Source organism: Bordetella bronchialis (assembly GCF_001676705.1).
In the GTDB taxonomy this organism is placed as follows: domain Bacteria; phylum Pseudomonadota; class Gammaproteobacteria; order Burkholderiales; family Burkholderiaceae_B; genus Bordetella_C; species Bordetella_C bronchialis.
In genome coordinates this window covers 913993-1025768 of sequence record NZ_CP016170.1, presented here as the reverse complement: position 1 = coordinate 1025768, position 111776 = coordinate 913993, and the positions used below count along the sequence as shown (strand labels likewise).

Here is a 111776-nt window from a genome sequence, read left to right as displayed (position 1 = left end):
GCGCGCGTCCACGCTGGCGGCGGAACAGGCAAGCGCCGCGCTGGCCAAGGCCGGTTTTCCGCCGGAAAAACTGCCCGGCGTCGCGCATGCCATCCAGGCCCACAGCTTCTCGGCCGGCATCCCGCCGCGCACCATAGAGGCATGCATCGTCCAGGACGCCGATCGCATGGACGCCCTGGGCGCCATCGGCCTGGCCCGCATGTTCCATGTCGGCGGACAATTGGGCCGCCCGCTGGCGCACGGCAGCGACCCCCTGGCCCGCGAACGTCCCCTGGACGACGGCCAGTACGCGCTGGACCACATCGAAGCCAAATTGCTGCGGCTGCCCGAAACCCTGCACACCGCCGCCGCCCGCCGCATCGCGCGGGCGCGCGCGACCCGCCTGCGCCGCTTCCGCGACGAATTCGTGGCGGAATGGCTGGGGGCCGACGGGGACAACTGACTCGTTCCCGAAAGACCGCGGACATGTGGATGTCCGGGCGCACGCACCTGTCGAAATCCGCGCGGCTCGTACGTCGTAGGCAGGATGGCGCGCGTCCCGGCGCGCCGCGCTCCCCAAGGAGACCCGCCCATGGCGCTGCAACTGTATTTCCACCCGTTTTCCTCCTACTGCCAGAAGGTGCTGATCCCGCTCTACGACAACGGCATCCCTTTCGAGTCCCGCATCGTGGAAGGCCCGGACAGCCCGGCAGGCAGGGAGCTGGCCGAGCGCTGGCCCATGAAACGCTTCCCCATGCTGGTCGACGGCGATCGCACCGTGATGGAGGCCACCTGCATCGTCGAATATCTGGACCTGGTCCACCCGGGCCCCGCGCGCATGATCCCGGCGGACCCCGCGGAAGCCCTGGAGACCCGCTTCATGGACCGGTTCTTCGACAACTACATCGCCACGCCGGTGCAGCAGATCGTCTTCAACGAGATGCGTCCGGAAGCGGCGCGCGACCCCTACGGCGTACGCAATTGGCGCGGCATGCTGGACACCGCCTACGCCTGGCTGGACCGGAAAATGGCGGATCGGACCTGGGCCGCGGGAGACCGCTTCAGCCTGGCGGACTGCGGTGCGGCGCCGCACCTGTTCTACGCCGACTGGACGCATCCCATCCCCGCCGCCTGCGGCAACGTCCGCGCGTATCGCGCCCGCCTGCTGGAGCATCCCTCCTTCGCCCGCGCGGTCGACGACGCCAGGCCCTACCGCGCCTGGTTTCCGCTGGGCGCGCCGGACCGGGACTGAGCCGGCATCCTGCTCAGCGGTACAGGGCCGGGTCCCGGCTGCTACCCTAAAGGGACTCGAAACCCCTGTCCGACGAGGAGGATACGCATGACCGATAACGTCTTCGGCGCTTTTTTCACCGATACGCTATTCCTGGGAATTCCGCTGCTGAACTGGATCGTCGCGCTGGCCGCGGCCTGCGTGGCCTTCACCGTGGCACGCATCGCCATCGGCTTCGTACAGCGCCGCCTGCGCGCCCGCTCGCAGGCCCACGATGCCCATATCAGCGCGATCGCCGCCGAAGTCGTTGCCGGAACGAGCAATACGCTGCTGGCGCTGGCCGCGCTGCTGATCGGCGCCGGGCTGCTGGACATGCCGGCGCGATGGGCCGGCCGCATCGACGGCCTGTGGTTCGTGGTTGCCATCCTGCAGATCGCGCTGTGGGCGCACCGCGGCATGGTGCTGGGCATGCAGCACTATTTCCGCCGCCATGCCGCGCCGCAGGGCGGGCAGATCACGGCGCTGGCCGCGCTTTCCATCTGGGGTATCAAAGTCCTGCTGTGGGCGGTGGTGCTGCTGGCCATGCTGTCCAATATGGGCGTGAATATCACCGCCTTCGTCGCCAGCCTGGGCGTGGGCGGTATCGCGGTCGCGCTGGCCGTGCAGAACATCCTGGGCGATCTCTTCGCGTCGATGTCCATCGCCATCGACAAGCCTTTCGAGGTCAACGACTTCATCGTGGTGGGCACGCTGGCCGGCACGGTCGAACACGTCGGCCTGAAGACCACCCGCATCCGCAGCCTGGGCGGCGAACAGATCGTCATGTCCAACGCCAGCATGCTGACGGCGACCATCCAGAACTACAAGCGCCTGCGCGAACGCCGGGTGGTGTTCCAGTTCGGGCTGAGCTACGACTGCACGGCCGAGCAGGTCCGCCAGGTACCGCGCATCGTGGAACGCATCATCCGCGCGCAGGACAAGACCCGCTTCGACCGCTCGCACTTCAAGGGCTTCGGCGAAAGCTCGCTGGATTTCGAGACCGTCTATATCGTCCTGGATCCCGGCTACAACCCGTACATGGACATCCAGCAGGCCATCAACCTGGAGATGATGCAGGCCTTCGAGGAACTCGGCGTGCGCTTCGCCCATCCCATGCGCGTCCTGCATGTGGAATCGCTGCCGCGGCCGCGCCAGCGCGACGAAGCGCCGCGGCGGCTGAACGACGGCATGCGCGCCGAACAGCTGGGCGTTGCCGCGCGCGGCACCTGACGCGGCGCCTTAGGGCTAGCGCGCCGGCGACGGGTTGGGCCGGATAAAGCGCTGCTCGGTGACCGGCTCGCCCCATTGCGAGCCGGCGGCCTCTTCGGCCAGGCCGAAGCCCACCGACTCGTAGAGGTGCCGCGCCGCATCCAGGCCGCGGAAGGTCCACAGGCAGGTCCGGTCGTACCATGCGTCGGCAAAGTCCATGGCGCGTCCCAGCAAGGCGCGCCCCACGCCCCTGCCGCGCAGGGTCTCGTCGACGATGAACCAGCGCAGGTGGGCCTCGCGCGCCGCCCTATCGCCATCGATGACGACCGAACCCAGCACGCGGCCGCCTTCCGTGTACAGCCACATCTCCTTGCCCGGCGCGGGCAGCGTTTCCGCGTAGGCCCCGAGCTCGGTCGCCACCTTGCGTTCGAAGAAGACGCCGAAACCGACCGTGCGCGCGTAATAGCGCGCATGCAGGGCGGCGATATCGCCGATGCAGCCGGGGACATAGCCCTGCACGATGCGGCCGGTGTCGTCGTCCGGCGGCGCGCCGATGTCCGCCTCGGCGTCGCCCGCTGTATTCGCCAGGTTGGGGTTGTCGCGGGACAGGGCGTTGCCGTACAGGGCCAGCAGGCGCAGCAGGGCCTGCTGGTCCCCCGGCGTCAATTGCCGCAGCGCCTTGGAGACCTGGTCGGTGGCGAAGCGGTCTATGCGCTCGCGCAGGGCCGCGCCCTTGCGCGTCAGGTACAGGCGGGACGCGCGCGCATCGGCCGGATCGGTCTCGCGCCGCAGCAGCCCCAGGGCCTCCAGCTTGGCCAATTGCCGGCTGGCGTTCGATTTGTCCAGGCGCAGCACCGAGGCCAGTTCCCGCGCCTGCATGCCGGGCGCCAGGCCTACCTCGATGATGGCGTGCACGGCCGAAGGGGCCAGCCCGCTGTCGGCCAGATGCGGCCGCATGAATCCCAATTCCCGCACCAGCCTGCGCGACAGCTCTCGCACCTGCAGGATGGTTTGCTCGCGGGACTGGCTGAAGTCTTCGGTGATGTCCATGGCGGCCCCGGCTCCGGCGGCCGCCATGCGGCCCCTAAAAGTTGCGTTTCGCAACCAATATACCATGGGGGCGTGGGAACAGGGGCCACGTCGCCAGGGCGATCAGCCCGGCCAGCAGCCACACGCCGGTCCATGACGCCACGTCCAGGACGTACGGAATGGAGACAGGGGCCAGGAACAGGCTCAGGTAGACCAAGGTGTTGCACATGCCCAATGCCGTGCCGGCACGCGCGGAACCGGCCAGGGTGGCCAGCTCGGTATACGCCACGCCGTGCCAGGCCGACACGGCGATCCCGGCGCCGATGACGGCCGCGACCAGCATCCAGCCCGGGGCGCCGGCGAAGGTGGCCAGCGCCAGTGCGGCGAAGGCGGCCATGGCGATCAGCACGACGGTACGCACATAGGCGCGCCGGTTGCCGTGCAGGTCCGTGTAGCGCCCGCTCCACACGCGCAGGGTCATCGCGCCCAGCTGCACCGCCACCATGGCGAAGGTCGTGCCCGCGATGCCGACCCCGCCGTAGTCGTGCAGGTACACGGTCGCGAAGCTGAGCACGGCGAATTGCGGCGCGCAAAGCAGGCCGATGGCCAGCACGATGCGCCGGATCGTGGGGTCGCCCAGCGGGCTGCCGGGCCGCGGTGCGTTGGCGGGGGCGCCGGCATTGGCGGCCGCGGGGGCATCCGTATCGTCGCGCGGATCGTACAGCCAGCGCCACGCCAGGACCAGCGACCCCGCGCACATCAAGGCCAGCACGCCGTACACCGCGCCGAAGCCTTGCGCGCTGGCCAGCCACGGCAGCAGCAGGGCGCCCAGGCCGCCGCCCAGCGGCACGGCCGTCTGGCGGATGCTCATGGCCAGGCCGCGCTCGCCTTCCTTGAACCAGCGCATGATGGCGCGGCCGCTGGATCCGTTGACGCTACCGCCCGCCAGCCCGACCAGGCACAGCACCCCCAGCAGCCAATGGAAGGCGGGCACGAAATCCGCCGTCGGCACCATGAAAACGGCCAGCGCCAGCAATGCCAGCGTCGTCGCCCCCAGTCCGGTCAGCAGGATGGGCCGGTCGCCCCAGCGGTCGGTGGCGACTCCCCAGGGCAGTTCGGTAAGGGCCACGCCCAGGCCGATCGCGCCCAGGGCCACGCCCAGCGCCCCATCGTCCAGCCCATAGCCCGACCGCAGCCAGATGGCCGTGGTGGGAATCCCGGCAGCCGCGGCGGAAAAGCTGACGTTGGCGACGACGCCGGCCGCCAGCACCTTCCAGCGATGCTCCGGTCCCAGTGCGGGCGCCCGTGCCCTGCCCTGCCTGCCTATCGCGATAGCGTCCATGATCACACCTCTTCGATCGATCCATGGACGCCAGTGTGGCGGCTTTTAACCATTCTGAATATCGCATAATATTAGCCGTACGATTCGATAAAACAGGACGATTCGCGATGCAAGTCAACCTGGATATCGCTGCCTTGCGCACACTGGTCATCGGCATGGAGCTGGGCAGCTTCGCCAAGGCCGCCGACCGCGTCGGCCGCTCCACGTCGGCCGTCAGCGCGCAGATCAAGAAGCTGGAAGAACAGGCCGGCGCCCCGCTTTTCCGCAAATCCGGACGCGGCCTGGCGCTGACGGACGCGGGCGAGGTCATGCTCGACTACGCACGCCGCATGGTGGGGCTGAACGATGAAGCCGCGGCGGCGACGCGCGGCCTGGACATGGAAGGCTGGATCCGCCTGGGCTTGCAGGAAGACTTCGGCGAAGCCCTGCTGCCGCAGTTGCTGGGACGGTTCGCGCGCGCGCACCCCAAGGTGCGCATCGAGGCGCGCGTGGCCCGCAACACGGAGCTGCAGGAACGCTTCGATGCCGGCCAGCTGGACCTGGCCTTGCTGTGGAATGGCAACCCCGATGCCGAGCACACGGGCGAACGCCTGGCCAGCCCGCGCATGTGCTGGATCGGCGCCTCGGCCCTGCCCTGGCAGCCGGGATCCGGCGAACCGCTGCCGCTGATCGCCTTCGACCGGCCCTGCCTGTTCACCCAGGCCGCCACCGCCGCCCTGGATCGCGCGCGCATACCCTGGCGGCTGGTCTTTACCAGCCCCAGCCTGAACGGCCTGTGGGCCGCGACGGCCGCCGGCCTGGGCATCAATATCCGCACGCCCTACGGCCTGCCCGGCACGGTGCGGGTACTGGACGCAAAGGCCGCGGGGCTGCCGCCCCTGCCGGCCATTCCCTTGATGCTGCTGATGCGGTCCGGGGAAAGCCGGCCGCTGGCCGATCGCCTGGCCACCATGATGCGCGAACACCTGGCGGGCACGGTGCCCCCGGTCGTGGCGACGCGCGCCACGCTGGCGTCCAGGCCCGGACTGGACGGCCTTGCCCGCGTGGCCGCCGCGCCCGCGGACAGGCATGCCGCCGGCACGCCGGCCGCCTAATCGCGCGGATACCCGGGCGGCGCCACGGCGGCGCCATCCACGCCATGGCGCGCCAGCGCGGCGGCCACCCGGCCATCGCGCTTGGCGTCCTCGATGTAGGCATCCAGGCAGCGGGTCGCGGCCGGGCCGCGGGCCCGCGCGGTCGCCATGGACTGGTGGATCGCCATGAAGCGCTCGTCCAGCATGCGCAGGCCGGGGTGGCGTTCCAGGTCGGCCCGCATCTGTTGCCGCACGCCGGCGGCGGCGTCCAGGCCATCGCGCAGGAAGACCTCCACCGCCTGGCCGGAACCGGGGGCCTCCACCACGCGCGCATGCCGCAGTTCGCGCGCCAGATGCAAGGCGTACGCGCTGCCCGCGCCCACGGCCACGCGATGGCCGGGGCGATCCACCTGTCCGGTCCGCGTAATCGGCGCATCGTCGCGCACGACGTACACGCCTTCCATCAAGACATAGGGAGGCGTGAAATGCAGCGTATCGCCACGCAGGGGATCGATGGCGAAGAAGCCGATGTCCGCCGCGCCGTCCTGCACCGCCCGCACGCATTCCTTGGCCGATGGCAGCGCGACGACTTCGATGTCGACGCCCAGGCGGCGCGCCAGTCCCGCCGCCAGGTCGACGGCCACGCCTCCCGGCGCGCCGCTGGCCGCGTCCGCCTTGAACAGGACGGGATTGGCCAGGTTGATGGCCGCGCGCAGCACGCCGCGGGGCGCGAGGGTGCGTCGCGCCTGAGCGGAGTCGTGTTCGTCGGCGCTGTCCGCGGACGCCGCCTTGCCTGCCGTCGCCATCGCGCTATTTCTCCGCGATCCCGGCCTTCTCGATGATGGCCGGCCACTGCTTGAACTCGCGATCCATCAAGGCCTGCAGGTCCGCGGCGGTTCCGCCTATCGGCCGCGTGCCGCTTTCTTCCAGCTTGCCGGCGACGGTCTTGTCATGGACCGCCTGCGTAAAGGCCTGCTCCAGCTTCTTGCGCACATCGGCGGGCACGCCCGCCGGCGCCACGATGCCGATCCAGTAGGTGGACTCGAAACCGGGGTAGCCCGACTCCGCGATGGTGGGCACATCGGGCAGCTGCGGCATGCGCTGCAGGCTGCTGACCGCGTACAGCTTCAGCTTGCCGGCTTTGACGAAATTGGCGGCGGTTATGTAGGCGTCCATCTTGACCTCGTACACGCCACCCACCAGGTCCGTCAGCGCGGGCGCCGCGCCCTTGTAGGGAATGTGGGTCATCTGCAGCCCGGCCGCGGACTGGAGCAGCTCCATCGACAGGTGCGGGAAGGTGCCGGAGCCGGCGCTGCCGTAGGACAGCTTGTGCGTCCTGGCGTAGGCGATGAATTCCCGGAAGTTGTCCGGCGGCAGCGATGGATGGGCCACCAGCAAGCCGGGCATGTCGCCGATCAGCGCGATGGGAGCGAAGTCCTTCCGCGTGTCGTATGGCAGCTTCTTGTAGATCGAGGGATTGGCGGTATGCGAGGTCGTCGCCATCAACAGGGAATAGCCGTCCGCCGGCGATTTGACGACGTTGTCCGAACCGATGACGCCGCCGGCACCCGCGCGGTTTTCCACGATGACCGGCTGCCCCAGGATTTGCGATACCTTGGTGGCCACCAGCCGCCCCACCAGGTCCGTGCTGCCGCCGGGCGAAAACGGCACGACCAGCCGCACCGGATGATCGGGAAAAGTGCCGGCCCTGGCGGACGCGCACAGGACCGCGGCCGCGAGCATCAGCGCCGGCGCGTGGATGGACTTCTTCATGATGTCTCCTCGAAGGGCTCGAACGCCCTTGTCTTTATTTCGTGCCCGCGGCGGGGCGGGCCCCGCGCCTTCAGCCGTGCGCCGGCGCGCCGTACAGCGCCTCGGCATTGGCGACCAGGATGCGCTCGCGGTCCTTGGCGTCGGGCGCCCATTCCGACAGCAGGTCGAACAGATCGCCGTCGTCCGGCATCTCGCGGCCCACCATGTTCACGTGCGGCCAGTCCGAGCCCCATACCATGCGCTCCGGCGCATGGCGGATCAGCGCCCGCGCGATCGGCGTGACGGCGGCATACGGCATGTCGCCCTTCGCGCAGCGCATGGGGCCGGACAGCTTGATCCATACGCGCCCCGTATCCAGCATCTTCAGCACGGTCTTGAATGCCGGCTGGTCCACGCCTTTCTCCGCCGGCACGCTGGCGAAGTGGTCCAGCACGATCTTGCGGTTGGGCAGTGCCAGCAGGGGGTCCGCATACGAAACGATGTCCTCGCCATGCGGGTAGAAGTGCACGGGCCAGCCCAGGTTCTCGACCTGCGCCGCCATGTCGGGCAGGATCTGCGGCAGATTGGAAGCGCGCCTGGCGCTGACGAAGCGCAGGCCGCGCACGCCGGCCTTGTCCAGGCGCAGCAGTTCCGCGTCCGACAACTCGTCCGGCGGCAGGATCACGCCGGCGAAGCGGTCGGGAAAGCGTTCCAGCGCATGCAGCATGTAGCGGTAGTCGCGGCCGTAGCCGCCGCCGCTGACCACCACGGCCTTGCGCAGGCCCAGGGTATCGAGCATGCGGATGGCCGTTTCCGGCAAGGCTTCTCCCGATACATAGGGGCTTTCCGGGTCGAAGGGCCATTCGGCGGCGGGGCCGAACAGGTGTATCTGGCAATCCCAGCCGCCAGGGGGAACCGCCATGGCAGGCTTCTTGATGCCGGGCTTGGGCGGCGGGGTCAGGTAGGGCATGGATGTCTCCGGGATCGTTGTTGTTGGATGGGGCAACCCTGCCGCGTAGTATCCTGGCTCGCCGCCACGGCGGGTAATGCCTTCTGCGCGCGCGGCGATGCTCTTTTCTTATCGGAGTAACTTTTTGCAGCCGCTCAAGCTGGAACCGAATCTGCGCAGGCTGCGGGCTTTCCTGGGGGTTGTCCAGGAAGGCAGCGTGCATCGCGCGGCCGAGGCCCTGCACCTGACCCAACCCACGGTGACGCGCGCCATCCAGAAACTGGAGCGCGACATCGGCCATCCGCTGTTCGAGCGTACGTCCACCGGGATGACGGCCACGCCCATCGGCCTGGCGGCCGCGCGGCGGGCGGCGCGCGCGCTGGGCTATCTGCAGGCGGCGGAAAACGAGCTGGCCCGTCTCCTGGGCGGGGACGCGGACGCGGCGCGCGGCGCGCCCCGCATCGCGCACGCGCTGACCAGCCGCCACCTGCAAGCGCTGACGGCGCTGTCGGAACAGGGCACGCAAAGCGCCGCGGCCGCCACCCTGTCGCTGTCCCAACCGGCGATCACGCAGGCCCTGAGCGACCTGGAGCGGCTGGTGGGCACGCCCTTGCTGCTGCGTACCAGCCGCGGGATGGCCGCCACCGCCGCGGGCGAAATCCTGTTGCGCCGCGGCAAGCTCGCCCTGGCGGAAATCACCGCCTGCGCCAGCGACATCGCCGAGCACCTGGGCGCCATCACCGGCACGGTCGCGGTGGGCGTACTGCCGATCTGCGGCACGCTGCTGGTGCCGCGCGCGGTCAATCGCCTGCTGCGCGACCATCCCGACCTGCGCGTCATGCTGGTGGATGGGCCCTACGATACGCTGCTGCAAAAGCTGCGAGAGGGCCAGGTGGACGTGATGGTGGGACCGCTGCGCGATCCCTGCCCGGCCGACACGCGCCAGGAGGCCCTGTTCGACGGCGCCTTGTCCGTGATCGCCCGCCAGGGCCATCCGCTGTCCCGCCACCGCGAATTGACGCTGGCCGAGCTAAGCCGCTGGGAATGGGTGCTGCCCTCGCGCGGCACGCCGGCGCGCGCCATCGTCGAACGTGTCATGGCGCGCGCCGGCGTGCCCATGCCGCCCAATCCGGTGGAAGCGGACGCCCTGGCCACCTTGCGGGCATTGCTCATGGAAAGCGAGCGCGTGGCCATGATCTCGCGCCACCAGATCTATTTCGAGGAGCGCGGCGGCATGCTGGCCGTACTGCCCGTCGAGCTGGCGGATACGGCGCGCTCCATCGGCATGACGCTGCGCGCGGACGCGCAGCCGCCCGCGGGCGTGCTGTCGCTGCTGGGCCATCTGCGCGCCGTCGGCCGCGAACGGCTGCTGGCCTGAGCCCGCGGGGCCGCTGGCCGGGCGCGCCGGCACGGCCAGCCCAAGGCGGGATATCATCGGGGTCGTCCCATGCCGCCGCCGCGGCGCCGTCCATCGCAGAACTCCCATGACCCAATCGCCCCCCCGGGGCGCCGCCCCCTCGGCGCTCGCCCCTACCCTGCAACGCGTGCTGCGCGCCATCCGCCGCCGCCGGGAACACGGCTTCCATTTCGCGGGCAATTTCCTGGCGGTGTCCTTCGACCGCGTCACCACGGAAGAAAGCCTGGTCAGCATGAAAGCGGAATGCCATGCGCGGGACGGCACCATCGACGGCACCGCCCTGGGCGTGCTGGCCGACCTGGCGCTGGCGGCGCCGGTGCGCGCGGCGCTGCCCGCCGACACGCGGCTGGCCACGGTCAACATGCAGCTGCAATTGACGGGCGCGCCCTGCCATGCCCCCGTGACGGCGCGCAGCAGCTTCCACGGCTTCATCCATGGGGCCGCCGGCCGCCAGGCCGTCAGCCGCGTCACCTTGCACGGCGCGGGCCAGGAGATCGGCCTGGGCACGGCCACCTTCATGGTGCTGGATCTGCCGCCCGGCACGCCTATTCCCTTCCTGACGCCCGTGGACCCCGCCCTGGACGAAGCGCCCCTGCTCGATCCGGAACGCGACCTGGATCCGGGCGAGCGGGCCCTGTTCGAGCACGCCAGGATGGCGCTGGGCGACAGCAAGGCGGACGACGACTTCCTGGACCGGCTGTGGGGATATCGCACGCGGCCGCACAAGGGCGGCGCCTCCGGCACGCTGGCCAACGGTCCCCATATCGGCAACCGGGTGGGCCACGTGCAGGGCGGCGTCCTGCTGGGCTTCGCGCAAGCCACGTCGCAGGCCGCGCTGCCGGCCGGCTGGGGGCTGAGCAGCGTCACCGCCTGCTACGTCAGCCCCGGAGAGGGCCGCGAACTCAAGGCCCAGGCGGAAATCGTGCACCAGGGCCGCACCACGGCGGTGACCCGCGTCGCCATCGCCACCGACGAGGGACGCCGCGTGCTGGAGGTCCTGGCCACGCATTCCCTGCGGGCCGCCGCGGCATAGTCCCGCATCCTCAGGCGTACACCCCGCGCCGCCCGGGCGTCGCAGTCCGCCGCCATCGCCTGGGCCCCGCCGCCGGCCCGGCAGGCGGCCGGCCGCGCACCGCGGGGCCGCTATCATTGACCCTGCCCCAAGAACCGGCCTGGATACCCCTATGAAAATCGCCACCTTCAACGTCAACGGAATCAACAGCCGCCTGCCCAACCTGCTGCGCTGGCTCGAACAATCGCAGCCGGACGTGGCATGCCTGCAGGAGCTGAAGGCGCCGCAGGAAAAATTTCCCGAAGGGCCGATCCGCGATGCCGGCTATGGCGTCATCTGGCACGGCCAGAAAAGCTGGAATGGCGTCGCCATCCTGACCCGCGGCTGCGAGCCCGAGGAATCGCGCCGCGTGCTGCCCGGCGACGACGAAGACCTGCAAAGCCGCTATATCGAAGCCACCGTGCAAGGCATCGTCGTGGGCTGCCTGTACCTGCCCAACGGCAACCCGGCGCCGGGGCCCAAGTTCGACTACAAGCTGAAATGGATGGAGCGCCTGATGGCCCATGCCGCCGGCCTGGTGGACAGCGGCCAGCCCACGGTGCTGGCGGGCGACTACAACGTCATCCCGACCGATGCCGACGTCTACAAGCCGGAGCGCTGGGTGGACGACGCGCTGTTCCGCCCGGAATCGCGCGCGGCCTTCCATAAGATGATCGAACAGGGCTGGACCGATTCGCTGCGGACCCGCCATCCCGACGCACGCATCTACACCTACTGGGATTACTTCCGCAACGCCTACGCGCGCGATGCCGGCATCCGCATCGACCATCTGCTGCTGAACCGCGCGCTGGCGCCCCGCCTGCTGGATGCCGGCGTGGACCGCGACGTGCGCGGCTGGGAGAAGGCCAGCGACCACGCGCCGACGTGGATCACCCTGAAAGCCGCCTGAGTCGACTGTTCCGGAATTTCGCCCTGTCAATTCCGCCGGGCGTGGTTTATCCCGCCGCGCCGCCCGCTTATCGTGATCGCCTCGACGGTACGCAAGGCCAGGGCCTGGCCCGCCACGCGTCCCACCCGTACATCCTTAGACAGGAAACCGATCATGAGCAAGCTAGCAGGCAAAGTCGCCGTCGTCACCGGCGCATCCAAGGGCATCGGCGCGGCCATCGCGAAAGCGCTGGCCGCCGAAGGCGCCTCCGTCGTCGTGAACTACGCGTCCAGCAAGGCCGGCGCGGACGCCGTCGTGCAGCAGATCGCGGCAGCCAAGGGCAAGGCGGTGGCCGTGGGCGGCGACGTCTCCAAGGCCGCCGACGCGCAGGGCATCATCGACGCCGCGCTGTCCAATTTCGGCCGCCTGGATATCCTGGTCAACAACTCCGGCGTGTACGAGTTCGCGGCCATCGAGGAAATCACGGAAGCCCACTACCGCCGGCAATTCGACATCAATGTGCTAGGCGTATTGCTGGTCACGCAGGCGGCGGTCAAGCACATGGGCGAAGGCGCCAGCATCATCAACATCAGCTCGCTGGCCTCGCGCATCACGCCCCCCGCCACCGCCGTATATAGCGCCACCAAGGGCGCGGTGGACGCCATCACCGGCGTGCTGGCCCGCGAACTCGGCCCGCGCAAGATCCGCGTCAACGCCATCAATCCCGGCATGGTGCACACCGAAGGCGTGGAAAGCGTGGGGATCGTCGGCTCTGAAATGGAAACCGCGATGATCGCCCAGACGCCCCTGGGCCGCGTGGGGCAGCCCCGCGACATCGCCACCGTGGCCACGTTCCTGGCCTCCGACGACGCGGGCTGGCTTACCGGCGAGACCATCTTCGCCGGCGGCGGCATGCGCTGACCGCATCGTCGCGGCGCCGCCTACGCCGCCAGGTGGTACAGGCAATCCCCGCGCCGCGTCAGCGTCGGAAAGCGCCTGCATGACACGATACCGTCCGCGCTGAAGATCAACGGCAGCGGGTCGCGCAACGGGTCCTCATAGCTGTGCAGGTATCCGGCCAGTTGCCCCGCGCGTACTTCCTGGCCGGCCTGCGCATGCGGCTCGAACAGGCCGTCGCAAGGCGCATAGATGCCGGCGCGCGGTCCCAGCGAACGCAGCAGGCGGGTCGCGGGCGCCGGTTCGGCGTCCAGTCCCGGCGCGATGCCGTAATGCCGCAGCACGCGCCGCACGCCTTGTTCGGCGATATGCAGCCCGGCCGGATCCAGCGTCGCGCCCTTGCCCAGTTCCGTGGTCAGGGCAGGCAGGCCGCGCTGGGCCGCGGCGGCGTACAGGGTCGTCGCGCCCCCGCCGCCCTGCCCCGACGTCAGAATGCTGTGCGGCGCGCCGAAGACCCGCAGCAGCGTGTCCATGGCCGCGCGCTGCGCATCGTCGCGTCCGTACTGCGCCAGGGCGCAATGCGCGTAATCGAGCGAACGCCCGCCGGAATGCAGGTCGATCACGACATCGGCCAGGCCGAACAGCACCGTGCAGAGGTAATGCGCGAGCATCGCGGTCGGGCCGCCATTGGGATCTCCCGGAAACAGGCGGTTCAGGTTGCCCTCGTCCAGCGGCGAGGCGCGGCGGCCCGCGCGCACCGCCGGGAAATTCAATGCGGGGATCAGGATGACGCGGCCGCGCAGGTCTTCGGGCCGCAGCGCGCGCGCCAGCCGCAACAGGGCGATCTGACCTTCGTACTCGTCGCCATGGTTGCCGGCCGTCAGCAGGGCCGTGGGTCCCTCGCCGTTGCGGATGCAGACGATGGGAATGGCCACCGTGCCATACGCGGAGAAATCCGTGGAATGCGGCACGTACAGGGAATCGGCCTGCTTGCCGTCGCGCTGGAAGTCCAGCCCGGTCCAGACGCGGCTGGGCATGTTCGCGGCGGATGCCGGCGCCGATGCGGGCGCGGCCGCGGCGGGGGTGGACATATTCGTGGGCTGCACGGTATCGGTCATGCGGGGGTCCATAGGGTGCCGGGCGCCATCAAAGCAGCTGGCCCAGGAACTGCCGCGAGCGTTCGTGCCGCGGCTGCGTGAAAAAGACATCGGGCGTCGATTCCTCGACGATGCGCCCCTGGTCCATGAAGACAATGCGGTCGGCCGCGCTGCGCGCGAAGCCCATCTCGTGGGTCACGCACAGCATGGTCATGCCATCGCTTGCCAGATCCGCCATCACGTCCAGGACCTCCTTGATCATCTCGGGATCCAGGGCGGAGGTCGGCTCGTCGAACAGCATGACCTTGGGGCTCATGCACAGCGCGCGGGCGATGGCGACGCGCTGCTGCTGGCCGCCGGACAGCTGGCCGGGGTACTTGTCCTGCTGTTCCGGGATGCGTACGCGCGCCAGATAATGCCGCGCGATGTCCTCGGCCTCGCGCCGCGCGATGCCGCGCGCCCGGGTCAGGGCCAGGGTGCAATTGCGCAGCACCGTCATGTGCGGGAACAGGTTGAAGTGCTGGAACACCATGCCGATGTCGCGGCGCAGGGCATGCAGCTTCACCGAGCCGGGTCCCAGTTCCTGTCCGTTGACGACGATGCGGCCGGACTGGTGCGTCTCCAGCTGGTTGATGCAGCGTATCAGTGTGGACTTGCCCGACCCCGATGGCCCGCAGATCACGATATTCTCGCCCGGCCGCACCGCCAGGTGGATGTCGTGCAGCACCTGGAAATTCCCGTACCACTTGTTCAGGCCGTCGATGTCGACGGCGAGCATGGCGTCGCCGTCCGCGCGCCCGGCCGGCAGCGCGGCGGCCGCCGCGCCGGCGTCCCCGCCGATGTCCTGCATCATCTTCCCTTCCCCTGCTTCATGTCCCGATCCGGCATAACGGCCGCGGACTATCGTTTATCGGACGCCAGCAGCCTGGCTTCGAGCAGGCGCACCAGTTGCCCGATGGCCACGGCCAGCGCCAGGAAAATCACGCCCACCACCACGACCGGTTCGGCGTAGCGGAAGGAATTCGAGCCGACCTCCAGCGCCAGGCCCAGCATCTCCGGCACGGAGATCACCGCCAGGTAGGGCGTGGCCTTGAGCGCGGAGATAAAGTAATTGCCCATGGGCGCCGCGACATTGCGCAGCATTTGCGGCGCAATCACGAACCACATCACATCGAAGCGGCTCAGCCCCAGTGCCTTGCCGGCCTCGAACTGGCCGGTATCGATGCTTTCGATACCGCCCTTGAACACTTCCGCCAGGTAGCCGCTGTAATAGATGGACAGGCCGATGATGCCGGAGGTCATGGCCGGCAGCGTCAGCCCCGTCACCGGCAGCACGAAATAAATGAAGTACAGCTGCACCAGCACCGGCGTCGAACGTATGACGTCGATCAAGAAGCGCAGCACGTAGCCCAGCACGCGGTTGGACCGCCGCAGCATCTCCAGGACGAAGCCCAGCACCGTGGCGCCCACGCTGGCGATGACGGCCGCCCATAGCGTGGCGCCCAGGCCGGACAGGATGACGGGGGCCACCGACAGCGCGAACTCCGGATCAAATTTCACGATTCCCCCTGCTTGCGATGCCCACGCGATGTTCCAGCCAGCGGCCCAGCAAGGTCGCCGGATAGCACACCATCAGGTAGGCCACCAGCAAGGCCGTATAGATGCCCACCGGGTTGTAGGTCAGCTCGGCGATTTCCTTGGCACGGAAGGTCATGTCGGTCAGCGTGATCAGCGAGACCACCGCCGTGCCCTTCACCAACTGGATGAACTGGTTGACGAAGGTCGGCAGCATGGCCACCAGCGCCTGCGGCAGCTCGATGGAAACCAGTATGTCGAAGCGGCGCAGGCCCAGCGCCAGCCCGGCTTCCACCTGGCCGCGGTCCAGCGCCTGCAGCGCGGCGCGCACCGCCTGGCTGCCGTAGCCGCCGATGTTCAGGCCCAGGGCCATGGCCCCGACCGTCATGCCCGACAGCGAAATGCCGAAGCTGGGCAGCGTGTAATACAGCATGAACAACAGGATCAGCACGGGCGAGCTGCGCCAGAACTCGATCACCGCCGTCACGGCCGCACGGGTCGCGCCGCGCGTCAGGTATTGCAGCACGCCGAAGCACAGCGCGAAGGGAACCGCCCACAGCATTCCGTAGAGCGTGACCAGCGCGGTCACGCGGAACCCCTGCAGAATGCCGGCCAGAATACCGGGGAAGTCCATGGCCGGTGCTTAGTACTCGCCGGCGCAGACGCGCGCGGCGGTCACCGCGGAAGGCGGGGCGTCGTCGGGCATGAAGCCGTACTTGGCCATCAGCTTCTCGACCGTGCCGTCGGCTTTCAGCTTGGCGAGCTGGGCGTTGTACAGGTCGCGCAGGTCGGCGTCTTCCTGGCGGAAGCCGATGGCGGTGTACATGGCCGCCGGCACGCCGTTGCGCACCAGGCCCTGGAAGGGTCGCGCCCGCTCCACGCCCTGCACGTTGGGGTCCTGCAGCAGCGACACCACGCTGGGCGCCGAGAGCGTGACCGCATCGGCGCGGCCGGCGATCAGGGCAGAGAGCTGCGATTGCGGGCTGTCCAGGAACACCATCTGGCTGGCCGGCACGCCGGCGTCCTGCGCGTTCTTGGAATTGAGCGTGCCGCGGCCGCCGGCCAGGCGCACCTTGGGATTGGCGGCGATGTCGGCATAGCTGTGCAGCTTCAGCGGATTGCCCTTGGGCACGATCAGGCCATCGCCCACCGCCAGGTCCGGCTCGCTGAACAGCACCACCTTGCAACGCGGCGGCGTGATCGCCAGCCCCGAGGCCACCATGTCGAAGCGGCGCGCCGTCAGGCCCGGGATCAGGGCACCGAACTCGGTGATGACGAAATTGACGTTCTTCACGCCCAGCGGCGCGAACGCCGCGCGCACCAGGTCCGCATGAAAGCCGGTGGCGTTGCCGTCCGCGTCGCGGAAACCCCAGGGCGCACGATTGTGTATGCCTATCGTCACGGTCCCGGATTGCAGGATGGTGTCCTTGGTGGACGCCGCGCCCGCGGCGGGCGCCACGGCCAGGGCGCAGGCCAGCGCGGTCCCGGACAACAGTCGGCCCAGCCAGGCCCTTGCGGTGTGCTGCTTCATGTTTTCCCCTTCATGTGTCGTTGCGAGTGGAACAGCTCAGGCGCCCGCATGCCGGGCCATCCGGTCCCGCAGCGCCTGGAAGAATCCCTGCAGGTCTTTCGCCAGGTCGGCCTCGTCCTCGATGCCGACACTGATGCGCAGGACCATGTCGTCGCCTTCCCAGGCGCGCACGGTGCGATGCGCGCGCACCGGCATGGGCGCCACCAGGCTGCGCGTGCCGCCCCAGGAAGCGCCGATCACGAAGATGCGCAGCGCGTCCAGGGCCGCCGCCACGTGGGGCGCGGCCTGGGGCGTGAATACCACGCTGAACACGCCGCTGGCGCCCTGGAAATCGCGGCGGAACACCGCGTGGCCCGGCGAATCGGCCAGCGTCGGATAAAGCACGCGCGCCACTTCGGGCTGCGCGCGCACGGCGTCGATCAGGGATGCGGCCACCCGGGCGTTGTAGGCCAGGCGCAGCGCCATGGTCTCCAGGCCGCGCAGCACCAGCGCGGCGTCGTCCGCCGAAACGCCCACGCCCAGGCGGCCCAGGAAGGCGCGCAGGGCGTCGCCCAGCGCGTTGTCGGCCACGGTGATGGAGCCCATCATCACGTCCGAATGGCCGCAGAAATACTTGGTCAGGCCTTCCACCACGATGTCGGCGCCATGCGCCAGCGGCTTGAAGTTCAGCGGCGTCGCCCAGGTGTTGTCGCAACCCACCACGGCGCCGCGCTCATGCGCCAGGGCGGCGATGCGCGGCAGGTCCTGTACCTCCATGGTGGTGGACCCGGGCGACTCCACCCACACCAGGCGCGGACGCGCGCCCATCCGACGGACCAGGTCGGCCGGATCCAAGGGGTCGTAATAGTCGACTTGCACCCCCAGGCGGACCAGGTCGCGGTCGGCGAAGTCGCGCACGGGCGGATACACCGTGTCCGGCAGCAGCACCTGGTCGCCGGCATGCAGGGTGGCCAGCATGACGGCCGTGATGGCGCCCTGTCCGGACGGCGCCAGCAGCGTGCGGCGGCCCTGCTCCAGCGCGGTGATCTTGCGTTCCAGCGTGCGGGTGGTCGGGGTGCCGTACAAGCCGTAGGAATAGCCTTCGCTGCCGCGTTCGCGGCGGGTGGCATAGGCCTGCGCGTTCTCGAATGGAATGGTGGATGCGCGGTACACCGCCACGCCCAGGCTGGCGAACCCTTCGTGGTTCACCGCCGGGGTTATGGCGCATTGCGTCCAATCGCTGCTCATTTCGCTGCCTGCCTGTGCTTCGTGTTCTTGGGATGGCGAAAATTACAGCATGCAGACCCTATCCGGTCTAATATTGAAAAACGGCAAGTCTATTCTCCCAGGTTATACCTCCCGGGCATGGACCGCCTTCACGCACACGGAATCGCGCCCATGAACCTGCGCCAGATCGAGGCTTTCCACGCCTTGATGACCAACCAGACCGCGTCGCGCGCCGCGGAGGTCCTGCGGATCTCGCAACCGGCCGTCAGCAAGGCAATCCAGGAACTGGAACGCAAGGTGGGCTTCGCGCTCTTCGAGCGCGTCAAGAGCCGGCTGGTGCCCACGGCGGAAGCGCACCTGTTGCACCGCGAGGTGGAACGCTGCTTCACCGGCATGGACCAGTTGCGCCATGCCGCGGCCCGCATCCGCGATTTCGGGGCGGGCGAACTGAAACTGGCCTCGCTCGCCTCGCTGGCCAACACGCTCGTGCCCCTGGCTTTGCGCGATTTCCACAACCGGCATCCCGGTGTCGCCATCACTTTCCAGTCGCGCATGTCCTCCGAGGTCCGCGACCTGGTGGCCAGCGGTCAGTTCGACCTGGGCCTGGCCGCCGACGAAATCGACCTGACCGGCGTGGATTACCGCGAATACGCCAAGTACCGCGCGCACATCGCCCTTTATCCGGGACATCCCCTGGAAAAGCGCGACCGGATCGCGCCCAGGGATTTGCACGGCCTGCCCTTCGTGGCGCTGGCGCCGCAGGACACCACGCGCCGCATGGCGGACCAGATCCTGCGCGAACACGAGTCCGAGCCCCAGGTGATCCTGGAAACGCCGTTCTCCGCCACGGTGTGCGCCATGGTCCTGGCGGGGCTGGGCTGCGGCCTGGTGAATCCGCTGACGGCGCATCCCTACGTCAACCTCGGGCTGGTCTTGAAGCCCTTCACGCCCACGGTGTATTTTCGTAGCCTGCTGCTGTATCCCACCGACCGCCGCCCCTCGCGCATCGTCCGCGACTGCATCGCCGCGCTGGATGCCGTCGCCAATGGCAAAGCGCTGGGCTACCGCGGCGGCACAGCCGTCCGCGGCGATTGACCACAGGGGTTGCCCATGACGATTGCCTCCATGCTCGGACGCCTGCGCGACCTGGACCCCGACGGGCACGGCCGCATCAAGGGCCTGAGGCTGGTCGCCGCCTATGGCATCGCCGCCATCCTGGGCGGCCTGCATGCCTTGACCACCTTGCAGCTGCCGCCGGCGGTACTGGCCATCATGGCCGGCGCCTACGCCTTGTGGGCCAGCGTGTCCGAAGCCCGCACCGCGCCGGCCGCCTCGTGCCGCGACCTGGTGGTGCTATGCGCCACGGCAGGCCTGGGCGCGCTGCTGTATATCGGCCTTGCGCCGCTGTTCCGCCTTGCCATGCCGGCGGGCGCGGAGTTCGCGCTGGTGGTGGGCGCCTTTTTCGTGGGCTTCCTGAAGCGTTATGGGGTTCTGGGCTCGGGCATGGGCTCGCAGCTCTACATCGGCGAGATCCTGGCGTACAACTTCAACCTGGTCGCCGCCGACATCGCGTCGGTGGCGGTAGCCGTGCTGATCGCGATTCCCTCGGCCATCATCCCCCGCCTGCTGGCCGGCAAGCTGGAATACACGGGGACCGTGGGCGCGCTGTCGCCCACCGACATTCCGGAACGCTGGCCCTTGCCACCCGAGGCCATCATGGGCATACAGGCCGCCATCGCCGCTATCGTCGCCATCGCCATCAACCTGGTCTTCGGCCTGGCCGAGTCGGTGTGGGCCGTCACCGCGGCCACCTACGTGGTGGCCAGCACCGCCTCGGGAACGGCGGATCGCGTGCGCCGCCGCATCGTCGGCACGATGATCGGCGTACCGCTGGGCCTGCTGTGCCTGCCGCTGGCGATCCACGCACCCGTGCTGCTGTGGGCCGCGGGCGCGCTGGCGATGGTGCTGTATGGCATGGCGCTGCCCACGCGCTACGACGTCGCCTGCGGCGCCTTTGCCTTCACGCTGGTGGTGACGCTGGCCGCCAGCGGACAGCACTCCATCGAACTGCTCGCCGCGCGCACGTGGCAGACGCTGCTGGGCGGCGGCCTGGGGCTGGCCGCCGCGCTATGGATACTGCCCTTGCGCGAGCGCCGGCGCGTGGCGTCCTGATTTGCCGTGCCGTATCCGCGGGACAGCGCACCGGCGCCGCGGCCGCGCCCGATTCCGTGCTTGGCGCCGCGAGCCCGCCTTATCGAGCCCGCCTTATTGAGCCCGTCTTATTGAGCCCGTCTTATCGAGCCCGCCTTATTTGTTTCCGACGGGCTTGGCCGGACGCGCATAGCGCAGCATGACGCTGGCGCTCGCCAGCACATGCCCGCGCATTTCCTCGATCAGCTGGTCGCGCTTCAAGCCGGCCTTCAGCGCCCCCGGCTCCAGATCCAGCGCATAGGCCTGGAAGATGTAGTGGTGCGGCTTGTCGCCCATGGGCGGGCAAGGTCCGTAGTAGCCCGGGCCATCGGTGCGGTTGGTTCCCGGCGTCGAGCCTTCCGGCCCCTTGGCCCCTACCCCGCGCGGCAGGACCTTGGTCGATGCGGGGATGCCGTATACCACCCAGTGCACGATGCCCAGGCCCATCGCGCCATCCGGATCGTAGATGGTGACCGCGTAGCTCTTGGTGCCGGCGGGCGGGTTGTTGAAGGACAGTTCGGGCGAAATATTCTCGCCACCGCACATCGCACCGGTGGCGTCCTTGGCACTGGCGGCGTTGGCGCGGCTGAGCGAGGCGTTGTCGTGCAAGCCCTTGGCCACCAGCTCGAAAGGACGAGCGGCCCCAGGCGGCGCCGCGGCGGCGGACAGGGCCCAGGACAGGCATAGGGCGCCGGCGGCGGCTCCAGCCATACGTAAACGCGTGGATCGGTTCATAGACAGCTCCTTGTGGACATGGACTGGACCCCGGATCCGGGACGGGTGACGGACCGCCGCCGCGCGCAAAGGTTCCGCGCGGCGCGCACGCGTCATGGCCGCTGCCGCGAATTGGACAGGGGCGTGGCCGCTTCCGCAAGCCTCCGCGCCTACGCCCTTCGATCTAAACCTGAGGCCTACAGCGGCGTGACGCCACCGTCTGGCGGGGTCCACCGGCAGGAATCCCCGTCGCGGGGTGCGGATCGCGCCATGTACCAGGACAAGCGGGCGCGCCGCGGCAAGTTGCGCTAGCGGCAGATTGCCGCGGCGCTGTTCCTGACGGACAGCTGTCGCCGATTCACGCGGCCGGCCGCGCGTCGCGCGCGCGTTCGAAGATATCCACCCAGGCGGCGTATTGCGTCGCGATGCGGCGGGCGGCGTCCTCCCGGCTGCTCTTGCCGGACACGTAATCGGCCACCGCGCTGAAGAAGCTGGTGCGGCCCACGGCAAAGCCGATAAAACCCGGAACCGGCGCGGCCGTCTCCAGCCAGGCGCGTACCTTGTCGTCGTCCGCGCCGCGGCCCAGCACGATGCAGCTGACGCGGTCGCGCCCCCCGCGGCGGGCCTGCCTCACCACACGTTCGCAGTCCTCGCGGCGATCCAGCCCTTCGATCTTCCAGACGTCGGGCTCCACGCCGGCCTCTTGCAGCGCGCGCATGGCCTCTATCATCAGGGTGGGCCGCAGGCGCAGGTCGTAGGCTTCCTTGTCGCCGTTGACGCTGGCCATCTGCGCTTCGGTGGCCGGCACCAGCAGTTCGAACATCAGCCGCCGGCCGGCGCCGCGGCAGTATTCCGACAAGGCGCGCAGGCGGCCCGCCTGGCGCTGGTTCATGGCGTCGTCGTCCTGCGGGTTATAGCGAACCAGCACCTTGGCGAAGGCGGGATCGAATTCCTCGATATGGTCCGCATAATCGTCCCCGTACTCGAAGTGGAACTCGTCGGATCCGCTGCGCTCCACGGACATCGCGGTCACGTAGCCGCGCTGCCGGGCATCGCGCAGGATGGCCGCGCCGAATTCCTCGTCGACCAGTACGCCGGCCTTTTCCTTGGCCAGGCCGCCGCCCGCCGCCTGCAGGAAACCTTCGTAGATCAGTTTTTTGCTGTCCTCGACCTGCGCCTGCTGCGCCGCGGTCAAGGGCGGCTTCAGGTTGAACATGCTTTTGACGTACGAGTTGCGGTGATCGAAGGGCAGCAGGTACAAGGCTTGGTCATAACCGGGTTGCATGGCAGCCTCCTGGGCAAGGACGATCGACGCGGGCACGCGGCATCATGCCCGTCCGGGGATATCGGCGTCGGCCAGCTGGCCGATGTGGTCCAGCGTCATGTCGGCGGGTGGATAGCCGGCATTGGCCTGGGCGTCGGCGGCGTAGTGCCCCTGGCGCACGAAGACGGTGGTGACCTTGTCGCCCCAGGCCTGCTTGATGGCCGCCAGCAGGCGCAGCTTGTCGTCCACCATCACGTAGCGGGACGCCGGATGCGCGCTGGCCACCTGTTCCAGCATCTTTTCCTTGTGCACGTGGATCATGACGCGGCCGTCCACCGCATCCCACAAGCCGGCGGCGCGGATCTTGTGCGGCTGGAACACCACGTCGCCGTCGGAAAAGATCACGGCATTGCGGGCGCGGGCCAGGACATCCAGGGCGCCGGGAAAGACGCCGCGCGGGAAGGGATACTCCATCAGGAAGGTGGACACCTGGACCAGCTGGGCGTCGTTGACGCCAGGTATGCGCAAGGCCTGCAGGCTGCCCAGGTAGTCGGCATAGCCGGCTTCGTCGCGGCGGCGCTCGTAGACCTGGCGGTATTGCTGCACCGCATGCTGGCCCAGGACGTCGCGCAGCCGCTCGTCCAGGTCGCGATTCATGCGGTCGTTATCGAACAGGGTGTTATCGACGTCGAACAGGAATAGCGGTGCGTCGCGCATGCGGTCTGGCCTCCGTCGAAGTATCCGGGGCGGGCGGCGCCGCGCCCCATGCCGCGCTTCGGGGGTGCATCGCCAGGCCGGCTACGGGCCGGGCGACGCCATGGTAGTACCGATGGTAAGCCCGCCGGCGGGACGGGGCAATCGCGGGACCGTAACGCCGCTGTAGCACATCGCCGGGCCTGCGGCCGCCGGTGGACCTTGGCTGAAGCCTGGCCGTGGCCGCGGGCGGCCGCCGGCGGCGCGGCAGGTCAGGCGGAGTACGGCCCCAGGAAGTCCAGCTTGCCGATCGGCACGCCGCAATGGCGCAGGATGTCGTAGGCCGTGGTGATATGGAAATAGAAGTTCGGCAGCGCGAAGGACAGCAGGTAGGCATCGCCCTGGAAGGACGGCTTGAAATCGCCGAAGCTGAGCTGCACCGTCCTGTTCTCGCTGCCTTCCAGCGCGGACGCGGGTACGCTTTCGAGCCAGGCGATCGTGTCGGCGATGCGCTTGCGCAGTTCGGGAAAGGTGGTCTCCACGTCCTCGAAGCTGGGCGCGTCCAGGCCGCTCAGGCGCTTGACCGCGAATTTCGACGCATCGCTGGCGCGCTGGATCTGGCCGGACAGCGGATACATATCGGGCGCCAGGCGCGCCTCTACCAGCGTGGACAGCGCCAGCCCGTTCTGGCTGGCATGCGCCTCGGCCTTGTCCAGCAGGCCATTCAGCACGTTGAGCGCGCGGACGAAAACGGGGATGGAAGCCTGGTACATCGACAAGGGCATTTGGTTCGCTCCATTTTTTGGGAAAACACAGGCCGGCCGCATGCCGGCCTGCGCGTAGACCCGGCGGATAGTAGCGCGGCGGGACGCGGGCGAGGCCGCACAACCCTGTTGCCGGCCCGGGCAAAGCGGAGCCTGCCGGCGCTTGGCGCCCGCCATGTCCGGCACGGGCCGGCCGGCTGCCATTGCGGCGTCGCAATGCCCTGCGTAAAGTTACGGCTCACCATTCCGCGGAGATCCGCCGTGACCCATCCTGTGCTCAATATCGCCGATGCGCAATACATCGATCTCGCCGACCTGTCCCGCCAATACGGTTCGGAGATCCCCGCGGACCGCTACGGCGGCCGGATGGCGCCGATCGGCCGGGCGCTGGGTGCGAGCAAGCTGGGCTACAACGTCACCGAGATCGCGCCGGGCAAGCGCGCCTTTCCGTTTCATTGCCACCGCGCGAACGAGGAAATGTTCTTCGTGATCGAAGGCAGCGGCGAATTGCGCTACGGCGCATCGCGGCAGCCGCTGCGTGCCGGCGACGTCATCGCCTGTCCGGCGAGCGGGCCGGAGGGCGCGCATCAGATCCTGAACACGGGTGACCTGCCCTTGCGCATATTGGCGGTCAGCACCGCCGTGGCGCCCGAGCTTTGCCACTATCCCGACACCGGCAAATTCGGCGTGCTGGACATGGCCGACGGCTTCGCCTTCATGGGCAAGGCATCCGACAGCCTGGACTACTGGGAAGGCGAATAATGCGGCCCGCGCGCCGTCCCGAATAATGCGGCCTGCTGGCTGCGCCGAATAATCCGGCCTGCCGGCCGCTCCCAATACCGCGGAGGATATCCCCACATGAACCACCCCATCTTGATCGCCGGCGCGGGTCCGGTCGGATTGACGCTTGCGATGTCGCTGAAGCGCCGCGGCGTGGACGTTCGCATCGTCGACAAATCCAGTGCCCGCAGCGACAAGTCCAAGGCCCTGGTGATGTGGCCGCGCACGCTGGAGCTGATGGCCATCCAGGGCTGCACGGCCGCCTTTATCGGCGCGGGCATGCGCTGCCGCGGCGCGCGCATCTTCGCCGACGGGGATATGCTGGCCCACGTCCGCTTCGATATCGCGCGCAGCACGTACGACTACGCGCTGATGATCCCGCAGAGCGAGACCGAACGCGTGCTGGAAGAACAGCTCGCCGGCCTGGGCCTTCAGGTCGAACGCCGGGTGGAGCTGGTGGCGTTCCAGGAACAAGCCGATGGGGTCATCGCCACGCTGCGCCATCCCGACGGCCGCCAGGAAACCGTCGAAGCGGCCTATCTCTGCGGTTGCGACGGCGCGCACAGTACCGTCCGCCACGCACTGGACGCGCCCTTCGAGGGCAACACCATGCCGTCCGACTGGATCCTGGCGGACACCTACATCGACGGCGAAGTCGCGCAGGACGAGCTGACCATCTGCTGGGTGCCGCAGGGCGTGCTGGTGCTGTTTCCCATGGGCGGCAAGCGCTTCCGGGTCATCGCGGATATCGGCACGTCGTCGGCCCAGGCCCCGGCCGCCCCCACGCTGGCCGGGATGCAGGAAGTCCTGGACCAGCGCGGCCCCAAGGGCTTGCGCGCCTACGATCCCTACTGGCTCAGCGGCTTTCGCATCAACGAACGCAAGGTCAAGGAATACCGGCACGGCCGCGTATTCCTGTCGGGCGATGCCGCGCACGTGCACAGCCCGGCCGGTGGCCAGGGCATGAATACCGGCATGCAGGACGCCTTCAACCTGGCATGGAAGCTGGCCATGGTCTGGCACGGCCACGCCGCCCCGTCGCTGCTGGACAGCTATTCGCCGGAACGCAGCGCCGTGGGCGACCAGGTATTGCGCAACGCCGGGAACATGACGCGGATCGCGCTGCTGCGCAATCCCGTGCTGCGCGAATTGCGCAACCTGGCGGCGGGAACACTCTCCCGCATCCCGGCCCTGCGCCAGCGCATGGTGGATCAACTGACCGAGGTCGACCTGCACTACCGGGAAGGCAGCCCGCTGACGCAGTCCCCGCGCGGCGCGGCGGAACGGCCGGCGCCCGGCGACCGCGCGCCGGATATCGCGCTGCGCGCCGGCGATGCCGACGCCCGAGGCCTGTACGACCTGCTGGGCACCGGCCGCTTCGTCGTGCTGTCGGTGGACGCGCCGGCCGTGGACCTGCCCCAGGGCGCGCGCTCCATCGCCGTCGCGGCCATCGCGGCCGCCGACCCGGCCTGGCAGGCCGGCCACGTCTATCTGGTGCGTCCGGACGCCTATGTCGCGCTGAGCGTGCGCGCGGGCGACGACGCAACCATCATCGCCGCGCTGGAACGGCTGGAAACGGACGGTTGATCCATCGGTTCGCGGCGCGGGGCGGCGCGGCATCCCCGGCGAAGCGCCCGGATGCACCGCGCGGCCGCAGGCGCCGCGCTCAAGAGAAGTACAGCTCCAGCGCGTTCGGCCCGTAGACGCGCCGCCGCGCATCGTCGTCCGGGATCGCCTGCTTGAGCCAGTCGATGGCGCGGCGGTAATCGGTATCCTTCTCCCCGCCGACGAAGGGACAATCGCTGGCCCACAACATCTTTTCATAGCCGACGCGGCGGCAAAGCTCCCGCGCGCAGCCCAATGCGTAATCGCCCAGGCGATAGGCGCCGGACAATTTGACCCAGGTGCGCCCCAGCTCCACGGATTCCACCATGGCGCGAAAGCCTTCGCTCTCTATCCCCTTGACCGGATCGGGCCGGCCGATGTGGTCGATCACGATCTTCACGCCCGACCGTTGCAGGAAAGGCAGCACCAGCGGCAGGCGCGGGCCGTCGATGTGCACGTGCACATGCCAGTCCAGGTCCACCAGGCGGCGCAGGAACTTGCGATAGTCCCAGCTATCCAGGTCGGGCAACTGCGGCATGCTGATGAAGGGAAGGCGCACGCCCACGATCCCGTCGCGGTCCATCTGGTCCAGCACCGCTCGCTCGATGGAGGGCTCGGCGATGATGGTGCCGCGCAGCCGCGGGTTGCCACGCACCGAGTCGATCACATAATCGTTGTAGTCGCCCCAGGGGCTGGCCGCCGCGATGACGGCGTACCGCACGCCGTGCCGGTCCATCACATCCGTCAGCTGTTCGACGGTAAAGCTGTAGCTGGGGCTGTGCCGCGGGTTTGGGATCAGCGGCATGTCCTGTTTGAAGACATGCACGTGGGTGTCGACCAGAAGGCCTTCCTGTGGGTACGCGATGCTGCTCATGTGAAAACTCCGTGTTAGCGGCGCGGCGGCCGGCGGGGGCAGGCGCTATCGGCGCTGCCCCGCACCCCTCGCGCGTTTCTTTGGACTTTATTGGCGCTGTATGCCGGCCTGCTGGATCACCTTGCCCCACTTGTCGACGTCGCCACGCAGGATGGCGCCGATCTCGGCGGGCGTGCTGCCCTTGGCTTCGGTGCCCAGGTCCAGGAAGCGCTGCTTGACCTCGGGCATGCGCAGGACTTCGTTCAGCTGGCTGTTGATAAGCTGTACCGCCTCGTCGGGCACGCCCTTGGCCGCGAAAATCGCGTTCCATCCCGTCACGTCGTAATCCAGGCCGCTTTCCCGCACGGTGGGCACCTTGGGCAGCCAGTCGGACCGCTTGGTGCCGGTGGCGGCGATGGGGACGATCTGTCCCGCATCGACGATGCCCTTGACCGCGGCATACGATTCGAAGGCGACGTCGACATCGCCGCGGATCAAGGCGGCGACGACGTCCGACGTGGTCTTGAAGGGGATGATGGAGGCGTTCAGGCCCGAGGTGGACTTGAAGAGCTCGGCCGAGAGATTCTGCGTGCTGCCGGGGTTGATGGTGCCCAGTACGATGGGGCGTTTCCTGGCCTCGGCAAGGACGTCGGCCACGGAATGCAGGGACCCGTTGGCCTTGGTCACCAGGATCAGGTCGAAGTACGCGACCGTCGATACCGGCGTAAAGTCGGTCACGGGGTCATAGGGCAGCTTGAACAGCGATTTGCTGATGGCGGTGCCGTTGGAGAACGCGATGAAGGTGTAGCCGTCGCGGGCCGCATTCAGCGTGGCGCTGCCCGCGACGATGCCGCCGGCGCCGGGGCGGTTTTCGACAATCATCTTCTCGCCGTAGCGCTCGCCCATTTTTTGCGCGACAAGCCGCATGGAGATATCCGCCAGGCCGCCCGGGCCAAAGGGGACGATGATGCGGATGGGCTGGCTGGGATAGCGTGCGTGCGCCACGGGCGCGGCGACGGCCAGCAAGCCCGCCGACACCGCGACGCCATATGCCGCCCGCCGGACGATGGTTGCGATGCCCTGCGCGATGGCGCTCGCGCTGGCCTGCGCGATGGATCGGATCATGAGCGTCTCCCTGGAATCGTTATGTGCCGCGCGGGCATCTCGTCCGTTGGCGGCACTCTGTTGACCAGGGAGTCTAGGCAGGCGGCCCGGGCCGCACAAATGAATTGTTTTGGACGATTTATTCGTCCGGTTCATCGTCCTGTGGCGGGAGGCCGGCGCACAGCGCGGCCACGAGCAGATCGCGCAGGACCTGCGCCGGGCCGGAGAGCACGGCCCCCCTGCGGGTCAGGACGGCCAGGCGGCGCGCGATGCTGGGCTGCAGCAAGGGCCGCGCCACCAGGCCATCGCCCGCGCCCACCGACAAGGCGGGGACGACGGTCAGGCCCAGTCCCTCCCGCACGAAGCTCAGGGCGACGGCCGTATGCTGCGATTCATAGGCCCAGCGCAGCGGCAGTCGCCGCTGGCCCAGGGCGTCGTCGATGGCGGTGCTGTTCCCGGCGGGCAGGCTGATGCGGATCAAGGTTTCGCCTTTCAGCTGGTCCCAACGCACGGCGCGCCGCTTGGCCAGGGGATGGTCGGGCCGGCAAACCAGCACGAAGGGTTCGTCGGCGAAGGGATCGACGGCCAGGTTGTACGGATTGGCGGTGGCGACGGAGATGCCGAAGAGAGTCGTCTCGGCGTGGGTGAGTTCGGCGATTTCCTGGATGGAGTTATCGAACACGCGGACGGCGATGGCGGGATGAAGCTCCCGGAAGCGCGCCAGCGCAGGCGCGATACGGTGGGCCGCCAGCGTGGGAAGGCAGCCGAAGGCCAGCCATTGCGGCGCTGTTTTGCTGTGCTGGCGCAGCGCATCATAGGAAAGCTCGAACTCCCGCATGGCGCTGCGTACGCGCGGCAGTAGCGCCCGGCCCGCGTCGGTCAGCGTAACGTCGCGTGTGGTGCGGGCCAGCAGCGTGACGCCGAGACTGGCCTCCAACTTACGGATACGGTGGCTGACGGCGGTCTGCGACAGGCACAGATGCGCGGCGGCCTGCTGGAAGCCGCCTTGCTCCACGATCGCCAGAAAAGCCTGCATGCCAAGGAAGTCGATCTGCATACGGGGTATTAGAGCGCGGAATCTCATCCAGCGGGGTGGCCGTTGCACGCCATCTTGCTTGGGCTGATCGTCGATGATGCAGTCGGTGATGGGCTTGCTATTGCCGTTCGTCGATGAGGCCGCTGTGGGGCGTCTTGCTTATGCCGTCCGTCGGTGAGGCCGTTGCGGGGCGTCTTGCTTATGCCGTCCGTCGATGAGGCCGTCGCGGGGCGTCTTGCTTATGCCGTCCGTCGGTGAGGCCGTCGCGGGGCGTCTTGCTCGTGCCGTCCGTCGGTGAGGCCGTCGCGGGGCGTCTTGCTTATGCCGTCCGTCGGTGAGGCCGTCGCGGGGCGTCTTGCTCGTGCCGTCCGTCGGGGGAGATGCCTGTCGTGTCCGGCCCGCTCGGGCGGTCCAGGGCCTTCGCCCTGGACTTCCGCTTCGTCTTCCTCCTTCGGCGGCCGAACGGGCGGTGTTTTTCTTGCCGCTTTTTTGCCCGGCCGTCCTGCGTACGGAAGCCCTCGCGCGCCCTCGGACGGGCCGGCCCCGACAGGCATCTCCCCCGCCGGACTCACGGGTTGCCTTAGCGCCGGGCGCTGGGACAGTCGGTGTTCTTGGCCCTTCGTGGGTCGCGTGTTCGGGTTAAGAAAGATCTTCCGTTGCCCGTCGTTTTTGGGCCGCCCTGCGCGGCCCAAAAACGCCTACGCGGTCGGCGCATGCGGTGGTTGCTGTAATGCGCCGGTTGCCGACAATTTTCGACAACACCCACGACCTTGGTGATCGCGTAGCGGCAGATGAAGCCTACGCCAGCATCCGTGGCAAGGCACGGTGCCACGGTGTGGCGGGCCGGGGGGCGGCCCGCCACACCGCCTTGTTTCCCCCCACCCTGCGCGGGCCGAGATTCCACGCCGATTCCCCGACCTTCGCATTACCAGCAACCGTGGCATTGCCAACGCCTGTGGCATTACCAGCAACCGTCGCATTACCAACAACCACCGCATGCCCCGACCGCGTAGGCGTTTTCGGGCCGCGCAGGGCGGCCCGAAAACGACGGGCAACCGGAGATCCTTCTTAACTCGAAAACGCCACCCACGAAGGGCCAAGGACGCAGACCGCCCCAGCGACCGGCTCTAAGGCAGATCGTGAGTCCGGCGGGGGAGATGCCTGGCGGGGCCGGCCCGTCCGAGGGCGCGCGAGGGCTTCCGTACGGAGGACGGCCGGGCAAAAAACCCGCAAGAAAAACACCGCCACTTCGGCCGCCGAAGGAGGAAGACGACGCGGTAGTCCAGGGCGAAGGCCCTGGACCGCCCGAGCGGGCCGGACACGACAGGCATCTCCCCCGACGGACGGCATAAGCAAGATAAGAACTGACAGCAGCGTATCAACGGACGCCATAAGCAAGATGCCCCGCAATGGCCTCATCGACGGACGGCAATAGCAAGCCCATCAGCGACAGCATCATCGACAAACGCCGATAGCAAGACAGACACCGCCAGCATCCTCACCGCCGAATCGCCGACGCAGATCCACCTTAGACCGCATGAGCGCGGGATGCCTTCCCTGGGCATCCCGCCGCGCCATTACGCCGCCACGGAATTAGGCACGGCTTCGCCTGCCAGCCAGGCATCCAGGTTCCTCCGTACCCCGCGCGCGAATTCCTGGAATACCGGTTCGGCGACGAAGCCGTAGTGCGGCGTCAGCAGCACGTTGTCCAGGGCCAGCAGCGGATGGTCCTTGGGCAGCGGCTCGGTATCGAACACGTCGAATGCGCCGAAGCCCGGACGGCGGGCGCGCAGGGCTTGCACCAGGGCGTCGGTATCGACCAGGTCGGCCCGCGACGTATTGACCAGGATGCTGTCGGGCCGCATCAGGCCCAGGCGCTCGCGATTCAGCAGGTGGCGCGTTGGCGGTGACGGCACCAGGTGCAGGCTGACGACGCGGGATGTGGACAGCAGGTCTTCCAGCGTGACCGACACCGCGCCGTGTTCCGCCGCGCGCTCCGGCGTCATGTGCGGGCTCCACGTGACCACCTCCATGCCCAGGGCCCGGCCCACCGCGGCGACGCGTTGGCCGATCTGGCCCAGGCCTACCAGCCCCAGCCGCTCGCCATGCAGCACCGGCGGCAGGAAGGCCACCTGCGAGGGGTCGCGCCATGCGGATCCGGACTGCGTCAGCGCCAAGCCTGGGATACCGCGGGCAGCGGCCAGGATCAGCGACCACGTCATCTCGCAGGTACTGGCCTTGGACGGACCCCATTCGGTGTGGCTGACCAGGATGCCCAGCTCCGATGCCGTCTTCAGGTCCAGCTTGGTATTGCGGGTGCCCGTGAACACGACGTGCCGCAGCTCGGGCAGCCGCCGCAGCAGCTCGCCCGGCATGGGCGTGCGGTCGCGGATCAACACCAGGCAGTGCGCCTCTTGCAGGGCGTCCAGCAGGGCGTCGCCGCGCAGCATCGTGTTGTGCAGCGCCACGTCGGCGTGCGCCCCGATGGATTTCCAGTCGACGCGCTCGCGCAGGGCGTTCTCCCAGTCGTCCAGGACCACGATACGCGGGCGGCCGGGGGGACGGCCCCGTTGTGGCAGGGCCGCTCCCGAAACGGCGGCGCTTTGTCCGGCGCTGGTGGCGGCAGCGCTCATGACTTGGCCCGCGCCAGCTCGGCCAGCTTGCGCACGTCCGGCGCCTTGCCCAGGTCCCAGCATGCGGCGATCAGCGCGCGGGTCTGCTCGGCGCCCAGGATGGCATCGGACATGCCGCTGAACTTCGCTTCCAGGTCCGCGTCGCTCATGGGCCGTTGCAGCGAACCGATGGCGTGCTCCACGAAGATGTGTACCTTGCTGCCGTCCTTCAGCGTCGCCACGGCGTCCACGCTGGCCTCGTCGATGGCGTCGTCCACCGTGGCCACCACCTTGCGGCGCACGTCCACCACGTCGGGGCGGTTCACGATCTCGTCGGCGTACTCGTCTTCCGACGCGCGGCCGAAGATCAGGCCGGCGGCGCAGCCGTGGTACACGCTGAACTTGCCCTGCAGGCCGTCGGCGGGCTCCTTCTTGCCGGTCAGTTCAAGCACCAGCGAATGCACGCGCAGGTCGATGCGCTCCAGGTTCTCCGGCGTCACGCCCTTGGCGCGCAGTTGCACGCAGGCATCGATGCTGGGGTGGATCACGATGCCGCAGGCGAAGGGCTTGTAGGTGTTGAAGGAAATCTCGAAGCGCTTGCCCAGCTCGTCCGTGATCTCGTTCCAGTCGAACTTGGTGGACGCCACTTGCGCGAATCCGCGCGGCGCCTCGATCGCGCGCTTGCTCGACGTGAAACCTTCGCGCGCCAGCAGGGCCGACATCAGTCCGGCCTTGGCCGCGCCGCCCGGGTGGAAGGGCTTGGTCATCGTGCCGAATTGCTCGCGCAGGCCCACGGGCTGGGATGCCGCGATGCCCAGCGCCATCTGCGTCTGGTCCACGGTCAGGCCCAGCAGGCGCGCGCAGGCGGCCGCCGCGCCGAAACCGCCGGTCGTGCCCGTAATGTGCCAGCCGCGGTCATAGTGCTGCGGGTAGACCATATTGCCGATGCGGCACGACACATCGATACCGATCACGATGGCATCGATGATCTGGCGGCCGCTGGCGCCCGTCAGTTCGGCCAGCGCCAGCACCGCGGAGCACACGGGACCCGCGGGATGGATGATGGTCTTCAGGTGCGTATCGTCGAAATCGAAGGTGTGCGACGTAATGCCGTTGATCAACGCCGCGCTGGCGATGTCCACGCGCTCGCGCCGGCCCAGGATGGTGGCCTGCTCGGAAGGCTTCAGCACCTGCACCGCGTGCAGCGCCGCCAGCGCGGCCTCGTGCTGGGCGGCGCCCACCGCGCAGCCCAGCCAGTTCATGAAAGTGCGATGGGCCTCGTGGTCGACCTCGTCGCTCCAGCCGCGGGACGGATGGTTGACGACATATTCGGCCAGCGTGCGGGTTACCGGAGGGGCGTTGTGATCGGCGTCGATCTTGGTGTTCAGGGCCATGCGTATCTCTGCTTGGAAGGTGTTGGAAATTCGTGGGCGGCGGCGCCGCCGTCAAAGGGCTCAGGCGTCCAGGCTGATGTGCTGCGCCTTCGCCAGTTTGGACCAGCGCTCGAAATCCTTGCTGACATAGGCGGCGAACTGCGCCGGCGACATCGGCATGGGGATGATGGCCTCGGTGTCCAGCTGCTTGGCCAGCGCGGGATCCTTCAGGACCTTGTTCAGCGCCGTATTCAGGGTCTGCACGATACCTGAATCCATGCCGGCGGGGCCGGACACGCCGTACCACTGCAGCACATCGTCGAAGCCCGACAGGCCCAGCTCCTTGAAGGTCGGGACATCCGGGAAGCCGGCGTTGCGCTGGTCGCCGGTCAGCGCGATGGCGCGCACGGCGCCGGAGCGCAGGTGCGGGACCGCCGCCGCCAGGCCGGGGAACATCGCCTGCGTCTGCTGGCCCAGCAGGTCGGTGAAGGCCGGCGCAATGCCCTTGTAGGCGATGTGCACCATCTTCGTGCCCGCCTGCTGCTGCAGCAGCTCCATCAGCAAATGGGTCAGCGAACCCGCGCCCGCCGAGCCGTAGTTCATGTTGTTGTGGGCCTTGGCGTAGGCGACGAATTCCTTCAGGTTGGTGATCGGCAGCTTGGCGTTGACCACCAGCACATTGGGCGTACCGCCGATCATGCCGACCGCCGTGAAATCCTTGATGGGGTCGTAGGGCACCTTGCGCGTCGCCGGGCTGGTACCCAGCGTGGCGACATAGCCCTGCATCAGCGTGTAGCCGTCGGGCTTGGAGCGCATGGTCTTCTGGCAGGCGATCACGCCGCCGCCACCGCTCTGGTTCTCTACCACGAACGTGGCGTTCAGCTCCTTGCCCCAGGCGCTGGTCGTGGCGCGCCCGACATAGTCGCTGCCCCCGCCGGGCGCCACCGGCACGATGTAGGTAATGGGATGGTCGGGATACTTCGACGCGGCGAAGGACAGGTGGGGCAGCCCGAGGGCGGTGGCGCCGGCGCCAAGCAGGAATGAACGACGTTTCACGGTTTGTCTCCTTTTTCTGGATGGACTTCTACGGTTGGGACAGGGCCCCGGCGGCGCGCCGGTTTGCTGTCGGGCAAGGGGGCGCTACATCGCCGACAAGCGATCGTGCGCATTCATGACGTGATGGGCCAGGAGCGCCGCGCAATGCTCGGCCTGCGCGCTCGTGGTGGAATCGCGCAGTGCCGCGACGATCTGCTTGTGCTCGGCGTTGGATTGCGCGCGGTGCGTCTCCGACGACAGATTCTTCAGGCGCGCCAGGTGCAGCTTCTGGATGACTTCGCGGTAGGTTTTGGCGATCTCCCGGTTGCCGGCGTGCTCGATGAACAGCCAGTGAAAGCGCAGGTTCTCGCGGTAGTAGGCCTGCGGGTTCGCATCGCGTATCGCCGCGTCCATGGCCTCGGTGCAGGGTTCCAGCGCATCCACCAGGGCTTGCCGGCGTTCCGCGGGCAGCTGCGACGCCATGCGTCCGGCATGGCTGTCCAGCACGGAGCGGAATTGGTACAGGTCGCGCACTTCCTGGTCCGTAAGCTCGCGCACGTACACGCCCGAATGCTTGCGGGACACCACCAGGCCGGAGCTTTCCAGTTCGCGCAGCGCCTCGCGCACCGGCACGCGCGACACCTTCAGGCGTTCCACCAGTTCGGATTCGCGCAGCGCCTGCCCCGGTTCGAACTCGCCCGCCAGGATCTGGTTGAGCAGGCGATCGCGCACCAGCTTGCCCAGCGAGGTGTTCTTGATCTCGGCGAAGGTTTCCTGCCCGACAGGCGTAGTGAGCCAATCCATGTGCGTGCCGTTCTGTGTTGTCTGATCGTATACGATTATACGAGACACAATCCACTGCCGGACAGGGTGGAGGTGGACAAGACGGCATATAGGGGAAATCCCTGATCATGCGCACCCGGTGCGCGAAAGGCCCCACTTTGAAGGGACTTGACGCACCGGACACCGCGACGTCGCCACGAAATCCTGTGAAAGTTGCGAAATTTTCTGCGACAAGTATTCACAAAGTGATTTAAATTGGCTTCAATGCCGGGTTTGTGCCCTCTCCAGGACATGTCAATGCGAGACACCGCTCTACTGCTCGAAGCCTCTTACCGCCGCGTCGACCGGGCCATGCTGCCCCTGCTCTGGGTACTGTTCCTGATCGCCATGGCGCTGGCGCCGCAATACGGACGCTGGACTTCGGCGCTGGCCGTGGGACTGCCGGCGGCGATCCTGCCCACGCTGCTGATCGTGTGGTGGCCCTCCCGGCTGCTGACCCGGCTGGTGGTCGCAAGCGCCTTGATGGTGTTTGCCGCGCTGCAGATCCACCTGATGTCCGGCATGACCGAGATGCACTTCGGCGTGTTCGTCCTGCTGTCGCTGCTGCTGGCCTACCGCGACTGGCGGCCCATCGCCTGTGCGGCCATCGTCATCGCCATCCACCACGTCAGCTTCAATTTCCTGCAGCAGTGGGGCTACGGCGTCTCCTGCTTCACCACGCCGGGGCTGGGCATACTGGCCTTGCACGCCAGCTACGTGGTGGTGCAGGCCGGCGCCCTGGGCTGGCTGGCGTGGCGCATGGAGAAGGACGCCGTCACCGCGGAAGAACTGGCGCGCCTGAGCGCCCACCTGGGCCGCGAAGCCGGCGCCTTCGACCTGCGCTTCGGCCGGCTGGACATGAATAGCGAGCTGGCCGGCGCCTTCAAGGCCACCATGGACCAGGTCCACCGCACCATGAGCCATGTCCGCATGGGCGTGCTCTCGATGTCGGCCGCGTCGCACGAGCTGATGCAGGGCAATACGCAATTGGAGGAACGCACGCGCATCCAGGCGGACTCCCTGCAGCGCACGGTGGCCTCCATGCAGATGCTGGCCGACAACGTGCACAACAACGCCGCCAACGCCGACACCGCCGCCAAGCTGGCGGCCGCGGCGCGCCAGGTGGCCGGCACGGGCAGCCAGGCCGTCACCGAGGTGGCGGGCGTCATGGGCGAGATCCGCCAGGAAGCGCAGAAGATCTCCGAGATCACCGGGTTGATCGACAGCATCGCCTTCCAGACCAACATCCTGGCGCTGAACGCCGCGGTGGAGGCCGCGCGGGCCGGTGAAAGCGGCCGCGGCTTCGCGGTCGTGGCGTCCGAGGTGCGCGCGCTGGCGCAACGCAGCGCCACGGCGGCCAAGGATATCCGCGGCCTGATCACGGCCTCGCTGGACAAGACGGACAACGGCGCGCGCAAGGCCGACGATGCCGCCGCCGTCATGGGCGAGATCGTCGAAAGCGTCGAACGCGTGGCGACCATCGTCAGCGAAATCGGCCACGCCAGCCAGACGCAGCGCGCCGGCATCGACGAAGTCAACGCCGCGGTGGCCGAGATCGACGACCTGACCCGGCAGAACGCCACGCTCGTGGGCACCGCCGCCACGGCATCCTCCGCGCTGGAAAGCCAGGCCGCGCAACTGATGGACGCCATCGGGGTATTCCGCCTGTACGACAGCGCCGAAGCCATGCGCGTCCATGACGTCATGGCCGACGACGACGGCTACGAAGACGATGGCGCGGACGCCGCCTACGGCGCGCGAGCGGCCAACGCGCCCTTGCTGACGGCCTGAGCGAAAGCGCCCACGTCACGCCTGCCGGACGCATCCAGCACTTCATCTACTGCCACTGCATCACGCCGCACTGACCGCCCCCGCGCATGGCCGGGGTGGCATCGTTGCGCGGCATCAGGCGGCGATGGCTTCGTCCTCGTGCCGGCCGACGCGGCCTGCCGCGGCGCCCAGCCGGAAGACGCGCAGCCGGTGGCCATCCGGATCAAGGGCCACGAAAGTGCGGCCGAAATCCATGTCCGTGGGCGGCTGCACAATGGCCAGGCCGCGATCCTTCCATGTGGCGTACATGCCGTGCAGGGTGTCGTCGTCGTCCACGGGGATGCCGAGCTCGCAGCCACCGCCCCGTGTGATGACCATGGGTTCCGCATCGCGGCGGGACCACAGGCCCAGGCGCATGCCGGAAGACAGCTCGAACAAGGCGAAAGTGGGCGACGCTTCCACCGGCTTGCAATCGAGCAGCGAGGCATAGAACGCCGCACTGGCGACCGGGTTTTCGACGAAAAGCAATACGTGATTCGGGTGTTGTTGTTGCATGGTGCTTTCCTCTTGTCATGGGCCGGACGGCCTGGCACGGCGCCCGTGCGATACGGGTGCGGTGCGATAGGCTATCGAGCCCTACTGTCAGAATTTGTCAGCAGCGTGTGCCGCCGCAAGCCGACGGCGAGCCATCCGGGACCGGCGTCCGGGATCCGGCGACGCAGCACCCGCTGGGGCGTTGCCCCCCGGCCGGGGTGGCGCCGCGAAGGCGGTCAGGATGGACAGGCCGTCATTCCGGATTGGCGGCCGACATCATCTGCCGCCAGGTCTTCAACAAGGATTGCCGCCGCTCGGGATAGCGGTCTCCCGGGGCGTCCAGGGCCACGATGCGATCGGTGCGAAAGTGCCGGAAACCCTGGCGCAGCTCGCACCATGCCGCCACGATGCGCACGCGGTCGAAGAATCCCAGGGCGAAAGGCCAGATGACGCGGGCGGTTTGCGCCGCCTGCTCGTCCCGGTACTCGATGCGCAGCTTGCGCTCGCGCCGGATGGAGTCGCGTATCAAGGCCACATCCGCCGTATCCGCCACCTGGTCGCCCGGCACCACGAAGAGCGAGCCATCGTCGAGCTCGCGACGCAGGTCGGCCGGCAGCACCGAGGCGATCTTGGCCAGTGCGTGGCGTGCCGCTTCCCCCAGGCGGCTGTCCGCCCGGCCGGCCACCCAGCGCGATCCCAGGACCAGCGCCTGGATCTCTTCTTCGGAGAACATCAAGGGCGGCAGAAGGAAGCCCGGCCGCAGGACATAGCCGACGCCGGCCTCGCCCTCGATGTGCGCGCCCTGCTGCTGCAGCAAGGCGATGTCCCGATACAGGGTACGCAGGCTGATGCCCAATTGGCCGGCCAGCAGCGTACCGCTCACCGGATACCGGTGGCTGCGCAGAATCTGCAGCAGGTCGAGCAGCCGCTGGGCGCGTGACATGGCCGTATAAGGGAAACGCCTGAATCATTGGGCAGGATTATGCCGCCTGCGCGGACGGCCGGGCTGCCAAATTCCACGCAATTCCTGCCCAAAAGTCCAGACGCGCGGGCCCGGTCCGCGCCACGGGATGGCGGGACGGCATTACGCGAAGGCGGCCTGGCGCCGCATGGCCCTTGCGCCGGACGCTTCCCGGGCCAGGCGGCCTTACGCCGGCCCCGGCAGCGCGTAGGCCCAGGGCCGCACGGATCGGTCCCTGGACCGGAATCCGTCGATGTCCTGACGCATGGTCAGGGTCAGGTCGATCTCGTCCAGGCCGCCCAGCAGCATGGCGCGCAGGCGGGCGGGCGATTGGAAGGGCAGGACCTCGCCGCGCGCGGTGGTCACGGTGTCGGCCGCCAGGTCGACTTCGATCAAGGCATCGGCGCCCCGCTCCATCGCGTCGCGCGCCATGGCTTCCACCGTCGCTTCCGGCAGGACGACCGGCGCGATGCCATTGCGGAAGCAGTTGCCATAGAAAATGTCGCCGAAAGAGGCCGCGACAATGGCGCGAAAGCCCCACTGGCGCAGGGCCTTGGGCGCGCCCTCGCGGGACGAACCGCAACCGAAATTGCGTCCGGCCACCAGGATAGGCGCCCGGCCCCACGGCTCGCGGTTCAGGATGAAGTCCGGGTTGGGCGTCCCGTCGGCCCGCGTTTTCCATTCCGCGAACAGCCCCTCTTTCAGCACCCCGGGCACGTGCGCGCGCGGCAGGAAGCGCGAGGGGATCATCTGGTCGGTATCGATGTTGATCTGCATCAGCGGGGCGGCGTGCCCCTTGATACGCGAGAATTTTTCCATCTCAGCCTCCGCTGGCCAGTTGGCGGACGTTGGCCATGCGGCCGGCCACGGCGGACGCCGCCACCGTGGCGGGGCTGGCAAGGTGGGTGCGCGAGCCCAGCCCCTGGCGGTTTTCGAAGTTGCGGTTGGTGGTGCTCATGATGCGCTCGCCCTTGAAGCGGTCCTTGCCTTGGGCGCACAGCCCGCAGCCGGCGTCGTGCCATTCGAAGCCGGCTTCCAGGAAGACGCGGTCCAGGCCTTCGGCCTCGGCATCGCGCTTGACCTGGCTGCTGCCGGGCACGCAGATGGCCGTGACGCCGGCGGCGACTTTTTGGCCTTTGAGCACGGCGGCGGCTTCGCGCAGGTCGGAAAGCCGCGCATTGGTGCAGGAGCCGATGTAGGCCGCGTCGATGGCCACGTCCTGGGCCCGCGTGCCGGGCTCCAGGCCCTGGTAGCGCAGCGCGCGCTCGACCCACGCGCGTTCCCCGGGGTCGGCGTAATCGTCCGGCGATGGAATACGGCCGCTGATGGGAATCACATGCTGCGGGCTGGTGCCCCAACTGACTTGCGGCTCCAGCGTGGAGCAATCGATATCGATCTCTTTGTCGAAGGCCGCGCCCTCGTCGCGCGCCAGCGCGCGCCAATGCGCCTCGGCGGCATCCCAGTCCGCGTCCTTGGGGGCGTACTGGCGCCCATGCAGATACTGGTAGGTGGCGTCGTCCGGCGCGACGAAGCCGTACTTGGCCGAGAACTCGATCGCCATATTGCACAGCGTCATACGCGCCTCGATGGGCAGCGCGGCCACGGCCGTGCCGGTCAACTGCACGGCGTGTCCCGTGCCGCCATGGGCGCCGATGCGTGCGATCAGGCTGAGCACCATGTCCTTGGCGTACACGTGCGGCGGCAGCGTCCCATGGAAGTCGACGCGCATGGTGCGCGGCCGCGTCTGCATCAAAACCTGGGTCGCCAGCACGTGCTTGCATTCCGACGCGCCGATGCCCCATGCCAGCACGCCCAGGCCGCCGAGCGTACAGGTATGGCTGTCCGGACACACCACCGTCAGGCCGGGCAGCGCGATACCCAGTTCGGGCGCGATCACGTGGGCGATGCCCTGGCGCGCGTCGTCGGCGTCGATGAAGTGCAGCCCCAGCTCGCGCGACAGCAGGCGGGACTCGTCTATCAGCTGCGTGCCGATGTCGTTCCAGCCCTTGCGCGGGCCGATGCCGGGCTTGGTCTGCACGGCGTGGTCGATCAGGCTGAACACCTGGCCGGGACTGGCGACGGCGCGCCCTTCCTGCCGCAGCTCGCGCATGGCGACGGTGCCCATCGCCTCGTGCAGCATCAGGCGGTCGATCTGCAGCAGATGCTCCCGGCCGTCGAAGGCCTTGATGAAATGCTCATCCCAGATCTTGTCGAAGTAAGTACGTGGCGGCGTCGCCGCGTGTATGGAATGGACCGTTTCAGCCATGTTCCTTTCCTGTATGTGCATGTGCGCGCGAGTGGGTTGTGCGGGCGACCGCGCCGGCCGGGAAGCCAGCGTCGCTGGCCCGATGGCCCGGTGCGCGGGCAGGCCGGGCCTGGCCAGGTGTGCCGATCCGCCCGTCAGCCCTCCGCCGAGATATGCGCCGTTTCAATGACCTTCTTGTACTTGGCGATCTCGCTCTGGATGTACGCCGCGAATTGTTCCGGCGTACCGGGCATCGCTTCCGTGCTGTTCTTGTCGAACGCGGCCACCACGTCCGGCAAGGCCAGCGCCTTGTTCACTTCCTGGTTCATGCGCATGACGATGTCGTCCGGCGTCTTCGCCGGCGCCAGCAGGCCGGCCCAGGTCGCGGAGACGATATCCACGCCTTGCTCGCGCATGGTCGGCACGTCGGGCGCGAAACGCGACCGCTTTTCGGTAGCCATGCCCAGCACGACCAGCTTGCCGGATTTGACCAGGTCGCGCAGGTCCAGCCAGGTCCCGAACATCATGGTCGTGTGGCCGCCCAGCAGGTCGGTCAGCGCCGGCCCCTGGCCCTTGTAGGGGATATGGGTGATATCCAGGCCGCCCATCTGCTGCTTGAGCATTTCGCCGGCCAGGTGCGGCGTGGTCCCCACGCCGAACGAGCCGTAGCTTAGCTTGCCGGGGTTGGCGAGCGCCGCCTTCTTCAGGTCCGCCAGGGTTTTCAGGCCGCTGCCGGGGTAGACAGCCAATGCCTGGTCGGACGCGCCCATCATGGCGACCGGGCGCAGGTCGCGCAGGCTATCGTAGGGCAGGTGTTTGACCAGCACGCTGTTCACGCAGAAACTGCCCGCCACGCAGACATAGGAGTAGCCATCGGGCGCCGATTTGGCAACGTAGTCCACGCCGATCACCGTGCCCGCGCCGGGCTTGTTTTCCACGATGGCGGCCTGGCCTATGCTTTGGCCCACCTTGCTGCCGATCAGGCGAGTGACGAAGTCGGTCGTCCCGCCGGGCGGAAACGGCACGATGACGCGCAAGGGCTTGTCGGGCCAACTGGCCGCACGGGCCTGGCCGGCGACGCCGCTCATCGCGGCCAGGGCGGCTCCGCCCAGCATCATGCTGCGGCGTGTCAGGTGGGAATGGGCGGTGGGCTGCATGGACGGTCTCCGTTTTATGGCTGGCGCATGGACCCCACGCGGGGACTGGCTTTTGCCTATCCAGGCGCGGGGTCGTCAAAAACGGGGAGTATCGGGACCGCCCAGGTAGTGGCGCAAATTGGTCGGACCAATGGTGCGATGCGGGGCCATTGCACAGCCCGCCAGCCTAGCGCGTCCTACGCCGCGGACGTTTCGGACAGTGCCAGGCGTAGCCATGCGATGAACGCATCCGCCTGGCCCGGCAACGGCCGTCCCGCCGCCGGCAGCGCGCACAAGCCGCCGTCGAAGCTGACCGTGCCGTAGGGCGCGACCAGGCGCCCGTCCGCCAGCTCACGGGCGATCAAACGCTGTTCGACCAGGGCCACGCCCAGGCCCGACAAGGCGGCCTCGATGCACAGGTGCGTATGCGGAAAGGACACTGTGTCGCCGCCCGCGGCCGAACGGCCCGTCCGTGCCTGCCACTGGTCCCAGGCACTGGACGTGTACTCGTGGGCAATGCGCGTGCGCTTGCGAGCCGGCACCCGCACATACCCCGGCGAGCACACGGCCGCGAAGTTGACCGGCGCCAGCACGATGGCACGCCGGCGGTCCGCCTCCGCATAGCCGGACAAATCCCAGGCCAGCAACAAATCCGCGCCCTCGTTGCGCATCTCTCGCGCGGAGGTCATGGACAGGCGGATGCGGATATCCGGGTGCTGGCGATAGAACAGCGCCAGGTGCGGCACCAGCCACCGCATGGCGAAGGTAGCACTGCACGCCACATGCAGGCCCGGTCCGCGCGCATGCTGCCCGAGCCGGTCGTAGGCCTGCTCCAGCTGGTCGAACACGGACCGGACGGCGACATAGAAATCGCTGCCCGCGCGTGTCAGCCTCAGGCCCGTCCCGTCCTTCTCGAAAAGCGCCACGCCGGCGTGTTCATGCAGCAGGCGCAGGTGCCGGCTGATGGCGCCATGCGTGCGGCACAGCTCCTGGGCGGCGCGCGTCACCGAGCCCGTGCGCGCCACGGCCTCGAAGGCGCGCACCGCGGCAAGTGGCGGAAGCTGGCGCATGGCAGGCGTCCCTATGGTTAGAAAAACTGACGATAGCCAGAAAAAGTCCATTTTTCAATGTGGCCAGGGCCCCTACGATTCCGATCATGCCGGCGCCAAAGAGTGCGTACGCGGCCCTCCGGCCTTTGCGCGATACCCGCGAGGCGCATGGCGGACAACGCGCCACGCCTGGGGCGCGAACCGTAAACCGTTCATTTATTTGACACAAAGGGAGTGAACCATGCAGATCGTCGACATCGCCGCGCACGAAGCGCTGGACAGCCGCGGCAACCCCACGCTGGAAGTGGAAGTCCGCCTGGACGACGGCGCGACGGGCATTGCCCTGGTCCCGTCCGGCGCGTCCACGGGCCGGCGCGAAGCGCGCGAACGGCGCGATGACGACCCGCATCGCTATCTGGGACGCGGCATGCTGGCCGCCGCGAGCGGCGTGAATACCGAACTGCGCGCGGCGCTGCGCGGCCTGCCGGCCGACCGGCAGGGCCTGATAGACAACACCATGATCGCGCTGGACGGCACGCCGGACAAAAGCCGGCTGGGCGCCAATGCGCTGCTGGGCGTATCGCTGGCCTGCGCGCGCGCCGCGGCGGCCAGCCTGGGCCTGCCGCTGTGGCGGCATATCGGCGGGGCGCAGGCGCAGGTCATGCCCGTGCCGATGATCAACATCGTCAACGGCGGCGCCCATGCCGACAATCCGCTGGACTTCCAGGAGTTCATGATCCTGCCGGTGGGCGCCGGCAGCTTCGCCGAGGGCATACGCATGGGCGCGGAAGTTTTTCAAACACTGAAGGACGTCCTGAAACGCGCCGGCCACGCTGTCAACGTGGGCGACGAAGGCGGCTTCGCGCCCGCGTTCCGCACGGCGCCGGAAGCCCTGGACAGCATCATGCAGGCCATCGCCGGCGCCGGCCTGCGCCCCGGCCAGGACATCGCGCTGGCGCTGGATCCCGCGGCCAGCGAGCTGTACGAATCCGGCGCCTACCGCTACGCCGGCGAAGACCGCCGGCGCGGGCGCGAGGAACAAGTGGACTACCTGGCGAGCCTGGTGTCCGCCTATCCCATCGTTTCCATCGAGGACGGCATGGCGGAAGACGACCCGGAAGGCTGGCGCATGCTCGGGGACGCCATCGGGTCGACCTGCCGGCTGGTGGGCGACGATGTGTTCTGCACCAATCCGGCCATCCTGCGGGCGGGCATCGACCGGGGCATCGCCAACGCCGTCCTGGTCAAGGTCAACCAGATCGGCACGCTCAGCGAGACCTGGCAGGTGCTGCGCCTGGCCGCGCGCGCCGGCTACGGCGCGGTGATGTCGCATCGCTCCGGCGAAACGGAGGACACCAGTATCGCCGACCTGGCGGTGGCCGCGAACTGCGGCCTGATCAAGACCGGCTCCTTGTCGCGTTCGGACCGCACGGCCAAGTACAACCGCCTGCTGCGCATCGAACGCGAGCTGGGTGCCGCGGCCGTGTACGGCGGCCGGTCGGCGCTCAGGTAGCTTCGCCGGCGCCGGGCCACAGCGGCGCTCGCGCGCGCCGGGACAGGGTCGGTCTCCGGCGGATCATCCCAAAGCCTGTTCCTGCGTGTCCGGGATCAGGCGCTTGCCATAGCTGACGACATCATCCTGCGTGAATCCCAGCGTGCGGTAGAAGTCCTGCACGGCGGCGTTGTCGCCCCGTATCAGCAGGTTGATCTTGGGGCAGCCGGCCGCGATGAAACGCTGCTCCACCGCATGGACCAGCGCCTTGCCGTAGCCGCGCTTGCGGCAGGACGGGTCGACCGACAGGTAATTGATCCAGCCGCGATGCCCATCGTAGCCGGCCATGACGGACGCGACCACGCGGCCCTGCGCCAGGCCGACCAGAAACCATTCCGCCTGCACCGTCAGCTTGCGCGCGATGTCCTTGCGGGGGTCGTTCCACGGCCGGGTCAGGCCGCAGTCCCGCCATAGCCGGATGACGGCCGTTTCGTCCGCGGGCTGGTAAGGCCGGATGTCGAGATCGGGGTGATGCATGCTTACGCTCCTGGTGGGAAACGAAGGCCGGAAGACATCACCGATAGGCGGCTCGGAAAACGCAAAGGCCACGAGGGATGTCGTGGCCTTCAGGGTGGACCGCTGGATGATCAGCGGCCGGACAACATGAAACCACTCAACGTCGGCGTCGAGCGGTTCGTCGGAAAGCGTTGGCGGACAAGAGATATCCAGGCATGGCGGCGAGCTTACCGTACGCCATTGGGGCGTGGCAAGCCGGACGCCGCATCGGTGCATCGACCGGCCACGCCGCACAAGCCAAGGGCGCGCGGCTATCGGCCCGGCTTGCGCACGACGCGGATCAGCCCGCTGGGCCCGCCGCCGCAAAAGAACAAGTCGCCGCCATTCGACTCCAGTCCGGAGACGCCGACGCCGGCGGGCATGTCCAGCTCTTGTATCGACTCGCCGGTTTCCGGATCGACCTGGTTCAGGGAACTGGCCTCGCCTTCCCAGGTGCCGTGCCATAGCTCGCCATCCACCCACGTGATGCCCGTCACGAAGCGGTTGGACGCTATCGTGCGCAGGACCTTGCCGCTGGCCGGTTCGACCTGGACGATTTTCCGGTCGCGATACTGGCCCACCCACAGGAAGCCTTCTGCCCAGGCCATGCCGGAATTGGGGCCCGGCGGCGCGGGGATGGACGCCAGAACGCGGCCGTTCCGGGGATCCACCTTGTGTATGCGGTCGTCGGCGATCTGGTAGATATGCCGGCCGTCGAAAGCCGTGCCCGCGTTGGCGACCATGTCGAACGAGCGCAGCGTGGACCCCGTGTCCGGATCCAGGCAGTGGAGTCCGTCGCCGGAGGCGAACCAGATGTGCTGGCCGTCGTAGGTCAAGCCGTGCACGGCGGCAACCCCGGGAAAAGGGCCAAGCTGGCGAACGATGTCGGCGGCATGTTTCATGGCGTTGTCCTCGATGAAATGTTCCATCCTAGGCCAGGCCCAGCGGGACGGGGAGTAACAAGGTTGTCGTGTATCCGGCCGGCGGCGGCGCCATCCAGCGGCGCGCCCGGCCCTGGCCCAGCGGCTGCGCCTTGCCCTGCGATGCCAGGGTCTCCAGCGCGCGCTGCACGGTGCGCTGGCTGGCGTCCAGCGCCATGGCCAGCGCCGAGCTGGACCACGCTTCGCCATCGGACAGCAAGGCCAGCACCGCCGCGTGCGGTTCGTCGACCGGATGCGCCAGCACGATGACCTTGCGCCCATCGCCAGGCGTCAGCAGGAAGCCGCGCGGCGTCGCCTCGACCCCGGCGTAACCCTGCAAGACCTTGCGCAGCCGACCGATCTCCACGCGCAGGCGGCCGCGATGCGTATCGTCGCCGTGGCGGGTGCGAAAGGCGACTTCTATCAGCCGTTCGCGCGAGGCATCGCCGGGCCAGGCTTCGGCCAGGATGCGCGCCAGCGTGAACAGCACGGGGCGCGTCGCCAGCGGAATCGTCGTGCCGCCGCAGGCTACCGCCTGGCGGCATCCATCGACGATAAAGGCCGGCGTCGCCAGCACCGCCTCCACTTCGTCCAGCCGCAGCAGGCGCGTGCCGTCCGGCTCCACCAGACGCGCGGCGGGCGTTTGCAAGATCCGGGCGGTATTGGCGACTTCCGCCACCAGGGCCGCGATGCCGGCGTTGCGCGCGGCACGTTCGGCCCGCGCCAATGCCTGGCGCGCCGCTTTCGTGCGCAGGCGGCGCATCGCGATACCCGCCACGGCCAGCTCGTACGCCGTTCGCGAAGCCGGCATCAGGTGCGTCGGATCCATGCCGGCAATGGCGCGCTCGGCGTCGTCCAGGCGCCCCATGAGCAGCAGGCGGCGCACTTCCAGGTGGCGCGCATGCGCGGCGTTCAGGCGGTCCCCGTGGGTCTCCAATATCGTCGCCGCCGCGCCCAGGGCCCGGACGGGCCACGCAAGATCGCGCGATACCAGGGCGATTTCGGCCTCGGCGACCACGCAGCGCGCATGCGCCACGGGGTCCCTGCCGCCGAAAGCGCGGGCCGCGCGCCGCAGCAGCGCGCGGGCCCGCGCGAAGTCGCCCAGCTGCGCCATGGCGATGCCGCGCAGCGCCAATGCGGCCGCGTCGTCGCGCAAGGCAATGCGGTTCAGGGCCGAGAGCGGGTCGCCCGCCGTCAGCGCGCGCGCGGCCGCCGTAAGGTTGTCCATGCGTTTCCCCGCCACACTTGTCACTCCCACCCGTGGGAAGCGTGTCCCTAATCTAGCACCAGTCGGGCCGCCGCCAGAAGGCCGGCGGCCAGGGACATGAGGGAGCGGAGCATGCCGATGTGCGGCGACAGCGCGATGATGTGGGCCTGGCCGCCGATGCCGGGCCGGACGTGGCTGGAGGCCGCCGCCGCATTCCTGGGCATGTGGATGGCCATGATGGGGGCCATGATGCTGCCTGCCGTGGCGCCCACCCTATGGCGCTACCGGCGCGCCCTGTCGCCCATGTCCATCCATCGTGCCGGCGCCCTGGTGCTGCTGGCCGGAGCGGCCTACTTCGCCATGTGGTGGGCTGCCGGCATTGCCGTGTACCTGGCGGGCGTGGCGGTCACGGCCCTGCGCACCGGCGTGCCGGAATTCGCGCGGGCGATGCCCTATGCGACGGCAGCCATGGTCATGACGGCAGGGGTCCTCCAGTCCAGTCGCTGGAAGGCGCGACGCCTTGCCCGCTGCCGCCTCATGTCGACGCCGGCCACCGGCAAAGCAGCCGCCGCGGATGTGGCCGGCGCGGATGTGGCCGGCCAGCGGCGTGAAGACATGGGCAAGGCCATCCGCGACGGCTGCCGCCTGGGCCTGCATTGCATCCAGAGTTGCGCCGGCCTGACTGCCGCACTGCTGGCCGTGGGAATGATGGACCCCTACGCGATGGTAGCGGCGACCGCCGCGGTGGCCCTGGAACGGCTGTCGCCCCCGGCCTGGGGCGCGGCCAGCCGCATAGGCCGGGCGATCATGGTCCTGGGCCTGTTCCTGATGGCGCGGGCCATCGTTGCCTGACCCCGCGCCGTTGGCAGGTCTTTCCGACTTGCCCGTGGCGTACAGCGTCCAGCGCTTGCCCCGCCCTGCCGCTTCGCGCATCATGCGGCTCTGATGGATGGCGCCGCGCGACCCCGCGGCACCGAGCCCCGGCGGCGCAACGCGGCCGATCCCACCCGGCAGGAGCAGCAAACAATGGATGTATGTGTATTCGGCGCAGGCGCCATCGGCGGCTTCATGGCGGCGCGGCTGGCCGCCGCCGGCCAGGCCAAGGTTTCGGTGATCGCGCGCGGCGCGCACCTGGCGGCGGTGCGCCAGCATGGCCTGCGGTTGCTGTCCACGGGCGGGGATGTCTCCGCGCGCCCGGCCCAGGCGGTCGACCGGCCGCAAGACCTGCCGCCGCAGGACATTGTCTTCGTCACGCTGAAGGCCTACGCGCTGCCCGGCGCGGCCGCGGCCATCGCGGGCCTGCTCAAGCCGCAAGGCCACGCCGTGTTCGTCACCAATGGCCTGACCTGGTGGTGGAAGCACGGGCAAGCCAACGCCGGCCCCCTGCCCCTGCTGGACCCGGACGGCGCCCTGTGGAACACGCTGACGCCGCAACGCGTGCTGGGCTGCGTGGTCTACGCGCCGAACGAGGTCATCGAGCCCGGCGTCATCCGCCATACCGGCCCCAACCGCTGGCTGCTGGGCGAGCCCGACAACAGCGACAGCGCCCGCCTGCGCGCCACCGTGGCGCTGATGCGCCAGGCCGGCCTGGGCGCGGAAGCATCCATGGACCTGCGCCGCGAGGTATGGACCAAGCTGATGCGCAACGCCGCGCTGAACCCCTTGTGCGCGCTGACGCGCTTGCCCGCCACGGAGCTGTCGCGCGATCCGGAGCTGCTGGCCATCGGCGACGGCATCATCGCGGAGCTGGTCGCCATCGCGGCTGCCCACGGCAGCCATGTCGAAGGGGATGCGGAAGAGGCGCGCGCGGCATTGCGCCGCGGCGGCCCGGGTGGCGCCGCGCCGGCGGGCGGCATGCGCCCGTCCATGCTGCAGGACGCCCTGGCCGGCCGCCCCACCGAAGTGGAAGCCATCCTGGGACAGCTGCAGGCTTTCGCGCGGGAAGCGGGCATCCCTTGCCCGCATATCGATGGCGTGCTGCCGCTGATGCGCGGCCTGGATCGATCGCTGCGGTTGCCAGCCGGCGCCTAGGGCAGCTGGCGCCGGCAAGGCGGATGCGACCAGCGCCGCCGCCTGCCTACCGCGCCGCGAACGCCACGGCGGCGCCATCGAAGGCGCCGTCCACCTGTCCGAACAGCATGCGCGTCTCGGCCTCGGTCAGCCCCCCATAGGCGCAGTTCGCCTGGAACTTGCGCGTCAGGTCTTCATCGCTTAGCGGATGTTCCGCGCCACCCTTGAAGTAGCCCTGGCGGAATTCGTGCACCGTGCCGTCGGCCATCTTCACGCGGACATGCCCGGTGAACTGCCTGGGATAGGGGTTGGCGGGATCCACCACGTAGGACACCTTGGACGCCACATCGAGTATCGCCGCCTCCTTGACGATGACGTCGTCGTACTCGCGCAAGCCCGCGTCGCCACGCACGATCGCCACCGCGATGGCGTAGGGCACGCTGAACTTGGCGGCATAGCCATTGGGCGGGCGGCGCTTCTGCGCCAGCGGTTCCCACAGGCGATGCAGCACGCCTTCCGCCGCTTCGCATTCGATGCTGGCGATGGACGCCGGCGGCAGTCCCAGCTTGCCGAATTCGCGCGCGCAATCGATATAGGGATGGCACATGGTGCCGCAGGCGTAGGGCTTGAAGGCGATGGTTTCCCAGATCCACGTGTCGCCGAAGCCCGCCATCATGGCGTCGAAGTCGCCGTCGGCGGTGTTCGCGAAGCCGTGGAACAGGCCGTGCGTGCCTTCGAAGACGGTACGCGGCCCCTTGAAGCCTTCCATCGCCAGCCGCACCGCGCGGTACCCCGATTGCGCCGCCCAGCCCGGGTGCATGCGCTTGGTCCACGAGCCATCGGCCAGGTATTCGATGATGCCGGACGCCATGCTGCCCGCGATGCCGAAGGCATCCACCAGTTGTTCCTCCGTCAGGCGCAGCGCGGCGCCGATGCCGGCCACGGCGCCCATCACGCCGAACACCGCCGTCGGATGGAAGCCGGCCTTGTGCACCTTGGTGGGCGCCACCGCGCACAGGCGGCACATGATCTCCGACCCGATGGCCACGCCGCGCAGGAAGTCCTGGCCCGACAAGCGGTGGCGCTCCGCCGCCGCCAGCAGCGCCGGCACGATTACGACACCCGCATGAACGGGGCCGCCCTCGAAGGTGTCGTCGAAATCCTCGCCATGCGCGGCGATGCCGTTGACGAAGGCGGCGCCCTCCGGGCCCAGCTTGCGGCCATGGCCCAGTACCGTGCACGGACCATCGGCATCGATCGCGGCCATCGCCGCGCGCACGTAAGGCTGTTCCCGCGCGGCGATGCAGATGCCGACGATATCCAGCACCATCCGGCGACCCGTTTCGCGCGCGGCCGCCGCCCGCTGCGGCTGCGCGGCCAGGATGCCGCGCGCCAGGCGCTGCGAGATCGACACTTCGGGGTTACTGCTTTCCTTGGACATGGTCTTTCCTGTTGAGATGCGCTTGAGTGCCACTTGCGTGCAATTGCCTGGGTGCCGGTGGCGTCAGTCGATGGAGATCTTGCTGTCGTGGGCGACCTGGGTCCAGGTCCCGACTTCCTTGGCGATGTAGTCGCCGAACTGCGCGGGGCTCATCGGCATGGGGTCTATGCCCAGCTGCTCCAGCTTCTGCCGGAAGTCGGGCGATTTCAGGATGTCGTTCACCGTGGCGTTGAGCTTGTCCGTCACGGCCTGCGGCATCTTGGCGGGGCCCACCACGCCGTACCACGTCAAGGCCTGCATGGAGGGATAACCCAGCTCCTGGAACGTAGGCACGTCGGGAAGCACGGCCTGGCGTTTTTCGCCGGTGACGGCCAGCGGGATCACCCGGCCGGACTTCACCGTGGGCAGCCCCGCCGCCACGCCGGGAAATACCGTCTGCACGCGCCCGCCGATCACGTCCGTCAACGCCTCGCTCATACTCTTGTAGGGGACCGACAGGTCATTGAAACCGGCGGCGTGCTTGAACTCCTCCATCGCCAGATGGTTCAGCGTTCCGTTGCCGGACGTGCCATAGCTGAGCTTGTCGGGGTTCTGCCTGGCATAGTCGACGAACTCCTTCAGTGTCTTCACGCCCAGGTTGGGGCCGACCAGCAGCATGTTGGCCGTGCCGCCTATCATCGCGATGGGCGTGAAGCTCTTTACCGGGTCGTAAGGCGTCTTGCGCACCGCGGGGTTGGTGCCATGCGTGGCGACGTAGGCGATCATCAGCGTGTAGCCGTCCGGCGCGGCGCGCGCCGTGTCGGACGCGCCGATGATGCCGCCCGCGCCGCCCTGGTTCTCGATATAGAAAGACTGGCCCAGCCGCTTGGACAACTGCTCCATCAGCAGGCGGCCCACCACATCCACCCCGCCGCCCGCGCCTTGCGGCGCGATGACCCGGACCTTGTGATTGGGATAGTCGGCCTGCGCATGGGCGACGTGCGCGCCCAGGCCCAGCGTCAGGGCCAATCCGGCGCGCGCCGCGATACGGGCGGTGGTACGTACGAGCTTCATTTCATCTCCATTGGAATTTTTGTCTCAGCCCAGGTAGGCGCCGCCGTTGGCGTGCATGGTCTGGCCGGTCAGGTACCTGGCCTTCGGTCCGCACAGGAAGGCCACCAGGTCGGCCACTTCCTGCGCGGTGCCGCGCCGCCCCAGCAGGGTCGTGTGCCTGGCGTGATGCGCGGGAGTCCCCTGCGCGGAATGGCCGCGTGCCGTATCGATCAGGCCCGGCACCACGCAATTCACCGTGACGCCGTCGCCGCTCAGGTCATGCGCCAGCGCGCGGGTCAGGCCGACCAGGCCCATCTTGGCGGCGATCACATGGGCGCGGCCGGCCGATCCGCCGTGCGCGGACATGCCGCCGATGTTGACGATGGCGCCCGCCGGCGCGCGGCGCAGGTAGGGCGCGGCGGCATGCGCGCACAGATACGCGCCGTCCAGGATCACGCCCGTGACCTCGCGCCATTGCCGCCAGTCCAGCGCTTCGAACGGCGCCTCGCGCCGGATGGCTGCGTTGTTGACCAGGATATCGATGCGCCCGAAACCGCCCACGGCGGCGTCGATCAGTGCCTGCGCGCCGTCCGGATGCGAGATATCCGCCAGGTGCACCAGCGCATGGGCGCCGGCTTGCCGCACCAGTGCGGCGGTTTCCTCGGCCTCCGCGGCGGAGCGCTGGGCGTTCACCACCACGTCCGCGCCCTGGCGCCCCAGTTCGACGGCGATCGCGCGGCCGATGTTGCGCGCCGCACCGGTCACGATCGCCACCTGTCCGGACAAGGGCCGGTCCATTGCCGCCTGTCCGGATACGGGCCGGCTCGCTGCTTCACTCATGCGCTGTGCTCCTGAACTCCATCACGGGTGCTCCGGACCGCGGGGCCCGTGGCCGGGGCGCGGGAACCTGCAGCGCCTTGTCGGGCCGCATCCAGAACGACATCACGATGCCGACCGCCAGGATGGCGATCGACACCAGAAACGGCGAGGTATAGCTGCCCGTCACGTCGACGATGTAGCCGAAGGTGATGGGCGAGATCACGGCGGCCAGTCCCGCCGCGGTGCTGACGAAGCCGGTCGCCACGCCGGCATACTGCGGCGCCACGTCCATGGGCGTGGCGAAGACGGGCCCCGCGCTCAATTCCAGGAAGAACAGCGCGGCCGCCAGGCATAGCGCCACTACGGTCTCGTCCTGCACGAACAGCACGCCGGACATGAACAGGATGGACCCGCCGAAGGCCAGGATGACCACATTGCGGCGCGCGGCATTCACCTTGCCGGTGCGCGTATAAAGCCAGTCCGTCAGCATGCCGCCCGCGGTATTGCCGACCACCGCGGCCAGGAACACCGCGCCGGTATAGAAGGCCGAATGCTTCAGGTTGATGTGGAAATGCGAGACGAAGAAGCTGGGCAGCCAGCTCAGGTACATCCACAGCGCCCAGGCATGGGCGAAGAACACGATGGTGACGGGCAGGATCCGGCGCAGCAGCGCCAGCCAGGGCACCGCCTGGCGCTTGCCGTCCTGGCCGCGCGCCGCGTCGGTATAGGGCGGCAGCGCGGCCAGTTCCTCCGGCGTGATGGCGCGATGCTCGCGGGGGTCGTCGCGGAAGTAGCCGTACCACAGCGCCACCCACACCAGGCTGACGACGCCCATCACCACGAAGGCGCCGCGCCAGCCCACGAAGGGAATCATGAAGACCACCAGCGGCGGCGTCAGCGCGGCTGCGGCGCGAGAGGCCGAATGCGTGAAACCCTGGGCGAAGCCACGTCGCTCGCGCGGGACCCAATTGCTCATCGCCCGCGTGGCGACGGGGATGGTGCCGCCCTCGCCCGTGCCGACCAGCAGGCGCGCCACGATCAGGCCGCCCAGTCCGGTGGCGAAGCCGGTGACCAGCGTGCCCAGCGCCCATACCAGGCCCGACAAGGCCAGCATGCGCCGGGGCCCCAGGCGGTCGCCCAGGTAGCCGCAGACGATCTGGAAGATGGCGTAGCAGTAGCCGAAGGCCGCCAGCGCGACACCCAGGCGCGTATTGCTAAGCCCGAACTCCTGCTTGATCAGCGGCGCCGCCACCGACAGGTTCACGCGGTCCACGTACTCGATGAAATACATGGCGCACAGCAGGATGAACACCCTGCCCGGCGTGCCACGAAAAACCCTTGCCTTGATAGCGGCCATTTGTCTCGCTCCACGGGGTAGCCAGGGAACCGCCAGTGGCGGTTCTCTTATTCGCGGACGCTGTGTCGCGTCCTTGTTGTCCTTGGTTTGCGCCCCCGCGGGCCCAAGACGGGCGATGGGTCTTGCCACCGCCTCGAATGCATTGCATCCTACAGATTGTCGACGATTCTACAATCTGCCGCATACAGTACTTTTGATATCCTTACCGCGCGCTGAAGTCGGCCCAAATATCCGCGCCCGCCACACATCCCGCCCTTGGCGGCGCACCGCCTTCGGCGCGCGACGATCCAACTCAAGGGTAGTAATCCAATGGCTTCCTCTTCCGCCTCGCCTTTCGATCTGCTGCGGTCCATGACCTTGTCCGGCCTGGTGCAGGAAGAAATCCTGCGCGGCATCAAGTCCGGCGAACTCACCGTGGGCTCGCGCCTGAACGAAAGCGAACTGTCGCAGCGCCTGGGCGTCAGCCGCAGTCCGCTGCGCGAGGCCTTTCGCGCGCTGGAGGAAGCCGGGCTGGTCCGGCTGGAGAAAAACCGCGGCGTGTTCATCCGCGATCTGTCGGACGAAGAGGCCGCCGAGCTGTACGACGTGCGTGCCGGCATGGACGAAATGGTGGGCCGGCGCCTGGCGCCCCGCATCACGGACGGACAACTGGCGGAACTGGGCGCCATGCTGACCGAGCTGGAAACCACTTCCGCCCGCGACGGCGTCAACCGGTACTTCGAATTGAACCTGGCCTTTCACGACCGGCTGGTGCAGATGACCGGCAACGCCACGCTGCTGGGACTGTACCGGCAGGTGGTGAACCGCATCCATCTGCTGCGCCGGCGTGGCTTCTCATTGGCGGGCAGTTCCTCGGCTTCGCACGCGGAACATCGCGCCATACTGGAAGCCCTGAGGACGCGCGACGCCGATGTCGCGGCGCGCGCCATGCGGCAGCATGTGGAAAGCGGCTACCAGCGGGCGCTGACCGCGCATCATCTGGAAGAAAGCCCCGCGCCGACGCGCATGCCCGCTTGATCGCGCGACGCAACGGGGCAATTGCCAGCCGGTTCGCCCGTCTCCGTCACATGGCCTGTCATCCAGCATGCGCCGCGGAAGCCGACCACACCGTCCACCTGTCCTGCTCCACGATACCCGCGCCAACCGGCACATGCGCGCGGATGAAATCGACCAGCGCTTCGATCTCCGCATCGTTCAATTCATGCAGGATCGATCGTCCGGTGCGCGCGCGCAGGTCGCGAGCCAGCGCGTCGAAGTCGCCATAGGTCTTGCGGGTCTCCCATAGCGTGCGCGACTCCACGCGCGTAAAGCCCGTCGCCTCCAGCGCTTTCCTGACGCCGGCGTCGTCGGGACGGCGGCCGGATTCGAAGTCGCGCAGGCGGGGAAAGCACTCGAAGAAATAGCCGCGTATGTGCGGGGAAGATCCCGGCAGGCCGACGTCGTCCACCGTACGGTCCTGCACCAGCAGCATGCCGCCGGGCGCCAGCAGCCGCGCGGCTTCCCGAAAGGTGTCCGTGTATTCGGACAGATGGTGTATCAGTGCGCGCTGGAACACGACGTCCGCGCATGCGGCAGGCAGTCCGGTGTCCTGCGATGAGCCGACGCGAAACGCCAGATTGTCGCGTCCCTGGGCTTGCCTGGTGGCGGTGTCGATCATGACTTGCGAGAAATCCACCCCCGTGACGTGGGCCGCGCCCAGCCGGGCCCACGCCAGGGAATAGATGCCACCGCCGCATCCCACATCCACCACGCGCTTGCCCTCGGGGTCGAGCAGACCGGCAATCGCCCGCGCCCAATCCGCATGCGCGTCGCGATCCGCATAGCTGTCCTTGACCGTTTCAGAGTGGAAATCGATGCTCATGGTTTACTCCAGCATATCGTTCGAGCGCCCGCGAGGGGATCGGATAGCCCATCGCGAAACGCCCATTCTGGGACGGCGATGCAGATATGTAAAATATATTGTTCGTCCTACATGGATATGCATTACATCTGCATCGCACGCGATGGAACTTCGTCATTTGCGCTATTTCGTCGCGGTCGCGGAGGAACAGCACATGACCCGGGCCGCACAGCGCCTGGGCATACAACAACCGCCGCTCAGCCAACAGATCCGCGACCTTGAACGCGAGCTGGGCGTGCGCTTGTTCGACCGCACGCCGCGCAGCATCAAGTTGAACGGCAGCGGCCAGGTGTTCCTGAAAGACGCACGCCGTCTGCTGGCCGACGCCGAAAGCGCCGTAGCGCGGGTACGGCAGGCATCGCGCGGCGAGTCCGGACGCATCGCGGTGGGCTATACCAGTTCCGCCTCCCTGCACCCGCTCGTGCCCCGGCTTCTCCGGGCCTTTCACGCCAGGCATCCGCACGTCGACCTGGAATTCCAGGAGAACGCCACGCGGGATTTGCTGGAGGCCGTGGCGGGCGAATCCATCGATGCAGCGTTCGTACGATCGACCACCGACCGATACCCCAGCTTGCGCTCGATCGTACTGGCCGATGAACCCATGGTCGTGGCCCTGCCTGTCGGTCATCGGCTGGCAAAGCGCCGCAAGGCGATCCTGCTGGCCGAGCTCGCGGAGGAACCCTGGATCTTCTACCGCCGCGCCGACGGCCCCGGCATCCAGGACGAACTGATGCCGGCCTGCCGCAAAGCCGGCTACACGCCCCGCATCGTCGCCGACGTCCCGCGTCTGCTGTCCGCCGTCACGCTGGTTTCCGCCGGGCGGGGGATTACCATCGTGCCGCGGGCGATAGACGCGGTGCACCAGGAAAGCGTCGTGTACCGCAAACTGGCTGCGGCCTCGGCCTTCACCATCCCCTTGACGCTGGTGTTCCGCGCATCGCCTTCCGCGCCGGTGCGGCGTCTGGTCGATATGGCCCTCGCCGAGAAGAAAAAAGGCGGCTCGCCTGGCGCTTGAATGTGCCGGTGCCAGTCGCGAAGCGGTGGCCGGTCCTGCGCGGGCCGACACCACGCTCGCCAATTCCGCGCCCCTTTACGCCTGCCCTGGCCCTGTGGCAATCTGTCCGCCCACCCCCGCTTTGCCACCGCGCATGCCAGTCCCGGCGCGCGGCGCCGTCGGGCCCGCACCCACCCGGCTTCGAGCCAGAGCTCCCAGGGCGTCCATCGCACCCGCGACATCCAGAAGGAAGGCGAAATCACCATGACTGACAAAATCTTCGATACCTCGGCACCGTCGACGACCACGACGGGCGCGCCCGCGGTCAGCGACCGGAACTCCCTGACTGTGGGCCCGGACGGCCCCATCGTCCTGCACGATGTGCACTTCCTGGAGCAGATGGCGCACTTCAACCGGGAAAAGGTCATCGAGCGCCAGCCCCACGCCAAAGGATCCGGCGCCTTCGGCGTATTCGAAACCACCGAGGATGTCTCGAAGTACACCAAGGCCGCCCTGTTCCAGCGCGGCGCCAAGACCGAGATGCTGGCACGGTTTTCGACGGTGGCCGGCGAACAGGGCAGTCCCGACACATGGCGCGACGTGCGCGGATTCTCGCTGAAGTTCTACACCAGCGAGGGCAACTACGACCTGGTGGGCAACAACACGCCGATATTCTTCGTCCGCGACCCGATGAAGTTCCCGCACTTCATCCGCAGCCAGAAGCGCCTGCCCGACAGCGGGCTGCGCGACAACCACATGCAATGGGACTTCTGGACCAACAACCCGGAAAGCGCCCACCAGGTGACGTATCTGCTAGGACCGCGCGGGTTGCCTCGCACCTGGCGCCACATGAACGGATACGGCTCGCATACCTATATGTGGGTCAACGCCAAGGGCGAGCGTTTCTGGGTGAAGTACCACTTCCACAGCCAGCAGGGCATGGCGTTCTTCAGCAACGCCGAGGCCGCCGCCATGGCCGGCTCCGACGCGGACTTCCACCGGCGCGACCTGTTCGACGCCATCAAGCGCGGCGACTGTCCTTCGTGGGAGCTGTCGGTGCAGATCATGCCCTATGCCGACGCCAGGAGCTATCGCATCAATCCTTTCGACCTGACTAAAGTATGGCCGCACAAGGACTACCCGCTGATCAAGGTCGGCAGGATGACCTTGAACCGCAACCCGGTGAACTTCTTCGCCGAGATCGAACAGGCGGCGTTTTCGCCCGGCAACACCGTGCCCGGCATCGGCCTGTCGCCCGACAAGATGCTGCTGGGCCGCGCGTTCGCCTACAACGACGCGCAGCGCAACCGCATCGGCGCCAACTTCCACCAGTTGCCCGTCAATCAGCCCAAGGTGCCCGTCAACACCTATATGATCGACGGCCCCATGACGTATCACCACACCGGCGCGGCTCCGGTGTATGCCCCGAACAGCGGCGATCGTCCTTGGGCGGATGAGACCGGCAAGGTCGATAACGGCTGGGAATCGGACGGCGAAATGGTCCGCAGCGCCTATACCCTGCGCGCGGAAGACGACGACTTCAGCCAGCCGGGCACCCTGGTGCGCGAGGTATTCAGCGACGCCGACCGCGCCGCGCTGGTCGAGACGGTGGCGGGCAGCCTGCTGGGCGGCGTGCGCGAGCCGGTCCTGAGCCGGGCTTTCCAATATTGGCGCAATGTCGATCCGGAAGTTGGCGCGCGCATCGAGGACAAAGTCCGCAAGGGCCAGGCGGGTAAGCCCGCGGAGGGTCAAGGGCAGGCTTAGCGAGGCTGTCCTGCTTGCATCGGCATGGCCTGCGCATCTTGCCGGCGGGACGCTACGGGAAGCGTCCCGCCGGACAATTCAATGAGCCGTTGCACAGGTCTACGCAGCGCGCGTCAGCAACGATACTCGTGAGCGTTGGATCCGGCGCGAGCCACGCGTCGCCGTAAAGCCCTAGTTCCCGCCATTGAGCAAAGGTTGTCTCCCGCCAACCAAGGATTTCTGCAGCAATTTCAGCGCCTTTTTCTGTTGGGCCAGCAAGTCAGCTTTGGATCGCAGGGCACAGTCAATCACATCTATGAGCAGTTTGTTGAGCCATGCCTCCACTTTCTCCGCCGCTAATTCCGCGTTCTCGGTGACCCACTTGAAATTGATCTTCCGATCTCTTTCCAGGTCGACCTCCGATCGCTTAAGTTTTGCGCCGACAATCCTGGCCCACAGGTAGGTCGCCGGCGTTCTCTCGGCACCATCACCAGGCGCGATATCAAACCGGACGCCGTAAGCCACCCTAATCCAATCCGTCCCATGGCCAAGAGAATGGCGAGCAAAGACGTAGACGTCCCCGCCGTATTTCAGGCGATTCTCCAGGTAGCCTCCCGCTATAGGTGATCGACCGGACTTCTGCTCCCTGACGCGGTTCCGAACGGCAAAGTCGATACTCGCGCTCTTGGACCTCCGGCCGTAATCTTCACCCAGGGTTTTAATGCCAGCCTCCCTCCATGCCGTTTTGAAATGCCCATGAAAATAGCCTGAGGTAAGTTGCATGTTCTTCAGAAGGTTTGAGAACTGTGCCGGCCCATCGAGATTGTTCGCTCCGAACTCGTTATTGCACACCAGCCGCTTCAGATAACGAATCAGCGAACTTCCGTTTATATCCTGCATGGCATTCCCTTCTTCTTCTAAATATTTGACTAGCATCTCAATCAAGTCCGACTCGCCCGCATAAGTGCGCAAATGGCGTGTTAACGCGTCCCAACGGCGTACTTCAATGCCATCCGCCCTGTACAGCTCGCGGGTAAGTAGCAACACATACCGTTCGTCACGCCGCTCATCCCGCCAGGCCTTGTAATCCGCAAGTTGCGCGGGCTTGAGTTCGGTTTCGGGGAGCGGCTTATCGTGATACTTGATCTCTATCAGTGCAGTGGGCTCTTTAGCGTCACCGCAGAACACTGCCAAGTCGGCGCGCCGACGCCCCAGGCGCCCTTTGAAAACGTACTCCGCTTCAAATCGAACGGTACCTAAAGTCCGCAGCGGTATATTGAAAACCTTTGCGAGGAAGGAGGCCAGCACGTGTGGACGCCTGTTGCCGACCTCCTGCAGAATCAAGCCCAAGTGACGACCGTACAAGTCGGCATGGAACCAATTCTGAATCGCGCTAAAGAAACTAGTCATCGACCTGCGCCTAGCTCGTTATCTACACCCGGATTCCGGGCACAGTTGGAATAACTCAATTTATCATTAGTTACATACGAGTCAAACGATTAGTCCGCCGAAGGCTCATGGGCCCCGGTGAAATCGACGACGATGAGGTTTTCGCCACGCGCCCGCGAGCAGCCTGCCATGCTGCGGGTGCCGGCCAAACACAAACGGCACGGGTCAAAGCCACCCGTCCCGCGACAGGTCAGGAGACAACATGACGGCATCCATCAGCGTTGGTGGGCGGGCGCTCCGCTACACCGATATCGCGGCGATCGCGGCGCAAGCCGGCCGCGACATCCATGCCTTCCCCTACGTGATCCGCGTGCTGCTGGAGAACCTGGCGCGCCATCGCGCCTGGGGCGCGGACGTTTCCGAGCAGGAGCTGCAATCCGTCCTGGACTGGCGCAGCCATACGGACGCCGGACTGCCCCTGCGCGTGGCGCGGGTGTTCCTGCCCGACTCCAGCGGCCTGCCCGTACTGCAAGACCTGGCGGCGCTGCGGGACGCGGTGGCGAAGCACGGTGGGGACATCGACGCCGTGGACGCACGCATCCCGGTGGACCTGATCGTGGACCATTCGCTCCAGGTCACCTACTGGGGCGACACGCAGGCCGTGGTCCGCAATATGCAGTATGAGTTCAAGCAGAATGCGGAGCGCTACCGCTTCCTGAAGTGGGCGCAGCAGGCCTTCAACGGGCTGCGCGTGTTTCCACCGGGCACCGGCATCATCCATCAGGTCAATCTGGAGTTCGTATCGCCCGTGGTGCAGCTCCAGTCCCGCGCCGATGGAGATTGGGCCTATCCGGATTTCGTGATCGGCGGCGATTCGCATACGCCCATGATCAATGGCATCGGCGTGCTGGGCTGGGGCGTGGGCGGCATCGATGCAGAGGCCGCGCTGCTGGGCCACGCCTATACCTTCCCGGTTCCCGAGGTGGTCGGCGTGCGGCTGGTGGGGCGCATTCCGCCGCCGGCGCTCACCACGGATGGCGCATTGCTGATCACGCAGAAGCTGCGGGAATTCAAGGTGGCCGGCAGCATGGTGGAATTCTTCGGCCCGGGCGTGCGCGAGCTGGCGGTGCCTGAACGGGCCACCATCGCGAATATGGCCCCGGAGTACGGCGCGACCTGTGGGTTCTTTCCCGTCGACGCGGCTACCATCGAGTACCTGAAGATCTCCGGCCGCGATCCCGACGTGGTCGAGCGCGTGAAGGCGTATTGCCGCGCCAACGCCTTCTGGCGCGAGAACCCGGAAGAAACGCCACCGCAATTCAGCCGCGTGCTGGAAATCGATCTGTCCGAAACAGTGCCTTCCATGGCGGGTCCGCGTCGTCCCCAGGATCGCCTGCCCCTGCCCGCCATCCCCGCCGACTTCCGCGCGCGGCTGCACAAGCCCGCACTGGAAGGCGGCTTCGCGGTGCCCATGGATGACGATCTGCCCGCGACCGCCTTGCCAGCCGATGGCGACGCCCCGCTGCGCCTGCCGCACGGGGCGGTCGTGCTGGCCGCCATCACCTCCTGCACCAATACCTCCAATCCGGCCGTAATGATGGCCGCCGGCCTGGTGGCGAAGAAGGCCGTGGAACGCGGCATGCATGTACCTGAATGGGTCAAGACCTCGCTCGCGCCGGGCTCGCGCACCGTTACGCACTATCTGCAAGGCGCGGGCCTGTTGCAGCCGCTGGAGGCGCTGGGCTTCGCCGTGATCGGCTACGGCTGCACGACCTGCGGTGGCAAGTCGGGATCGTTGCCCGAGCCGGTCGTGCGGGCCATCGAGCGCGACGGCTTCGTCTCGGTATCGGTGTTGTCCGGCAACCGCAACTTCGAGGGCCGTATCCACAAGCTGATCCGCGCCAACTATATCGGCGCGCCGCCGATGGTGGTGCTGTACGCCTTGGCGGGACGCATCGATATCGACCTGGACAAGGAGCCCATCGGCAGGGATCGCGACGGCCGGCCGGTTTTCATGCGGGATGTCTGGCCGACGCCGCAGGAAATCCAGGCCGTGCTGCCACTGGCGAACGCCCGCGAGATTTTCGAGGCGGTGTACGACCCCGCCAACCTCGACATCCAGACCTGGCGCGAGATGGATGCGCCGTCCGGCCCACGCTTTCCGTGGGATCCGCAATCGCTCTATCTGGTCGACCCGCCCTTCTTCAAGGACGAGCCGCATGGCGACAGCCTGGCCGGTCTTGCAACGGCGCTGCGGCAGGCCACGGTGTTGGCCGCCTTTGGCGATTCGCTGACGACCGACCATATCTCGCCTGGCGGGGAAATCCCGCTGGAGACGCCGGCCGGCCAGTACCTTGCCGATGCCGGCGTGCCGCAGCGCGAGTTCAACAGCTATGTGGCGCGCCGCTGCAACTTCCATGTGATGACGCGGGCCACCTTCGGCAACATCCGCATTCGCAACTTGCTGCTGGAGGGCGAGGAAGGCGGCGATACCCTGCACTTCCCGGATCGCAGGCGCATGAGCATTTTCGACGCGGCGAACGCGTACCGGCAGGCGGGCCGCTCCACCATCGTCATTGCCGGCAAGGAGTACGGCACCGGCAGCAGCCGCGACTGGGCCGCCAAGGGCACGGCGCTGCTGGGGGTGAAGGCCGTTATCGCGGAGTCCTTCGAGCGCATCCACCGCGCGAACCTGATCGGCATGGGCGTGTTGCCGCTGGCGTTCAAGCCTGGCGAAGGCTGGCGGCAGCTAGGCCTGCGTGGCGACGAGACGTTCGGCTTCGAGAACGTCGAGCAAGGCGTCCGCGACGGGCAGACCATACGCGTCACGGCTCGCGGGGGCGACCGGGAGATTCGTTTCGACACCATCCCGCAGGTGCTGACCGCGGCCGAACGGCGGCTGATGGCGGAAGGCGGCATCCCCATGAGCGTGTTGCGGGGATTGCTGCCGGACAGCGTTACGGCGCAATCCCGATAGGAGACCCAGAGCAGAGCCGCGGCCTTTCACTCTCATGGCCGCGGCTTATGCCTGATTTCCAAGGCGCCGTTGCGTTTTAGAACCACCACATCAGGATGGGGGTTGCGCAGCCTGACCAAGGCATCGCGATACAGCATGCGCGCCACCAGAAACACACTGATGCCCAGTGGCAAGATGGTCCCCGCGACATCCTCGGCCTTGCTGCTTCGCGTCTCTTGCACGCGCACTTTCAGGTCTCGGTCGCGCAGGGCCTGCTCGAAACTGGCCGCGGCTGCGTCAACGTCGCGGACATTCTCCAGATGGAAGGAGATCCGTCCGGATAACAGGCGATCCAATCCGGTGGAGTCCAGGCGGTTCTCGAAGTAAGTGGGCGTGGAGGACATGACGGCGCGAACAAAGCGATACGCCGGTGGGGCGGCGATCGACGCGCGAGTTTAATCCGTCTTTCGGCGCAAGATGATTGTATCGGCAGATTCTCGGACGGAACTTCGTAGTTCGATGTTGCACTCACCGGTCCCCCCTCTCGCCAGGAGGGCCGCCTTCCCGAGTTCAGCATGCACGGAGCTCCACATGTACTTCCGTAGACGGCAGCTTGCGACGCTGCTTTGCATCAGCGGCCTGCTTCCCATCGCCACGTCCGCGGCTGCGATGGAATTGCCATATCCGCGGCGCCCCATCACTATCGTGGCCGGTTATCCGCCCGGGGGCGGCCTGGACACGCTCGCCAGACTCCTGGCCAAGCATCTGGCGACCGCTGTCGGCCAAAAGATCCTGATCGAATATCGTCCAGGCGCGGCCAGCAATATTGCCGCCGACGCCGTGGCTCGCTCCGCACCGGACGGCTACACCTTGTACATCAGTGGGCGCCCCAACACGATACACAAGTTGATGTACGCGCAGTTGCAATACGATTTCGCGCGGGATCTCGCGCCGGTGGCCCTGCTCGCCACCGTGCCGTATGTCGTCGTGGTTGGAAAGGACGCGCCCATACGTGGCTTGGACGAAGTCCTTGCTCTCGCGAACACCTATCCCGGGATGGTCACCTGCGGGTCGGCAGGCGTTGGCACCAGCTCCCATCTTTTATGCGAGCTCTTCCAGCAGATGTCAGGCACACAACTTTTGCACGTACCCTACCGAGGCGCGGCCCCGGCTATCGCGGACCTGGTAGGCGGCCGAGTGGATATCCAGTTCTCCCAATTGCCCACGGTACTCCCATATATCAGGGCGGGGTCCGTCCGCGCCATCGCGACTATCTCGCCGCGCAGACTGCCCTCGCTGCACCAGGTTCCCACCATCGAAGAGGCGGGCTTTCCGGGCTTGCAGCTTGAATCCTGGTACGGCTTGATGGCGCCGGCCAGAACGCCCGCGACGGTCATCGAAAAGCTGAACAGATCGATCAATGCGATGTTGATGGACCCCGATCTGCATGCCGCTTACGTGGACCTGGCTTATGCGGCGCCGCTGGGGCCGAATACGCCGGACACATTGCGCGACCTGATATCGCGCGAGACAACGACCTGGACCAAGGTGATTCTCCAGCGCAATATCTCGCCAGCGCACTAACAGCAGCACCGCCCAGCGCTTATACAGCGACCTATCGATACCATCACACCGCATCGGCCATTCACGTCTCGCTCCATTCGCGCAGCAGGTTGTGATAGCAACCCACCAGCTTGGCGCGGGCGACGGCATCGGCCTGTGTCTCGTTCAAACGCTGGATGGCGTTGTCCATGTCGTATAGCAGCGCGCGCCGCGCGTCTTCGCGGATCAGGCTCTGCACCCAGAAGAAACAGCCTAGCCGGATGCCGCGCGTGATCGGCGTGACCTGGTGCAGGCTGGTGGCCGGGTAGACCACCATGTCGCCCGCATCCAGCTTGACGCTGTGCAGCCCGTAGGTGTCATGCACCTGCAGCTCGCCGCCGTCGTATTCCGCCGCATCGCTCAGGAACAAGGTGATGGACACGTCGGTGCGCACCTTGCGGCCGGTGTGGGGGTGGATGCGCACCCCGCCGTCCACGTGCGCGCCGAAGGTCATGCCGGCGCCATAGCGGTTGATCATGGGCGGATAGGCGACATTGGGCAGCACGGCGCTGATAAAGGCCGGGTTGCGCTCCACCGCGCCCAGCACGATCTGCTGCACATGGTGCGCGGCCTCCGATCGCTCGTCGATCTGCTGGTTGAACTTGACCGCCGCACCCTGGTAGCCGGCCGACACCCTGCCATCCACCCAGGCGTCGCCGGCCTTGTCCAGGATTTCGCGTATGGCCTGGACCTGTGCCGTATCCAGCACCTTCGGTATGGTGATCAGCATGGCGCGGGCTTATTGCATGTGGTAGGTGACCGTCAGCATGGCGGTGCGGCCGGTGCCCGGCACCGCGCGGCCGCCGTCCGACGGGATCAGCGCATCGTAGTACTTTTTATCGAAGATATTGAACAGGTTCAGGCGCACGTCGTACTTGGGCTGGTGCCAGGCCACCGTACCGTCCCAGCGCGTGTATCCGCCCACCTCCACGGCATCGGTGTTGGCCGCGTAGCGGGACGAGGTATACACCGCGCCGCCGCCCACCTCCCAGTTCTGCAGGAGCTGATAGGTAGTCCAGAAGTTGAAGGTATTCTTGGGCGTGTTGGCGGGCGTGTTGCCCTGCGTGCCGTCCTTGGCCTGGGTGATTTCCGCGTCCAGGTAGGTGTAGGCGGCGTAGACCTGCCATTGTTTGGTCAGGTGCCCCGACGCGCCCGCGCGCACGCCGTTCACGCGCACCGTGCCGTCCAGCTCGAAGACGCCCGGGCTGATCTGCGTGCGGGCGTTCTCTTTCTTGATCTGGAAGATCGCCGAGTTCAGCGAGAGATTGCCGTCCAGCAAATCCCACTTGCCGCCAGCCTCGTACGACTTGTTCGTCTCCGGCTGCAGATCGTCCTGTCCCACCGTGCCCGTCAACTGCTCCAGCGAGGGGTTGAAGGATGTGCCGTAGGAGATGTAGTAGGACTGCCAGTCGCTGGGCTGCCAGATGGCGCCGGCCCGCACACTGGTGTAGTGCACCGTCTGGTCGGCATTGGCGGGCGTCGTGCTGCGCGGCATGGAGTTGGTGACGGTGGCCTCGTAGCGGTCCCAGCGCAGGCCGCCCACCAGCTTGAACTGCTTGGTCAGCTCGATGGAATCGTTGGCGTAAATGCCGACCGTGTTGGCGGAGCCCGTGGCGAAGTTACCCGGCACTTCGGGCAGGTCCGCGGAGGTATGCTGCGGGTCCACCATCTGGGTGCAGCCGACAAAACCGGTGTTCAGCGTGAAGCCGTCGCAGGTGCCGGTGCGGGAATAGGCCTGGTTGCTGTAGTGGTCATGGCCGATCTCCACGCCGGTCAGCAGCTTGTGCTTCACGGAACCGGTGGAGAACTTGGTCGTCAGTTCGGTCTGGTTGAAGATGGATTCGTCGTGGATGACGCGGTCGTGGCTTTGCTGCAGGACCCACAGGTCGTCCAGCGGCAGATTGGTGACGTTGCCGGCGGGAAGCTGCTGGAAGCCGCTGGGCCCGATCGTGCCCACCGACTGCGGCGCGGTCTCGCGCGCGTCGGTGCGGACGTTGTTGTACTGCGTCTGGTTGCGCAGCACGACGTCGGGCGTGAACTTGTGCTGGACCGACGCGTTGAGCATCGCGATGTCCTGCATGGTGCGGTCATCATGGAAGCCATACGCGGTATCGCGGTCCACGCCGGCGGGATGGCCGTTGACCGACTGCACGCCGTAGTCCGCCATATCGTCGTTATGCTGCAGCAGCGCCGATAGCGTCACTTCGGTAGGCGTGCCGATGCCGAACTTGAACGAAGGCGCCGCACCGAAATCCTTCACATGGGACTGGTCGCGCGTCGTGGCGTCGCCGTTCTGCGCCATGCCGTTGAAACGGAAGGCGGAGGTCTCCGACAACTGCATATTGGTATCCACCGTCGACCGCAGCAGGCCGTTGGTGGTCACGGAGCCGCTGACGTCCGTGAAATCGGCCAGCTTGGGTTTCTTGCTGACCTGGTTGATGACGCCGCCCGTCGATCCCCGGCCGAACAGCATGGACGACGGGCCCATCAACACTTCCACCTCGTCCAGGTCGAAGGTGTCGCGGTAGTACTGGCCGCGATCGCGGAAGCCGTCCAGGTAGATATCGGTGCGCGCGGAAAAGCCGTTCAGGTTGATGTTGTTCCCTATCGTGCCGCCTTCCGCCGCGCCCAGCGTAATGCCCGCCACGTTGCGCAGCGCGTCTTGCAGGGAGTTCGCGCCCTGCGATTGCATCAGGGCCTTGTTGACCACTGTCACCGATTGCGGGATGTCATGCAGGTCGGTGCCAAGGCGAGGCAATGAAACCCGGTCGGTGTTGAAGTCGTCCGTGGGGGCATCGCCATTGACGTGAACGGTATCCAGCGTAGCGGCCGTGGCAACGTTGCCCGATGCGGGCGCGGGTGCCGGCAGTGCGGCAGCCGATATTGGCGGCGATACCGTCGGGCCGCCAGATGCCGTTGCCATGGACGGCGTCGGCGCCGCGGCTTGCTGCGCATAGGCCGGGACAGGGGCAGCGAATACGGCCAGGACCGCGGCCGCGATTGGGGTGAGCTGCTTCATCGGAACAGGGAACAGTGTGAGGGCTGAGGGCCTGGCGACCACGCATCACGATGCCGGCGCCCGGAGTGCGATCCGAAACGCCGCGAATGCTAACTATTCCCAATTCGATTATCAAAAGCTTTTTCAAATCTGTCGATTGGCTTTGATCGAGCTGTCTCCGTGCTGAAAATCCGGCCCCGGCAAGGCAGCGGCGTGGCGCGATGACGATATGGCGGGCCGGCCGGCCAATCGGTCCTGCCGCTCAATCCTCGAACAAGGCGCGCGCTTCCTCGAATATCCGCAGCAGTTCATCCACGACGGTCCGGACCGCCAGATTGGCCCGGTCCTGCCGCCGCATCAATATCCATATTTCGCGCGGCGGCATGGCCGGTTCCAGCGCGCAGCGGCGCAGCCCGGGCTCGGTGCGGCCGATGTAGTGCGGCAGCATGGCCAGCCCCACCCCCGAGCGCGCCGAGATGGCCTGCGCGTACTGGTTGTGGGCGCGAAAGGCCACGCGCCCCTGGGGAAACGCGCGCGACAGCCAGACGGCGTCGGGCAGATAGGCGTTGGCCTCGTCGAAGCCAACGAAAACCGGCGGCGCGCCCTCTTCTACTTGCTGGCACAGGGCCGGCGTACCGTAGAAGCCATAGGCCATGGCCCCGGCCTGCTTGGCGATGAAGTCGCCGTCCTGCGGACGGCCCAGCCGTATGGCGATGTCCGCCTCGTGGCGTTCCAGGCTGATGGCACGCAGATCGGTGCCCAGGTCGATGTCCAGGCCGGGATGCAGCACGGGCAGCCGCGACAGCCTGGCAATCAGGAAGCCCAGCGCCAGGGCGGGCGACGCGTTGACGCGGACCAGTCCGCGCGGCGCCTCGTCCGGTCCGCCACGGCCCAGGGTCTGCACGGCACTATCCATGTCGCTGGCCGCGGTCAGGGCACGCCTGCCGGCCGGGGTCAGGATGTAGCCCTCCGGGCGGCGTTCGACCAGCTTGTCCCCCAGCGTGGCTTCCAGCGACTGGATGCGGCGGGCGATGGTGGCGTGGTTCACCGCCAGGGCCCGCGCGGCGGCGGAAAGGCTGCCATGGCGGCCCAGCGCGAGAAAGACGCGAACGTCCTCCCAATCGACCTCTGTGCGTTTTTTCTCAGCCATTGAGCGCGAATAGCGAATTCCGCGAAAAAGGCCCACAGCTTAGGCTACGTCCCATGCCAAATCAATACGGCAGCCCTCCCAACCACCAAGGAACCATCATGAACACGGAACGCAAAGTCGCCATCATCACGGGCGCGTCGCAAGGCATCGGCGCGGGCCTCGTCCAGGCCTATCGCGACCAGGGTTATGCGGTCGTCGCCAACTCCCGCAATATCAAGGCCGGATCGGACGACGGCGTGATCGCGGTGCCGGGCCACATCGGCGACCGCGATGTCGCCCGGCAAGTGGTCGATACCGCGCTGGATCGCTACGGCCGCGTCGATACGCTGATCAATAACGCCGGTATCTTCGTCAGCAAGCCCTTTACCGAGTACACGGCCGAAGACTTCAGGAACGTGATCGACGTGAACCTGGGCGGCTTTTTCCACGTCACGCAATTCGCGCTGGCGCCGATGCTCAAACAGGAGCGCGGCCATATCGTGCAGATCACCACCGCCCTGGTGGACCAGCCCCTGGCCGGCGTGCCGGCGGGGCTGGCCAGCCTGACCAAGGGCGGCCTGGCCTCGGTGACGCGCGGACTCGCCATCGAATACGCCCGCCAGGGCGTGCGGGTGAACGCTGTCGCGCCCGGGATCATCAGGACGCCCATGCATGCCCCGGAGACGCACGAATTCCTGAACGGTTTGCATCCGGTCGGCCGCATGGGGGATATCCAGGATATCGTCGATGCCGTTCTATACCTGGAGCGGGCCGGCTTCGTGACCGGCGAAACGATAGACGTCGACGGCGGCCAGCACGCCGGCCGGTGGTAATACCCTCGACCGGCCCAGGGCCCGTCCACCGGGACGGGCCGCGCACAAGGAGAAAACCATGCCCTATGTGAATATCAAAGTGACGCGCGAAGGCACGTCCCCGGGCGCCAGCGCCACCACGCCGGAACAGAAGGCGGCGCTGATCCAGGGCGTGAGCCAGTTGCTGCTCGATGTGATGGGCAAGCCGCTGAATAGCACCTTCGTGGTGATCGACGAAGTCGAAATGGAAAACTGGGGCGTCGGCGGCGTCCCGGTGCAGGAATACCGCGAGCGCCAGCGCCAGGCGCTTACTCGCCCTTGATGCCCGCCTTCTGGATCACCTCGCCCCACTTCTTCATTTCGGCGTCGATGAACTTCTGGAACTCCGCGGCACTGCCGGGATAGGGCTCCATGCCCTGGGCCAGCAGCTTGCGCTGGATATCCGCGTCCCGCAGCGCGGTGTTGATCTCCTTGTCGAGGCGGCCGACGATGGCGGCTGGCGTGCCGGCGGGCGCCATGAAGCCGTACCAGCCCGAAGCGACCACGTTGGGCAGCCCTTGCTCGCTCAAGGTGGGCGCGTCGGGATAGATCTTGCTGCGCGCGGTAGACGCCACGCCCAGCACGCGCAGCCTGCCGCTCTGCACATGCGGCAAGGCCGCGGTGATGGCGGTCAGCGTGCCATCGAGACGGCCGGCGAGCAGGTCCGTGTAGGCGGGAACGTCCCCTCGATATTGCACCGTCAGGCCCTTCACGCCCGCATCCCGCAGGAACAACTCGGCCGCCAGGTGCGGCAACGAGCCGGTGCCGGGCGTGCCGAAGGTCAGGCCGTTGGGCAGGGTCTTGCCGTAAGCGATCAGCTCCTGTGCGGTCTTGGCCGGCGATTGCGCATTGACCACCAGGAACAGCGGCACCGTCGCGGCCATGGCGATGGGCGTCAGATCCTTGCGCGGGTCGTAGCCCAGCTTGCCGTACAGCGCTTCCAGCGTGGAGTAGGGCGCGGCCGCGTACAGGATGGTGTAGCCGTCGGCCGGTGCGTGGGCGACGAATTCATTGCCCAGCCGGGTGCCGGCCCCGGCCTTGTTCTCCACGATGAAAGACTGGCCCAGGCCGCGGCCCAGGTATTCGGCGAACAGGCGCGCCGACAGATCGTTGGGACCGCCCACGCCATAGGGCGAGATGATCCGGACAGGGCGCGCCGGCCACTCCGCCTGCGCCAATACGCGCGGCGCCCATCCCGCGCAAAGTCCCGCGGCGGCCGTGCCCAGCAGCGCCCGACGGCTGATTTTCATGGATGTCTCCCGATCGTTCGAATTGGAATCGCCGTCCCTGGCCCACGCAGCCGGGACGTGCATGGCCGCGATGATAGAGGCGGCCATCTATTAGGACAAATTTCATTTTCTTGATGACTTAAAGGTTAAAGTTATAAGTTGAAAAAGCCGCCGCGACAGCGGCATGCAAAGGAGCATTCATGGCGATCGAGGTCACGCTCAGGCAGTTGCGCGCCTTCCTGGCCGTGCTGGAATGCGGCAGCTTTTCCGAAGCGGCCGACACCATGCATTTATCGCAGGCGGCGCTCAGCGGCCTGGTCAAGGAACTGGAAAGCCGGCTGGGCGTGCGGCTGCTGGATCGCAACACGCGCAGCGTGGGCGCTTCCGCGGTGGGCAGCGCCTTCGAGCCCATGGTGCGGCGCGTACTGGCGGACCTGGACGAGGCCCTGGCCGGCGTCAGCAATCTGAAGGCGCTGCGCCGCGGCGTGGTCCGCGTGGCGGCGCCCGAGCCCTTGTCCTGCACGCTGCTGCCGGAATTGATTTCAGACTATGGGGACGCCTACCCCGGCATCGAAGTCCGCTTCGACGATGTGCCCATCGAACAGGTCCTGGCGCATCTGCACAACGGCAGCGCCGACATCGGCTTCGGCCCGGCCGGCGTGCTGACGGACGAGGCGATCGAAGCCCACGTCATCCGCGCCGACCCGCTCTGGGCCGCGCTGCGGCCGGACGACCCCTTGGCGGCACAGGAATCGGTCACGTGGAAGTCCCTTCGGGAGCGTCCGCTGATCAACTACATGCCCAACCTGGCGGTGAACGTGCTGAGCAAGCTGCCGCCGCGCAACCACCCCCGGGACATACTGCCGGTGCACCGCGTGAACACCGCCCTGTCGCTGCTGCGCGTCCGCCCGGGCTATGTCATCTGTCCTTCCATGGCCCGCGCGCTGGTGGAGGGGTTCGGATTGGCGTTCCGGCCCATCCGGCAGCCGACCGTCACGTGGCGGGTCGCCATTTTCGTGCGGCCGCGCAGCGCGCTGTCGCCGGCGGTGGAGCGGTTCCTGGATTTCACGCTGGAGGCGGCGCGCGGCTGGGGCGACGACCACGGCGCCACGCCGGCATCGCGGTAGGCCATCAGGCACGGAGGAACGGCGCGGCGGGCGAGCGCATGACGCTGCCGCGGACATGGAAAGCGCCCAGGCCCCGGCCGCAAGCAGGCACCCGGGGGAAACGACAGGCGCTGGCGCCCGTGGACGATGGCGCGGCTGGATTAATAGGCTTATCTTATAGAAACTTCGGAAATCTCAGTTTGCCCGATAAGACGGCCGCGGGTATCTTGACCGGTCTCCGGGGCCAAGAATGCCGATCGCCGAGGCATCCCGCGGCGCGCAGGCCCCGGCATACGCCCGAGTATCCATGAGCCTGCCAGACCTCGATTCCTTCCTGTCGCCCCGATCCATCGCCATCCTCGGCGCCTCCACCCACCGCGGCAAGATCGGCGCCGTGCCCGTGCGCTACCTGGTCGAGCACGGTTACGACGGCGAGATCTATCCCATCAATGCCCGCGCCGATGAAATCGAGGGCCGGCGCGCCTACGCCTCTTTGCCGGCCGTGGGTCGCCCCATCGACCTGGCGATCTTCGCCATCCCCGCCTCCGGCGCGATGGCGGCCCTGGACGACGCCATCGCGGCCAAAGTGCGGAACATCGTGATGTTCTCGGCCGGCTTCGCCGAGATGGGCAAGGAAGGCGAGCAGGCGCAACGTGAATTCGCCGCCAAGGCCCGGGCGGCCGGCATACGCGTGCTGGGACCGAACTGCCTGGGCTTCATGAATGTCGCGCGCTCGGTATATGCGACCTTCTCGCCTGTCGTCGCGACGGGCGAGAACCAGGCGGGCCATGTCGGCATCGTCAGCCAGAGCGGCGCCTTCGGCGCCTATGCCTACGCCATGGCCCGCGAGCGCGGGCTGGGCCTGTCGGCGTGGGTGACGACGGGGAACGAATCGGATATCGGCGTGGCCGACTGCATCGCCTGGATGGCGCGCGATCCGGCCACGCACGTGATCATGGCGTACCTGGAGGGCTGCCGCGACGGCGCGAAGCTGCGCGAGGCCCTGGACCTGGCACGCGCGGCGGGCAAGCCGGTGGTGGCCGTCAAGGTCGGCCGGACCGAGCTGGGCGCCATGACGGCGGCCTCGCACACGGCCGCGCTGGCCGGCGACGACGCGGTATTCGATGCGCTGTTCCGCCAGCACGGCGCCTATCGCGCGCGCACGATAGAGGAATTTTTCGATATCGCGCACTGCCTGGCTGTCGCGGGCCTGCCGCCCAATACGCAGGTCGGCCTGCTGACGGTGTCGGGCGGCGTGGGCGTGATGATGGCCGACGACGCGGCAGAGGCGGGCCTGGACGTGCGGCAATTGCCGGCCGCCGCGCAAGCAACGATACGCAAGCGCGTGCCCCTGGCCGCCACCCACAATCCGGTCGATATCACGGGCCAGGTCACGGCCGAACCGGAGCTGCTGGAAGCGACGGCGCGCGCGATGCTGGGCGAAGCGGGCCATGGGAGCCTGCTGATTTTCCTGGCGGCCTTCGGCGCCACGCCGGCGATGCAGGCCTTGCAGCAGCAGCTGGCGCGCGACCTGCGGCGGGACTTTCCCGGGCGGCTGGTGATCTTCAGCACGCTGGCCGACGCCGCCCAGCGCCGGGCGCTGGAAGCGGCCGGCTGCCTGGGCTTTACCGATCCCGCCCGCGCGATCCGCGTGCTGGCCGCGATGGACTTCTTCCTGCGGCAGCGGCTGCGTGAACCGGCGCCTGCGATGGAGCGCGGCGATGGGACTGCCGCGAACCCGGCTGCCGGACCGGCGCCGCGCCCCGGTCCCTGCAACGAGGCGGACGCCATGGAAATGCTGGGGGCGTGGGGCATACCCACCGTCGCGTTCCAGCGCGCGCGGGACAGCGAGCAGGCCGTGGCAGGCGCGCGAACGCTGGGCTTCCCGGTGGCGATGAAGGTGCTGTCGGCCGACATCACCCACAAGAGCGATATCGGCGGCGTGGTGCTGAACGTGCGCGATGCCGATGAGGCCGCCGCCGTGCATGCCCGCATCCTGGCCGCCGCCCGCGACGCGGCCCCGGCCGCGCGCGTGGATGGCGTCCTGGTCGCCCGCATGGTCCGCGGCGGTGTGGAATGCATCCTGGGGGCGCGCCGCGATCCAGCACTGGGCGTGGTCATCATGCTGGGAGCGGGCGGCGTCAACGTGGAGATCATGGGCGACGTGAGTTTCCGCCTGGCCCCCGTGGACATCGCCCAGGCCCGGGAGATGATCGACGAACTGAAAACCTCCCGCCTGCTGCGCGGCTTCCGGGGCGCGCCGCCCGCGGACGTGGACGCACTGGCCCAGGCCATCGTGCGCCTGTCCGCGTTCGCATTGGCGGCCGGCGACACGCTGGAATCGGTGGAGCTGAATCCCTTCGTCGTCCTGCCCCAGGGCCAGGGCGCGCAGGCGCTGGACGCCGTGCTGCTGACGGCGCCGACCGATCTTCCGACTTCCCCGACGACCAGGACGCCATGACAGCCACGACAACCCCTATGGCCCACACCGCGAGCGACGCCTCCGCGCGCCAAACCGTACTCATGACCCTGCCCCTGTTCGAGATGGCGCGCATGCGCGCCGCGAACACGGCACGCAAGCATCCCGTGCAGGGGTTCGCCGGCGACAACCCCGGCTCGCGCATGCGCTGGCTGAACCAGTTCACCCATACCCGGCGCCTGCGCGGCCCGGAAGACAAGGAAGTCGTCACCCCGAACAACGACACGCTGTTCACCAATGCCTGGCTGGATCTCGCCGACGGGCCGGTGGTGATCGATGTCCCGGCCATGGGCAGCCGCTACTGGGTACTGGGTTTCCTGGATGCCTGGACCAACCCCTGGGCCTATGCCGGCCGCCGCGCCACCGGCGGCGACGCGCAGCGGCTGTTCGTCCATGGCCCGCGCTGGCAAGGCGAAGTCCCCGCCGGCATGCATCGCATCGCCGCGCCCAGCGACGACGTCTGGGTGATCGGCCGCATCCTGGTCGATGCGACCGCGCGCGACCTGGCCGAAGTCCACGCGCTGCAGGACCGCTTCGCCCTTCTGCGTCCGGACGGCTCGCCGGCCCTGTCGCGCATCGATACGCTGATCGACGACCGCGGCGCCGGCGTCCCGGGCGCGGAGGAATACCTGCGCGTGCTGGACATTATGCTGGCCCGCAATCCCTCCGCCCATCCCCTGCCCGCATGGCCCTTGGCGGCCGACGTACTGCAAGACGCCTTGACCCAGGTTTATACGGATCTTCGAGACGTGGCCCGGGCTTCGGAACTTGGCGGCGGCTGGACCACCGCCGTGAGCGTGCGCGACAGCTTCGGCGACGACTTCCTGACGCGCGCCCGCGTGGCGCGCAACTGGATAGGCACGCTGGGCATCGACGAGGCGATGTACATCATGGCCGAGGTCGACGAACAAGGGCAGGCCTTGACCGGCGAACACCGCTACGTATTGCGCTTCCCGCCGGGCGGGCTGCCGCGCGTCGGCTGCTTCTGGTCCATCACGCTATACCGGCGCAGCGATTGCCTGCTGGTGGCCAACCCCATCGGCCGCCACTCCATCGGCGATCGCACGCCGGGCTTGCAGCCGGACGCCGACGGCGGCCTGAGCATCGCCATACAGGCGGACGACCCCGGCCCGGGCAAGAACTGGCTGCCTTCGCCCGCCGGCGAAGGTTTCTACCTGACGCTGCGCCTGTACCATCCCGGCAAGGCGCATCTGGACGGCAGCTTCGCCTATCCCCCCGTGCGCCGCCAGGCCTGAACAACGAGAGACCGCAATGCAGAAAGACGTCTATGTCGTTTCCGCCGTCCGCACGGCCATCGGCGGCTTCGGCGGCACGCTGAAGAACACGCCGCCCGCCGAACTCGCCACCACCGTGGTGCGCGAGGCGGTAAGCCGCGCCGGCGTCGCGCCGGAAATCGTCGGGCATGTCTCCATGGGAACGGTCATCACCACCGAGCCGCGCGACATCTACCTGAGCCGCATCGCCGCGCTGGACGCGGGCCTGCCGCGGGCCGTGTCCGCCTACAACATCAACCGCCTGTGCGGATCCGGCCTGCAGGCCATCGTATCGTCGGCGCAGGCCATCGCGGCCGGCGACTGCGAGGTCGCGGTCGGCGCGGGCGCCGAATGCATGTCGCGCGCCGGCTACCTGTCGCCGTCCAACCGCTGGGGCGCGCGCATGGGCGATACCGTCATGCTGGACATGATGCTGAACGCGCTGCACGACCCCTTCCATGGCATCCACATGGGGATGACGGCGGAGAACGTGGCCGAGCGCTTCGGCATTACGCGCCGCATGATGGACGAGCTGGCCGTGGCCAGCCACCAGCGCGCGGCGGCGGCGATACGCGAAGGCCGCTTCAAGGAACAGATCGTTCCGGTGAAGATTTCCTCGCGCCGCGGCGACACCTGGTTCGATACGGACGAACACGTCAAGCCGGACACCACGCTGGAAGTGCTTTCCGGGATGAAGCCGGCATTCAAGCGCGATGGCGGCACGGTCACGGCGGGTAATTCCTCCGGTATCAACGACGGCGCGGCGGCCCTGGTGCTGGCCAGCGCCGATGCCGTCAAGGCGCAGAAGCTGACGCCTATCGGCCGGCTGGCCGGCTACGCCTATGCGGGCGTCGAACCGGCGCTCATGGGCACGGGGCCCATCCCCGCCACGCGCGCGGTGCTGGCCCGCACCGGGCTGAAGGTCGCCGATATGGATGTCATCGAATCGAACGAAGCTTTCGCCGCGCAGGCCTGCGCGGTCATGCGCGAGCTGGATTTCGATCCGGAGAAAGTCAACCCCAACGGTTCGGGCATCTCATTGGGCCACCCGATCGGCGCCACCGGCGCCATCATCGCCACCAAGGCGCTTTACGAACTCCAGCGCATCGGCGGCCGCTATGCGCTGGTCACCATGTGCATCGGCGGCGGGCAAGGCATCGCGGCGATCTTCGAGCGTGCCTGACCGGGGCGGATCCATGAGCGATTCCAAGGGGAAGACATGCCAGGTGCATTGAACGAGCGCGTCGCCATCGTCACGGGCGCGGGCGGCGGACTGGGGCGCGCGCACGCGCGGGAGCTGGCGCGCCACGGCGCGCGCGTGGTGGTCAACGACCTGGGCGATTCGGCGCATGCCGTCGCCGAGGAAATCCGCCGTGCCGGCGGACAGGCGATCGCCCATGCCGGCAACGTCACCCGCTACGAAGAGATGCAAGCCATGGCGGCGCTGGCCGTGGCGCAGTTCGGCCGGGTCGACATCCTGGTGAACAACGCCGGCATCCTGCGCGACCGCACCTTCGCCAAGATGTCGCTGGACGAATTCCGCCTGGTGCTGGACGTGCACGTCATGGGCGCCGTCAACGCCACCAAGGCGGTATGGGAAGGCATGCGGGCGCAACACTACGGCCGCATCGTGATGACCACCTCGTCATCCGGCCTGTACGGGAATTTCGGGCAGTCCAACTATGGGGCCGCCAAGATGGCGCTGGTCGGGCTGATGCAGACGCTGGCGCTGGAAGGCGCCAACCGCAATATCCGCGTCAACTGCCTGGCGCCCAGCGCCATCACGGCGATGACCGAAGGCCTGCTGCCGCCGGAAGCGGAAACCGTGCTGACGCCGGAGCGCGTCAGCCCCGGGCTGCTGGCGCTGGTGGGAGAGGACGCGCCCAGCCGCATGATCCTGCTGGCGGGCGGCGGCAGTTTCGAGGCCGCGCACATCACCATGACCCAGGGCATCCATATCGACGATGAAGAGGATCCCGCCGGCACCCTGCCCGGCCGCCTGGCCCAGGTCCAGGAGCAGGCGGACCAGGTGACGCCCGCGTCCGGCTGGGACCAGGCGAAACACGAACTGGCGAAGGCGCTGGCGCAGCAGCCCTGAACGGTACGCGCATGCGCCGCCGTCAAGCCTGATTCAATCCGCGGTGCCCGCTCGTTCCGATGCGAGCGGATCGGCGTGGCTTTTATTCTGCCGCCCGATGCGGCGTACCTGCCGTATCCCCACCGCGGCGATCAGGCCCATGATGGCCGTCACCACCGCCAGCCCCGCACGCAGGTCGGCGCGGTGCGTGATGCCGCCGATGATGGCCGGCCCCAGCAGCATCCCTACATAGGCGCAGCGCGCGATGGCGGCAATGCCTTCGGCGGGGCTCATGCCGGGCAGCCGGGCGGCGGCAAGAAAGAAAAGCGGCATCAGGTTCGCCACCCCCAGGCCCATCACCAGGAAGCCCGCCAGCGTCCAGGACGGCTGCGGCAGGCATACGGCCAGCGCGATGCCGGCAAAGCCCAGCCATGCGCTGGCGCTCAAGGTCGCGCCGTCCCCGAAGCGGCGGCGCAGCGGGTCGGCGGCGAAGCGTCCGCAGGCCATGCCGGTCGAGAACGCGGCATAGCCGTAGCTGGCCAGCTGCGGCGCCGCCTGCGCCACATCGCGCAGGTAGACGCTGGCCCAGTCGTACATCGCGCCCTCGCAGATCAGCCCCAGGAACGCGAACAGGCCCAGTATCCATAGCATGGCGGACCCACGGCCGCGGCGCGCCGGGGGCGCCTCGCCCGCCGTGGGCGCGTCGGCCAGCAGATGGGGCGTGCCGAAGGCGATCGCCGCCAGGGCCAGCGCGGCAACGCCGGCGGCATACAGCCAGGTCGGCAGGCCGGCCAGCGCCGCCAGTCCGCCCAGGCCGGCGCCCACCATGCCGCCCAGGCTGAACATTCCATGCAAGGTGGACATGATGGGCCGCGCGCCGCGTTCTTCGACGGCGGCGGCCTGCACGTTCATGGCGACATCGAACCCGCCCATCGCCATGCCCAGCACCAGCAGCAGGCCCAGGAGCACTTCGAAATCGGGCATCCAGGGAATGAGCCCCGTGGCGAGCGCGTACACGATGCCGCTGATGGTCAGCGCACGGGCACTGCCGACGCGCGTGGCCCAGCGGGCGATGGGCCCCATGGCGACGATGGCGCCGCACGCCACGGTCAGCATGGCGAAGGACAGCACGAAGTCCGACAGGGCGAAACGCGATTTGATGTCGGGGATTTGCACCCCCCAGGCCGCGAAGGCGGCGCCATTGACGAAGAATTGCGCCATGACGGAGCGCGTCGCGGCGCGCATGCCGGCGGCGGCGGCGCTCAGGGAGTTATCCGGTTTCAATGAATCTGGCATTTGATGTTCGATCGGTCTTCTTGCGTACGGAGTCGGCTTGTTCCATGCGCGGGCCGTATCCTCGCATATTGAATCGACTTGCTTCCAATATCCTGTCTCCGTCGCTTCGATGGCGCTACGGCGCTACCGCGTGAGCGGCGCTACGGCGTCAGCAAGCGCCCCGCCCTCTCGCGGGCATGCGCCTCGAGCGTGGGAGCCAACTGCCGCACGGCACGCCGGAACTGCTGTGCCACGGCGCCCAGCGGTATCGACCGGCGCCGCAACAGCCCCAGCGTGCGCGTGACGCGCGGCCCATCCAGGGCGCGTATCGCCAGCCGTGCGCCGGGCATGTCGGGCAAGGCCGATAGCGGCACGACCGAGATACCGATGCCGGCCTCCACCAGGCCCAGCGAGCGGGTCAGATGGTCGATTTCCACCAGGTGGTCGCGTTGCCAGCGCCACTTCCGCAAGGCTTGTTCCAGCACCGCCCGGTTGCCGCTGCCCGGCTCCGAAACGATCAGCCGGTAGGGCTTCAAGTCGTTCCAGCTGACCCGTGGCTGCGCGGCCAGCGGATGGTCGCCGGGGCACGCCAGCAGGAACGGTTCGGTAAGCAGGGATCGAAGGCGAGGCCGTCGGTGACCGCCGACTGCAGCGTCACCCCGAAATCCACGGCCCCGTCCCGCACGGCGGCCGCCACGCGGGCGACGTTGCCTTCGACGATGCGCAGGCGCGTCCGCGGACGCCGTTCGTGAAAGGCACGCAGGATGTGCGGCAGCAGAAGGCGGGTCGCCGTCGGGATGTAGCGCAGGCTGAGCTGGCCGTTGCGGCTGGCGAGTTCGCCATCGATGGCCGCCAGGGCTTCTTCCGGATCGCCCAGGATGCGCCGCGCGCGCGGCAGCAGCAGCTCGCCCACCGGCGTCAGCTGCACGCGCCGCGTGGGGCCAGCTTATCGACGCATTGGCCGTGAAGCGCTGAGCGGCGGCGGTGCGGCGGCCGCCGCACCGCCGTTCAGGCGTAGTTCCAGAACCGCGCCAAGGCGGGATCCTTGCCGGTGACGGGATCGGTGGCCGGGAATGGCAGGCGCGCCATCCTGTCCATCATGGCCTGCGTGGGCGCCTCCCGGCAGATGTCCCAGCGCTGGCCCGGCGGATATGCGCCGACGACCAGGAAATCCTCGCTGGCCGACAGGCGGCAATGGCCCGTCCCGACCGGCAGCAGCACCACGTCGCCGGCGCGGACGGCGACCTCGGTGCCATTGGGACCGCCCAGCATCAGCCGTGCGGAGCCGGCGGCGATGCCCAGTACCTCGTGCGCGGTGGAGTGGTAATGGTGATAAGCGTATATCCCGTCGCGCCACTGCGGCACCCAGCCGTTGCGCGCGAACATGCCCTCGAAGGCGGACGCGACATCGCCGTCCAGGACGACGCCGGTGTAGTGCAGTACCGGCAGTTGCGGATTATTGGGCACCCAGTCATTGCGGCGCAGCAGCAGCGTGGACGGCGCCGGCAACGCGGCGCGCGCGGGCGTGGCGGGAAGGGCCAGCACCGCGGTGCCCAGCACCGCGCTCCGGATGAAGTCGCGCCTGTGGAATGTCTGCATGGTCAGCTCCCCTCGATGAATCGGATTTGAAAACCGATGCGCGAGGGAAGTTCCCGCGGGCATCGCGGGAAGGCAGAGGCAGGCGCCGCGTGGACGCCCTCGCGAAGCGCGTCCGGTCCCGGGTCAGGCCGTGACGTGCAGCTGCGTACCCACCATGCCGTAGGTGGAAAGCTGGGGCGAGACCGAGCCGATCAGGCTGGCGATGGTCTGCGCCTGGTTGTCGAGCGCCTTGCGCAGCAGGCTGTTCTGGGCTTCCTGCAGGGCATTGGCCTGTTGCAGCGCCACGGCGGCGCCCACGGTGCCTTCAATCGACATGCTGTCCATGCTGGGGAACCCCCTCGGCTAGAAAGAATTGGAAGCATACCGTAGAAATGTGTCATTGGGGCGGCTTGGGCCTATACTCCCCCAGCGTCGACATTCCCTTTTGCCTGCCATGCCCTCGCTACACATGTTCCTGCTTTTCCTGGCCGCGGACGTCGCCCTGAAACTGACACCGGGCCCGGACATGGCATTGACCCTGACGCGGGGCATGACGCAGGGATTCCGCGTGGCGTGGCTGAGCGTGCTGGGCACCTTCGCGGCCGGCTTCGTCCAGGTGCCCCTGGTGGTCCTGGGACTGGCGGCGATTTTCAAGGAATCGCCCACGCTGTTCCTGGCCGTCAAGCTGATGGGCGCGATGTACCTGATCTACCTTGGGGTACGCGCGATACGCCGCAGCCGCAACCCGCGGGCGCTGGCCGAGGTCGCGGCGCGCGGCGAAGGCTGGGACGTGTTCCTGCAAGGTTTCATGACCAATCTGCTGAACCCCAAGGTTTTCATCTTCCTGATCGCCTTCCTGCCGCAGTTCACCGATCCGGCGCAGGGCCCGGTGTGGGTGCAGATGCTGTTCCTGGCCTGCTTTTCCAAGGTGTTCGGGCTGTTCTCGGGCGCCACCTATGCCTACGGCGCGGCGCGGATCCGCAACTGGCTGACGCGCAACCGCTGGTTCCTGCGTGCCCAGGAAGGCGTGCTCGGCGCGACCATGATCGCCGTGGCCGGCTACCTGATCTTCAGCCAGGACAGTTCCGCGGGAAAGTGACCGTCAGGCGGGTAGACCCCGGCAGTCGCCCGGAGCGCCACATCGGGTCATCCAGGTTGCGCGCCCCGTGCCGGGACGGCCTAAATGTTAGTTAAAACGTACTTTTTTGGTCATTCTCGTGTAAATGTCGGGTATGACTGACATTTTGAGCTGTGGCCATCTACCATTCGGTTTGGCCGGTTCGCAGTTCGGCCGGATAAGGTGCGGCGTTGCCCGCCCGGAAACCGTCATCGAGCGCATCGCAACGGCGATGGAAGAAGCGCTTCGCGACGAAGCACCACGCATCGACTCCGCGTTGCTGGCTCGCATGAAGGCAGAATGGGAGGACGGCTACACCTCCGCCCGGCCATCGAGGATCTTCCGCAATCCCTGATCTACCCCAGCCGGGCCCGCACGATCAAGCCCAGGTACACCAGGCCGGCGGCCAGGCTGGTGTGCCCGCTGTAGCTCACCAGGCCCAGGCCCCAACCCTGCGCCGCGACCACGATCCACAGGGCCACGGCAAGGAAGCCCCAGCCCGTCCAGCGCAGGCCATGGCTGCGCCCGCCGGAAAGAATGCGGCCGAACAGGGCCTCCTGCTGCCGTTCCGTGGCCAGCGCCAGGGACAGGAAGCCGGCCAGGCAGCACAGCAGCACCAGCAGGTGCATCATGGCGATTCCCCCGCGGCCGATGCGCGCACCGGTCCCCTGGATGCCGGCCCGGCGCGCCGCGCGCGGCCGGTATGCCGCATCGTGCGCCAAGCCAGGACGGCATGCAGCGCCGCCAGCGCCCACATCATCAGGTCGAAGCCCGCATAGACCCAGTCGCCGGTGGCCACGCTATGCCAGAACGGCCGCTGCGTGGTCAGCGCGTTCAACCCCGGCAGCAAGGCCAGCAGCGCCGCCGCCAGCCACAGCAGCTCGATCCACGCCTTGCGGGCCGGCCGTGCCAGCGCATAGAGCAAGGTCACCGCCCATACGGCGAAAAACAGATCGATCTCGCGGCTGCCTCGCGCGGCCAGGTCCACGGGCAATAGCCGGTTGCCCCACAGGAAGGCCGTCATCGCCACCGACAGGCCGGCGATGGCGGCGATGTTCAGCCGCTCCACGAGCCTGAAGCCGAAGTAAGGCCGGTCCGGATCCGGCAGCTTCTGGCGGCGCTTCACCGTCCACATCACCAGCCCGGTGCCGACCATGGCCGTGCCCGCCAGGCTGACGATGAAGTACAGCCAGCGCATCTGCAGGTCGCTGAAGCGTCCCATGTGCAGCGCATACAGGACGCCCCGCACCTCGGCCGCCGCCCCCACGCTGTCGCGGACTTCCAGCAGCTTGCCGGTGGTCCCTTCGAACAGCAGGTACTGCGGGCTCATGGACGTGCGGCCGGCTTCGCCACGCGTCACCGCCACGCGCGCGGCCGCGTCGCCGGCCAGCGTTACCGTGACATGGCCCACGTTGTCCCGCCCCCAGCGGTCCTGCGCCTGGCGCACCATGTCGGCGATAGGCGCCAGGCTGGCCGGCTGCCCGCTGGGCTTGCCCGGCTGGATAAAGGCAGAGAGCTGCGCCCGCAGTTCCAGCCGCTGCGCCGGCGTCTTCAGCGCGGCCCGTTCGCCCCATGGCATATACAGCGTCATCAGCGTGACCAGGCCGGTATAGGTGATCATCAAATGGAAAGGCAGCCCGAATACCGACAGCGCGTTGTGCGCGTCCAGCCAGGATCGCTGGCCCTTGCCCCAGCGGAAGGTAAAGAAGTCGACAAAGATCTTCTTGTGCGTGATGACGCCGCTGACGATGGCCACCAGCATGAACATCGCGCACAGTCCCGCCAGCCAGCGGCCCCACTGCGCGGACAGGTAGTGGAACTGGAAATGGAAACGGTAGAAGAACTCTCCGCCCTGCGTGTCGCGGGCGGCGACGCGATGGCCGGTTTCCGGATCGAAGGCGGCCGACTGGAAGGCGCGGCGGCCGGGCTCCGGGCTTGGCAGGCGCCAGAACGCGCCCAGGACATTGCTGCGCGGCGTGGGCAGCTCCATGCTCCATTGCGGGCTGCCGGCCGCCACGGTGCCCAGTTCATCGGCGATGCGCTGCGCCACCGCGGCCGGGTCCGGCACCGGTTCGCGATTGCGCACCTCGGGCCGCATCCACGCCGAGATCTCGTCCTTGAAGTAACTGACGGTGCCGGTCAGGAACATCGCGTACAGCAGCCACCCGGCAAGCAAGCCCGCCCAGATATGCAGGTCGGACATGGTCTGGCGGATGCCGCGGCCCGTGCAGGCCGCGAATACCCACACCACCGCGCCCGCGTAGATGGCGAAGCTGGCCAGCATGCCGGTCAGCACGGCCTGCGGTCTGCTGATGGGCAGGGCCAGCGCCGCGACGCTGGCCAGCGCGGCCAGGGCATAGCCGCCCACCACCGCCAGAACGATGCGAAACAACAGCGCGGCAAGACGTCCTTTGCGAACCAAGATCCGGGTTCCTTTCTAGATGTCCACAAGGCCGTCCATGGCGTATGCCGCGTGCGCGGCGCTCAGAAGTCGATCTGCGCCGACAACAGCAGCGTACGGGGCGCCGCCACGGTGGCGTAGGTACCGCTGACCAGCCAGTAGTCCTTGTTGAACAGGTTTTCGATATTGGCGCGGAACACCACCGACTTGCCCATGACGTCGGTGACGTAGCGCGCGCCGATGTCGTAGCGGGTCCATGACGGAACGTTGATGGTGTTGGACGCGTTGAAATACGTGGACGACGTGTGGATGACCCGTGCGTTCAGGCTCAGGCCGCGCACCCACGGGGTATCCCAATCGACGCCCAGGTTGAAGGTGTTGTCGGGCACGCCGTTGGCATCGTTGCCGTCGTTCACGCCGCCCGCCGTGCGCTTGAGCTTGGCATCGAAGAACGTCGTGCTGGCCATCATGCGCAGGCCGCGCACCACTTCTCCATAGGCCGAGAGCTCGAGCCCGCGATTGCGCTGTTCGCCGTCGAAGCTGTAGATATTGGTGTCCGGGTCCGTGATCGCATTCGGCTTGTCGATCTGGAAGACGGAAACCGTGGTGATGACGCTGCCCCAGTCGACCTTGACGCCCGCTTCGTATTGCTTGGACTTGTACGGCGCGAAGACCTGGCCCGCGTTCGCCGCGGTGGCCGGCGCGATGCCGCCGCGCGTCAGGCCCGAGGTGAAGTTCCCGTACAAGGACACATTCGATACAGGCTTGAACACGATGCCCGCCAGCGGCGACACCGCGCTTTCGTCATAGGAAGAGGTGCGCGCGCCGGTCGTGGTGGAATAGTTGTCCAGCACCACGCGCTGGTCGCGCAGGCCGCCGGTAATCAGCAGCATGTCGTTGGCGAATGACAGCGTATCCGTCAGCGCGATGCTGGAAAGCTCCGTATCCGAGGCCTTCTGGGGCGATGTGCGGTCGGCCGTGATGGGTGGCAGGGGCGAGGGATGATAAATATTGGACGCGTTGCGGGTGGCCGAGGTGACGTAGGCATTGCCGGCCTCCTGGTCCAGGCGCGTGGCGCCCAGGGTCAGGGTATGGCCCACGCCCCAGGTATTGAAACGCGCGCGCACGCCGACATCCGCGGTCGAGGTCTTGCTGTAGGAGTCGTAGTACGCGTTGGTGACGGTGAAGTTGCCCTGCTGGTCCACCGGCCCCGAGGGAAAAGTCTGGTCCGCCGAACCGTAGCGGTAGCCGGCGGCGCCGTAGACCGTGATGTGGTCGGTCACGTCGTACTCGACGCGGCTCATCACGGTGGAGTCCTGCAGTTTCAGCTTGGTGCCGGGGTAGAAATTCCGGTGCCCGGAGGGCGGATCGGGCAATGACGTGACCGAGGACTGGAAGCCGATCTGCGGCCGGAAATTGTCGGTGTCCTCGCGCTGGTCATAGGCGTCCAGCGACCAGCGCAGGCGGGTGCCGCGGTAATCCAGCGCGACGGCGCCCACCGTCTGCTGCTGGTTGCCGTTGTCGATGGAGGTCGCGCCATCCTTGTATACGCCGTTCACGCGTATGCCCCAGGCGTTGTTCTCGCCGAAACGGCGGCCCACGTCGAACTGCCCGCCCAGCTGCCCCTTGCTCTGGTAGGTCGTGGTGACACGGGTCAGCGGATCGTCGCCGGCGCGCTTGGTCACGATGTTGATGCCGCCGCCGATGCTGCCGTTGGGACTGATGCCATACATCAGCGTGCCGGGGCCTTTCAGGACCTCTACCCGCTCCATGATCGCGGCCGGCATGCGGCTGGCGGACGACAGCCCGTACAAGCCGTTCAGCCCCACGTCGCTGCTGCTCACGGTGAAGCCGCGGATCTGGAAGTCCTCGCCGAAGCCGTTGCTGGCGGTCAGCATGCGCACCGAAGACTCATTGACCACGACGTCGGCCAGGGTGCGGGCCTGTGCGTCCTCGATGGCCTCGGCGGTGTAGTTGGTCGTGCTGAACGGCACATCCATCACGTTGGAGGTACCCAGAATCCCCAGGCTGCCGCCGGTGGCGATCTGCCCGCCCGCGAAGGCCGGCGGCAGGCCGTCGTCGGCCGTGGCCTGGACTTTCACGGCGGGCAGCTGGACCGCGTGCCCGGCGGCGGCGCCTTCCGCCGGCCGGCTCAGCACATAGCTGCCATTGGCTTGCCGGGCAACCCGGATGGGCGTGTGGGCCAGCAGCGCGTCCAGGCCGGCGTCCACCGTGTACGCGCCTTTCAGGCCGTTGCTCATGCGCCCCTGCGTGACCTCCGGCGTGAAGGACAGCATGATGCCCGACTCGCGTCCGAAACGGCCGAGCACGCCCTCCAGCGTCCCGGCGGGGATGTCGTAGTCGCGTGCCTGCTGCGCCGGGGCTTGTGCCAGCGCGGCGGGCGATAGCGCCACGGCGGGGCTTGCCGCCAGGGCGCCATAGGCGATGCGTCCCGCCGCGCACGCCCATGCGGCGCGCCGGGTGACCGATTTCAGGGGGCGCTTGCGTCCCGGGACCTTCTGCATGTGTGGCCTTTCGTGTGAATGAGGATTCGTTCTCATTCGCAATGACCCATGAAAATTCAAAACGGATCAGCCGGCCGTCAGTTTTTTTGTAACAGTGGCTCAGGCGGAGGCCGGCACCAGCCGGATGGCCCGGCCGCCCCAGAGGCGCGTCCGGATTTCCAGCTGGGCGCCGAGCGTCGTGCCCACGGTGCGCATGACCTGGTCGATATCGCGCAACGGGAAGGATCCCGATACGCGCAGGCCGGCCAGGCTGGGCGCACAGGACAGGGAGCCGGCGCTGTAACGGCCCAGTTCCATGAGGAAATCATCCAGGCGCATGCCCTGCGCGATCAGGAAGCCGTCCTTCCAGGCGACGCTGGACTCGTCGATCTGGCGCGGCGGCGTGATTTCCATTGCGGTATAGGCGGCGGCATAGCCGGCCTGCACATCCAGCGAACGGTCGTCCCCGCGCGGCCGGATCCGCACCGCGCCTTGCAGGACGGCGATGCGCGTCTCGCCTTCCTGGCGCCTTACCGCGTATTCGGTCCCCAGCGCCTGGGCGGTGCCATCGGCCGTCTCGACCAGGAAGGGCCGCGGCGCCGACGCCGGATCGATCGCCGTGGCAATGAAAATCTCGCCGGCGACCAGCCTGATGCGCCGCTCGGCGGCGTCGAAGCGCACATCGATGGCGCTGCCAGTGTTCAGCATCGCGCGCGTGCCGTCGGCCAGGACCAGCAGGCGGCGTTCGCCCACGGCCGTCCGGTAGTCGGAACGCCATATTTCCCACGGCGCGTATTCGCGCACGCCCCATGCCGCGCCCCCCGCGAATAGCAGCGCGGCCAGCGTCTTGATGGCACGGCGGCGGCGGGCCGACTCGGGCGCCAGCAGGGCCGCTTGCGCGATGGCCGCGTGCATGGAGGAAGCCAGGGGCTGCAATCTGCCGCTGACCGCCTCGATACGCTGCCACGCGCGTTCGTGATCGGGATGCGCGCGGCGCCAGTCCAGCCATTCGCGCCGGCGCGCGTCGCACACATCGTCCGCCTGCAGATCGACCAGCCATTCCAGCGCACGCTCGGCCACATGGGGTGGAATCCCGGCCGCATCGGGTGTGTCGCGATACCAGGGAGAGGCGGACAAGGCGGGTTTCATCCGGTGAAAGACAGGTCGGCGAAAAAGCAGCGCTGCAAGGCCTTGACGATGTAGCGCTTGACGGTGGGCACGGAGATCTCCAGCGCATCGGCGATCTGCGCATGAGTCTGGCCGTCCAGCTGGGACAGCAGGAAGGCCCGGCGCACGATGGCCGGCAGGCCGTCCAGCAGCCTGTCCAGCTCGACCAGCGTTTCGAGCACGATGGCGCGGGCCTCGGGCGACCATGCCAGTTCCCGCGGCACCTGGGCCAGGGCTTCCAGATAGGCTTTTTCCAGCTTTTCGCGGCGCCAGTGGTTGGACACCACCCGCTGCGCCACGGTGGTCAGGAAGGCGCGAGGCTCGTCCAGCGTCGTTGGCACGCGGTCGCTGCTGAGCAGGCGGATAAAGGTATCGTGCGCCAGGTCGGCCGCCTGGTCCGCGTCCCCCAGGCGCCGCTGCAGCCATCCCTTCAGCCAGGAATGGTGGTCGCTGTAGAGCGATTCCACCGTAGTGGGAAAAAAGTATCCCGAGGTACCCACGATCTCGCCTTTTGTCGGACCGGGCCATCCGCCGGGACAGTCCCGGGCCGGCCGCTTATACGCAAATAGTAATCGTTACCATTATCAAGTGTACACTGAGCGGGGATACGGCGCGAGGCGTCGAAGTGGGGCGTCGAAGTGGGATGACGGATAGACCCGCGGATCCCTCGCCTCAGACCCCGGCCTGCGGCATTAGGGGGCCCAGTATACGAATCATTTAAGTCATCATTTGATGATAAAATCAGTGCCTAGCATTTTCTGTGCAGGAGGCCGCCATGCGAACTACGATCGCGCTCGATGATGATTTACTGGCCAAGGCGCAGGCCTATACAGGTGTCCAGGAGAAATCGGCGCTGGTGCGTGAAGCACTGAAGGCACTGATCCAGCGCGAAGCGGCCAAGCGGCTCATCGCCCTGGGCGGAAGCCAGCCCGGCATGGAAGCGGCTCCGCGCCGGCGGCAGGACCTGGAATGATCCTGGTCGATACGTCGGTTTGGATCGACCACCTCAATGCGTCCGAACCGCTATTGGCCAGCCTGCTGGCGGACGGACAAGTGCTCGTACACCCTTTTGTGATCGCCGAGATCGCCCTGGGGAGCGTGAAAGACCGCGAGGCCGTACTTGGCGCATTGCGCGATCTGCCCAACGCGCTCGTTGCGACGCCCCAGGAAACGCTGTTCCTCATCGAGCGCGAAGGGCTGTACAACCGCGGCATCGGTTACGTAGACACATCTTTGCTGGCCTCCGCGCGATTGCAGCCGGGCACAACGGTATGGACGCGGGACAAAAGGCTGGCGCGGGCTGCCGACGAACTCGGACTAAGCCCGAACCTGTTGCATTAGTCTCGCCAGTCCCGCCCCTGCACAGCCGCGCCTTCAGCCCCCAAGCACCGCCAGATCCAGCACGTGGCTGCGCCCTATCCATATCGCGCGGTCGCGATGGTCCGTCAGTGCATCGCCGGTATTCGGATGCAGGAACACATCCAGGCCGTCATGGTGCAGCGCCAGCCAGGTGGCGATGCGGGCGAATTCCTCCGGCTTGAACGCCACCTGGTAGCTCCAGCGGGGATGCGGCCCGACCGGGCGCTCATGAAAGCGCCCCATCTGCATCGCCGCGCCGAAGGTCGCGACGATGCGCTCGCGCAGCGCCCAGGCGGCATCGCGCGTGGCGGCATCGAAGTACACGTGCGCGTGCCAGCTTTCCACGGCCGGGGACTCGCCGGACCGGCGTGCGGGATCGGCGGGGATCATGGCCGGGCACCCGCGGCGCCGCTTGCGCCGCTGGCGTCCTGCCCCGCGGCCTGCAGCTTGTCCTGGGTGCGCGTATCGAAGTCCGACGCATCATGGCGCTCGTGCAGCTGGCTGGCCGGATCGCCGTTCACGCGGTTCACCATCCGGCCGCGCCGCACGGCGGGCCGGGCGGCGATGGCGTCGGCCCATCGCTGCACATGCTTGTAGTCCTGCACCGACAGGAATTCGCCGGCGCCATACACCAGGCCCTTCACCAGGCTGCCGTACCACGGCCAGATGGCGATGTCGGCGATGGTGTAGTCGGCGCCGGCAATGTATTCGTTGTCCGCCAGGCGCTTGTCCAGCACGTCGAGCTGGCGCTTGGTTTCCATGGCGAAGCGGTCGATCGCGTATTCGATCTTGATGGGCGCATAGGCGTAGAAGTGGCCGAAGCCGCCGCCCAGGTAGGGCGCGCTGCCCATCTGCCAGAACAGCCACGACAGGCATTCCGCGCGCTCGGCGGGCGAACGGGGCAGCAAGGCGCCGAACTTTTCCGCCAGGTAAAGCAGGATGGCGCCGGATTCGAACACGCGTATGGGACGCGGGCCGCTGCGGTCCATCAACGCGGGAATCTTGGAATTGGGGTTCACCTTGACGAAGCCGCTGCCGAACTGGTCGCCCTCGCCGATGCGGATGAGCCAGGCGTCGTACTCGGCGCCGCGATGCCCCAGCGCCAGCAGCTCTTCGAGCATGATGGTCACCTTCTGGCCATTGGGCGTGGCCAGCGAATACAGCTGCAGGGGATGGCGGCCGACGGGAAGCTCCTTCTCGTGCGTCGGCCCGGAAACCGGGCGGTTGATGCTGGCGAAATGACCGCCGTTGGGCTTGTTCCAGGTCCAGACTTTCGGCGGCACGTATTCGGTTGTATCGCTCACAGACAGCTCCTATTCAGCATCGGCCATGTCCATGGCCGGTATGGATGGCGGCCGGCGCCCCGGCTGGGACGCACGCCACCGCGATCGCGGCGGCGCAAGGCCATGCTTCCGTATAGCACCGCCCGAGGGCCCGCCGGCGCAAGCCCACACGCGGCGTGCGGTATTCTCCGGTGCAGGTCATACCGATGCGGAGCAAATGTGGCGCACATCATTCCGGACGGCTGGGAGAACCAGCGGCGCAGCGGCCCGGCACAACGCGAACTGGATACGCTGGCGCGGCTGAAGGCCGGCCTGCCCGACGACTACACGGTCTACCACGCCGTGCACTGGACCAATGTCGAAGGCCGCCACGCGATCTACGGCGAAATCGATTTCGTGATCGCCAACCGCTCGGGCGATCTGCTGGTCATCGAACAGAAAACCGGCGCGCTGGACGAAACGCCGGACGGCCTGGCCAAGCGCCACGAAGGCAAGGCCAGGCTGGTTGCGGTGCAGATGGCGCGCACCGCGGACAGCCTGCGCGCGAAGCTGGCGCGCAGCCTGGATGGCGCCGAAATCACGCTGGACTATCTGCTGTACTGCCCCGACCACCGCGTGCTGGCGCCCACCACCGCGGGACTGGTGCCGGAACGCATCGTCGATGCTTCCCGCCGCGACCGCCTGTGCGGCGTGATCAAGGACATCCTGCCGCCTGGCGCGCCCTCGCCCCTGGCGGCGCGGGTGGACCGCTTCCTGCGCGACATCATCCGGCTGGAGGTCGACGTCAGCGCGCTGATCGGCCAGACGCGGACGCTGGTGACGCGGCTTGCCGGGGGCCTGGCGCACTGGGCACGCCAGCTGGATATCGATCCCTATCGCCTGCGCGTCACGGGCACGGCCGGTTCGGGCAAGACGCAGCTGGCGCTGGCCGAATACCGGGACGCCGTCGACCAGGGCAAGCGGCCGCTCTATGTGTGCTTCAACCGGCCGCTGGCCGATCACTTCAACCGCATCGCGCCGCGGGGCGGCCTGGTCTGTTCTTTCCACATGCTTTGCGACCGCCTGCTGCGCGCCGCCGGCCGGGCGCCGGACTTCTCGCAGCCGGACGCCTTCGACAGGCTGGTGGACGAAGCATCCACGCTGCCGGTGCCCGCGGACTTCCTGTTCGATACGGTGATCGTCGACGAAGGCCAGGATTTCGATGCCCGCTGGCGCGATACCGTGCTGCGGCTGGCGAAACCCGCGGCGCGCGTACTGTGGCTGGAAGATCCGATGCAGAACCTGTACGGCAACACGCCGCCGGAGCTGCCCGGCTGGGTACGGATGCGTGCGCAAAGCAATTTCCGCAGCCCGCGGCCGGTGGTCGGTTTCCTGCAGACCATCCTGCCCGACGACACCCACATTGACGCCCAAGCGCCGGTGCTGGATGCGGATGTGGAAGTGCTGGCCTACCACGACGAGGAAACCCTGGCGCGCGCGGTCAAGCAAGGCATACGCAAATGCTATTCGGCCGGCTTCCGGCAAGAGGACGTGGCGCTCCTGAGCTATCACGGCCACAAGTCCTCCCAGGTGCTGCGCAAGGACAGGCTGGGCCCGCACACGCTGCGCCGCTTCACCGGCCAGTACGACATGTTCGGCCAGCCCGAGTATTCCGCCGGCGAGATCCTGGCCGAATCGGTGTATCGCTTCAAGGGCCAATCCATCCCCGCGGTCGTGTTCGCCGAGATCGACTTCGACGCCCTGGATGAACAGGCGGTGCGCAAGCTGTTCGTCGGCGCCACGCGGGCCACGCTCAAGCTGATCCTGGTCGCCGCCGAACCGGCCGCGGCCGTCCTGCGCGACAAACTGGGGCGGCGGGCCGGCGACGAAGATACATGAGTTTCAGTAACATCGGCCAACATCTTGCTGTTCGCATGCATCGGCCAGCATGTTGGCGTCTTCCTCACGGCAGGGCTGGACGCGGGCACGCAAAGTTTGTATACTTCTTGTCTTTCCCAAGCGTCGACCATCCGACGCCATAACAATCAAGCGCGTTCAATCGTGCCGTCCGGGGGTGTATCCACCGCGGCGGCCGCCGGCAAGCCATCGCCCATGTCGATGCCGCCGTTGCGCGATGCCGCCACGCGGGCCACGGCCCGCCGCATCGCGCGCCGGGAAGATCCGCCGCGATCCCTTCCCTTCTGAACGTTTCTCGGTTCCGACCGATGCTGCGTGCCAGGCCCGCGCCATGCGCGCATGGCGCGGCATTGCCGTTTGGCGCGCCCAACACACGGAGGCCCAGGCATGAATATCCGGCCGGTCAAGTACGCCGCCACGCTCGCCGTTATCGCGGCGGCCCTGTTGCTGCTGGGTAGCGCCATCGGCGCGGACGCCTGGCGCCAATACCGCGACGACCTGCTGTACTACGCCCAGCGGCATCTGGTACTGGTGGGATATTCCATGGCCCTGGCTCTGGCCGTGGGCCTGCCGGCCGGCGTGCTGCTCAGCCGCCGCTGCGCCGCGCGCTATGCCGAACGCCTGATGCAGGTCTTCAATGTCGGCAACACCATCCCGTCGCTGGCGGTGCTGGCCATCGCGCTGGGCATATTCGGCATCGGCGAGCCTCCCGCCGTCACGGCGCTGTTCCTGGCCTCGCTGCTGCCGATCGTGCGCAATACCTATGAAGGCATGAAAAGCGTGCCGCCCGCCATGCTGGAGGCCGCGCGCGGCATCGGCATGACGCCGTGGCAGGCGCTGTGGCGCGTGGAGCTGCCCAACGCGCTGCCCATCATCGTGGGCGGCGTGCGCACCGCGCTGGCCATCAATGTCGGTACCGCGCCGCTGGCCTACTTGATCGGGGCGGACAGCCTGGGCACGCTGATCTTCCCGGGTATTTACCTGAACAACATTCCGCAAATGCTGATCGGCGCCGCGGCCACGACCATCCTGGCCCTGGTGCTGGACGGCATCGTCGCGGCGGCCGGTCGCCGCGCCCTGGCCTGGCGCGTGCGCCCGGCATGAAAGACCACGAAGGAGACACCCCGACGATGCAGCGATTCCAACGCGGGACATGCCGCCTGCTCCGCGCGCCGATAGGCGCCCTGCTGTTCGCGCTGTGCTGCGCCGCGCTGGCGCCGGCCGCGGCGCGCGCCGCCGATACGCTGCGCATCGGCGCGAAAAACTTTACCGAGCAATACGTGCTGGCGCAGATCACCGCCGACTATCTGCGCGCCCGGGGCTACGACGTCGACACGCGCGCCGGCCTGGGCAGCACGCTGATGCGCAGCGCCCAGGAAAACGGCCAGCTGGACATCGTGTGGGAATACACGGGCACCGCGGCGCTGGTCTACCTGAAGATCCCGGATGCGGTAAAGCTCAGCGTCCAGGACCTCTACCGGAAGGTCAAGCAGGCCGACGCGCAGCGCGGCCTGGCATGGCTGGACGCCTCGCGCCTGAACAACACCTACGCGCTGGGCGTGCCGCAGGAAGTGGCGCGGCGCTGGAACGTAAAGACGATCTCGCAGCTGGTGGACAGGCTGCGCGGCGAACCCGGCCGCCGGCACATCTTCGCGATGGACGCCGAATTCGCCAACCGGCCGGACGGCCTGCGACCCCTGGCCGCCACCTACGGCATGGCGTTCGACCGCCGCGAGCTCAAGCAGATGGATCCGGGGCTGGTCTATACGGCGCTGCATAACAACCAGGTCACGGTGGGGCTGATCTACACCACGGATGGCCGCGTACGCGGTTTCAACATCGTGGCGCTGGAAGACGACCGGCACTTCTTCCCCAACTACAACGCCACGCCGGTGGTGCGCCAGGAGGTGCTGGACCGCCATCCGCGGCTGGCCACGCAGTTGAATGCCCTGTCGGCCGCGCTGGACAACGACGCCATGCTGGAGATGAACAAGCAGGTGGACATCGACGGCCGGTCCGTGCGCGACGTCGCGGCGGACTTCCTGCGCACCCACGAACTACCCTGACCGGAAACGCCATGACGCTATACGACTATCTGTCGGCCAACTGGCCCGATCTGCTGGCCCTGACGCTGCAACATATCTACCTGGTCGCTTGCGCCGTGGGTTGCGCCATCCTGGTGGGCGTGCCGGCGGGCATCCTGATCAGCCGCCACCAGTGGCTGGCGCCGGCGCTGCTGGGCGTGGCGACCGTGGTGCTGACGCTTCCGTCCATTGCGCTGTTCGGCCTGATGATTCCCGTGCTGTCGCGCTTCGGCGCCGGCATCGGCGCCGTGCCGGCCGTCATCGCGGTATTCCTGTATTCGCTGCTGCCCATCATGCGCAATACCTACCTGGCCTTGCACAACGTCAGCCCCGGCATCAAGGAAGCCGGCATCGGCATCGGCATGACGTTCTGGCAGCGGCTGCGGCTGGTGGACCTGCCGCTGGCGGTGCCGGTCATCCTGGGCGGCGTGCGTACCGCCGTCGTCATGAACATCGGCGTCATGACCATCGCCGCCGTGATCGGCGCGGGCGGCCTGGGCACGCTGATCCTGCGCGCCATCGGCCAGAGCAGCATGATGAAGCTGCTGGTGGGCGCCGTGCTGGTCAGCCTGCTGGCCATCGCCTGCGACCTCGCGCTGCAAGCCTTGCAGCGCCTGCTGACTTCGAAGGGAGTACAAAAGCCATGATAGAACTCGATCGCCTGACCAAGACCTATATCCAGAAGGACGGCAAGCCGTTCAATGCCGTGGACGCGGTCAGCCTGAACGTCGAGGAAGGCGAGTTCTGCGTATTCCTGGGCCCCTCGGGTTGCGGCAAGACGACCACGTTGAAGATGATCAACCGCCTGGTCGCCCCGTCGTCGGGCCGGGTACTGGTCAATGGACAGGACACGCTGGCCATGGACGAAGTGGAGCTGCGGCGCCACATCGGCTACGTCATCCAGCAGATCGGCCTGTTTCCCAACATGACGATAGAAGAAAACATCACCGTCGTGCCGCGCCTGCTGGGCTGGGACAAGAAGCGCTGCCGCGAGCGCGCGGCCGAACTGATGGCGATGGTGGCCCTGGATCCCAAGGTCTACATGAAGCGCTACCCGCGCGAGCTGTCCGGCGGACAGCAGCAGCGCGTGGGCGTGATCCGCGCCCTGGCCGCCGATCCGCCGGTGCTGCTGATGGACGAGCCCTTCGGCGCCGTGGACCCGATCAACCGCGAATCCATCCAGAACGAGTTCTTCCAGATGCAGCGCGCGCTGAAGAAAACCGTCATCATGGTCAGCCACGACATCGACGAAGCCATCAAGCTGGGCGACAAGATCGCGGTGTTCCGCCGCGGCAAGCTGGTGCAGTTCGACCATCCGGATACCTTGCTGGCGCATCCGCACGACGAATTCGTCGGCGCCTTCGTCGGGCAGGACGCCACGCTCAAGCGCCTGCTGCTGGTCAAGGCCGGCGATGCCGCCGCGCAACCGGGCACCGCGCACGCGGACACGCCGCTGGCCGACGCCTATCGCGAGATGGAAGAAAACGACAACGGCCACCTGACCGTCGTCGACCGCGACAACCAGGCGCTGGGCTTCGTGCAGCGGCGCGTGGCCCGCAACGGACAGGGCACGTGCGGCCAGCATCTGCGCACGTTCTCCGCCACCGTCGCGCCGGACGACAATCTGCGCATCGTGCTGTCGCGCATGTACCAGTTCAATTCCTCCTGGATGCCGGTCATCGACGCCGAGAAAGGCTATCTCGGCGAGGTCACCCAGGATTCGATCGCCAATTACCTGAGCTCCGGACGGTCGCGCCACCACAAGGGGCAGATCGCGATGCCCTGGCAGACTCAATGAGCGCTGGCGCGCGCGTAGAAGCCCTGCCGCGCCAGCAGCGTTTCGTGCGTGCCGGCCTGCGCCAGCCGGCCATCCTGCAGGACCAGGATCAGGTCCGCCTGCTGGATGGTCGATAGGCGGTGCGCGATCACCAGTGTCGTGCGGTGCTGCATCAGCACCTGCAGCGAACGCCGCACTTGCAGTTCGGACAGGGTATCCAGGTGCGAGGTGGCCTCGTCCAGGATCAGCACCGGCGCGTTCTTCAGGAAGGCGCGGGCGATGGCGATGCGCTGGCGCTGGCCGCCCGAGAGCTGCATGCCGCGTTCGCCCACCCGGGTCGCCAGGCCGTCCGGCAGCGCGCGCACGAAGTCCGCCAGCGCGGCCTGGTCCAGCGCGGCGCGCAGATCCGCCTGGCTGGCGTCCGGCCGCGCCAGGCGGATATTGGCCTCCAGGGTGTCGTTGAACAGATAGGTGTCCTGCGTCACCAGCGCCACGCATTCGCGCAGCCCGTCGAGCTGGAGCTCGCGCAGGTCGATGCCGCCCAGGCGGATAGTGCCCTGGCCGGGATCCCAGAACCGCAGCACCAGGCTGGCCACGGTGCTCTTGCCGGCGCCGGACGCGCCGACAATGGCCACCATGGCGCCGGCCGGCACCGTGAAGCTCAGGTCCTGCAGTGCGTTGCGGCGGTTGCCGGGATAGGCGAAGCCGACCCGGTCGAATTCCAGCGCCAGGCCGGCTGGCGCCCGCGGCGCGGGCAAGGGGCCGTCGCGCACGGGCTCGGGCTCGTGGCTGACAACATGCAGGCGGCGCGACGCCGCCACCGTGTCGGCCAATTGCCTGCTGACCTGCGAGATTTCCGATACCGGCAGGAAGGTGGCCAGCGAAATCAGGATCAGCAAGGGCAGCATGCCCGCGTCCAAGGTGCCGGCCGTCACCTGCAAGGCGCCCACCACGGCGACCGCCAGCCCGCCCGCGCCCATCGCGATTTCGAAGCGCGCGGTCTGCGCGGACAGGTCGCGCAGGATATCCAGCCGGCGCCGGCCATAGCGCTCGGCGAGCTGCAGGAATTGCCCGCGGCGCCGCGCCGTCGCCTGGAATGCGGTCAGCTCGCCCAATCCCTGGATGGTGTCGGTGGCGTGGGCGCTCATCTCGCCCAGCGCGGCGCGCGCCTTGTCGCCCAGCGCGTCCACATGCCGCCGTCCACGTATGGGCGCGATCAGCGCATAGGCCAGGAAGGGTAGCAGCGCCACGGCCACCGGCCAGCTGTAGGCGGACAGAAAGCCCAGCACGGTAAGCGGCACCAAGAGCGCCACGATGGCCGGCGCGATGGTGTGCGCATAGAAGTACTCGATCATCTCGACATCCTGCGTGGCCAGCGACACCAGGTCCCCGGAGCGGCGCTGCAGCAGATAGGCAGGCGCCAGGCGCTCCAGTTTGTCGTACAGCCTGACGCGCATATCGCCCAGCAGGCGGTAGGCCATGGCGTGCGCCAGCCAGGACTCCAGCCAATGGCATAAGGCGGCCAGCGGCGCCGCGACCAGCAGGGCGATGATCAATGCGCCGGGCTCGCGGCCATCGCGGACGGCCGCCACCGCCAGCGCGCTCAATACCCCCACGCCGATATAGGCGGCCACGCGCATCACACCCAGGACGATGGTGGCGGCCAATGTGCCGCGCCATGGCCGCACCACGGCCAGCAAGGTCGCCAGCGTCGCGCGCCAGCCGACGCGCCGGGCGTCCTCGTCCAGCGCGCGCGGCGCGGGACGCGAAGCCGCCGGATCTTCCTTGCCGGCGCCGGCCTCGACGTCGGTGCCCGTGCCGATGTCGATGTCGATGCCGGCGCGCGCGTGGCCGAACGCGGCGCCGCCCGCGGTCATGGCGGGGCCATCCATATCGGCCGGGCGGCCACGCGCCCGAGCCGGCCCGGGCCGGTCGGGCGTGCCGGTCCGCCCGCGCGCCGCATCCTGTTCGTGCATCAGCGCGTAGTACAGCCCGCGCCGGCCCATGAGTTCCGCATGCGTGCCGGCCTCTGCAATGCGGCCGTCATCCAGCACCAGGCAGCGGTCGGCGCCGGCGACGCTGGCCAGCCTGTGCGCCAGGATCAGCGTGGTGCGTCCCGCCATCAGGCGGTCCAGCGCCTGCTGGATGATGGCTTCATTCTCGGTGTCCACCGACGAGAGCGCCTCGTCCAGGATCAGGATGGGCGCGTCGCGCAGCAGGGCCCGCGCGATGGCCAGGCGCTGGCGCTGGCCGCCGGACAGGCGCAGGCCCCGCTCGCCGATGTGCGTGGCGTAGCCATCGGGCAGCGCCATGATGAAATCGTCGATATTGGCGGCGCGCGCCGCGGCGCGCACCTCTTCTTCCGTCGCGTCGAAGCGACCCAGGCGCAGGTTCTCGTCCAGCGTGCCGTGGAATAGCGTGATGTCCTGGCCGACCACGGCGATGCGCGACAGCAGGGCCTGCGCATCCAGGTCGCGCACGTCGTGCCCGCCGATGCGCACGCTGCCGCCCTGGGGCAGGCATTCGCGCAGCAGCAGGCGCACGATGGTGGACTTGCCGGCACCGCTGGGGCCGACGATGCCCACGCGTTCTCCCGCGGCGATGCGGAAGCTCAGGCCCCGGTGCGCCGCGCGCGCCGGGGTATAGGAGAACGTCACCCGGTCGAATTCGATGGTGGGTTCCAGCCGTGCCGGCCGCAGGGCGGCCGCGCCTTCGGCGTGCGCGGTGGCCGCCGATTCCGCGTCCATCAGCGCGTGGATGCTGGCGGCCGCCGACTGGCCCAGCATGCCGCGGTGCAGGACGGCGCGCAGATCGCGCAGCGGCCGGAAGACTTCCGTCCCGGCCATCAGCACGATCAGCAGGGCCTCGACGCTCATCAGGCCGTGGCCCACGCGCCAGGCGCCCAGCGTCAGGGCCAGCGCCGCCCCCAGCGCCACGCCCAGGTCGCTGATCCCGCGCGTCAGCAGGCTGACCGAGAGGACCCACATCGTGCCGTCCGACAGGCCGCGCGCGCGCTCGGCCAGGCGCCTTCCCCAGGACTTGCCCTGCCCGAAGGATTTCAGCGTCGGCAGCCCCTGCACCGCGTCCAGGAATTCTTCGCCGAATTCCTTCAAGGCATCGGATCGCGCCAGGCTGGCACGCCGGTCCAGCCTGTGCACGGCCACCGGCGCAATCAGCGCGAAGATCGCCGCGGCCAGCAGGACCGCTGCCGTCGGCAAGTCCCAGAACGCGATAACGCCGAAGATGGCGAACGGCGCGGCCGCCGCGATGGCCGCCTGGGGCAGGTACTGGCCGAAAAACGTCTGGAGCTGCTCGACGCCGTCCACCACCGTCAGCATCACCCCGCCGGTACGCCGATGGGCGAACCAGGCCGGTCCCAGGGCGACGATACGGTCGTACAGCCGGCCGCGCAGCACCTGCTGGACGGTGGCGGCGCAACGGTTGGCCTGCACCGTGCGCAGGTGATCCAGGCCGGCACGCAGCAGCACCATGGCGGCGACCGCCGCCGCGGGCGGCACCCACGCCTGCCACGGCTCCCCGGCAAAGACGCGCGCCAGCATCAGGCCCAGGAATACATAGCGGGCGATTCCGGCGGCCAGGGCCAGCAGGCCCAGCACGATACCGCCGGCCATCCGCGCCCGCATGCCCTCCGTCAAACGCCATAACCGCCGATCGAAATACATAAGCCCACCCCTCTCTCTCTTCGCGTCCCGGCATTTTGGCCGCCAGTCGGCCGGAACGGGGAGCGATAGTTTTTCGATCGTGGGTTGAGCTAAATTACACCCCATGCCCAACGCTCCCGCCCGTATGCCGCCGCTGGCCGCCCTGCGCGCCTTCGAGGCCGTCGCCCGCCTGGGCAGCCTGAGCCGTGCCGCCGCCGAGCTGCATGTGACCAAGAGCGCCGTCAGCCACCAGCTGCGCGCCCTGGAGGCCGACCTGGGCGTGGTGCTGCTGCGGCGGGGCGCCACCACGCGCCGCGCGGAGCCCACCGACGCCGGCGCCGACTTGCTGGCGTCCGTGCAACAGGCCTTGACCCTGCTGGCGACCGCCTGCCGCAATGTGCGGGCCTCCGCCCGGGAACGGCAGCCCTACCGGCTGAACATTTCCGCGAATCCGTCGCTGGCGGCCTTGTGGCTGGCGCCGCGCATCGGCCGCTTCGTGGCGCTGCATCCGGCCATCGACGTCCAGGTTTATCTGCATACTGCCCAGGACCCGGCCTGGCAGGAACAGGAACTGGACCTGGCCTTCCTGCATATGCGCGAGGAAGGCCCGCACCGCCCCGCCCCGGGCGATATCCCGCTGATGCGTGAATCCGTCGTGCCGGTATGCAGCCCGGCGCTGCTGGGGGACGCCGCGCCGGACGATCCCGCCATCTTCACCCGCCATCGCTGGCTGGAAGAAAAACATGTCGCCAGTCCCGAAACACGCTGGCGCACCTGGCAGCACAGGCTGGGACTGCGCGACGCCGACTGGCAGGAACCGCTGGTGCTGAGCGGCCTGAGCACCGTGGTCTCGGCGGCGGTGGCGGGCGTGGGCATCGCGTTGGGACGCTGCCCCTTGATCGACGAAGAAATCGCCCGCGGTGGATTGGTGACGCTGTCGCCCGCGCTGCGCATGGCGGGATCCTGGGGCTATGTGATGCGCATCCAGCCCGACCGCCGCAACGACACCGCCTTGCCCGCCTTGGTCGAATTCCTGCTGGAGGAAGCGCGGCAGCCCGGCACGTAGGCGTCTTGCAGCAGGCCACGGCGCGATGCGGCCGGACCGGCGGTCATCTTTCGCCGCGGCGCCGACGGTTTCAGGCGCCGGCGCGGCCCTTGGTCCGCCGGGAAGCCTTTTCCGGCAATACCGCTTCCAGCGGTGTGCGGGCGCGCGGCTCCAGCGTCACGGCGATGCGTTCCAGCAAGGCGACCAGCGTCTCGCGTTCGCGCGCATCCAGCGGCGCCATTTGTTCCTCGAACGTGGCGTCCGCCATGGCGCCGGTACGGGCAAGCGCGCGGCGGCCGGCGGCCGTCAGGGCCAGGCGGCGGCGCCGGCGGTCCGCCTCGGCGGTCTCGCGCACCAGCCAGCCCCGTTCTTCCAGGGCCTGTACGATCTGGGACACGCCCACCTTGTTCATGCCGATGGACTTGGCGATGTCGTTCTGGTTGATCCCGTGCACGTGGTGTACGGCCAGCATCACCGAGTACTGGGCCGGCGACAGGCCCAGCGCGGCGAAGTTGTCCTCGAAGATGGCTTCGAAAATCTGATGGGCGCGGCGCATCAGGAAACCGGGACGGCGATACAGCTGGGGCAGTCTTTCGATCGGGCGGGCGGGCATGCGAGGCGATGGATTCCAAAGGCGGCGTCAGGCGCGATGGCCGCTGAGCGCCGCCCCGGCGTGCGCCGGCAGCGCCCGGTAGCGGGGAATCGCCGCCAGCACGAACAGACCCAGGACCAGGAATGCCGCCGAATAGTCCGCGGCGACGGGCGCGCCGCGGCCGCCAAGCTTAGCAGACCATTGCGTGATCAGCGCCGACAGCGCGATACCCAGCATGATGGCCAGCTGCCATGCCATGGTGTTCAAGGTGGTGGCCGACGCCACCTTGCCGGGCGGCAGATCCGCATAGGCCACCGCGGTCACGGCATTGAACTGCACGGCGCGGAAAAACCCGGCCAGCGACACGATCGCCGCGATGGCGCCCATGCTCCACGCGGGCGAGGCGAACAGGGCAAAGCCCGCCAGGGCCACGGCACACAGCAGCCCGTTCCACAACAACACCCGCCGGAAGCCCCAGCGGCGCAGCACGCTGGACGTCCGCGTCTTGGTGAAGAACGCGACGGTACCGCTGACGAGCAACACGATGCCGCTTTGCAGCGCGCTGAAGCCCAGGCCCAGCTGCAGCATCAGGGGCAACAGGAATGGCAGCGCGCCGTAGCCCACCCGGCTAAGGGCGCCGCCCCAGAAGCCGGCGGCGAAAGTGGGCAAAGACAGCAGGCGGAAGTCCATCATGGGGCTATGCAGGCGCCGGAAGCGGCGTACGTACAGCCCCGCGAAAACGGCCAGCGGCACCAGCAGCGCGCCGGCCAGCAGGGCGTCGAAGGCGTGCCTGGCGCGTTCCAGCGCGACCACGGCAAGGCCCAGCACGGCGGCGGCATACAGCCATTCGCGCAGGTCGAAGCGCAGGGTATTGTGCTGGCGCAGCTGGGGCATCACCCGGCGGCACGCGAGCCATCCCGCCAGTCCCACCGGCACGTTGATCAGGAACACCCAGTGCCACGACAGATAGGTGGAGAACAGGCCGCCCAGCGGCGGTCCGAGCATCGGCCCGACCATGGCCGGCGTGGTCATCCAGGCCAGGGCTTCGACCAGTTGCGCCTTGCCGACGGAGTGCACGATGGCGGTGCGGCCCACGGGCACCATCATGGCGGCCCCCATGCCCTGCAGCGCCCGGGCGCAGGTCAGTGCGGGCAGGCTTTGCGACATCGCGCACAGGACGGAACTGGCCACGAAGGTGGCGACCGCCCAGGAAAACGTCGTGCGCGTGCCGTAGCGCGAGGCCACCACCCCGCTCAGCGGAATGAACACCAGCGCGCACAGCAGATACACCGTCATGGTCAGGTTCAGGCTGAGCGGGTCGACGCCGAAATCCCGGGCGATGTCGGGAATGACCGGGCTGATGATGGTGGCGTCGAGCTGCTCCATGAAAAACGCGGCGCCCACCAGGATGGACAAGGGACGGAAACCGCGGGACTCGGACACGGGCTGCATATTCTTTGCGGGACGGTGGGCGAACCGGGCCATTGTGCGAGACGGCCGTCCGGAAGCAAACACGCAATAGTTAATAAGCTAACAATTTTATCTGCGTTGGAAACGCGGGCGCCGGGACGTAGGATGCCGATCATCATCCAACGCATCCCTGACGCACCATGAACGGCATCCACGTCGACGAAGCCAAGCTTGACCGCATCCAGCCCCGTATCCTGGACATGACGCACTACCATCGCGAACCGGTCAGCCTGGACGACATTACCATCGCGCCGTATTCGGCCACCGTGGGCGGACGCGTCACCGGACTGCGGGTGGACGCCGGCACGGAGTTGAGCGCGGCGCACCGCCAGTTCCTGCGCGACGGCCTGCTGCGCCATGGTTTCCTGAGTTTCGAGCCCGGCACCGTGGACGTGGCGCACTTCGAGCGCCTGATCTCGGTGTTCGGCAAGGCCAAGCTGATGAACACGCCCTATACGCCGGAACGAGGCAAGGACGGCCAGTTGAACGCCATCGATTCGTCGATCAAGAAAACCCGGATGAACTACATCTGGCATATGGACCAGGTGTTCCAGCACAACTCGCCGCCGTTCACCGCGCTGTTCGGCGAATCGGTGCCGAAGCTGGGGGGCGACACATTGTTCGCCAACGCCACCGCGGCCTACGACCTGCTCGACCCCTTGCTGGCCGCCTATCTCGAAACACTGACGGCCATCCACGACGTGGAAACCCAGGGCTACCTGACCCTGGCCTATCACGACCTGGCACAGCGGGCGGCGGAGCGCGAAAAATATCCGCCCATCGAAGTGCCCCTGATACGCGTGCATCCCGAGACCGGACGCAAGCAGATCTTCGTCAACGAGCTCTACACCTTGCGCATCCTGGGCGTGACCCGGCGCACCAGCCAGGCCTTGCTGGACGTGCTGTTCGATGTCCTGGGCGCGCCGGAGGTCCAGGCCCGGCACCGCTGGGAAGACGGCGTCGCGCTGATCTGGGACAACCGCACCGTGCAACATCGCGGCGTACCGGACTTCGGCGCGTCGCGGCGCGTGCTGCACCGCGCGCTGGTCGTGTGAGCGGTCGCGCGATCTCCGGACCAACCATCGATCCGCGCGAGCGCGGATTCCATATCCGTACGGGAACGTTAGGGAACGTTATGAAACGCAGGGGATTTCTTCATGCCGCGGGCGCCTTGGCTTCGCTGGCGCTGGCGCGGCAGGCGTGGGCGGCAAGCGCGGACGCCGTGCGCATTACCCTGCCCTCTCCGGGCAGCGCCGGCAGCGCGTGGCAGCCGATGATAGACCGGCTGCACCTGAATGCCGACCCGTCGCTCAAGCTGGACTGGGTGACCGCCGACCCCGGCAAGATGCAGGTCCAATTGAGCGCCGGCTCGCTGGATGTCGGTGTCTTCGGGGCGGTGGGACTGGCCACCCTGGTCAACCGGGGCAGCGACATCGTGCTGTTCGGCCCCGCGCTGAACAACCATGGCCGCTGGATCGTGCGCGGCGATAGCGGTTTCCGCTCGCCCCGCGACCTGGTGGGCAAGACCATCGCCACCACGGCGGAAACCAGCGAGACCTATCAGCAGGCCCGCATCGCGGCCTCGCTGACCGGCATCGACCTGAAGAAGGACGTCAAGGTAATCCATGGTTCGCCGACCGCCAACCTGGCCTTGTTCGAGCGCGGCGATGTCGATGCCATCATTACGCTGGAACCGACGGCCACCCGCCTGGTCGGCCGCGGCGCCAGGGAAATCGCCCGTGTCGCGGATATCTGGAAGCAGGCCACGGGGCAGCCCGACGACCCCTTCCTGGTCGGCCTGGCCGCCAGCCGGCCGTGGTTCGATGCCAACCGCGCGACCGCCGCCAAGCTGGCCGCGCTATTCGAGCGGGTCAACGGCGCAATCGGCCGCGACCCGCGACAACTGCGAGGGATCGCGCGCGAGCTGGGCCTGAAGGCCGACGAGACACGCGCCATCGAACTGCTGCCCCAGCGGCTGGGACCTGCCTACGCCACCCGCTGGGACGCCGGCGTGTTCGCCACCATCGACAAGCAGATCGCGGTTGCCGTGCAACTGGGCCTGCTGGACCGGGCGCCGGGCCGCCCCATCTATGCGCAGGCCTGAATGAACAGCGACAACGCCATCCTGGACGCCCGGCCGCGGCACGAACCGGAGGGGCTTGCGCCGGCGCCGCGCCTGCGCGCGGCGGCACGCCGCACGGGGCCGCAGCTGCTGTTTTTCATCGTACTGGCCGCCGCCTGGGAAACCATGGCGCGCATCCTGCATTCGCCGCTGGTCCCCGACGCCGCCGACGTCGCGTCCGAACTGCTGCGCATTACCGCCAGCGGCTTTGCCTTCAGCGAAATCGGCGTCACCTTCCTGCGCATGTCGCTGGGCTTCCTGCTGGCGCTGGCGATTGCCCTGCCCATCGGCATTCTGGCCGCCGTGTCGCGTTTCGCCGAACGTTTTTTCGAGCCGGGCATCATCCTGGGCCTGACCGTGCCGGGGCTGGTGTGGGCATTGCTGTGCGTAATCTGGTTCGGCGTGTCGCTGGCCTCGCCGGTGGTGGCGGTGGCGCTGGGGGTGCTGCCCGCGCTGGTCATCTCCGTGCAACACGGCATCCGCTCGCTGGACCCCGATCTGGTGGACATGGTGCGCGTCTTCCGCATGCCGCGCGGCATGGTGGTGCGCAGGGTGTGGCTGCCGCTGCTCTACAGCTTCATCATCTCGGGCTGCCGCGTCGGCTTTTCGATCGCCTGGAAAGTCATCGTGCTGGTAGAGATCTTCGGCATGTCCGACGGCGTGGGCTACCAGCTCAACGCGCAGTTCAGCACGCAGAACGTCGAAGGCGTACTGGCCTGGACCATCGCATTCTGGGCGGCGATGCTGCTGGTGGAACACGGCATGTTCCAGCTGCTGGAGGCGCACGCCAACCGCTGGCGGAAGAAAAACCGCTGAGCACGGCGCCTCGCGTCATGGCAGGGCCACGGCGCGAAGCCGCCGCGCCGGCGGGAATGGCGGTTGCGCCGCTTGCGTGTCATCCACGCATCCGACGGAGCCGCACCATGACCGACCAACGTCCCCCCGAAGACCCTACCCGCGTCGCCACCCCCGAGCCCTCCACCAAAAGCCAGGTCGATATCGCCAACGACGTGCAGGAAGGGCTGGGCAACGCCAACGATGAGCGCAAGCGCCGCGAAACGACCGTGGGCGGCAAGGCCACGCAGTTCGACGGCAATCCGAATCCCGAAACGGACGACGAAGGCGGCGTCTTCAGCCCGCCCGACGACACGCCCGCCGTTCTGCCGAAGAAGGAAGGCGTGTAGGCACGCCCGGCGCTTGCCGGCCAGCGCTGCGTGCAGGCGCAGCGCCCGCACGCGCCGACCCTTGCGCGGGCTCACGATGAGCAAGCCATGCATGCAGGAGACCACGAAATGCCGCCGCTGATTCCCATCGCCCGCTTCGATCATCAGGTGACCGGCGTCGCCGTGACGCCGCAGGGCCGCGTCTTTGTCAATTTTCCGCGCTGGACGGAGGACGCGCCGGTGTCGGTGGCGGAAGTGCTGCCCGACGGCCAGCTCGTGCCCTATCCGGACGCGGAATGGAATGCCTGGCGCAATGAGACCGCGTTCGAGAAAGCGCTGGACCGGCATTTCGTCTGCGTGCAGGCCGTGCACGCCGACCGGCACGGCGGCTTGTGGGTGGTGGATCCTGGCGCGCCGGGCAATGAACGGGTACTGCCCGGCGCCGCCAAGCTGGTCCGCATCGAGCTGGGCGACGACACGGTCAGCCGCGTCATCCCCATGCCGGAGGACGTCGCGCTGCAAGGCAGTTATCTGAACGACATCCGCATCAGTCCGGACGGCAAGACCGGCTACATCACGGACTCCGGCGCCAAGGGCGCCATCATCGTGGTGGACCTGGACAGCGGCGCGAGCTTCCGCGCGCTGGACGGCCATCCGTCCACGCAGCTGGAGAAGGACGTCGTCGTCCAGGTCGACGGCCATCCCCTGCGCCGTCCGGATGGCCGGCAGCCCATGTTCGCCTCGGATGGCATCGCCCTGTCGGAAGACGGATCCCTGCTGTACTGGCAGGCCTTGACCGGTCGCACCCTGTACGCCATCGAGACGGCGCGGCTGGCCAGGGACGTGCCGGAGCAGGTCCGCGCCACGGCCGTGCGCAGGCTCGGTACGACCCACGTGGCCGATGGACTGCTGATGAGCCGCGATGGGACCTTGTATTTGACCTCGCCCACGGACAACGCGGTCACGTGCTGGACCGGCGATACCACCCGCGTCGTCGTGCAGGACGATCGCCTGCGATGGCCCGACACCATGGCCGAAGGCCCGGACGGCGCGGTGTACGTGACCGCCTCGCACATCCAGGATACCTGCTGGTTCAAGCCGGACGCGCCGCCGGCGATCCGCACCGCGCTGTTCTCCTTCCAGCCACGGGATTGACCCCTGCCCACCTAGCGCGGCCACACCAGGGCCCGCGGGCGCCGGACCGCGCCGCGCGCCGCGGCCCACGGCCCACGGCCCCAAAGCGCCGCAGCTCAACCGGGGCATGTACCTTGCGTCAAGGCGGCGACCACACACCTTCCCGGGAGACCGCGATGAGAGCACTACGATGGCACGGCAAGCACGATATCCGCTGCGATACCGTTCCGGATCCCCAAATCGAACACCCGCGCGACGCCATCGTCAAAGTATCGTGCTGCGCGATCTGCGGCTCGGACCTGCACTTGTTCGATGGCTTCATGCCGGGCATGAAGCACGGCGACATCATGGGCCATGAGTTCATGGGCGAAGTCATGGAGGTCGGCCCGGAGAACAAGGCGTTGAAGCCGGGCGACCGCGTGGTCGTGCCCTTCACCATCATCTGCGGCGAATGCGACCAGTGCAAGCGCGGCAATTTCTCGGTCTGCGAACGCAGCAACCGCAACAAGGACATGGCCGACAAGCTCTTCGGCCACACCACCGCCGGCTTGTTCGGCTACACCCACCTGACGGGCGGCTATCCCGGCGGCCAGGCCGAATTCGTCCGCGTGCCCTACGCCGACAAGACCCACATCAAGATTCCCGAAGGCCTGAGCGACGAACAGGTGCTCTTCCTGGGCGACATCTTCCCCACCGGCTGGCAGGCGGCGGCGCAGTGCGATATCGAGCCCACCGACACGGTCGCCATCTGGGGCGCGGGGCCGGTCGGGCAGATGGCGATACGCAGCGCGGTACTTCTGGGCGCCAGGCAGGTCATCGCCATCGACCGCGTGCCGGAACGCCTGGACATGGCGCGCGCGGGCGGCGCCATCCCCATCAACTTCGACGAGGAAAGCGTACTGGACCGGCTGCGCGACCTGACCCAGGGCAAGGGCCCCGAAAAGTGCATCGACGCGGTCGGCATGGAGTCGCATGCCACACGCTCCATCGATTCCCTGTACGACCGCGCCAAACAGGCGGTCATGCTGGAAAGCGACCGTCCGCATGTGCTGCGCGAGATGATCTACGTGTGCCGTCCCGGCGGCGTGCTGTCCATCCCCGGCGTCTATGGCGGGCTTATCGACAAGATCCCGTTCGGCGCGTCCATGAACAAGGGATTGACGTGGCGCATGGGCCAGACGCACGTCAATCGCTGGACGGACGACCTGCTCAAGCGCATCGCCGAGGGCCAGATCGACCCGTCCTTCGTCATCACCCATCGGGTCAGCCTGGAAGACGGGCCGGAGATGTACAAGACCTTCCGCGACAAGAAGGACGGTTGCATCAAGGTCGTCCTGAAGCCTTGATCGCGCGGGCCGCGCGGGGCCGGTTTGCCCCGCAGCGGAGGCGATAGCACAATACGGGTCGATCCCTGCTATCCCCTCCGACCTTGCCCGCGCCACCCATGAACGGCCCCACCGGCATCTTCGATCGCCATCGACCGCGCCTGCATGCCATCGCCTACCGCATGCTGGGCAGCGTCGCCGACGCCGAGGACGTGGTGCAGGACGCCTGGCTGCGCTGGAACGACGCCGACCACGAAGCGCTGGATAACGCGGAAGCCTGGCTGGTGACCGTGGTCACGCGGCTGTCTATCGACCGCCTGCGCGCACTGAAGGCCCAACGCGAGAACTACGTGGGCATCTGGCTGCCGGAGCCGGTGCTGACGGCATCCCCGCCCACGCCCGAGGAAATCCACGAAACCGCCGACGACGTGTCGGTGGCCTTCCTGTTCATGCTGGAACGCCTGTCGCCCGAATCGCGCGCGGCCTTCCTGCTGCGCGAGGTGTTCGATGCCGAGTACGACGACATGGCGCGCATCCTGGGCAAGAGCGAGGCGACCTGCCGCCAGATCGTCAGCCGCGCCAAGCGGCAGCTGCGCCAGCAAGCCCCCCGCCACGCGGTTTCCCGCGACACCCACCACCGCCTGATGCAAGGCTTCGCCGACGCCATGCGCCGCGGCGACCTGCACGGCCTGCATGCGCTGCTGAGCGAGGACGCCGAGTTGATCGGCGACGGCGGCGGCAAGGTTCCCAGTTTTTCCAGCCTGGTCGGCGGTCGCCGCCTGGCGCAGCTGTTCTATGCGGGCGCGCGCCGCCATGGCCCGGACCTGCGCGTGCAACTGGCACCGGTCAACGGCCAATGGGCGCTCTTGCGCTTCATCGCGGGACAGCTGGAATCCGTGCAGGCCTACGAGACGGACGGCGAACGCATCGTCCGGGTGCTGGTCCAGCGCAATCCCGACAAACTGGCCCGCATCGCCGCTGCCTGCCAGGCGCCCCGCGGGTGAGCCGCGGCCGGTGTCACAAAACCGCCGGCTCCATCGTCTTAGGGGCATGGACAAGACGACACACGCCATTTCGACCGGCACCGCGTCCGCGCGCGGCGGGATGCCGGCCGCCGCCACGACGGCTTCTCCCACGCGCGCCACGGATGCGGCAAGCGCACCCCGCCCCGCCGCGAGCACGGGGGTGGATAGCCTGGCATCCAGCTTCGCCACCCGCTACGCCGGCGTGGTGGCCTTCATCGCGGTCGCGGCGGAGGGCAGCTTCGCCCGGGCCGCGGAGCGCCTGGGCATAGGGCGCTCCGCCGTCAGCCGCAGCGTGCAGAAGCTGGAGGATCATCTGGGCGTGCGCCTGTTCGTGCGGACCACGCGCAGCACCTCGCTGACGCGGGAAGGCGAACGCTTCTACGACAACTGCCGTCCGGGCGTGGAGCGATTCGCGCAGGCCCTGGACGACCTGCGCGCGCTGCGCGACGGACCGCCGTCCGGCCATTTGCGTGTCCGCGCCAACGTGGGCTTCGGCCGCAAGGTCGTCGCGCCGCTGCTGGGCGGCTTTCGCGCGGCCTATCCCGATATCTCGGTGGACCTGGTGCTGGACGACCGGCCTGGCGATTTCGGCAGCGACCGGGTCGATGTGTCGTTCCGCAACGGCCGCATGGAAGACAGCCAGGTCATCGCCAGGCGGCTGATCCCCATGCGCATGCTGCTGTGCGCCGCGCCCGCCTACGCGGCGGCCCACGGATTGCCCCGCGGCATCGAAGACCTGGCCCGCCACCAATGCGTGAACCTGCGCCTGGCGTCGGGACGCGTGCACGAGTGGGAGTTCAGGATCGATGGCGAGGTGCGCAAATTCCTGCCCGCGCCGCCGGGCGCCATGCTGTCCTTCAATGACGCCGAGCTGGTCCTGCAAGCCGTGCTCGATGGCCACGGCATCGCCCAGTTGGCGGAGTACCTGGTCCGCGAGCCCCTGCGCACCGGCGCCCTGGTGGCATGCCTGCCACGGTACGCGACGGACGATCGCGGCCATTACATCTGCTACCAGAGCCGCGAGCACCTGCCCTCGCGCATACGTGTCTTCATCGATTACATGACCGCGCGCATCCGCGCCCTGGATACCCCCACGGCCCTGGCCCCATCGGGCGGCGCGGGGCGGGAGCAAGGGGCCGCCCCGCCGCGCCACCGGGCCGGGCGCGGCCCCGACGGTCCGCCGCGCCCGCATTCCGGCGCGAGGCCCGGCCTGGCGGCCTAGCACGCTAGCTCAGGTTCGCCTTGTCCAGGCCGAACATCTTGTCGAACAGGCCCGGCGTGGTGCGGAAGGCCACGTTCAGCCGGTTCCAGCCATTGATCACCATGACGGCGAAGCTGAGCTCGGTGATTTCCTTTTCGGAGAACTGCGCCCGCACGGACTCGTAGACCGCGTCGGGAACGCCGTCTTCCGGCAGGCGCGTCAGGACCTCCGTCCAGGCCAGGGCCGCCCGTTCACGCGGCGAGAACAGCGTGGACTCGCGCCAGATGGCGACATGATGCAGGCGCAGCTCCCGTTCGCCGTGGATCTTGGCCTGCTTCACATGCATGTCCAGGCAGAACCCGCAACCATTCATTTGCGAGGCCCGGATTTCGACCAGGCCCAGGATGGTCTTGTCGATGGCGCCGGACTTCAGCAGCAGCGCGCCGGTTTCGGCGTACTTCTTGAACAGCTCCGGCGCGTATTCCGCTGCGTTGAGACGTTGCGTCATGGTGATTTCCTCGATGGATGAAAGCCGCCCGCCACGCGGCAGCCCGGCGGGGCGCCGCGTGATGGGGCGTTGCGGACGATCCGGCAACAGGGAAATCGTAGGCGCGGAGCCAGGGACGCGGTAGCCACGCGAGAGGGACCAGCGTGTTGCCCGCGCGGCATCAATCGCGCGGCGCCGCATCCGGCCGCGCGGGCCGCACGCAGGCCAGCGCGGCGATTGCAAGCAGGACGGCCGGCACGCTGTAGATCCAGATGGCCGGTACGTGGGGCAACACCACCCCCGCCAGCAAGGGCCCGGTACCGGCGCCGATATCGCGCCACACCGAGCGGGCGGCCAGCGCCTGGACGCGGCCCGGCCCCGGCGTGCGCATCGCGACGATGGGCGGCAGCAGGGGCAACTGCAAGGCGCGCAACACCACGATGGCCGCCGCGCAGCTCCATATCCAGCCCGCGCCGAATCCCGCCAGGACCGCGGCGGTCGACAGCGACAAGGCCACCAGCAGGCGTTCGGCGCCGAAGCGGTCTGCCAGGCGGCCGCCGACGGGACTGAGCACGATTTCTCCCAGGTAGCGCAGCGCCAGGACCGCGCCGGCCACGATGACGGAACCGGCCGGCATCAGGTCCTTGCCCATGTAGGAAAGCCCGATGATGAACAGGCCATCCAGGGTGAAGCCTTCCAGGAAAGACCAGACATCCAGGCTGCCCGGCAGGCGCAGCCGGCGG

Annotated in this window: 103 protein-coding genes and 1 pseudogene (2 of these 104 only partly in view); 46 read left to right on the top strand and 58 right to left on the bottom strand. The window is 67.9% G+C overall.

Annotated elements, in window-relative coordinates; all coding sequences use genetic code 11:
* From BAU06_RS04520 to BAU06_RS04510, 3 genes are all read left to right on the top strand, one after another.
* A protein-coding gene (locus BAU06_RS04520; RefSeq protein ID WP_066344867.1) for an HD domain-containing protein crosses the window boundary here: on the top strand, positions 1-442 show its 3' portion. 221 nt of this gene lie to the left of the window's left edge; only the last 442 of its 663 coding nucleotides appear in the window; its start codon lies off the left edge, out of view; it ends in the stop codon at positions 440-442.
* Between the two features lie 129 nt (positions 443-571).
* On the top strand, positions 572-1231 hold the full coding sequence (locus BAU06_RS04515) for a glutathione S-transferase family protein (protein ID WP_066344865.1): 660 nt from the start codon (positions 572-574) through the stop codon (positions 1229-1231).
* A gap of 87 nt (positions 1232-1318) precedes the next feature.
* Positions 1319-2479: a mechanosensitive ion channel family protein gene (locus tag BAU06_RS04510; protein ID WP_066344863.1), complete on the top strand. Its 1161-nt coding sequence runs from the start codon at positions 1319-1321 to the stop codon at positions 2477-2479.
* A 15-nt stretch (positions 2480-2494) separates the two neighbouring features.
* On the opposite strand, the gene BAU06_RS04505 is transcribed toward BAU06_RS04510, so the two are convergent.
* Positions 2495-3508, bottom strand: coding sequence for a bifunctional helix-turn-helix transcriptional regulator/GNAT family N-acetyltransferase (locus BAU06_RS04505; protein WP_066358013.1), 1014 nt, complete (start codon positions 3506-3508; stop codon positions 2495-2497).
* A 34-nt stretch (positions 3509-3542) separates the two neighbouring features.
* A complete protein-coding gene (locus BAU06_RS04500) occupies positions 3543-4829 on the bottom strand; it encodes an MFS transporter (RefSeq protein WP_066358010.1) in 1287 nt (428 codons plus the stop codon).
* Positions 4830-4936: 107 nt separating this feature from the next.
* On the opposite strand from BAU06_RS04500, the gene BAU06_RS04495 reads away from it, so the two are divergent.
* Entirely contained in the window at positions 4937-5923 is a 987-nt protein-coding gene (locus BAU06_RS04495; protein WP_066344859.1) for a LysR substrate-binding domain-containing protein, read from the top strand.
* Here the strand turns inward: BAU06_RS04495 and BAU06_RS04490 are convergent.
* The 3 genes from BAU06_RS04490 to BAU06_RS04480 all read right to left on the bottom strand — a co-directional run bounded on the left by BAU06_RS04490 (position 5920) and on the right by BAU06_RS04480 (position 8624).
* Entirely contained in the window at positions 5920-6708 is a 789-nt protein-coding gene (locus BAU06_RS04490; protein ID WP_082993525.1) for a transporter substrate-binding domain-containing protein, read from the bottom strand. The genes BAU06_RS04495 and BAU06_RS04490 overlap by 4 nt on opposite strands.
* A 4-nt stretch (positions 6709-6712) precedes the next feature.
* A complete protein-coding gene (locus BAU06_RS04485) occupies positions 6713-7675 on the bottom strand; it encodes a Bug family tripartite tricarboxylate transporter substrate binding protein (protein WP_066344857.1) in 963 nt (320 codons plus the stop codon).
* Between the two features lie 70 nt (positions 7676-7745).
* The gene (locus tag BAU06_RS04480) at positions 7746-8624 is read right to left on the bottom strand and encodes an amidohydrolase family protein (protein ID WP_066344853.1); all 879 of its coding nucleotides are present in this window, start codon (positions 8622-8624) and stop codon (positions 7746-7748) included.
* Positions 8625-8748: 124 nt separating this feature from the next.
* Between BAU06_RS04480 and BAU06_RS04475 the strand changes: the two genes are divergently transcribed.
* The 4 genes from BAU06_RS04475 (at position 8749) to BAU06_RS04460 (ending at position 12881) form a co-directional block, all read left to right on the top strand.
* On the top strand, positions 8749-9981 hold the full coding sequence (locus BAU06_RS04475) for a LysR family transcriptional regulator (protein WP_197509435.1): 1233 nt from the start codon (positions 8749-8751) through the stop codon (positions 9979-9981).
* A 106-nt stretch (positions 9982-10087) separates the two neighbouring features.
* Positions 10088-11053, top strand: a complete 966-nt coding sequence (locus BAU06_RS04470; RefSeq protein ID WP_066668317.1) for an acyl-CoA thioesterase domain-containing protein — start codon at positions 10088-10090, stop codon at positions 11051-11053.
* A gap of 151 nt (positions 11054-11204) precedes the next feature.
* A complete protein-coding gene (gene xth, locus BAU06_RS04465) occupies positions 11205-11981 on the top strand; it encodes an exodeoxyribonuclease III (RefSeq protein ID WP_066344848.1) in 777 nt (258 codons plus the stop codon).
* 153 nt (positions 11982-12134) lie between these two features.
* Positions 12135-12881: a glucose 1-dehydrogenase gene (locus BAU06_RS04460; protein ID WP_066344846.1), complete on the top strand. Its 747-nt coding sequence runs from the start codon at positions 12135-12137 to the stop codon at positions 12879-12881.
* 20 nt (positions 12882-12901) lie between these two features.
* Here the strand turns inward: BAU06_RS04460 and BAU06_RS04455 are convergent, their stop codons facing one another.
* From BAU06_RS04455 to BAU06_RS04430, 6 genes are all read right to left on the bottom strand, one after another.
* Positions 12902-13975: a succinylglutamate desuccinylase/aspartoacylase family protein gene (locus BAU06_RS04455; RefSeq protein WP_231933999.1), complete on the bottom strand. Its 1074-nt coding sequence runs from the start codon at positions 13973-13975 to the stop codon at positions 12902-12904.
* 28 nt (positions 13976-14003) lie between these two features.
* Positions 14004-14732 carry an amino acid ABC transporter ATP-binding protein gene (locus BAU06_RS04450; protein ID WP_231934064.1) on the bottom strand — a complete coding sequence of 243 codons (729 nt, stop codon included), beginning with the start codon at positions 14730-14732 and terminating at the stop codon, positions 14004-14006.
* A 122-nt stretch (positions 14733-14854) separates the two neighbouring features.
* Entirely contained in the window at positions 14855-15514 is a 660-nt protein-coding gene (locus tag BAU06_RS04445; protein ID WP_066344831.1) for an amino acid ABC transporter permease, read from the bottom strand.
* Complete coding sequence (locus BAU06_RS04440; RefSeq protein WP_066344830.1) at positions 15504-16163, bottom strand: amino acid ABC transporter permease; 660 nt, start codon at positions 16161-16163, stop codon at positions 15504-15506. The genes BAU06_RS04445 and BAU06_RS04440 overlap by 11 nt, the downstream gene beginning before the upstream one ends.
* Before the next feature lie 9 nt (positions 16164-16172).
* Complete coding sequence (gene ehuB / locus BAU06_RS04435; protein ID WP_066344829.1) at positions 16173-17060, bottom strand: ectoine/hydroxyectoine ABC transporter substrate-binding protein EhuB; 888 nt, start codon at positions 17058-17060, stop codon at positions 16173-16175.
* Positions 17061-17096: 36 nt separating this feature from the next.
* Complete coding sequence (locus BAU06_RS04430) at positions 17097-18287, bottom strand: trans-sulfuration enzyme family protein (protein WP_066344827.1); 1191 nt, start codon at positions 18285-18287, stop codon at positions 17097-17099.
* Between the two features lie 150 nt (positions 18288-18437).
* Here BAU06_RS04430 and BAU06_RS04425 point away from each other — a divergent pair, with 150 nt between their 5' ends.
* A complete protein-coding gene (locus tag BAU06_RS04425) occupies positions 18438-19361 on the top strand; it encodes a LysR substrate-binding domain-containing protein (RefSeq protein ID WP_066344826.1) in 924 nt (307 codons plus the stop codon).
* A 15-nt stretch (positions 19362-19376) separates the two neighbouring features.
* Positions 19377-20438 (top strand): FUSC family protein, encoded by a 1062-nt coding sequence (locus BAU06_RS04420; protein ID WP_156770148.1) that lies wholly within the window; start codon positions 19377-19379, stop codon positions 20436-20438.
* A 135-nt stretch (positions 20439-20573) separates the two neighbouring features.
* On the opposite strand, the gene BAU06_RS04415 is transcribed toward BAU06_RS04420, so the two are convergent.
* The 4 genes from BAU06_RS04415 to BAU06_RS04400 form a co-directional block, all read right to left on the bottom strand.
* Positions 20574-21167, bottom strand: coding sequence for a YbhB/YbcL family Raf kinase inhibitor-like protein (locus BAU06_RS04415; RefSeq protein ID WP_066344824.1), 594 nt, complete (start codon positions 21165-21167; stop codon positions 20574-20576).
* A gap of 361 nt (positions 21168-21528) precedes the next feature.
* Positions 21529-22455 (bottom strand): 2-deoxy-5-keto-D-gluconate 6-phosphate aldolase domain-containing protein, encoded by a 927-nt coding sequence (locus tag BAU06_RS04410; protein WP_066344820.1) that lies wholly within the window; start codon positions 22453-22455, stop codon positions 21529-21531.
* A 42-nt stretch (positions 22456-22497) separates the two neighbouring features.
* Positions 22498-23151, bottom strand: a complete 654-nt coding sequence (locus tag BAU06_RS04405) for an HAD family hydrolase (protein ID WP_066344819.1) — start codon at positions 23149-23151, stop codon at positions 22498-22500.
* A 248-nt stretch (positions 23152-23399) separates the two neighbouring features.
* Positions 23400-23912, bottom strand: a complete 513-nt coding sequence (locus tag BAU06_RS04400; protein WP_066344815.1) for a DUF1993 domain-containing protein — start codon at positions 23910-23912, stop codon at positions 23400-23402.
* Between the two features lie 240 nt (positions 23913-24152).
* Here BAU06_RS04400 and BAU06_RS04395 point away from each other — a divergent pair, with 240 nt between their 5' ends.
* Together BAU06_RS04395 and BAU06_RS04390 are read left to right on the top strand one after the other, a co-directional pair.
* The gene (locus BAU06_RS04395) at positions 24153-24653 is read left to right on the top strand and encodes a cupin domain-containing protein (RefSeq protein WP_156770147.1); all 501 of its coding nucleotides are present in this window, start codon (positions 24153-24155) and stop codon (positions 24651-24653) included.
* A 96-nt stretch (positions 24654-24749) separates the two neighbouring features.
* Positions 24750-26258 (top strand): FAD-dependent monooxygenase, encoded by a 1509-nt coding sequence (locus BAU06_RS04390; RefSeq protein ID WP_066344802.1) that lies wholly within the window; start codon positions 24750-24752, stop codon positions 26256-26258.
* 79 nt (positions 26259-26337) lie between these two features.
* Here the strand turns inward: BAU06_RS04390 and BAU06_RS04385 are convergent, their stop codons facing one another.
* The 7 genes from BAU06_RS04385 to BAU06_RS04355 all read right to left on the bottom strand — a co-directional run bounded on the left by BAU06_RS04385 (position 26338) and on the right by BAU06_RS04355 (position 35093).
* Positions 26338-27150, bottom strand: a complete 813-nt coding sequence (locus BAU06_RS04385; protein WP_066344797.1) for an amidohydrolase family protein — start codon at positions 27148-27150, stop codon at positions 26338-26340.
* Between the two features lie 87 nt (positions 27151-27237).
* Positions 27238-28254: a Bug family tripartite tricarboxylate transporter substrate binding protein gene (locus tag BAU06_RS04380; RefSeq protein WP_082993522.1), complete on the bottom strand. Its 1017-nt coding sequence runs from the start codon at positions 28252-28254 to the stop codon at positions 27238-27240.
* 118 nt (positions 28255-28372) lie between these two features.
* Positions 28373-29290 carry a LysR family transcriptional regulator gene (locus tag BAU06_RS04375; RefSeq protein WP_066344792.1) on the bottom strand — a complete coding sequence of 306 codons (918 nt, stop codon included), beginning with the start codon at positions 29288-29290 and terminating at the stop codon, positions 28373-28375.
* A 1556-nt stretch (positions 29291-30846) separates the two neighbouring features.
* A complete protein-coding gene (locus BAU06_RS04370) occupies positions 30847-31902 on the bottom strand; it encodes a D-2-hydroxyacid dehydrogenase family protein (protein ID WP_082987972.1) in 1056 nt (351 codons plus the stop codon).
* On the bottom strand, positions 31899-33275 hold the full coding sequence (locus tag BAU06_RS04365) for an MmgE/PrpD family protein (RefSeq protein WP_066344788.1): 1377 nt from the start codon (positions 33273-33275) through the stop codon (positions 31899-31901). The genes BAU06_RS04370 and BAU06_RS04365 overlap by 4 nt, the downstream gene beginning before the upstream one ends.
* Before the next feature lie 60 nt (positions 33276-33335).
* Positions 33336-34310, bottom strand: a complete 975-nt coding sequence (locus tag BAU06_RS04360; RefSeq protein WP_066344781.1) for a Bug family tripartite tricarboxylate transporter substrate binding protein — start codon at positions 34308-34310, stop codon at positions 33336-33338.
* Between the two features lie 84 nt (positions 34311-34394).
* The gene (locus BAU06_RS04355; RefSeq protein ID WP_066344775.1) at positions 34395-35093 is read right to left on the bottom strand and encodes a GntR family transcriptional regulator; all 699 of its coding nucleotides are present in this window, start codon (positions 35091-35093) and stop codon (positions 34395-34397) included.
* Between the two features lie 276 nt (positions 35094-35369).
* Between BAU06_RS04355 and BAU06_RS04350 the strand changes: the two genes are divergently transcribed.
* Positions 35370-36902, top strand: coding sequence for a methyl-accepting chemotaxis protein (locus BAU06_RS04350; RefSeq protein ID WP_066344770.1), 1533 nt, complete (start codon positions 35370-35372; stop codon positions 36900-36902).
* 114 nt (positions 36903-37016) lie between these two features.
* On the opposite strand, the gene BAU06_RS04345 is transcribed toward BAU06_RS04350, so the two are convergent.
* The 6 genes from BAU06_RS04345 to BAU06_RS04320 form a co-directional block, all read right to left on the bottom strand.
* Entirely contained in the window at positions 37017-37436 is a 420-nt protein-coding gene (locus tag BAU06_RS04345) for a VOC family protein (RefSeq protein WP_066344766.1), read from the bottom strand.
* Positions 37437-37668: 232 nt separating this feature from the next.
* A complete protein-coding gene (locus BAU06_RS04340; RefSeq protein WP_066344759.1) occupies positions 37669-38358 on the bottom strand; it encodes a helix-turn-helix transcriptional regulator in 690 nt (229 codons plus the stop codon).
* Positions 38359-38562: 204 nt separating this feature from the next.
* On the bottom strand, positions 38563-39195 hold the full coding sequence (gene leuD / locus BAU06_RS04335) for a 3-isopropylmalate dehydratase small subunit (RefSeq protein WP_066344753.1): 633 nt from the start codon (positions 39193-39195) through the stop codon (positions 38563-38565).
* Position 39196: 1 nt separating this feature from the next.
* A complete protein-coding gene (locus BAU06_RS04330; protein ID WP_066344747.1) occupies positions 39197-40642 on the bottom strand; it encodes a 3-isopropylmalate dehydratase large subunit in 1446 nt (481 codons plus the stop codon).
* 134 nt (positions 40643-40776) lie between these two features.
* Complete coding sequence (locus BAU06_RS04325; protein WP_156770145.1) at positions 40777-41778, bottom strand: Bug family tripartite tricarboxylate transporter substrate binding protein; 1002 nt, start codon at positions 41776-41778, stop codon at positions 40777-40779.
* Between the two features lie 176 nt (positions 41779-41954).
* A complete protein-coding gene (locus BAU06_RS04320; protein ID WP_156770144.1) occupies positions 41955-42827 on the bottom strand; it encodes a LysR substrate-binding domain-containing protein in 873 nt (290 codons plus the stop codon).
* A 220-nt stretch (positions 42828-43047) separates the two neighbouring features.
* Here BAU06_RS04320 and eno point away from each other — a divergent pair, with 220 nt between their 5' ends.
* A complete protein-coding gene (gene eno / locus BAU06_RS04315) occupies positions 43048-44319 on the top strand; it encodes a phosphopyruvate hydratase (protein ID WP_066344742.1) in 1272 nt (423 codons plus the stop codon).
* Between the two features lie 63 nt (positions 44320-44382).
* Here eno and BAU06_RS04310 read toward each other — a convergent pair whose 3' ends face one another.
* The 3 genes from BAU06_RS04310 to BAU06_RS04300 all read right to left on the bottom strand — a co-directional run bounded on the left by BAU06_RS04310 (position 44383) and on the right by BAU06_RS04300 (position 47001).
* A complete protein-coding gene (locus BAU06_RS04310; RefSeq protein WP_066344735.1) occupies positions 44383-44835 on the bottom strand; it encodes a GNAT family acetyltransferase in 453 nt (150 codons plus the stop codon).
* 290 nt (positions 44836-45125) lie between these two features.
* Positions 45126-45755, bottom strand: a complete 630-nt coding sequence (locus BAU06_RS04305) for an NHL repeat-containing protein (RefSeq protein WP_156770143.1) — start codon at positions 45753-45755, stop codon at positions 45126-45128.
* A gap of 28 nt (positions 45756-45783) precedes the next feature.
* Entirely contained in the window at positions 45784-47001 is a 1218-nt protein-coding gene (locus BAU06_RS04300; RefSeq protein ID WP_066344720.1) for a DNA-binding protein, read from the bottom strand.
* 96 nt (positions 47002-47097) lie between these two features.
* Between BAU06_RS04300 and BAU06_RS04290 the strand changes: the two genes are divergently transcribed.
* On the top strand, positions 47098-47832 hold the full coding sequence (locus tag BAU06_RS04290) for a copper chaperone (protein ID WP_082993520.1): 735 nt from the start codon (positions 47098-47100) through the stop codon (positions 47830-47832).
* A gap of 174 nt (positions 47833-48006) precedes the next feature.
* Positions 48007-49011, top strand: a complete 1005-nt coding sequence (locus tag BAU06_RS04285) for a ketopantoate reductase family protein (RefSeq protein ID WP_066357977.1) — start codon at positions 48007-48009, stop codon at positions 49009-49011.
* A gap of 46 nt (positions 49012-49057) precedes the next feature.
* Here the strand turns inward: BAU06_RS04285 and BAU06_RS04280 are convergent, their stop codons facing one another.
* The 4 genes from BAU06_RS04280 to BAU06_RS04265 form a co-directional block, all read right to left on the bottom strand.
* On the bottom strand, positions 49058-50431 hold the full coding sequence (locus BAU06_RS04280) for an MmgE/PrpD family protein (RefSeq protein WP_082993518.1): 1374 nt from the start codon (positions 50429-50431) through the stop codon (positions 49058-49060).
* A 63-nt stretch (positions 50432-50494) separates the two neighbouring features.
* On the bottom strand, positions 50495-51484 hold the full coding sequence (locus BAU06_RS04275; RefSeq protein ID WP_082993517.1) for a Bug family tripartite tricarboxylate transporter substrate binding protein: 990 nt from the start codon (positions 51482-51484) through the stop codon (positions 50495-50497).
* A 24-nt stretch (positions 51485-51508) separates the two neighbouring features.
* Positions 51509-52303: an SDR family NAD(P)-dependent oxidoreductase gene (locus BAU06_RS04270; RefSeq protein ID WP_231933998.1), complete on the bottom strand. Its 795-nt coding sequence runs from the start codon at positions 52301-52303 to the stop codon at positions 51509-51511.
* Positions 52296-53639, bottom strand: coding sequence for an MFS transporter (locus BAU06_RS04265; RefSeq protein ID WP_082987967.1), 1344 nt, complete (start codon positions 53637-53639; stop codon positions 52296-52298). The genes BAU06_RS04270 and BAU06_RS04265 overlap by 8 nt, the downstream gene beginning before the upstream one ends.
* A 309-nt stretch (positions 53640-53948) precedes the next feature.
* Here BAU06_RS04265 and BAU06_RS04260 point away from each other — a divergent pair, with 309 nt between their 5' ends.
* The gene (locus BAU06_RS04260; protein WP_066344698.1) at positions 53949-54656 is read left to right on the top strand and encodes a GntR family transcriptional regulator; all 708 of its coding nucleotides are present in this window, start codon (positions 53949-53951) and stop codon (positions 54654-54656) included.
* 58 nt (positions 54657-54714) lie between these two features.
* Here BAU06_RS04260 and BAU06_RS04255 read toward each other — a convergent pair whose 3' ends face one another.
* Entirely contained in the window at positions 54715-55500 is a 786-nt protein-coding gene (locus BAU06_RS04255) for a class I SAM-dependent methyltransferase (protein ID WP_066344696.1), read from the bottom strand.
* 142 nt (positions 55501-55642) lie between these two features.
* Between BAU06_RS04255 and BAU06_RS04250 the strand changes: the two genes are divergently transcribed.
* Together BAU06_RS04250 and BAU06_RS04245 are read left to right on the top strand one after the other, a co-directional pair.
* Positions 55643-56554, top strand: a complete 912-nt coding sequence (locus BAU06_RS04250; protein ID WP_066344691.1) for a LysR family transcriptional regulator — start codon at positions 55643-55645, stop codon at positions 56552-56554.
* A 243-nt stretch (positions 56555-56797) separates the two neighbouring features.
* On the top strand, positions 56798-58297 hold the full coding sequence (locus tag BAU06_RS04245) for a catalase (protein WP_066344685.1): 1500 nt from the start codon (positions 56798-56800) through the stop codon (positions 58295-58297).
* Between the two features lie 171 nt (positions 58298-58468).
* Here BAU06_RS04245 and BAU06_RS04240 read toward each other — a convergent pair whose 3' ends face one another.
* Entirely contained in the window at positions 58469-59686 is a 1218-nt protein-coding gene (locus BAU06_RS04240) for a hypothetical protein (RefSeq protein WP_066344683.1), read from the bottom strand.
* Positions 59687-59927: 241 nt separating this feature from the next.
* Here BAU06_RS04240 and acnA point away from each other — a divergent pair, with 241 nt between their 5' ends.
* Positions 59928-62642 carry an aconitate hydratase AcnA gene (gene acnA / locus BAU06_RS04235; protein ID WP_066344681.1) on the top strand — a complete coding sequence of 905 codons (2715 nt, stop codon included), beginning with the start codon at positions 59928-59930 and terminating at the stop codon, positions 62640-62642.
* A 32-nt stretch (positions 62643-62674) separates the two neighbouring features.
* Here the strand turns inward: acnA and BAU06_RS04230 are convergent, their stop codons facing one another.
* Positions 62675-63025, bottom strand: a complete 351-nt coding sequence (locus tag BAU06_RS04230) for a hypothetical protein (RefSeq protein ID WP_066344678.1) — start codon at positions 63023-63025, stop codon at positions 62675-62677.
* Positions 63026-63212: 187 nt separating this feature from the next.
* Between BAU06_RS04230 and BAU06_RS04225 the strand changes: the two genes are divergently transcribed.
* A complete protein-coding gene (locus BAU06_RS04225) occupies positions 63213-64205 on the top strand; it encodes a Bug family tripartite tricarboxylate transporter substrate binding protein (RefSeq protein ID WP_066344674.1) in 993 nt (330 codons plus the stop codon).
* Between the two features lie 61 nt (positions 64206-64266).
* On the opposite strand, the gene BAU06_RS04220 is transcribed toward BAU06_RS04225, so the two are convergent.
* The 3 genes from BAU06_RS04220 to BAU06_RS04210 form a co-directional block, all read right to left on the bottom strand.
* Positions 64267-64953, bottom strand: a complete 687-nt coding sequence (locus tag BAU06_RS04220) for a Fe2+-dependent dioxygenase (RefSeq protein WP_066344669.1) — start codon at positions 64951-64953, stop codon at positions 64267-64269.
* Positions 64954-64962: 9 nt separating this feature from the next.
* Entirely contained in the window at positions 64963-67242 is a 2280-nt protein-coding gene (locus tag BAU06_RS04215) for a TonB-dependent receptor (protein WP_066344667.1), read from the bottom strand.
* A gap of 241 nt (positions 67243-67483) precedes the next feature.
* Positions 67484-68371 carry a LysR family transcriptional regulator gene (locus tag BAU06_RS04210; RefSeq protein ID WP_066344666.1) on the bottom strand — a complete coding sequence of 296 codons (888 nt, stop codon included), beginning with the start codon at positions 68369-68371 and terminating at the stop codon, positions 67484-67486.
* Between the two features lie 98 nt (positions 68372-68469).
* Between BAU06_RS04210 and BAU06_RS04205 the strand changes: the two genes are divergently transcribed.
* Together BAU06_RS04205 and BAU06_RS04200 are read left to right on the top strand one after the other, a co-directional pair.
* Complete coding sequence (locus BAU06_RS04205; RefSeq protein ID WP_066344665.1) at positions 68470-69183, top strand: SDR family NAD(P)-dependent oxidoreductase; 714 nt, start codon at positions 68470-68472, stop codon at positions 69181-69183.
* A gap of 58 nt (positions 69184-69241) precedes the next feature.
* Entirely contained in the window at positions 69242-69484 is a 243-nt protein-coding gene (locus BAU06_RS04200) for a tautomerase family protein (protein ID WP_066344663.1), read from the top strand.
* Here BAU06_RS04200 and BAU06_RS04195 read toward each other — a convergent pair.
* The gene (locus tag BAU06_RS04195) at positions 69471-70451 is read right to left on the bottom strand and encodes a Bug family tripartite tricarboxylate transporter substrate binding protein (protein WP_066357969.1); all 981 of its coding nucleotides are present in this window, start codon (positions 70449-70451) and stop codon (positions 69471-69473) included. The genes BAU06_RS04200 and BAU06_RS04195 overlap by 14 nt on opposite strands.
* A gap of 179 nt (positions 70452-70630) precedes the next feature.
* On the opposite strand from BAU06_RS04195, the gene BAU06_RS04190 reads away from it, so the two are divergent.
* The 5 genes from BAU06_RS04190 (at position 70631) to BAU06_RS04170 (ending at position 77387) form a co-directional block, all read left to right on the top strand.
* Positions 70631-71557: a LysR family transcriptional regulator gene (locus BAU06_RS04190; RefSeq protein WP_066344661.1), complete on the top strand. Its 927-nt coding sequence runs from the start codon at positions 70631-70633 to the stop codon at positions 71555-71557.
* Between the two features lie 286 nt (positions 71558-71843).
* On the top strand, positions 71844-73997 hold the full coding sequence (locus tag BAU06_RS26485) for an acetate--CoA ligase family protein (RefSeq protein ID WP_066344659.1): 2154 nt from the start codon (positions 71844-71846) through the stop codon (positions 73995-73997).
* Positions 73998-74014: 17 nt separating this feature from the next.
* A complete protein-coding gene (locus tag BAU06_RS26480) occupies positions 74015-75271 on the top strand; it encodes a DUF1254 domain-containing protein (protein ID WP_066344657.1) in 1257 nt (418 codons plus the stop codon).
* Between the two features lie 16 nt (positions 75272-75287).
* Positions 75288-76472, top strand: a complete 1185-nt coding sequence (locus tag BAU06_RS04175) for an acetyl-CoA C-acyltransferase family protein (RefSeq protein ID WP_066344654.1) — start codon at positions 75288-75290, stop codon at positions 76470-76472.
* Positions 76473-76508: 36 nt separating this feature from the next.
* Positions 76509-77387 (top strand): SDR family NAD(P)-dependent oxidoreductase, encoded by an 879-nt coding sequence (locus tag BAU06_RS04170; RefSeq protein WP_066344652.1) that lies wholly within the window; start codon positions 76509-76511, stop codon positions 77385-77387.
* A gap of 33 nt (positions 77388-77420) precedes the next feature.
* On the opposite strand, the gene BAU06_RS04165 is transcribed toward BAU06_RS04170, so the two are convergent.
* The 4 genes and pseudogenes from BAU06_RS04165 to BAU06_RS04145 all read right to left on the bottom strand — a co-directional run bounded on the left by BAU06_RS04165 (position 77421) and on the right by BAU06_RS04145 (position 80555).
* Complete coding sequence (locus BAU06_RS04165) at positions 77421-78662, bottom strand: MFS transporter (protein WP_231933997.1); 1242 nt, start codon at positions 78660-78662, stop codon at positions 77421-77423.
* A gap of 140 nt (positions 78663-78802) precedes the next feature.
* Positions 78803-79554: pseudogene (locus BAU06_RS26980) on the bottom strand (LysR substrate-binding domain-containing protein).
* 95 nt (positions 79555-79649) lie between these two features.
* On the bottom strand, positions 79650-80240 hold the full coding sequence (locus BAU06_RS04150; protein WP_066344647.1) for a cupin: 591 nt from the start codon (positions 80238-80240) through the stop codon (positions 79650-79652).
* A gap of 123 nt (positions 80241-80363) precedes the next feature.
* Positions 80364-80555, bottom strand: a complete 192-nt coding sequence (locus BAU06_RS04145) for a YjfB family protein (RefSeq protein WP_197509433.1) — start codon at positions 80553-80555, stop codon at positions 80364-80366.
* Positions 80556-80673: 118 nt separating this feature from the next.
* Between BAU06_RS04145 and BAU06_RS04140 the strand changes: the two genes are divergently transcribed.
* Together BAU06_RS04140 and BAU06_RS26475 are read left to right on the top strand one after the other, a co-directional pair.
* On the top strand, positions 80674-81318 hold the full coding sequence (locus BAU06_RS04140) for a LysE family translocator (RefSeq protein WP_197509431.1): 645 nt from the start codon (positions 80674-80676) through the stop codon (positions 81316-81318).
* Positions 81319-81451: 133 nt separating this feature from the next.
* Positions 81452-81691: a hypothetical protein gene (locus tag BAU06_RS26475; protein WP_156770142.1), complete on the top strand. Its 240-nt coding sequence runs from the start codon at positions 81452-81454 to the stop codon at positions 81689-81691.
* Position 81692: 1 nt separating this feature from the next.
* Here BAU06_RS26475 and BAU06_RS04135 read toward each other — a convergent pair whose 3' ends face one another.
* The 5 genes from BAU06_RS04135 to BAU06_RS04115 form a co-directional block, all read right to left on the bottom strand.
* Positions 81693-81968, bottom strand: a complete 276-nt coding sequence (locus tag BAU06_RS04135; RefSeq protein ID WP_066344644.1) for a DUF3325 domain-containing protein — start codon at positions 81966-81968, stop codon at positions 81693-81695.
* A complete protein-coding gene (locus tag BAU06_RS04130) occupies positions 81965-83539 on the bottom strand; it encodes a PepSY-associated TM helix domain-containing protein (protein ID WP_082993839.1) in 1575 nt (524 codons plus the stop codon). Before BAU06_RS04130 ends, BAU06_RS04135 begins: the two co-directional genes overlap by 4 nt.
* A 281-nt stretch (positions 83540-83820) precedes the next feature.
* The gene (locus tag BAU06_RS04125; RefSeq protein ID WP_197509430.1) at positions 83821-86262 is read right to left on the bottom strand and encodes a TonB-dependent receptor; all 2442 of its coding nucleotides are present in this window, start codon (positions 86260-86262) and stop codon (positions 83821-83823) included.
* A 99-nt stretch (positions 86263-86361) separates the two neighbouring features.
* Positions 86362-87378 carry a FecR family protein gene (locus tag BAU06_RS04120; RefSeq protein WP_231933996.1) on the bottom strand — a complete coding sequence of 339 codons (1017 nt, stop codon included), beginning with the start codon at positions 87376-87378 and terminating at the stop codon, positions 86362-86364.
* A gap of 8 nt (positions 87379-87386) precedes the next feature.
* Positions 87387-87908, bottom strand: coding sequence for a sigma-70 family RNA polymerase sigma factor (locus BAU06_RS04115; RefSeq protein ID WP_066344640.1), 522 nt, complete (start codon positions 87906-87908; stop codon positions 87387-87389).
* 275 nt (positions 87909-88183) lie between these two features.
* Between BAU06_RS04115 and BAU06_RS04110 the strand changes: the two genes are divergently transcribed.
* Entirely contained in the window at positions 88184-88381 is a 198-nt protein-coding gene (locus BAU06_RS04110) for a type II toxin-antitoxin system VapB family antitoxin (RefSeq protein WP_066344638.1), read from the top strand.
* On the top strand, positions 88378-88749 hold the full coding sequence (locus tag BAU06_RS04105; RefSeq protein ID WP_066344637.1) for a type II toxin-antitoxin system VapC family toxin: 372 nt from the start codon (positions 88378-88380) through the stop codon (positions 88747-88749). The genes BAU06_RS04110 and BAU06_RS04105 overlap by 4 nt, the downstream gene beginning before the upstream one ends.
* 33 nt (positions 88750-88782) lie before the next feature.
* Here the strand turns inward: BAU06_RS04105 and BAU06_RS04100 are convergent, their stop codons facing one another.
* Both BAU06_RS04100 and yghU read right to left on the bottom strand, forming a co-directional pair.
* Positions 88783-89157, bottom strand: coding sequence for a DOPA 4,5-dioxygenase family protein (locus BAU06_RS04100; protein ID WP_066344636.1), 375 nt, complete (start codon positions 89155-89157; stop codon positions 88783-88785).
* Positions 89154-90071, bottom strand: coding sequence for a glutathione-dependent disulfide-bond oxidoreductase (gene yghU / locus BAU06_RS04095; RefSeq protein ID WP_066344632.1), 918 nt, complete (start codon positions 90069-90071; stop codon positions 89154-89156). Before yghU ends, BAU06_RS04100 begins: the two co-directional genes overlap by 4 nt.
* Positions 90072-90269: 198 nt before the next feature.
* On the opposite strand from yghU, the gene BAU06_RS04090 reads away from it, so the two are divergent.
* The 5 genes from BAU06_RS04090 (at position 90270) to BAU06_RS04070 (ending at position 95828) form a co-directional block, all read left to right on the top strand.
* Positions 90270-91928 (top strand): ATP-binding domain-containing protein, encoded by a 1659-nt coding sequence (locus BAU06_RS04090; RefSeq protein ID WP_066344630.1) that lies wholly within the window; start codon positions 90270-90272, stop codon positions 91926-91928.
* Positions 91929-92333: 405 nt separating this feature from the next.
* Entirely contained in the window at positions 92334-93050 is a 717-nt protein-coding gene (locus tag BAU06_RS04085; RefSeq protein WP_066344629.1) for an ABC transporter permease, read from the top strand.
* Between the two features lie 26 nt (positions 93051-93076).
* On the top strand, positions 93077-94012 hold the full coding sequence (locus tag BAU06_RS04080) for a glycine betaine ABC transporter substrate-binding protein (RefSeq protein WP_082993515.1): 936 nt from the start codon (positions 93077-93079) through the stop codon (positions 94010-94012).
* 11 nt (positions 94013-94023) lie between these two features.
* On the top strand, positions 94024-94677 hold the full coding sequence (locus tag BAU06_RS04075) for an ABC transporter permease (RefSeq protein ID WP_066344627.1): 654 nt from the start codon (positions 94024-94026) through the stop codon (positions 94675-94677).
* The gene (locus BAU06_RS04070; RefSeq protein ID WP_066344622.1) at positions 94674-95828 is read left to right on the top strand and encodes an osmoprotectant ABC transporter ATP-binding protein OsmV; all 1155 of its coding nucleotides are present in this window, start codon (positions 94674-94676) and stop codon (positions 95826-95828) included. Before BAU06_RS04075 ends, BAU06_RS04070 begins: the two co-directional genes overlap by 4 nt.
* Here BAU06_RS04070 and BAU06_RS04065 read toward each other — a convergent pair.
* Positions 95822-99490 carry an ABC transporter ATP-binding protein/permease gene (locus tag BAU06_RS04065; protein WP_066344617.1) on the bottom strand — a complete coding sequence of 1223 codons (3669 nt, stop codon included), beginning with the start codon at positions 99488-99490 and terminating at the stop codon, positions 95822-95824. The two genes, BAU06_RS04070 and BAU06_RS04065, sit on opposite strands and share 7 nt — an antisense overlap.
* A 103-nt stretch (positions 99491-99593) precedes the next feature.
* On the opposite strand from BAU06_RS04065, the gene BAU06_RS04060 reads away from it, so the two are divergent.
* Positions 99594-100535 (top strand): LysR substrate-binding domain-containing protein, encoded by a 942-nt coding sequence (locus tag BAU06_RS04060; protein WP_066344614.1) that lies wholly within the window; start codon positions 99594-99596, stop codon positions 100533-100535.
* 70 nt (positions 100536-100605) lie between these two features.
* Here BAU06_RS04060 and BAU06_RS04055 read toward each other — a convergent pair whose 3' ends face one another.
* Positions 100606-101127 (bottom strand): MarR family winged helix-turn-helix transcriptional regulator, encoded by a 522-nt coding sequence (locus tag BAU06_RS04055; RefSeq protein WP_066344608.1) that lies wholly within the window; start codon positions 101125-101127, stop codon positions 100606-100608.
* 27 nt (positions 101128-101154) lie between these two features.
* A complete protein-coding gene (locus tag BAU06_RS04050) occupies positions 101155-102558 on the bottom strand; it encodes an MFS transporter (protein WP_066344603.1) in 1404 nt (467 codons plus the stop codon).
* Between the two features lie 158 nt (positions 102559-102716).
* Here BAU06_RS04050 and BAU06_RS04045 point away from each other — a divergent pair, with 158 nt between their 5' ends.
* The 8 genes from BAU06_RS04045 to BAU06_RS04010 all read left to right on the top strand — a co-directional run bounded on the left by BAU06_RS04045 (position 102717) and on the right by BAU06_RS04010 (position 110567).
* Positions 102717-103631 carry a TauD/TfdA dioxygenase family protein gene (locus BAU06_RS04045; RefSeq protein ID WP_066344591.1) on the top strand — a complete coding sequence of 305 codons (915 nt, stop codon included), beginning with the start codon at positions 102717-102719 and terminating at the stop codon, positions 103629-103631.
* Between the two features lie 80 nt (positions 103632-103711).
* The gene (locus BAU06_RS04040; RefSeq protein WP_082993514.1) at positions 103712-104680 is read left to right on the top strand and encodes an ABC transporter substrate-binding protein; all 969 of its coding nucleotides are present in this window, start codon (positions 103712-103714) and stop codon (positions 104678-104680) included.
* Positions 104681-105514, top strand: coding sequence for an ABC transporter permease (locus BAU06_RS04035; protein ID WP_066344589.1), 834 nt, complete (start codon positions 104681-104683; stop codon positions 105512-105514). It begins immediately after the preceding gene.
* A 107-nt stretch (positions 105515-105621) separates the two neighbouring features.
* Entirely contained in the window at positions 105622-105882 is a 261-nt protein-coding gene (locus BAU06_RS04030; RefSeq protein WP_066344588.1) for a hypothetical protein, read from the top strand.
* Between the two features lie 87 nt (positions 105883-105969).
* The gene (locus BAU06_RS04025) at positions 105970-107016 is read left to right on the top strand and encodes an L-dopachrome tautomerase-related protein (protein WP_082993513.1); all 1047 of its coding nucleotides are present in this window, start codon (positions 105970-105972) and stop codon (positions 107014-107016) included.
* A 155-nt stretch (positions 107017-107171) separates the two neighbouring features.
* Positions 107172-108341, top strand: coding sequence for a zinc-dependent alcohol dehydrogenase (locus tag BAU06_RS04020; RefSeq protein WP_066344584.1), 1170 nt, complete (start codon positions 107172-107174; stop codon positions 108339-108341).
* 98 nt (positions 108342-108439) lie between these two features.
* Complete coding sequence (locus tag BAU06_RS04015) at positions 108440-109324, top strand: RNA polymerase sigma-70 factor (RefSeq protein ID WP_066344578.1); 885 nt, start codon at positions 108440-108442, stop codon at positions 109322-109324.
* Between the two features lie 100 nt (positions 109325-109424).
* Positions 109425-110567, top strand: coding sequence for a LysR family transcriptional regulator (locus tag BAU06_RS04010; RefSeq protein ID WP_082988507.1), 1143 nt, complete (start codon positions 109425-109427; stop codon positions 110565-110567).
* 4 nt (positions 110568-110571) lie between these two features.
* Here BAU06_RS04010 and BAU06_RS04005 read toward each other — a convergent pair whose 3' ends face one another.
* Both BAU06_RS04005 and BAU06_RS04000 read right to left on the bottom strand, forming a co-directional pair.
* Positions 110572-111054 carry a carboxymuconolactone decarboxylase family protein gene (locus BAU06_RS04005; protein WP_066344572.1) on the bottom strand — a complete coding sequence of 161 codons (483 nt, stop codon included), beginning with the start codon at positions 111052-111054 and terminating at the stop codon, positions 110572-110574.
* Positions 111055-111214: 160 nt separating this feature from the next.
* Positions 111215-111776, bottom strand: the end of a protein-coding gene (locus tag BAU06_RS04000) for an MFS transporter (RefSeq protein ID WP_066357934.1). Its footprint extends 608 nt past the window's final position; only the last 562 of its 1170 coding nucleotides appear in the window; the start codon falls outside the window, past its right edge; it ends in the stop codon at positions 111215-111217.

What these genes read in the sequence shown, in the direction of transcription:
- BAU06_RS04515 (WP_066344865.1), top strand. Translation starts at nt 572, where the DNA reads ATGGCGCTGCAACTGTATTTCCACCCGTTTTCCTCCTACTGCCAGAAG.
- BAU06_RS04510 (WP_066344863.1), top strand. Translation starts at nt 1,319, where the DNA reads ATGACCGATAACGTCTTCGGCGCTTTTTTCACCGATACGCTATTCCTG.
- BAU06_RS04505 (WP_066358013.1), bottom strand. Translation starts at nt 3,508, where the DNA reads ATGGACATCACCGAAGACTTCAGCCAGTCCCGCGAGCAAACCATCCTG.
- BAU06_RS04500 (WP_066358010.1), bottom strand. Translation starts at nt 4,829, where the DNA reads ATGGACGCTATCGCGATAGGCAGGCAGGGCAGGGCACGGGCGCCCGCA.
- BAU06_RS04495 (WP_066344859.1), top strand. Translation starts at nt 4,937, where the DNA reads ATGCAAGTCAACCTGGATATCGCTGCCTTGCGCACACTGGTCATCGGC.
- BAU06_RS04490 (WP_082993525.1), bottom strand. Translation starts at nt 6,708, where the DNA reads ATGGCGACGGCAGGCAAGGCGGCGTCCGCGGACAGCGCCGACGAACAC.
- BAU06_RS04485 (WP_066344857.1), bottom strand. Translation starts at nt 7,675, where the DNA reads ATGAAGAAGTCCATCCACGCGCCGGCGCTGATGCTCGCGGCCGCGGTC.
- BAU06_RS04480 (WP_066344853.1), bottom strand. Translation starts at nt 8,624, where the DNA reads ATGCCCTACCTGACCCCGCCGCCCAAGCCCGGCATCAAGAAGCCTGCC.
- BAU06_RS04470 (WP_066668317.1), top strand. Translation starts at nt 10,088, where the DNA reads ATGACCCAATCGCCCCCCCGGGGCGCCGCCCCCTCGGCGCTCGCCCCT.
- xth (WP_066344848.1), top strand. Translation starts at nt 11,205, where the DNA reads ATGAAAATCGCCACCTTCAACGTCAACGGAATCAACAGCCGCCTGCCC.
- BAU06_RS04460 (WP_066344846.1), top strand. Translation starts at nt 12,135, where the DNA reads ATGAGCAAGCTAGCAGGCAAAGTCGCCGTCGTCACCGGCGCATCCAAG.
- BAU06_RS04455 (WP_231933999.1), bottom strand. Translation starts at nt 13,975, where the DNA reads ATGACCGATACCGTGCAGCCCACGAATATGTCCACCCCCGCCGCGGCC.
- BAU06_RS04450 (WP_231934064.1), bottom strand. Translation starts at nt 14,732, where the DNA reads ATGCTCGCCGTCGACATCGACGGCCTGAACAAGTGGTACGGGAATTTC.
- BAU06_RS04440 (WP_066344830.1), bottom strand. Translation starts at nt 16,163, where the DNA reads ATGGACTTCCCCGGTATTCTGGCCGGCATTCTGCAGGGGTTCCGCGTG.
- ehuB (WP_066344829.1), bottom strand. Translation starts at nt 17,060, where the DNA reads ATGAAGCAGCACACCGCAAGGGCCTGGCTGGGCCGACTGTTGTCCGGG.
- BAU06_RS04430 (WP_066344827.1), bottom strand. Translation starts at nt 18,287, where the DNA reads ATGAGCAGCGATTGGACGCAATGCGCCATAACCCCGGCGGTGAACCAC.
- BAU06_RS04425 (WP_066344826.1), top strand. Translation starts at nt 18,438, where the DNA reads ATGAACCTGCGCCAGATCGAGGCTTTCCACGCCTTGATGACCAACCAG.
- BAU06_RS04420 (WP_156770148.1), top strand. Translation starts at nt 19,377, where the DNA reads ATGACGATTGCCTCCATGCTCGGACGCCTGCGCGACCTGGACCCCGAC.
- BAU06_RS04415 (WP_066344824.1), bottom strand. Translation starts at nt 21,167, where the DNA reads ATGGCTGGAGCCGCCGCCGGCGCCCTATGCCTGTCCTGGGCCCTGTCC.
- BAU06_RS04410 (WP_066344820.1), bottom strand. Translation starts at nt 22,455, where the DNA reads ATGCAACCCGGTTATGACCAAGCCTTGTACCTGCTGCCCTTCGATCAC.
- BAU06_RS04405 (WP_066344819.1), bottom strand. Translation starts at nt 23,151, where the DNA reads ATGCGCGACGCACCGCTATTCCTGTTCGACGTCGATAACACCCTGTTC.
- BAU06_RS04400 (WP_066344815.1), bottom strand. Translation starts at nt 23,912, where the DNA reads ATGCCCTTGTCGATGTACCAGGCTTCCATCCCCGTTTTCGTCCGCGCG.
- BAU06_RS04390 (WP_066344802.1), top strand. Translation starts at nt 24,750, where the DNA reads ATGAACCACCCCATCTTGATCGCCGGCGCGGGTCCGGTCGGATTGACG.
- BAU06_RS04385 (WP_066344797.1), bottom strand. Translation starts at nt 27,150, where the DNA reads ATGAGCAGCATCGCGTACCCACAGGAAGGCCTTCTGGTCGACACCCAC.
- BAU06_RS04380 (WP_082993522.1), bottom strand. Translation starts at nt 28,254, where the DNA reads ATGATCCGATCCATCGCGCAGGCCAGCGCGAGCGCCATCGCGCAGGGC.
- BAU06_RS04375 (WP_066344792.1), bottom strand. Translation starts at nt 29,290, where the DNA reads ATGCAGATCGACTTCCTTGGCATGCAGGCTTTTCTGGCGATCGTGGAG.
- BAU06_RS04370 (WP_082987972.1), bottom strand. Translation starts at nt 31,902, where the DNA reads ATGAGCGCTGCCGCCACCAGCGCCGGACAAAGCGCCGCCGTTTCGGGA.
- BAU06_RS04365 (WP_066344788.1), bottom strand. Translation starts at nt 33,275, where the DNA reads ATGGCCCTGAACACCAAGATCGACGCCGATCACAACGCCCCTCCGGTA.
- BAU06_RS04355 (WP_066344775.1), bottom strand. Translation starts at nt 35,093, where the DNA reads ATGGATTGGCTCACTACGCCTGTCGGGCAGGAAACCTTCGCCGAGATC.
- BAU06_RS04350 (WP_066344770.1), top strand. Translation starts at nt 35,370, where the DNA reads ATGCGAGACACCGCTCTACTGCTCGAAGCCTCTTACCGCCGCGTCGAC.
- BAU06_RS04345 (WP_066344766.1), bottom strand. Translation starts at nt 37,436, where the DNA reads ATGCAACAACAACACCCGAATCACGTATTGCTTTTCGTCGAAAACCCG.
- BAU06_RS04340 (WP_066344759.1), bottom strand. Translation starts at nt 38,358, where the DNA reads ATGTCACGCGCCCAGCGGCTGCTCGACCTGCTGCAGATTCTGCGCAGC.
- leuD (WP_066344753.1), bottom strand. Translation starts at nt 39,195, where the DNA reads ATGGAAAAATTCTCGCGTATCAAGGGGCACGCCGCCCCGCTGATGCAG.
- BAU06_RS04330 (WP_066344747.1), bottom strand. Translation starts at nt 40,642, where the DNA reads ATGGCTGAAACGGTCCATTCCATACACGCGGCGACGCCGCCACGTACT.
- BAU06_RS04325 (WP_156770145.1), bottom strand. Translation starts at nt 41,778, where the DNA reads ATGCAGCCCACCGCCCATTCCCACCTGACACGCCGCAGCATGATGCTG.
- BAU06_RS04320 (WP_156770144.1), bottom strand. Translation starts at nt 42,827, where the DNA reads ATGCGCCAGCTTCCGCCACTTGCCGCGGTGCGCGCCTTCGAGGCCGTG.
- eno (WP_066344742.1), top strand. Translation starts at nt 43,048, where the DNA reads ATGCAGATCGTCGACATCGCCGCGCACGAAGCGCTGGACAGCCGCGGC.
- BAU06_RS04310 (WP_066344735.1), bottom strand. Translation starts at nt 44,835, where the DNA reads ATGCATCACCCCGATCTCGACATCCGGCCTTACCAGCCCGCGGACGAA.
- BAU06_RS04305 (WP_156770143.1), bottom strand. Translation starts at nt 45,755, where the DNA reads ATGAAACATGCCGCCGACATCGTTCGCCAGCTTGGCCCTTTTCCCGGG.
- BAU06_RS04300 (WP_066344720.1), bottom strand. Translation starts at nt 47,001, where the DNA reads ATGGACAACCTTACGGCGGCCGCGCGCGCGCTGACGGCGGGCGACCCG.
- BAU06_RS04290 (WP_082993520.1), top strand. Translation starts at nt 47,098, where the DNA reads ATGAGGGAGCGGAGCATGCCGATGTGCGGCGACAGCGCGATGATGTGG.
- BAU06_RS04285 (WP_066357977.1), top strand. Translation starts at nt 48,007, where the DNA reads ATGGATGTATGTGTATTCGGCGCAGGCGCCATCGGCGGCTTCATGGCG.
- BAU06_RS04280 (WP_082993518.1), bottom strand. Translation starts at nt 50,431, where the DNA reads ATGTCCAAGGAAAGCAGTAACCCCGAAGTGTCGATCTCGCAGCGCCTG.
- BAU06_RS04275 (WP_082993517.1), bottom strand. Translation starts at nt 51,484, where the DNA reads ATGAAGCTCGTACGTACCACCGCCCGTATCGCGGCGCGCGCCGGATTG.
- BAU06_RS04270 (WP_231933998.1), bottom strand. Translation starts at nt 52,303, where the DNA reads ATGAGTGAAGCAGCGAGCCGGCCCGTATCCGGACAGGCGGCAATGGAC.
- BAU06_RS04265 (WP_082987967.1), bottom strand. Translation starts at nt 53,639, where the DNA reads ATGGCCGCTATCAAGGCAAGGGTTTTTCGTGGCACGCCGGGCAGGGTG.
- BAU06_RS04260 (WP_066344698.1), top strand. Translation starts at nt 53,949, where the DNA reads ATGGCTTCCTCTTCCGCCTCGCCTTTCGATCTGCTGCGGTCCATGACC.
- BAU06_RS04255 (WP_066344696.1), bottom strand. Translation starts at nt 55,500, where the DNA reads ATGAGCATCGATTTCCACTCTGAAACGGTCAAGGACAGCTATGCGGAT.
- BAU06_RS04250 (WP_066344691.1), top strand. Translation starts at nt 55,643, where the DNA reads ATGGAACTTCGTCATTTGCGCTATTTCGTCGCGGTCGCGGAGGAACAG.
- BAU06_RS04245 (WP_066344685.1), top strand. Translation starts at nt 56,798, where the DNA reads ATGACTGACAAAATCTTCGATACCTCGGCACCGTCGACGACCACGACG.
- BAU06_RS04240 (WP_066344683.1), bottom strand. Translation starts at nt 59,686, where the DNA reads ATGACTAGTTTCTTTAGCGCGATTCAGAATTGGTTCCATGCCGACTTG.
- acnA (WP_066344681.1), top strand. Translation starts at nt 59,928, where the DNA reads ATGACGGCATCCATCAGCGTTGGTGGGCGGGCGCTCCGCTACACCGAT.
- BAU06_RS04230 (WP_066344678.1), bottom strand. Translation starts at nt 63,025, where the DNA reads ATGTCCTCCACGCCCACTTACTTCGAGAACCGCCTGGACTCCACCGGA.
- BAU06_RS04225 (WP_066344674.1), top strand. Translation starts at nt 63,213, where the DNA reads ATGTACTTCCGTAGACGGCAGCTTGCGACGCTGCTTTGCATCAGCGGC.
- BAU06_RS04220 (WP_066344669.1), bottom strand. Translation starts at nt 64,953, where the DNA reads ATGCTGATCACCATACCGAAGGTGCTGGATACGGCACAGGTCCAGGCC.
- BAU06_RS04215 (WP_066344667.1), bottom strand. Translation starts at nt 67,242, where the DNA reads ATGAAGCAGCTCACCCCAATCGCGGCCGCGGTCCTGGCCGTATTCGCT.
- BAU06_RS04210 (WP_066344666.1), bottom strand. Translation starts at nt 68,371, where the DNA reads ATGGCTGAGAAAAAACGCACAGAGGTCGATTGGGAGGACGTTCGCGTC.
- BAU06_RS04205 (WP_066344665.1), top strand. Translation starts at nt 68,470, where the DNA reads ATGAACACGGAACGCAAAGTCGCCATCATCACGGGCGCGTCGCAAGGC.
- BAU06_RS04200 (WP_066344663.1), top strand. Translation starts at nt 69,242, where the DNA reads ATGCCCTATGTGAATATCAAAGTGACGCGCGAAGGCACGTCCCCGGGC.
- BAU06_RS04195 (WP_066357969.1), bottom strand. Translation starts at nt 70,451, where the DNA reads ATGAAAATCAGCCGTCGGGCGCTGCTGGGCACGGCCGCCGCGGGACTT.
- BAU06_RS04190 (WP_066344661.1), top strand. Translation starts at nt 70,631, where the DNA reads ATGGCGATCGAGGTCACGCTCAGGCAGTTGCGCGCCTTCCTGGCCGTG.
- BAU06_RS26485 (WP_066344659.1), top strand. Translation starts at nt 71,844, where the DNA reads ATGAGCCTGCCAGACCTCGATTCCTTCCTGTCGCCCCGATCCATCGCC.
- BAU06_RS26480 (WP_066344657.1), top strand. Translation starts at nt 74,015, where the DNA reads ATGGCCCACACCGCGAGCGACGCCTCCGCGCGCCAAACCGTACTCATG.
- BAU06_RS04175 (WP_066344654.1), top strand. Translation starts at nt 75,288, where the DNA reads ATGCAGAAAGACGTCTATGTCGTTTCCGCCGTCCGCACGGCCATCGGC.
- BAU06_RS04170 (WP_066344652.1), top strand. Translation starts at nt 76,509, where the DNA reads ATGCCAGGTGCATTGAACGAGCGCGTCGCCATCGTCACGGGCGCGGGC.
- BAU06_RS04165 (WP_231933997.1), bottom strand. Translation starts at nt 78,662, where the DNA reads ATGCCAGATTCATTGAAACCGGATAACTCCCTGAGCGCCGCCGCCGCC.
- BAU06_RS04150 (WP_066344647.1), bottom strand. Translation starts at nt 80,240, where the DNA reads ATGCAGACATTCCACAGGCGCGACTTCATCCGGAGCGCGGTGCTGGGC.
- BAU06_RS04145 (WP_197509433.1), bottom strand. Translation starts at nt 80,555, where the DNA reads ATGTCGATTGAAGGCACCGTGGGCGCCGCCGTGGCGCTGCAACAGGCC.
- BAU06_RS04140 (WP_197509431.1), top strand. Translation starts at nt 80,674, where the DNA reads ATGCCCTCGCTACACATGTTCCTGCTTTTCCTGGCCGCGGACGTCGCC.
- BAU06_RS26475 (WP_156770142.1), top strand. Translation starts at nt 81,452, where the DNA reads ATGACTGACATTTTGAGCTGTGGCCATCTACCATTCGGTTTGGCCGGT.
- BAU06_RS04135 (WP_066344644.1), bottom strand. Translation starts at nt 81,968, where the DNA reads ATGATGCACCTGCTGGTGCTGCTGTGCTGCCTGGCCGGCTTCCTGTCC.
- BAU06_RS04130 (WP_082993839.1), bottom strand. Translation starts at nt 83,539, where the DNA reads ATGTCCGACCTGCATATCTGGGCGGGCTTGCTTGCCGGGTGGCTGCTG.
- BAU06_RS04125 (WP_197509430.1), bottom strand. Translation starts at nt 86,262, where the DNA reads ATGCAGAAGGTCCCGGGACGCAAGCGCCCCCTGAAATCGGTCACCCGG.
- BAU06_RS04110 (WP_066344638.1), top strand. Translation starts at nt 88,184, where the DNA reads ATGCGAACTACGATCGCGCTCGATGATGATTTACTGGCCAAGGCGCAG.
- BAU06_RS04105 (WP_066344637.1), top strand. Translation starts at nt 88,378, where the DNA reads ATGATCCTGGTCGATACGTCGGTTTGGATCGACCACCTCAATGCGTCC.
- BAU06_RS04100 (WP_066344636.1), bottom strand. Translation starts at nt 89,157, where the DNA reads ATGATCCCCGCCGATCCCGCACGCCGGTCCGGCGAGTCCCCGGCCGTG.
- BAU06_RS04085 (WP_066344629.1), top strand. Translation starts at nt 92,334, where the DNA reads ATGAATATCCGGCCGGTCAAGTACGCCGCCACGCTCGCCGTTATCGCG.
- BAU06_RS04080 (WP_082993515.1), top strand. Translation starts at nt 93,077, where the DNA reads ATGCAGCGATTCCAACGCGGGACATGCCGCCTGCTCCGCGCGCCGATA.
- BAU06_RS04075 (WP_066344627.1), top strand. Translation starts at nt 94,024, where the DNA reads ATGACGCTATACGACTATCTGTCGGCCAACTGGCCCGATCTGCTGGCC.
- BAU06_RS04070 (WP_066344622.1), top strand. Translation starts at nt 94,674, where the DNA reads ATGATAGAACTCGATCGCCTGACCAAGACCTATATCCAGAAGGACGGC.
- BAU06_RS04065 (WP_066344617.1), bottom strand. Translation starts at nt 99,490, where the DNA reads ATGTATTTCGATCGGCGGTTATGGCGTTTGACGGAGGGCATGCGGGCG.
- BAU06_RS04060 (WP_066344614.1), top strand. Translation starts at nt 99,594, where the DNA reads ATGCCCAACGCTCCCGCCCGTATGCCGCCGCTGGCCGCCCTGCGCGCC.
- BAU06_RS04055 (WP_066344608.1), bottom strand. Translation starts at nt 101,127, where the DNA reads ATGCCCGCCCGCCCGATCGAAAGACTGCCCCAGCTGTATCGCCGTCCC.
- BAU06_RS04050 (WP_066344603.1), bottom strand. Translation starts at nt 102,558, where the DNA reads ATGCAGCCCGTGTCCGAGTCCCGCGGTTTCCGTCCCTTGTCCATCCTG.
- BAU06_RS04045 (WP_066344591.1), top strand. Translation starts at nt 102,717, where the DNA reads ATGAACGGCATCCACGTCGACGAAGCCAAGCTTGACCGCATCCAGCCC.
- BAU06_RS04040 (WP_082993514.1), top strand. Translation starts at nt 103,712, where the DNA reads ATGAAACGCAGGGGATTTCTTCATGCCGCGGGCGCCTTGGCTTCGCTG.
- BAU06_RS04035 (WP_066344589.1), top strand. Translation starts at nt 104,681, where the DNA reads ATGAACAGCGACAACGCCATCCTGGACGCCCGGCCGCGGCACGAACCG.
- BAU06_RS04030 (WP_066344588.1), top strand. Translation starts at nt 105,622, where the DNA reads ATGACCGACCAACGTCCCCCCGAAGACCCTACCCGCGTCGCCACCCCC.
- BAU06_RS04025 (WP_082993513.1), top strand. Translation starts at nt 105,970, where the DNA reads ATGCATGCAGGAGACCACGAAATGCCGCCGCTGATTCCCATCGCCCGC.
- BAU06_RS04020 (WP_066344584.1), top strand. Translation starts at nt 107,172, where the DNA reads ATGAGAGCACTACGATGGCACGGCAAGCACGATATCCGCTGCGATACC.
- BAU06_RS04015 (WP_066344578.1), top strand. Translation starts at nt 108,440, where the DNA reads ATGAACGGCCCCACCGGCATCTTCGATCGCCATCGACCGCGCCTGCAT.
- BAU06_RS04010 (WP_082988507.1), top strand. Translation starts at nt 109,425, where the DNA reads ATGCCGGCCGCCGCCACGACGGCTTCTCCCACGCGCGCCACGGATGCG.
- BAU06_RS04005 (WP_066344572.1), bottom strand. Translation starts at nt 111,054, where the DNA reads ATGACGCAACGTCTCAACGCAGCGGAATACGCGCCGGAGCTGTTCAAG.